We start from the raw sequence: 115,343 nt of genomic DNA, 5'->3' as shown, positions 1-115,343 counted from the left end.
CCCCCACAGCGGCGTCTTGCTGCTCCTGCGGGTCATGGCCGCAGGTGGGGCAGCTGCTGGAGGACGTAGTCCACGAGGTCCTGCGTCGGCTTCCAGGCCGGGAGCGCACCCTTGACGAACCCCATAGCGGCACCCCCGGATGCCCAGGACGGGCGGGGGAGAGGATGCGACGCTGGAGTGAGGGGCCCGCGAGTGGAGGTCCGAGTGCGTCTCATCCGGTCCGGGCCCTCTCCTTCGGCCTGGCGACCATGTCCCGGTGCGGCTCAATGGATGCGACGCAGAATCGTGCGGTCAGTCTGTGAGCCCGCCGCCGGGGCATCACTCACCGAGCGTCGCCAGGCGGCCTTACCGCGTGGATCCGGCCCGCCGGGACCAGGACCGCGCGACCAACCCGGAAGGCAGGTGCGTCCCATGCGCACGTCGACCCGTATTGCCGGTGCCTTCACCGGCCTGACCCTCACCCTCGGTGGTGCGGTCCTCACCGCTCCCGCGGTCCGGGCGGACATCCCCGCCTGCACACAGATGGCCGAACTGGCCGGTGCCACCGCTTCCGACTCCGTCACAGCGGCCTGCAGCCGTGGCGTGGTCGGAGACCTGCAGAGTTGTGTGACCGGGCTGACCGGGGCCGGAGTGGCGGGCGGCGCCGCGACCGGTGCCTGCCGGGCGGCGGCCCACGAACCGCGTTAGAGGACCGCGCGCGGCAGCCGCCCGCCGGCACCGGTCGGAGGCAGGTACGGCCCGTCTCCTCCTCAACCCCCGGCCTGCCCGGACACAACGCGGCCCCGGTGGGCAGTCTCGACGCAAAGGACATCGACGTCGCCCCGCTCCTACCGATGCGCACGCGGCGTACCGATGCGGCCGGTCGAGGCGGTGACGTCATGCCTCTCCGGGGCCGGGCAGTCACCGCCCGGGCGCGGCGCTCAGCCTCGCCTCGCAGGCCTCATGCGGAGCGCCCATGCTGAGTAAGAGGGCGCCGTCGTCTTGAGACTTGTCCTTCCCGAAGGCCGAACGAAGGCGCCTGAGAGGAGGAAGTCATGCGCATGCGAAGAATCCTGGGCCTCGCCCTGGCCGCGGCAACCCTCGCCGGCGTGAGCGCCGTCGGCGCTGTCAGCGCCGGGGCCGCCTCGTCTCCAAACATCTCCAGAGACGACTGCACGGCCGCCGGCGGACAGATCGTTTCACGCCCCTACGCCGGCTACGCCTGCGCGCTCCCTGACGGAACCACGTCGGCGATCACTTGACCGGTCGGCGCACGGCTGGGCAACCAGTCCGGCCGTGCACCCAGCGCGGTGGATATGGAGTGACGGCACCCGGTCCACCTTCGGGTGGATCGCCCGCGCCCGTCTCGACACCGCGGCACTCGCGATGGCGGACGCCGACCGTCTCGAAGCCAAGGCCGTCACCGCTCCGAGAGGTCCGCGCCTCGGCGACTACCAAGGCCTGGTGGCAGACGGCAAGGGAGCACGGGCGGTGCTCACCGAGACTCACTCCGGCGTACCACAGAACCGTACGGACGTGTACACCAGCAGTCTCCGCACCCGCTGACCGACGCGGACGCCGTCGGCCGGCCCGACCTCCGACGGCTGCAGACAGGCCTCGGACCCACTCCGTGACCACGTTGGGCGGGGAGGTTTGGCCGCGTCCCGCCCGGCGGGGCGGGCCTGCTGCTTGAAGTGGCCCCAGTGATGTACAAAGTTGATCTGGCTCCAGTGCGCTGTCATCTGCCAGAAGTACGTAAGTGGGTTCTGCCACCGTCGGGCGGAGCGTCCGTCCAGCGGGCAGTGGGAATCCGCTCGACGGATCTATCCGGGGCAAGGCATGCTCCGCACTCGTGACGACGCCGAAGCAGCTCCTGGTCCAGACCGCCGCCCGCAACAACGCCGACTGGTGCGCGGCGATGAGCCGATGGCACGAGGTGGCGAGCGAGTTCGGGACACAGGCCTGGACGGCCCCGACCCGCACACCCCTGTACTACCCCGACGCGGTGACGCTGGTGCCGGGTGCCGACCCGGCCGCGCTGGCAGAGCGGATCGACATCACCGCGCCCGGCGCCTCGGTCAAGGACAGTTTCGCCGACCTCGACCTGACGGAGGCTGGCTTCCACGTGCTGTTCGAGGCGCAGTGGATCCACCGCCCGGCGGGTGCGCCCGCCATCACTTCGGATCTTGCCTGGGACGTAGCGGGTGACTCGGACATGTTGCGCGCCTGGGCGCTCGCCTGGGACGGCGGGGACGGCAGCGCGGGCCTCTTCCGGCCCGAGCTGCTCGACGACCCGGCCACCTTCGTGCTTGCCGGACAGTCACCTGACGGCCGGGTGGTTGCCGGAGCGGTGGCAAGCCGCAGCGACGATGTGGTCGGAACACCACTGACACTGCCGTGGCAAACATCATGGGTGACAGGCCCCAATGCCGTTGTTTGAGAGGTGCAAGTAGTTCCTCTCCCAAGCACGGTGACCGCCGGGGTGTTGGTTCGTTGATCCAGACCTGCTGCCGGAGCGCCGGCCTTCGCCGGATCAGGCCGGATCGTCTGGTCGCGGCCTCTTCCCGGCCGCTTCCTGGCGCATCCTTGCGGCGAGGGCCAGGAAGACCGACAGATTCTCGACCATCTCTACGGGGAGCCTGGCCCACGGCTTTCCGCCGCCGTGCCGATGGATCTCCAGCCAGCCTTGTTTCACCGTGACCTGGTCGACCTCGCGCCAGCCGAGCCGGTGGTCGAGGTACCCGACACCGGCGGGATCGAGGTGGGCCCCGAAGAAGTCGACCCGTTCGCCCGCCTTCAGCCGGTCCCTGTCCTGCGGCAGCCGTACGCGCGTGAATGTCTTGTCCAGTTCGTCGATGAACCGTGCGACCCCCTTGTACGCGTCGGTCACCGTGATCTCGGCGCCCTCACGGGGACGCACCCAGAGTTCGGGTGTGGTGACGCTGGTGATCCCGTTCGTCACTTTGGTGCTGCTCCGCCGAATGCCATCGATCTCGTCCCATGAGTACGCCTCCGGCACGTGCCCGGCGACCTCCCGGACGATGCCGTGCTGGTAGTGACCTACCCAGACTCTCGTCGGGCAGCTGCCAGGGGCTGGTGTGGACCGAGCCCAAGCCCTTTCCGTGGATCGTGGTGCTGCTGCCGGCACTGGTCGGACTGCCGGTGCTCTGGCTGGGGATTTCGGCCGCAGTGGAGGGGCAGCGGAGCCACGGCGCCTGGTACTACGGGCTGCCGCTGCTCATCTTGGGGACCGCCATAGTCGCCGCAGGAACTCCGAGAATGACGGCTGACCGGACACCGAGGCCGCTTCGGACGGCCCTGCCATACCGCGGGGCGTTCATTGCCCCGAGGCACGCCGTGCGGGCTCACCCGGCCGGAGGGCCTGGCCCTACGGGCAGCTGCAGAAGAGGGCGAGCGTTACGCGTACACGGCCTGCGTGACAGTCGAGGTTTGCGGTAACACCGAGGCGATCTTGGTGTCTCATGAACGGAGAAGTCACCGGGCCAGATGCCGGGACGCAGCCCGAACGCTCGCCTTGAAGGCGGTGGAGAGCGGCGAGGGTGCGGGGAGCGACCCCCCAGAAGCACGGAGGCCCCGATGGTCGAACCGACCCCGCCGCATCTCTCGCCGGAGCAACGCGAGCGCCTGGATCAGCTCGTCGACGCGAGCCAGCTGCGTGCGGCGCTGTTCCAGTTCCCGAAGCCGCCCTCGGACCGGCGCCGTTCCCGGCGGTACCCCGGCGGCCAGCCGAACCCGTGGTGGTCCGCACGTCCGCGCCGCCGCCAGAGGTGAGTGGGAACGGTGGACTCCACCGCGCGTCCGGCACCCGGACCGACGATGTCCGGATCATGTCGGCCGGCCACCGCGCCCGTCGGGCCGTTCGTTGTACCTCCGTGCAGGCCGGGCTTCGTCGCTCGGGGAGCGATGCGAGAACGAGAGCATGAGCACGATCGACCCGGATGCCGAGCGGAACCCCATTCCGGGTGGGTGTCGGGACTGATGCGCGGTGTCGGTCATCTATCGGCGGCTGCCGGTTCGATGTCGGTGGCTTGTCGGCGAGGTCCGGCACCGTTCCAGAGACGGCCGGCCGGAGCTCACTGGGCGGCCCCAATCCCCAGGAGCCACCATGCACATGCCCGTCACGATCATCGGCGCCGGACTCGGCGGACTCACTCTTGCCCGCGTCCTGCACGTCCACGGAATCCCGGTCACGGTCTACGAGGCGGAGTCCTCCCCGACGGTGCGCACGCAGGGCGGGATGCTCGACATCCACGACTACAACGGACAGATCGCCCTCAAGGCGGCCGGCCTGATGGACGAGTTCCACGCCATCGTCCTGGAGGGCCGCCAGGCGACGCGGGTCCTCGACCCGGACGGGACCGTCCTGCTCCACAAGGTCGACGACGGCATGGGCGGACGCCCCGAGGTGCAACGCGGCGACTTACGACAGATCTTGCTCGACTCACTCCCGGCCGGCACCGTCCGATGGGGGCACAAGGCCAGCGGCACCCGCGCCCTCGGCGGCGGCCGCCACGAGGTGACGTTCGCCGACGGCGGCACCGTCGTCACCAGCCTGCTGGTCGGCGCGGACGGCGCCTGGTCACGGATACGGCCACTGCTCACCACCGCCACACCCGAGTACGCCGGCACGTCGGTCGTCGAGACGTACCTGTTCCACGCCGACACCCGCCACCCAGCCGCCGCGAAAGCGGTCGGTGGCGGGTTGCTGATCGCGCCCTCGCCAGGCAAGGAGATCTTCGCTCACCGGGAGAACGGCGACACCCTGCACACCTACGTGGCGCTGACCAGGCCACAGGACTGGTTCGCCGCCATCGACTTCACCGATGCCGCCGCGGCCACCGCCCGGATCGCGCGCGAGTTCGACGGCTGGGCACCGGAACTCACCACGCTCATCACCGACGGCGACACAGCGCCGGTCCTGCGCCCCCAGTACGCTCTGCCGACCGGGCACCGGTGGGACCGGGTGCCGGGGGTCACCCTGCTCGGCGACGCCGCCCACCTCGCGCCCCCGAACGGCGACGGCGCCAACCTGGCCATGTACGACGGCGCCGAACTCGGCAAGGCCCTCGCCGCCCGCCCCGACGACATCGAGGCCGCACTCACCGAGTACGAGCAGGCCATGTTCCCCCGCAGCGCCGAGGTCACCACTTTCGAAGGTGGAGCAGTTCCGGGGATCGACTCCGAGCACAACACGGCCCAGGGCCTGATCAACATGATCACCGAGAAGAGCCAATAAGCCGCGCAGGCCCCGATCTGACGCTCTGCGTCCCACCCCGCTCAAGCCTAGGCGGCGGTGACTCCCGAACTCGGTTCTGGCACAGATCTTGGGGAGTCGTCGCAGAGCGTCACCTCGATGTTCGATCGTGAAGGGCTGGGTCGAGTGACGCTGCGGCCGTTATCGCAGGTGATCTTGAACCGTTGAGGCCCGGTCGTCGCTCATTGCGGTGTAGACGGTCACGATCGAGGCGACAGCGTCAACTTCGGCCGGTCCAACGATCCGCAGCCACAGCGAGCTCGCAGAGTCCGTCGAACCGCCGGACACGGTCAGCCGCGTCCGCAGGCCATGGATGCGGGAGCACCGGGAGGTGGATCAAGGAGACCTCTTTGATGAAGCTGCCGACGATCTGCGGGGGCTTGTCGACTGAGACGTGGTGGAGATTGGATAGGGAGATCACTACGTCCGGCTTCCACGGCCCTTCCCTGATAGTGATCTCCAGGGAGTCTTCCTCGGCAAAGGCGTCGAACGAGATGCGACTGATGGTGTAGCCGACGCATGATGCCAGTGTGCGTGCGGCGTTGGTGCATCGATTCTTGAAGGCGTCGCGCGCCTCGGTTATATCCGTCACAGCGAGAGGCTACGAGCCCCCAGTGGCCTGCGTCGATCGGGTTGGCTGGACCAGCCACTGGTACGGAACACTGAGGGTCATTGAAGCAGGATCATCTTACGGAGAAGCTCGAAGCCGGCTCGACCGTAGAGCTGCCTCTTGATCTTCTTGATGCGGTTCACGGCTCCCTCGATACTGCCGGAGCTCCAGTCCAGGGTGCCCTGATCAACGAGCGGAAGGACTGACGGTGATGCTGTCGCCGGTTCGAGACGCCGCAGAGCGCCTCTGGGGCGGAGCCGGTGCCGCCCGTGCGCGGCGTTGCGCCAGAGGGGCAGGGCGAGTGCGGGTGCGAAAACACGGTGCTCCCTGGGCGTGCACAGCCCGGATCCTTCCGGACCTCGGCTCGCAGTGGGGTGGGGGCGGGGCGGGCGGGAGCGCCTTGGGGATCGGTGGCCGGCCAGTCCCTTCTCGCGCGTCGGCAGGGCCGCGCGCGGGCCGGGCCTGGTGCCCGGCCGTTTCTGAAGCGGAGCCGGAGCGCTGGCGGCGCACAGCGGCTCTGGTGTCGTTTCGTGGGGTGTAGTTGAGGTACGGGGAGGGGTGTGTGCTGGGGATATCCGGGATTGGTTGAGACCGTGTGAGCGCGGGTTCGCGGGGGCGTAGGCCTGCTGGTCTGGGGATGTCTCTTCTTCGTTGAGATCACCTTGGCGTTCCTCAGATAGCGTCAACTCCTAAAGGCCCAGGTGTGTTTTCTCTGGTCACAGCCTTCTGCGTCGACCGCAGGGCAGAAAAAGTGCCCCTATGGTTTTGGTCAAGCAGCGGCGGTGGGTGCGGGGTCGTGGAACGTGCCGTCTCGGAGCATCGCGAAGAGCACGTCGATGCGGCGCCGGGCCAGGCAGACGATGGCTGCGACGTGGTGTTTGCCTTCCCGGCGTTTCTTGTCGTAGTAGGCGCGTGAGTCCGGCTGCGACAGCGACGCGAAGGCGGCGAGGTAGAAGGCTCTCTTGAGCTGTTTGTTGCCTCGTCGGGAGGGATGTTCACCGCGGATGGACGAGCCGGATCTGCGGGTGGCAGGAGCCAGACCTGCGTAGGCGGCCAGGTGTCCGGCGGTCTTGAAGTTGCTGCCGTCGCCGACGTCGTGAGGATCCGGGCTGCGGTCCTGACCCCGATGCCGGGCATGGAGATCAGGACCTGGGAAAGAGGGTGGGCCTCCAGCAGTTCCTCGATCTTGGTAGCGAGGATTTTCCGCTGGTCAAGTACGGACCGGAGGGAGCCGGTGAGGCTGGGCACGATCAGTGCGGCAGCGTCGGTGCCCGGGACGACCACGGTCTGTTCGTCCAGTGCGGCGAAGATGTCTTCGACGAGACGTTCGGCCATGCGCGGGGCCTTGGGCCGCAGCAGGGATACCAGCCGTCGCCGGCCGGCCTTCCTCAACTGAGCTGGTGAGCCATAGCGTTCAAGGAGAACCAGCACGGCCGGATGGTCGAGCCGCGAGCCCAGGACCCGCTCGAGTGAGGGGTGAACCTGGGTGAGGAGCCCGCGCAGGCGGTTCTTGGTGCGTGTCACCTCACCGGCCAGGTCGTCGTCGAAGCCCACGATCATCCCCAGCTCTGCGATTGTCTCGTCGTTCGGTGCCAGATCGCGCAGGGTGTGCGGCATGGTGCGGGCGGCGTCCGCGATGATCGCCGCGTCGCGTGCGTCGGTCTTGGCCTCACCCGGATAAAGATCAGCTATCCGCCGCATCGTCAGACCCGGCAGATATGCGACGCGGCAGCCCGCATCGCGAGCCACGGCCAGTGGCAACGCGCCGATCGAGGCCGGCTGATCCACGACCACAAGCACCGTGCCGTGTTTGGCCTGCAGCTTCGTGAACAGCTCGCGCAGTCGCGGCTCGTTGTTGGGTAGCGCTTTGTCGAAGACCTTCTTGCCCGCCGGAGTGAGGGCGGTGCCGTGATGCTCGCCCTTCCCGACATCCAGACCGAGGTAGACATCGATCTCGCTCGTGCCGTTCACTTACCCTCCCCAGCGGCGCTTTCCCGGCCTCACCTGTGGCATCAGCGTGCCGGCATCCACGTTACGAAGGCCTGCTTCACCCCGGTACGGAATGAGCGGTCATGCCCCTGATCAGCGGTCTGCCAATGCCTCCGAGGCGCGGTGACACCACTTTTTCGACCATGATCGACAAGGGGCTCAAGTCATGCCGGGCTCGGAGGCCGGGAGTCCCATTGCGGGACCACGAAAACGGTAACGGGGCTCCGTGACCCGGCGCTCGGACGGTCCCGAGGCGGCCTGACCAGCAAGGTCCACCTGGTCTGCGATGCTCTGGGCCGCCCGTTGGCCTTCGTCGTCACAGGCGGGAACACCAACGACTGCACTCAGTTCACCACGGTGATGGAAGCGATCCGGGTGCCTCGCATCGGACTGGGACGGCCGCGCGTTCGACCCGCCCACGTCCTGGGCGACAAGGGCTACAGCTCGAGAGCGATCCGCACCTGGCTCAGGCGGCGCGGCATCGCCCACACCATCCCCGAGCGGGACGACCAGGCCCGCAATCGGCTCTGGCGCAGCAGCCGTGGCGGCCGGCCGCCGGCCTTCGACCGCGAGGTCTACAAGCAGCGCAACGTGGTGGAACGATGCTTCAACCGCCTCAAACAGTGGCGCGGCCTCGGTGAGGTCGACTCGGGGCGCCCTGCTGATGTTTCCACCAGTGGGTTTCCCCGAGCCGCCTCCCGAACCCGGCGTGCCCGTCTCCGGGCACCGGGCTCTCCACAAATCCCGTTTCGGGGTGTTCAGTTCCTCATGCCGTAGTGGGCCACGGGGCCGGGATGATTGTTCCCCGGTATCGGTATCTGGTCGTGCTTACCTTTGCCGGGTTAAACAGTTCCGCTTCCTCCGTGGTAGGCCACCAACCACCGCCGTAATAGCGTCGACGGAGCTGCTTCCAAGTGATCCCGGGATGCTTGTGTCGGATCCATCGTGTCACCCTCATCCACGTGTAGTGGCTGAGGTAACAGAAAGCGACGTTCGACACTCCGGGACGGAAGTACGTGCACCATCTCCGCAACACCGAGTTCAGTCGGTGGAGCAAGGACTCCAGAGACAAGCCGACGTTCTGCCGTCCAGTCAGTTCCTTCACCTTGCCCGTCGCGGAACGCACTGATTTCCGTGCCGGATAGGTGTAGATGTACTGCCGGTCAGTGCCCAGTTTCCGGTGACGCTGGATGCGTCATCCGAGAAAATCAAGGCCCTCGTCAATGTGCGTGATCTTTGTCTTCTCCACCGACAGGCGAAGGCCCATCGGCTTCAACGCCTCCGCGACCTCGTCGCGTGATTCCTCGGCGTGCTCACAGCGACCGAAGACAAGCACGAGGAAGTCATCCGCATACCGGACCAGCCGGTAGTTGGGAAATCCCCGGCGCCGTCTCCTGCGCCGATCCTCGGAGGTGCTATCTGGTCCTCCGGGGGCCCGGGCGATGTGCTCGTCCAGGACCGAGAGCGCGATGTTGGCCAGCAGCGGCGACAGGATTCCGCCCTGCGGGGTCCCAGTGCGTGTGTCCGTGAAGGCTCCGTCCCGGGACAGGATCCCAGACTTCAAGAACGCCTTCACCAAGGACAGCACCCGCTTGTCCCCGATTCGATTCCTCACCCGTTCCATAAGAGCCGGGTGCGAGATCTCGTCGAAGCACGCCGTGATGTCGCCCTCCACCACCCACTCATATCCGTGGCTGGCGAGATAGCGAGTCTCAGCGATCGCGTCATGAGCCCGGCGGTTCGGGCGGAACCCATAGGAACACGGGAGGAATTCCGCTTCGAACACCGGCTCCAGCACCAGTTTCAAGGATGCCTGGACCACCCGGTCCGCCACGGTCGGAATACCAAGACGACGAAGCTTGCCGTTCGCCTTGGGAATCATCCGCTCACGGACGGGAACCGGTCGGAAGCTGCGGTCTCTCATCTGAGTCCGCAGCCTGCCGAGAAACATCTCGACTCCCTGCCCAGTCTCGATGGAGCGTGCGGTCTTCCCGTCCACTCCGGCCGTGCGGGCACCCTTGTTTCCCCGGACACGGTCCCACGCCACCAACAGGAAGGAGGGATCGGCCACGAGGTTGAACAGATCGTCGAACCTGCGATGAGAATCATCAGCAGCCCAACGGTGCAGCTTGGTCTGGATCTCCAGTACCCGGCGTTCGGCCTTCATCAAGGCCCATTCCAGCTCGTCGGTATTCACCGGCGACAACCTCCTGGCATTCCAGTGTCCTTACTGCTGACTTGCTGGCCCCCTTCCCCATGTGGCCGGCTCTCCCGGCCTCGGAGTACTACGGAGCCTCCGTCCTGCCCGACGGCCATCAGCCGGCGATGGGCCTGCCCGCCACCGGACTGGAGGTCCGGACTGGGGCGACCGCGGGCAGTTCCCACGTTCACCACGGAATCGATCGACGGGTGAGGTGCCCAGCTCTACCCCGGCAGCATCGCCACGCTTACAGCAGGCTTTCGGCGTGGCCTCCCCACCGGTAGGCAGATCCGGCTTCGGAGTCGGCCGCCGACCATAGGCGGCCGTGCACTGCATCCGGCCCGCATCCGCCAGGTTGGAGCCGGTGTCGTAATTACGGGGCGTCAAGCACTGATTCCTCGCGTACACCTTCCCGTCTCACTAGCCGGACCCGGACCGTCTGGCAGTGCCAGCCCGTCCCGACGTTGTCGGGGCTGCTTACCGCCCGACTCGGCATCCCCCGAGCCGAACTGTCCCCAGCTTCAACCGGATTGCTGCGACAACCCGGCGGTGAAGGTCTCTCACCTCACTCGATTCCATGGCGCCTCGTGGCGCACCCACCCGCTACGACAAAACGCGGAGTCCTACAAAGCAGCCGTCACCCTGGCTGCACTCCTCATTTGGGCGTGAACCTTATGCCCGTCTCCTGTGGTGTCGCCGAGGAGACGACCGCGATCAACGTGTATCGAAACCCAGACGATTCGGGACATCGCCCATTGTGCAGAGCGCCGTGACCTGCTCCTCCAAACGGCTCAGGGCGTCCGTGAGGGAAAGTTGATCGATCCGCTCAAAATAGAGGGTGTGGACATCGGCGCCGAACTCTCCCAGGGGTCTTTCAAGGTCGACATCCACCATGGCTTCAACGATGCACCCGGCCGAGGTGATGGTCACACCTGCCGAGAACCGCAGCTCACTGACGTCCGAGTCGCCCTCCGCAAAGAAGCCGAAGCGGTGGTGGATCCTCAGTTCAGGCCCCGCAGCGTGTTTTTCGATCAAGATGGCAGGCACCAGCCCAGACTCATCCCCGAAGTCGTAGGCGACGTAGAGCTGAGTGGTGAAATCGTCCAGCTGCTTGTGCAGCCGATGCATCGTGGTCAGCAAGAGAGCCGTGCTTTCGGCATGGTCCGCGCCGGTGACGTTCAACATCGGTGAATCATCGCCCATGCGCAGCAGCGCTGGCACGTAGGTTTCGCTCACCAGGCCGCCCCGTCCTCCACACCGTTCGACCCCAACCTCACGGTCCGTTTTGAGTGGGCGGTTCGTGACTCTATGAGTGGTTCTGCTGTCGCCTGATGGTGTGGGCGAAGCCGGAACGTTCCGGTCCGGTGCCGGTGGCCTGCTGGGATCGGTGGGATGAGTGGACGCAAGCCGTACCAGAGTGACTTGTCCGACGAGCAGTGGGCGTTGATCGAGCCGGTGCTCACGGCCTGGAAGAACCGGCACCGTTCCGTGAGCGGCCACCAGGGCCGCTATCCGATGCGGGAGATCGTGAACTCGATCCTCTACCAGTCCCGGACCGGCTGTCAGTGGGCCCTGTTGCCGAACGACCTGCCGCCGAAGAGCGCGACGTACTACTACTTCGCCGCCTGGCGGGATGACGGCACCGACCAGCAGATCCATGAACTCCTGTGCTGCCAGGTGCGGGAGAGAAACCGGCGATTAGAGGACCCGACCCTGGTGATCCTGGACACCCAAAGTGTCCGGGCGGCCACCGGGGTCCCCGCGGTCACGACGGGCAAAGACGCCGCGAAACGGGTGCCTGGCCGCAAACGGGGACTGGCAGTGGACGTCCTCGGCCTGGTCATCGCCGTCACCGTGGTGGCCGCCAGTGTCCACGACAACGCCGCTGGCATCGCTCTGCTCGACCAGGTCGCCGTCGCGGCCGGCGGCTCGGTCAGCAAGGCCCTGGTCGACCAGGGCTTCAAGAACCAGGTCGTCATGCATGGGACCGCCCTCGGCATCGACGTCGAGATCGTCCGGCGCAACCCTGAGGAGCGGGGATTCGTTCCGCAGCCGAAACGGTGGCGGGTGGAGCAGACGTTCGGGACCCTGATACTGCACCGGCGCCTGGTCCGCGACTACGAACACCGCCCAGCCTCCTCCACCTCACGCGTCTACCGGGCCATGACCCACGTCATGGCCCGTCGGCTCACCGACGCGAGCACGCCCACCTGGCGCGATCCGCAGGTGATCGGCGCGTGAACCTCAACCCCCCTCCTCCAGGCGCTCGACCTTCAGGAAGACGCAGTCCGGGCCCTGACCAACGATCTCCGCACCCAGATCGACACCCTTCAGACCCAGCTCTGCGAGGCCGAACTGCGTCTGGAACACCTCGCCATCACCCGCACGACCATCACCGGCCTCGCCGACCGAATCCCGGTCCGGAGTGCCGATCCATCAGGGAGTCTGGAGCTGCCCGAGCACCCGGACCACCCGCGCATCCTCACCGTCTTCAACGACACCACCGGCCCACTGAGGGCCCGCGACATCTGCCAGGCCCTCGACTTCGAACTCCTGCCGAAACACATAGAACGCACCCGCGCCAAAATGAAACGCCTGGTCACACTAGGAATCCTCACCGAGGTCGAGCCCGACACCTTCAGCAAGAAGCAGTAACCAAGTCCGGAACGGACATCAACTCACGAACCGCCCACTGAAGACACTGCCTAGCCCGCTGTCGAACATGGGCGGGCACTTCCTGGATGACGACGAGCACGAGGATGCGGACGCCGCCCGATAGACGTACGGCATCAGCGCACAGTTCCGCCCCCGACCAGCGGCCGGGGGCGCTGCCAGGTCCAGGGCGGATCAGAGCTCGATGATGGCCCAGATGCGGCGCCCGTCCGGCCCGGTGTCGGTCCCGCACCCGGTGACGGGCTGGTGGGTGGTGATCTGGTGGAGGACATCCCGACCAGTGTCGTCGAGTCCAGTGGCCAGGCCGACGTTGTGAGAGAGGGCGAGGATGCATGCCTGCCCGTCCTGATCCGACAGGTGTACAGACACTGTCGTGCCCCCGTCGGCGACCGCAGCCTGCACGAGGAGCGTCGTCACCGCCTCCAGCGCGGCGGCCGTGTCCGGGGCCAGCCGGTACTTCCACTTCCCCAGCTGTTCCACCACCGCAGCCCGAGCCTTCCCCGCCGCCCACGGCGCCGACTCCAAAACCCAGTTCGCCCCGCGCCGGTTGACCATGCCCACCCCGCGCCGGGCAGTCGGCATTACCTGGCTGGGCGGGGGCTTCGGGTCCTGCGGGTTCGGCCGGGGCGGGTTCGGCGGCTTCTTCGGAGGTGGCGGGGTCTTCGGCGGGTACGACGGCGGCGTCGGGCCGGCTTCCACGGGCAGTGACACGGGGCCTCCCAGGGTGCGGGGCGGGGGTGGAGCCGTCCGGTTCAGCGTAGGCGCGCTGCATGCGCTAGGGGCCGGTTTGGGCAGATAAGGCCCCGGCACCACCGCCCTCGTCGTCGCTGCCGAGGTCATCCCCGCCGTGTACAACCACCAGGACACCGCCGTCGAGCACATGATTTACAAGGCGTTGTTCGGGGACTCCGCGGCTTCGGCCCTCGTCACCGACCAGCCCCTCGGCCCCGGCCTCCGTGCCGACAGTCCCGCGGACACGTACAAGCACGTCCTGCCGAACAGCCTGACCCGCTACCACGGGCGCGTCGACCACGCCGGCTTCCACTTCGACTCCACGGAAGCTCTGTAAGCCGACGACGACGTCCTGCCCGACCTCCTGGACTGGCTCGGGCCATCAATCGTCGACTTCGGAGTCATCCACCCCGGCAGCGACGTCTCGGGCGCCGCGAACGACGGCACTCACATCATCACCGACACCTCGGTTACGCTCCGCCTCGACGCCCGCGACAGTCGGCACTCCACCACCCTCGCCGACGAGGGGAACCTGGGCGGCGTCAGCATTCTCCGCATCCTCGAGCGGACGCACGCCGAACCCCCGCCTCCCGAATCCGCCGGCGTGCCGTCGCATACGGGCCGGGGTTCACCACCACCGCCGTCCGCAGTACCTGGACTGCATGAACCGGACACTGTCAGACCCTCGTGCCACGCTGTATCAGCCCGGTGGCGACCTCCTCTCGAAGCCGATGCCACCACCGGTCAACGCTTACCACCTGCACATTTGACTGGCTGTCACCGAGCTATCCAATCCAATCCTGCCATCATGACGGCGCATCAGCCCCTGACCAGCCGGAGTACCGCTGTGACAGCCCGCCGCCTCGCCCCGATCGCTACTGCCCTCCTCCTCGCATCCCTCGTCGGGTGCAATCCCAGCGCGGCCAAGTCCGAGTCCAACTCCAATCCGTCGGCCCCGCCTCCCACTCGAGCAAGGCGTCCGCAGCACCCGGCGCACCTGCGGGCGGCAGCGACCTGTCCCTGGCTGAGGCCATCGCAAAGATTCCGGCCGGTACTGAGGACCGAACCAGGTACGAGCGCGATTCCTTCCACCTGTGGGTCGACGCCGACAAGGACGGCTGCGGCACCCGGAAGGAAGTCCTGATCGCCGAGGCCGTCAAGGCGCCGGCCCAGGGCTCACGATGTGCGCTGAGCAGCGGCAAGTGGCTGAGCTACTACGACGAGGTCACCGTGAACGCGGCGACGAAACTGGATATTGACCACGTCGTACCGCTTGCCGAAGCTTGGGATTCCGGAGCCTCGAAGTGGGATGCGGACCGGTGTGAGCAGTACGCGAACGACCTCGACGCCGACAGGTCGCTGGTCGCCGTCACCGCCAAGACCAACCGGTCCAAGGCCGACCGCGACCCGGCCGAGTGGCTCCCGCCTGTCGCCTCCGCACAGTGCACCTACGGCGCCGACTGGGTGGGCACCAAGCTGCGGTGGAAGCTCACCGCAGACGACAAGGAACGGGCGACCCTGGAAAAACTGGCCAAGGGCTGCTCCGACACCGTCGTGAAGTACGAAGTCGCCCCCTGACCAGCAGGCACGGCACCCTCACCGCATCCAGATCACGGTGAGGGTGCGGTGCCGTGCATCGACCCCAGCCGTCGGCCCCCAAAGAATCTGGGCTTCGCATGGGCGCCATGGCCTGGACGGCACCACCGAGCGGAGCCGAACTGCGGTGACCAGGTTCCCAGCTCGACTCCGCGGGATGCGGTCACCGGGGGAACGGACGGTGCGCCTCCCAGGCTTGGCGAACATCACGAGTTTTTCGGCTCTCGGGCCCCCAGGTCCTGGTGGCGGATCCGGGGGCCTGAGAGATTGCGAGGCGTCTGCGGCCCGCCAACCCGCCCACGGCCCGCACGCGAAGCCGCGGGCCACTGGGCCGGCCAAAGGGAACTATGTGGGTGGCGCGTTCGTCTGTGAGAGCAGACGGCTGAGGGACTGAGGAAGACACGGGGGTGATCGTGCTCGGTCATGCCATGCTGAGGGTCCTGGCGCGTTCGATGTACAGCCAGTTCGACAATCGGGAGGGCAGAGACCTCGCGGGGGTGGAGCAGGAGCTGCGCCGATTATCGGTGCTGGCGCCCCGGGAACGTCGCGATGCCCTGGTCTCCCTGGCTACCGGCGAGCGCGATGAGCTGCTGATCGGCGCGTTCGCCTACGGCGCGACCCGCGAGGATCCGTGGAACACCCGTGCCGACGCGAATCTGCTGGCTACTGTGCTGGAGGCGTTCGCCGCGGGGTTTGTCGTCAGTGCGGAGGCGGAGTGGGACGCGGCACGTCGTACGAAGGAGACGTTCTCCGGTCAGGTTCAACTGCTGCGGGCCATCGAAGCCGATGCCGCCGGAGACCGACCCGAGGCCCATCGCAAGTTCACCCTGGCGCAGAACCAGGGAGAGGCGGCGGGCGACGGGCTCGCCTGTTTGATGGGCGCGCTCGGCGTTGTGGCCTGCGGAAGCCATGCACACCTGGTCGAGCCCTCCGAGATCATGGAGCCGGTCACGCCGGTCTTCGAAGCGCTGGAACCGTACTCCGACGGCGAACTCACCGAGCTGCTGCAGGCGTTCCGTTTGCGCTATGAGGCGTTCCGCCTGGTGGGGGAGGCCGCGCGGACCGGAGGGGCGGATGCCGTCCTGGCACTGGCCGACTCATGGCTGGAGGGGAAACCTCCGGGTGCCCTCGTGGCGTTGCTTCACGCCTGGAGCGGCGAGTTGTGGCGTGCCCTCGATGACGGGGAATCCGACTGGGCCATCGGCTGGGCCTCGCTGGGAGACCGGCTGACCGCCCCGATGGACGCAGCCTCCACGTTACGGAACCACCTCGCGCGGCACTTCTCGGGCAAAGGGGACACAGCGCGGGCCATTCAGGTGCTTGAGTGGTTGCTCGCCGACCTTCCCGGTGACGCGCAGACCGTGATTGTACTGGCGCGCGCCCTTGTCCACGCGGACCGTACGGACGAGGCACTTGCTCTTCTGCGGTCATGGCTCTCGGAACCTCCCACCCACGGCGAGGAAGCCGTCCTCAAAGAGCTGACCATCGTGCTCCTGTGGGAGGGGAACGCTCAGGAAGCCGAGCATTGGGAGCGCGAGTACACCCGCTTGACCGGTACCGGCATCCGTGACCTCGGGCCCACGATGGAACGCCCGCCCCCGAAGCCACAGCGGGCGTTCGCACGCTTCGAGGACGGACAGCTGACCATCTCGCCGGACATTGACAGCGTTCCCCTCGGGGAGGTGGGCCCCCAGATCTGGGCGGCCGTGATCGAGGGGAGTCCCGACGGTGCCGAGCAGTTGCTGAGACTGGCCGAGCAGGAGCCGCTGCTCGCGGCCGACGTGGCGCGACTGCTGGGCGTGCCGCTGGTCACCCGCGCCCACCGGGAGGCCGCGCAGTACATCCGGGAGGGTGAACAGCACTTTCAGCGACGCGAGTTCGCCGAGGCCGCCGAGTGCTATCGGCGAGCTCTGGAGGCCGACCCCGAGAGTGCCATGGCCCTCCTCCTGCTCGGTGACGTCTACTACGCGCTCGGATACATGGCACTGGCGCGGGTGTACTTCCAGGAGTCGCTGGAAGTGGAGGAGACTCCGACAGCCTGGCGCTTCCTGGGCGACACCTTTCGCGCCGAGGCGAGTGCGACACAGGCAGCACACGACTGCTACGTACGCGCTCTCGCCCTCGACCCGGGCTACGGCGGTGCCAGACAGGCACTCGAACAGCTGCCTCCGCCGGTCGCCTCGCCGACTCCCATGCCCGACTCGCCCGCGCCCGCACAGGAACAGGAACAGCGTCCGAGCCCCGATGTACAGCGCCCTGGCATTCCCATCGCGCGCTTCGCCGAGGGACCGGGCATCGAAGCCGACCTCCCTGCCCAGTTGGAGGGCATCTTCAGATGCAAACAACCGGCCCTGGGCGCCCTGTTCGACTCCCTCGCCCACGACGGCGGCTTCGACCGCTGGCTTGCGGACGAGGGACGCGAGCACTGGTCCAGCGCACTGCACGCGCTCAGGGTCCTCGTCCACCAATGGTCGGCCAGAGGCACCGACCTGGAGCGCTCGCTGCTGCTCGCTCGCCGAAGTGTGCAGATCGCGCAGGCACTCGACAGCCAGTGGCCCGCGGGCGACCCCGAGGGCCTGGGCAAGGCCCGCCTGGTCGCCACCACCCTGGAGCTGCTGAGCTCGGTGAACACGTCCCTGGGCCGCTACAGCGAGGCGTACGACCTGCTGCGGGCCGCCGAACACTGGACGGATGCCGACGAGGAGGAACGCGCTCGCGCGGGCAAGCCCCTGCGGACCGGCGACGACCACTTCGACGAACGCCCCCGACGAGCCGCCCAGTACGAAGCGCTGGCCGCGGCGGCTCAGCGCAGCGGTGACGACGCGGGGGCGCGGCACTACGACCGGCTGCGCCAGGAACGTGAGGACGGTGGTCCGATCACCGACCACCAGCGCGTGGTGGATCTCGTCTCCACCGCACTGACGGAATTTCTGCAGGACGGTGACGCGAACAGCGCACTGCTGCGTCTTCGCTCCGCGGAGCGAATCGCCGAGGGCGAGGCGGCCCGCAGCCCGGTCGCGGTCGCGCTGGCCACAGTGCATCACGGCTACGGAGTCCTTCTCACCTGGCTCGACCTGCCTCGCCGGGCTCTGCAGCATCACGCCACGGCACGGGGGCTGAACTCCGGCAACGCGGACCGTCTGGCGCAGGACTGGATCGCCACCGCCGCCGTGCTCGAACGCTGGCCCCGCCTCGGCCCCGTCATGCTGGCGTACGAACAGGTGCTGGTCCTCTCCTCGGTTCCCGGCACGATCGAGGACCGGCTGTTCTGGGCCCCGCGCGGCGAACCCACCTCGCACACGGGCCACCGCGTCGTCGCAGTCGAGCTGGCCTGGAGCGTCATCATGCCGATGGCCCACGCCGCCTGGAGCTCGGGCGAGCTCTACACCGCCACCGACGTCCTGGAACTCGGTGTCGGCCTCGCGGACCTGGTGCGGGCGGCACAGCCCGACGCTGATCTGCGTACCCGCATCCAGGACGAACGAGTCACCGTCTTCGAACTGCTCACCCGCTTCCGTCTTGAGCGGGCGCAGCGCGGGGACGGGGACCGCGAGCGGCATGTCGCCGCCGCGTACACCGCTGCGGAGCGGAAGCGCTCCCGCACGCTGCTCGACGTCATGAGCACCGCCCGCCTCAGATCCCCCCGGGGAGTCCCCGCGCCGCTGCTCCACCGGGAGGCCGAGCTGCTGCGTGCACGCACCGAGACAGAGCGCGCCCACACGGTCGACTGGGCGCGCCACCACACGCTGACCGGCGAGCTCGCCACCTTGTGGGACCGGATGGCGCAATGCGGTCCACAAGCGGCCGAGTACGCTGCCATCAGACAGTCCGACGTGCTGAACCCTGCCGATGCGATCGCTGAACTGGCAGGCGAGCCGGTCGTCGTGGCGTCCTACGCGATCCTGGACGACGGACAGGTCGTCGTCTTCACACTCGGCGCGGAGACCGGGCTCCAGGTGGCGTCCGTCGAAGCCGACGGTCCGCACATGCTGCGTTTCATCGACGATCACTTCGGAAGCGCCGGACAGGTGCGCGAGTTGTCCGAGGACATGCCCGGCCTCTTCCAGCACGTCCTCGGGCCGCTCGTCGCCCCGCTCACCGGTGTGGCCCGGCCGGGGCAGACCGTCCTCATCTGTCCCACAGGCGCCCTCCACCACGTCCCCTTCCACGCCCTGTCCGTGGACGGCTTCCCCACCCTCCTCGACCGCAACCCCGTCGGCTATCTGCCGGCCGTGTCCCTGCTGCGCACCCTCAACCACCGCACCCCCGGGGCCGGCACCGACGCCGTTGTCCTGGGCGATCCCGGACTCGACCTTCCGTACGCCCGTACGGAGGCGGCCGCACTGGCCGACCGGCTGGGTACCGTCCCTCTCCTGGGCGAGGCGGCCACCCGGGAGGAGGTCCTGCTGCGCGTGCCGCATGCCTCCGTCTTCCACGCCGCCTGCCACGCCCACTTCGACGCCGAGGACCCGCTCTCCTCCGGCCTCGCGCTGGCGGGAGGAGTCCTGACCGCCCGCGATATCCTCCGACAGGACTGGCAGAGTGTCCGTCTCGCGGTCCTGTCGGCCTGCGAGACGGGCGTGGGCCGCACCAGCCGGACCGACGAGACCCTCGGCCTCAGCCGGTCCCTGCTCTTCGCCGGTGTGCGCTCGCTGGTGATGAGCCTGTGGCGGATACCCGACTCCACCACGGCCGCCGTCATGGCCGACTTCCACGACCTGACCTTGGCCGGACAATCCCCCGCGCAGGCCCTGCGTACGGCCTTGCTCACCGCACGAGACCGCTGTGGCGACGACCGGATGTACCGGTGGGCGGCCTTCTGCCTCCTCGGTGACTGGCGCGCCCCGGCGCGCACCACGCCCGGAACCGGAGACTGACATGCTGACGCACACGGAACTCCCCGAAGGCTACGCATTGCTCGCTCTGGTCGAGCCGGACGTGGAGGAGATCGAGCCCGACCGGCAACTCCAGCCGCTGGACGAGGCCACGATCACTCTGCTGCGCCGCGAGACCCGTATCGGGCTGGCCCTCGGCCCGGTCCGGCAGGTGGCGGCCGTCGTGCCGGATCGTAGTGGCTACGACGTACCACTGATCTGCGTAATCCAGGCACACCCCGAATCCGATGTGCGCTGGTCTCGACTCGTCGTCGACCTGTCGGCCTCGCCCGGGGCCGTGGTGGCGGACATGTCGCCGGGCCTGGTCGAGGGGGAGCACCCCATCGAGATCGAGACGACGATGGGGGCCGGGCTCACCTTTCAGGTGGCCAGTTCGGTCCTCGGCGCGGAATTGGCACCCCAGATCACTCGGCGCAGGACGGTCTACTGCCCTCGACTCACGTCGTCGGGGGTCGGCTTCACTGCCGCGTACTGGGACTTCAGAGCCTCGGACCGGCAGTTTCTTCACGTCAACGAAGAACTGCGGCTCCTCGTTGACGCTCCCTCGGGTGTCCCCGTCGACGCCAAGGTGACCATGCGGGTGAGGATCATGCCGCGAGGCGTCGGCAGGGCGATACGCCTGACCGGCAAGCTCGGCACCACCGAAAGACTGTGCCGCCTCGCGGAACCGGTGGCGCCCACGCCCGACATACCGGATCGCCCGCACGGCTGAGGACCGCAGGCGAGCGTGAGCAACGATGTCCGGGGCCGGGCCCGAAACAGGAGGAAGGCGTCGAGCCGGCTGGAGAGAGCAGGAGAAGGCAATGACCCGATCTTCGTGTTCACGAATGATCGTTATTCGACGTTGAAACCGCCCGTCTCCGCTGCCAGGAGGCGAGGTTGTTCCGGGTCGTCAGGGTGTCGGGGTGGTCGGGCCCCAGCACGCGCTCCTGGTCGGTCAGCAGACCGGCGAAGGCTTCCACGGCCCCGGCCGCATCCCCCGCCAAAGGGCAAGATTGCCCCGGGTCGCCAGGGTGCATTCGATCGAGAGCTCCGGCCCCCGTTGGAGCTCGTGTCGTTGCACGGGAACGTCACGCGACGTCGAGCGCTGCCCCGCCTCCCACCCGCCGGACACGCACCCCACGCGTCCGTTCTCCCGAAACCTGGGCGCCCGGCCTCAAAACCTTGGCAGACTACTCCGCAGGCACAGTGCGCGTTGGGGGTGTGGATGGCGGGGATCGGTCTTGCCACAGCGATCGAGGAACTGCGGCAGGAGCTCTATTAGGTGCAGGACCTGGGGGCAGACCAGTAGGTGCAGGACCTGGGGGCAGACCAGCAATTCGCGTTCGGCATCGAGGAGGCCGAACTGGAGCTGCAGCTGGAGCTGCGCGACAGCGGCAAGGGGGACGGCAGATCAGCTTCGGTGTGGCGACCGTCGGCGTGGGCGGTGAGCACTCCACCATCCGCACCCACAGACTGACGCTAAAACTTTCGGTCCGGGACCGGGCCCGCGGCGGCTCCAGTCCCGAGATCAGCGACACCGAAACCGGGTCCTGGGACGAGGAGTGATGGAACCGCACAGACTGGTGCTGATCCGCAGCGGAACCACGCGGCTGCGGATCAGCACCGCGTCAGCTCCGGCTATCTCGTCGCACCCCGCCTGGTGCTCACCGCCAGACACATCCTCCGGGACGGCGAAAGCGGCGCCTACTGGGAGGAGATCCAGGTCAGAGTGGGACACCCGGGCCGCAGTGAGACGCTACGCACCGGAGCGGAACTGATCTGGATCCATCCGCAGGACCTGGACGTCGCCCTGCTGCTCACACACGACGAACGTGTCGGTCCCGCAGGCCAGTTGTCGGTCTCTCGCGGCTTCGAGGTTGGTCTCGGAGCAGTACCCGGCGTCGCTGGTGCCGATCCGCTCCTGGCGGCGGCGTTCGGTGTCCTCGGCGCGAGCGCGGGCCTTGGCGGCGGCCTCGGCCTCGATCTGCGCGCGGGCGGCCTGCATCTTGGCCAGGCGCTTCTCGCGGCGGCCCAGCTCGGCGGGCAGGTCGACCTCCTTGCCGTCGACGCCGAAGAGCTGGTCCTCGGCGGCATCGACGTGCTCGGCGTCGGCCAGCAGGGCGGCGGCCTGGGCCTCCAGTTGGGCGATCTCGGCCTCGATCCGCTCCTCCTTGTCCACCAACCGTCCGTAGCTCATGGCCTTGTGCTTGGAGGCGTTCGCCTCCAGCTTCGTGCCGTCCAGGGCGACGCGGCCCATCTTGACCATGCCCAGCTTCTGCGCGAGGTGCAGGGACTGGAGGAACAGGTCGGCCAGAGCGTCCAGGTGGCGGCGGCGGAAGCGGGCGATCGACCGGAAGTCGGGGGCCTGGTCGGCGGCCAGGAACCGGAACGCGACGTCGTCCACGCACTTGCGCTCGATCGCCCGAGAGGAGCGCACTCCGGTGGCGTAGCCGTAGATCAGCAGCCGCACCATCAGCCGCGGATCGTACGGCGGGAAGCCGCGCTCTTCGGTGTAGTCGGCCAGGACCGGCGAGAGGTCGAGCGCATGGTCGACCAGGGCGGCGACGAACCGGGCCTGGTGGTCCTCGGGTAGCCAGTCGTCCAGCGACGGGGCAGCAGCAGGACCTGGTGCGGGTCGAAGGCCCGGAACCGCTTGTCCACCGCCGCCGCACGCGCCTGCGGCCGCTTTGCCTCGACCGGCTCGACCTCGAACAGCCCATCGCCACCACACATACCGGAATCATCCCGCATGAATGATCACGAGGATGGGCGGCGGTGGCACCTACAGATCTGCCGGGCGGGTAAACCCGTAGGCGCGCTCAACCTTGGCCACGTGGAGCGCGAACGAGGCATACCAATGCTCGCGTCCGTGCGCACGGGCCAGGGCGTGCTCTGCGTGATCCCGCCAAGCGGCAATCGAGTCTTCGTCCCTCCAGTACGACACCACGATCCCCAGGCCGTCCGCACGGCGAGCGGAATCGACACCGAGGAATCCCGGCTGGTCGGCAGCCAGTTTCATCAGCCGCTCGTCTCTCTCCGCATAGCCGTTGTCGCCAGCGGTCCGCACGGCGGTGAACACCACGGCGTAGTAGGGCGGGGCGGGCAGCGACGCGGGCGCAGGATCGGTCACGGAGGTCCTCCAACAGACGACACCGGCAGTATCGCCTCAAACGATCTCGCGCACCCACCTGACCTCACAACCCTGCTATCCGGTTACTGACCCACGCTCCTAGCTCGGCTGCAGTGTCCTGCGACGCGCCGGAGGCACCCGGAAGGCCGTCGGCGTCACGCACCCAGGTCCGCAATGTCTCGGGGTTGACGTTCAGATCGGCCGCAACGTCTTTGAACGTCCGCCTGCCGGCCGAAGCCCGCCACAACGTGATCGCGTCGGACCGGAACTCCGCACTGTACTTCGAGGGCCTTGCCACGTGGATCTACACCTTTCAGGATCAACAAGATCCATTGTCAGGCGTGTCCACACCACGGGGATCACCTCACCCGACCCCCAACCCCACAACAAAGACACGGGGGTTGAACCAGGAAGGTCCCACATCATGATCCGCACTCTCCCGGCATCGGATCGCCGCGGCATCGCCCACGCCACCCTCACCGCGCTCGCCGTCGCCGCCGCGCTCCTCGCCCCGGCCGTCCAGGCCGAGGCGACCACCACGTGCGTACCGCACACCACCGGCGTGTGCAGGGCTGCAAGTCCGCACCCGGCAGGTGCGACCGCCGAATGCAAGGACGGGACCCGCGGCGAAGTTCCGCGGCACCTGCAGCCACCATGGCGGCGTCCGCTACTGGTACAAGTAGGCCACGTCCTCCTGTGGGTAGCGCCAGCCCTCCCGCCTGGCGCTACCAGCCTGCAAGAACCGAATAGGCCCGTTTGCAACGGAGACTCCCCAAGAACATTTCTCAACGTCCTGTAGCCGCACGAGCGGTCCGTCCATCCCGGCATCCCCCGGTTCGTCAACCAGAAGGGGTTGTCAGAGTTGGACGCAGGCCCAGTTCGAACCAGACCACCTTGCCGGTCGAGAGACGTGTGGCTCCCCACCGTCTGGCCAAGTCGGTTCACGAGTAACAGACCGTAGCCGCGCTCGTGCGTGTCCCTTCCCCGGCGCTGCCGGGGCATCTGTGGGGAGTCGCCGCCGACTTCGCAGCGCAGGATGTCAGTGCGCAGCAGCCGCAGCGTCACCGGTCGCTCCGCATGGCGCAGGGCGTTGGTCACGAGTTCACTGACGAGCAATTCCGCCGTGTCGGAGAGATCATCGAGACCCCAGCGGCTCAGGGCTCTGCGGGCCGGCCCGGCCCCCGGCTCAGACCGCACCATCTGGCCTTGGCGGTGGGGGACGAGGGCGGCCCGGCCCGGGTGTCCGCGCGCCTGGAGTCCGTCCTCGCGGTTCGTATCGGTGAGGCCTTGAGCGGCGCGACGGTGGTGGGGGAGCGGCGGGCAGAGGGCGAGCCGTACACACGAGTGGAGACGGACCTGATCGTGGAGGTGCTGGCCGGGTCCGGCCGACACGGCACCCTCACCGTGACCCGGATGCGGTGAGGGTGCCTGACTACTGGTCCGGGGGCGACGCCGAGGCAACGGTTGTCCGAGGATGCTGGCCCGGTTGGGGAGTGGAGGTGCAGGTGCTGCTGATCAGCCCAGGTCGGCGCTGGCCAGGGTGACCGCGAGCGCGATGTGGGGGACGGCGCTCGGGCAGGAGTTCCGCCGCCGCGCTCGGATCGGGCGCGGTGCGCGCCTCCTGCAGCGTCAGCAGACCGGTCAGCGCCGCGGAGTCGACCGCCCGTCGAGGATTTCGTCCGCGGCGAGCTCGCCGCCCGGCCACCAGCTCGCGCACCAGGACGGCGGCCTGCTGCGGATCGTGTCGCCACCGCGCGGCGACCTCGTCGCCGGCGCTCGCCAGGTCCATTGCGGCGGAAACCGGCGCTTGCGCAGACCGCCGGAGTCTCCCTCCTGTCCCGGGCCGGCCGCGGTCCTCCCGGCACTGCCCGGCGAGCTTCCCCGGCCCCGATGCGCTGTCACGACGCCTGGCTGCGGCTCCCGGTACGACTTCTTACCAGGGCGGGTGACACCTGCCGGGCAGCAACGATTCTTCGCCGGCCTGGGCCGGAGCATGATCGGTATGATTCGTCATCTGCGCCGTACCGCGCTCCTCACGGCCGTTTCGGCACTTGCCGGGCTCGCGCTGACCACTGCACCCGCCACCGCCACCGCGGCCACGGACACGATGGCGATGAGGAGCGCGATGGACTGGTGACGTCACCAGCCAGTCGCGGACGGCGCCCGATTACTCCTCGCCCACCTATGGGCGGAGGTTGGCCAGCGCCTGCGGAGTCAGGTGTCGGGCGAGTACGGCAAGAGCATCGGCGACTTCCTGAATCCGTTTCGGATCGTCGGCACCGAGCGCCTTGGCGAGTGCGTCGTCGATCGTGGTCGCCCGGACCTGTGCCACTCGGTCCGAGAGGTCGGGGGACTGTCGGACCAAGAGGCGGCGACGGTCCGCAGGGTCGGGTGCTGTCGTGATCGCGCCCGTCTCCCTGAGGCGAGCGACGGCGGTGGATACCTGACTCTGCGGCAGGCCGGTGCGTGCGGCGATCTCGCCGACGGCACTGTCCGGATGGGCAGCAATGTCGCTCACCGCGATCAGGACGGACCGGACAGTACCGGGGTGGCGTCTGCTACCGCCCTCCGGCTCCGGCATGACCTCTTCGCCGATCTTCATCAGGGTTCGCCCCAACAGGAACAGCTCTACTCCATTCATGCCACCACGGTACATCCAACTCGATATATCTATCTTGATGCATCGAGTTCGATGGAATATTGTCATGGCTGGGCCCCGGAAGTTCCGGGGCCCAGGCGAAGGGGTGGATCCCGTGCGGAAATGGCACGCAAACCCGTGGGCTGTCCTGGTGACGCTCTCCCTCGGGTTCTTCATGACCCTGCTGGATCTGACGATCGTGAACATCGCGATCCCGGAGATGATCGACGGGCTCGGCGCCTCGCTCGACCAGACGCTCTGGGTGGTCAGCGGCTACGCACTGGTCTTGGCGGTGCTGCTGATCTCCGCCGGCCGCCTCGGCGACCTGTTCGGGCCGCGCAATCTCTTCGCCGCGGGGCTGGCGATCTTCACCCTGGCCAGCATCGCGTGCGGGATGGCCGCGGGCCCCGCCCTGCTGATCGCCGCCCGCGCTGTCCAGGGACTGGGCGCTGCCTTGCTCGTGCCCCAGACGATGACCCTGATCGTCTCGGTCTTCCCAGCCCAGCGGCGTGGTGCCGCCATGGGGATCTGGGGCATGGTCGCCGGTCTCGCCACCCTGTCCGGCCCCACCCTGGGCGGCATCCTGGTCTCCACGGTCGGCTGGCGCTGGATCTTCCTGGTGAACGTGCCCATCGGCCTGGCCGCGCTCGCCCTCACCTTCCTGGTCGTCCCCGACATCCGGCACGGCCGCAAGCACCGCTTCGACGTGATGGGCGTACTGATCGCCACAGCGGCGCTGTTCTGTCTGACCTTCGGCCTCCAGGAGGGCGAGCACTACCACTGGGGTCCCGGTATCTGGGCGCTGCTGGCCGCTGGCGCCTCTCTCGTCGCGGGCTTCCTGCTGAACCAGCGCGGCAAGCAGGACCAGGAGCCGCTGGTGCCGTTCACGCTCTTCCGCGACCGCAACTTCACCGTCATGACAGTGCTGGTCGCGCTGGTGTCGATGGCCATGATCGGACTGGTGCTGCCGTTCAACCTCTATCTGCAGTCGGTACTGCACATGAGCGCGATCAAGGCCGGAATGGTGCTCGCCCCGTCCTCGCTGGTGTCGATGACCGTCGGGCCGTTCGCGGGACGGCTCTCAGACCGCATCGGCGGCAAATACCTGCTGATGGCCGGACTGACGCTGTACGCAACCGGGATGCTCGCAATCGTGCTGACCGCGGGGGTGGCCACCCCCTGGTACGCGTTCATCCCGGCGACCGTGGTCACGGGCCTGGGAATCGGCTGCGTGGTCGCTCCGATGTCCACCGAGGCAATGCGGAACGTCGAGCCCCGGCTGGCCGGCGCCGCCTCAGGCGTCAACAACACGATCCGTCAGATCGGCGCCGTCATCGGCGCGGCAACGGTCGGTGCTCTGCTGCAGGGCCGACTGGCTGCCGAGCTGGCCACCGGCAAGACGTACGCCGACGCGTTCATCGCCACGATGCACGTCACCGCGATCCTACCGATCGCCGTGGTCATGGCCGGAGCACTCGCCTGCCTGCTGGTACGCAACCACACCAAGGCCAAGCCCGCAGACCCTGTACCGGCTGTGGCCACCCGGGAGACGACGCCCGGTCGCTGACCGAATGGCCCTCTGCTGGGCCGCCAGCCCTACCGGGTAGGAGGTGCTGCACCACTGTCAGCAGGGGCCCGTGCACGTACGGGATCTCGCGGTGCCGCTCGTCGGTGAAGGGCTGGCGCACAGCCTCGATACCGATCCGCACACTGCGGTCCCGGCCGCGGGGGACCCCCGGTCGCCACGTGGCTGTGGCTGACCGCCTCTGGCCGCCCGCGGTGCCGGATGACATCGAGGGTCTTCCGCTGTACAGGCATCACCGGTGGGACGGCATGTGCCACCCGCCGCAATCCGAGGAGAGTCAGGTAGTGGGGCCTTCGTCCAGCCAGCGGGCCACCGCATCGGCGAAGGCCTTCCGGTCCATCCACAGCCGCTCACCCGCCAGCTGATAGCGCCTCCGGGCGCTTCGGCGCCAGACTAGGATCTTGCCGGTTTCGACGGCGTTCTCCAGCCCAGGCATGTCGAGCAGGACACCATATTGGTTCAGCTCTTTCCTTACTTCGGCCGTCTTCAGACTCCGGCCTCCGTCGGCATACACGGCGTGCTGTTCGGCGTGGGATTTGGTCAGGCAGTCCAGCGCGCCAGGAGCATTTCGTAATTCTCACTCGCCCGAAGCTCCCACTCGGTGTACGCCTCGACACCAGACTCCCGGTGCTGCTGCTTCATAGCCGCGGCACGCGAGAAGGCGTGGACCAGTTCGTCGAGCATCTGCTCGGCGGGGGCACGGGGGACAGCGCCGCAGGTCTCCTGCATCTCCCGCAAATTCTCCACTAGGGCGCGTATCGAGTCGTGATTATTCTGCGGATTCGCCCCGGTGGCGGGCGGAGGACGGGAGCGGCCTGACACCACCGGGCCGTACCAGTACTGCCGAATGGCCCGGTCCGGTGAGCCTGCTGGAGAGGAGCGCCATCACTGTCCCCACTGCTGAACGGCGCGTAGCGTGTCGAGTCATGACGCTGCTGCCGGACCTGCCTCAGAACACGGCGCTGCTCGACCTGCTGCGGCAGCAGGGCGTTCCGCAGGAGCGCGGCGCCTACGTCTACGAGGGGTGGGAGCTGCATACCCACCCCGATCTGGTCGAGAGGCTTGAGGACCTTGCTCCCCAGTGGCCCGTCCTGGCGACGTTCGGGATGCCGGTGCTTGCAGCCAAGGGCATAGCCGCGGTCGTCGCCTGGAGCATGGGCACACTGCTGGTGCGCCTTCCCGAAGCGCCGGCTGAGCCCCTGGAGCCCGCAGAGCCCTGCCCGCCCCTGACGGATCCGGGCCAGGGTTGGTACTCGCTCTGCCCCTGGCAGAGCGAGCTTCCCTCGGCGGAGTCCGAGCGCCTGTTGACGCTGCTGATCCAGCATGCGCTCTCGTATGCAGCGAGCCTCTCGGAGGACGACAGCATCGGCTGGCAGGGGCGCCCAGTGCAGGCTCCGCGCAGGCGCAGGGGCAAGGCCAAGAGCAGACGACCCAGCAGGGACAAGGGCAGACGGCAGGGCGGACGCGGACGACGGCGCTAGGGTGCGGAGCGAGTCCTGATCAACGGGTCGCCCCTGGTGAGGTCTTTGATCCAGATCATCGAGGCGCGCAGGTGGAGTCCGGCGAGGTAGCTCTCCGGGGGCACTGTCACGTTGACTGACCGGCCTGGGAGGATCTTCTGGTTGGTCGTTCTGGGAGGGGGGCTTTGAAATGATCGAACGCATGGTCCACGCTGAGCCGCTTTAACGCAGTGCTCGTGGTACCTGTCGGCAATGAACGTGCAGGGCCGGGGGTGCGGTGTTCGAGAGACTGACCGCACCCCCGGCCCTGCAAGATCGGCTACACGACTTGGCGGCACACCATTGTGGGAAGCTCACGTCCGCCGCGCTCGAAGGCTGTCCGGGCTCGCCAAGTACCTTCTGGTGCAGGCGTGTTGGAATGCCTTTATGGTCACTTCCGCTGACGGAACCACGCGCCTGAGCCCGGACGAGTTCGTGCACCGCCTGCGTGCCGAGATCGAGCGGATGAGAGACGAGGCGACGCGCCAGAGGAAACTTGCCCACCGCCGGGCCGAGTTCTGGGCCAAGGCGGACATCGCCCTCGGTTTCCCCGCGGCCCTGCTCGCGGGCACGGCGGGAGCGGCAGGACTGGCCTCGACGGACGTGCGCGTTCCCGCCGCCCTCGCCGCTCTGGCCTCTGCCGGGTTCGCGGCGGGAGCGGGCTTCCTGCGCAGCGACACCAGGCGCCGCGCCAACAAACGAGCCCGGCACGCATGGGCCTCGGTCGAGGCCAGGGCCATGGTGGCACTGACCCAGGAGCACGTGTCCCACGAGGACCTTGGCGACCTGCTGGAATGTCGCCAGGCCGCGCTGGCGGCCTACGACGGCGAGGAGCCCCAGCCTGGGTCGTCGTGATCCGCAGCCCTTCGGCTGCCGCCCCGTGTTGAAGAACTCGGAGTGGGCGACCTGGCAGGCGTAGCCGCCCCCGCGTAGTCGCAGCCGAGCGACGGTGAAGGTCACCGGCAAGATCGGCTGCACCCATGGCGGGACACCACCGGGTGGTGGATCACTGGGTATCTGCGGGACAAGGTCGTGGGATGCCGAGGTCGGTGACGGGCCTCTTCGCGAGACGGGCAGCCTCGGCTTGCTTGGCGCGGAGGCCCGCTCGGACGGGCGTCCGGCGCAACGGGGCGCGACGGCCCGTACCGGCCTCCCATCCCCGGAGTACGGCGGCAGGCGACGCTACGCGGAACGCTCCAACGACATCGCTGCTGGTGGCCGCCCCGGCCGTCCCGTGCCGCGTCTCGGTGGCGCCCGGGTCACGGCGGTGCTGGCCGAGGCCGAATACCTCACTATCGGACACGCGTAAATCTATCGCGGCCGGAGTAGACATTGGGTGGTGGTGTGGTTATGGTTTCTCTCGTAGCCCAGAGAGGCCGCAGGGCCTGGCAGAGGTGAACTGCCGGGCAAGCAGGATCCGCAGTACAAGCAATACCCGTAGTTGCAGTGCGCAGGATGGTGCGGTGGTGGAGTTCCGAAGCCAGGGTTGTTGCAGGACGGCGACGGGGCTGACGACCGGACCGGGTGGCCCGCAGTGATCAGGGGCCGCCGTAAGCAAAACCGCAGTTAACGCAGTAGCAGTACCCGAAGTAAGTGCAGTTCGTAGTACCAGCAGTGAAGTAAGTGGAGCAGCACCCCGGTGAAGGCGTCGGCTGCGGGCGCGCGCACCGGGAAGTTCGGCAGTGGGGTTCTAAGCCAGAGCAGATGCAGGATGGGCGACGGGGCTGGCTGCCGAAAGTGTGGCGCTTGGTCAGGCCGCGAGCAGTACCCGCAGTTCGCAGTATCAGCAGTACCGCAGTTCCCTGCAGTAAGCAGTTGATCATCCGAGGGATGAACGGAGGGATTGGGCGCCATCAGGATCGCCCGGACGCCACGCGAGTCCGGGTACCGCAGAACATCGATAGTTGAGGTGGTCTCCGGTCAAACATCCGCGATCCCCGTACTGCCCGTCCCCGATCGGACGGCTCTGCGGAAACAGAAGGCCGGCGCAGTACTAGGGTCGGCAGATGGTGCAGCAGTTCCTTCGGGGCCCTGGTGTCGTACGCACCAGGGCCCCTCCCCGTGGTCCGAACCCTTTCCTCCACCTGTTTCGCAGTGAGGTGCGATGACAGCAGACTATTCGTTCGGCCGTCTCGACGACGACGGCTACCCCGCCTACACGATGGGCCGGGCCGCAGACATGCTCGGCACCACGCACGGCTTCCTCCGCGCCATCGGGGACGCCGGCCTCATCACCCCGCTCCGCTCCGCCGGCGGACACCGCCGCTACTCCCGCTACCAACTTCGGCTCGCAGCCCGAGCCCGCGAACTCGTCGACCGCGGCACGCCCATCGAGGCGGCCTGCCGGATCGTGACGCTCGAAGTCCGGCTTGCGGAAGCACAACGCGTGAACGCCGAACACGGTCGCTCAGGGTCTGAACGGCGCCCGCGTACGGCTGCCTGAGGTGGCGGTCCGCCGTTGCTGTGGGCACGACCGCCTGGTGTGTCGCAGGTGTGACGCACCTCGTTCCCTCTGGTGACAGGCCGTGGGGGGCGTGTAGCGTTTGCGTCAGCTGTCGTGGTTCGGAAGTTCCCCTTTGCCCACGCCGTAGGCGTGGGCGTTTTGCTGTGCCGCAGGAACCAGGGCGATCACCTCCGCCTTCCGCAGGGTGCGGGTGGCGTTCATCGACTGGAAGGCATGAGAGGGCGTTTGAAGTAGGCGGATTGCCCTTTCTGCTGGACGAGACCACACCCACCTGGCGAGGAACCTACTAGGGCATAAACGGCAATCCGCCTACTTCAAACGCCCTCTGAGGCCGACTTGTTGGGAAGCGAGAGGGCCGTCGTACGGAGCTGGCGCAGCGCGTCCCTGGCTCCCAGGAGTCACTCCCGCCGCACGGCCCGGTTCTGCTCCGAAATCTTCCGCGGGACCGCGGTCCCTCCTCCCCCGCCTGCACCAAGCCCGGGGGAGTCTCGCGCAGTTCGTCGCGATCTCTGCTGGGCGAAGTACGTCATTGTGATGCACGACACAGTTGACCGTCATGCTTGATCAACACATGATCCACACAGATTCTTTTAAAGAAAAACTAAGGGGATGGGTGGGGCGTGTTTACTCGGGATCGGAGGCACAGCTGGCGTCAGGCGGTGCGAAGTTGGGCCGTAGCTGTCGCACTTCTAGGGAGTGCGATTCCGGTGGTCGGGGTCGGAGCGACTCCGGCAATCGCTCATGACGGAGCGGCCTCGGCAGCGGTCGGCGGGGCTCCTGAGTCGAGGGCCAGTGTTCTCGCGGGGGAGACCGGTGAGCGAGTGGCCGTGGACGGGGCGACTACCGAATCGTCCCAGGTCTTCGCTAACCCGGACGGCACCTTCACGCAGGAAATGAACGCGGCTCCGGTCCGTGCCCGGAGGGACGACGGTACCTGGGCACCCATCGACACCACCCTCGTTCGCGAGACCAACGGCTCTGTGCGGGCGAAGAACACGACAGCTGGTCTCACCTTCTCCGGCGGCGGCAGCGGGGATGGACTGGTCACGCTGAAGGTTGAGGGACACGAGCTGCGGCTCGGCTGGCCCACTGCGCTCCCGGAGCCCCAACTCGACGGCGACGCCGTCACGTACGCCGGAGTCCTCCCGGACGTCGATCTGAAACTGACTGCGTTGAGCTCCGGCTACACCTCGGTGCTTGTGGTCAAGACCGCGGAGGCGGCGAAGAATCCGGCGCTCGCGACGATCAGGATGACAGTCTCCAGCAATGGCCTGGACATCGCCCCGACAGCTGATGGCGGTTTCGTCGCGCGCGACGGCGACGGCTCCCCGGTCTTCGAGAGCCCGGCAGGGCGGATGTGGGACTCGGCCGGTGACACCCCGGCAGCGGGCATCACCACGCAACTCGACCGCACCGTTTCAGCAGAGCCGGAGGGCAAGTCGCAGGTGACGGCTTCGGTCCCGTTGTCTGCCGCCGGGGGTGAGCCTGGACCTTCGGAGGGCCCCGGCAGTGGTGACGCGGCTGCCGAGCTCCCGCTCAAGCTCGCTGGCACCACACTGGAGATCACCCCTGATCCGGCCCTGCTCCGCGGCAAGGACACCGTCTTCCCGCTCTACATCGATCCGCCGACCAAGGGCATCGCGCTGGGCGACTGGACGGCCCTGGCCTCCAACGGCACCAAGTACTGGGAGTTTGACGGGGACAAAGGCGTGGGCCACTGCTCCAACTATGCCGGCTACCTCTGCTCCAACAGCCCGTACACCCAGCGCATGTATTTCGAGTACCCGCTCTCGTCGATCCACGGCAAGAAGATCCTGGACGCGACGCTGGAGGTGTATCAGCTGTGGACGTTCACCTGTGATCCGCACTGGTACGACCTGAGCCACGTCAACAAGGGCATCTCCTCCAGCACCACCTGGTCGACCCGCCCCGCCGCGGACGACCTGATGGGCAACCGGAACGTGGCCTACGGCCGGGGCAGCCTGTGCGACCCGTCGCAGCCGGCGAACTGGGTACGCTTCAGCGACAACGTGGGCGAGGAGACGAACGAAAACCTGACGACGACCCTCGCGTCCCACGCCGCCAACAAGTCGGCGCAGATCACCTTCTCGCTGACCGCACACGACGAGTCCGACGCCGCCGCCTGGGCACGGTTCCGCAACGACGCGAAGCTGTCGGTGACCTATGTCTCCTACCCGGACAAGCCGACCTCGTACGGCGTCCAGCAAGGCACCACCGGGCGGGCGTGCAACGCCTCCACGCTGCCCTTCGCCACCAGCGACACCACGCCGAAGATGCTGGCCACGGTGCAGTCGGCGGACGGCGCCAACGCCCAGGTGCGCGCCCTGTTCGAGGTATGGAAGGCCGACGGCTCCAGCCGAGCCTGGTACGCGGCCTCCCCGGACGGCGCCTGGGTGGCCGACAACGCTCCCCGCGACGCGACCTCCAGCGCCCTGCCGGCACAGACGGACTACCGGATGCGGGTCAAGACACAGGCGTACTACAAGACGGACCGGGGAGTCACCGGTGTCCTGGACTCGTCCTGGTCGTCCTGGTGCTACTTCCGGGTCGACACCGATTCGCCGCCACCTCCGGTGGTGACCAGCGCGGACGGCGTCTACAAGCCGGCCGAGACCGATCCAGCCGCCGGCGGGGTAGGCACGTCCGGCAAGTTCACCTTCACTCCCGCGGACACCAACCCCACCACGCCTGGCATCCAGTCGGACGTCGTCAGCTACAAGTGGAAGCTGAACAGCGGCGTAGTCTCCGCCCCGATCACCGTCGCCAAGGGCGCGGCCACCACTCAGACGATCACGCCGAACCAGGCCGGTGAGAACACCATCCAGGTCTGGGGCTTCGACGCGGCCGGACACAGCTCGCTCACCGGCTACTACAGCTTCCTGGTGAAGGGCGCCGAAAAGCCCTCGGGGATCTGGCACCTGGACAACGCCCTCACCGACGCCACCACCGCCACCCAGCACCCGCTGACCTCCTCGGGGGCCACCTGGGACACCCTGGCCCGCAGCGGCTCCGGCGCGGCGAAGCTCAACGGCACGAGCGCCTACCTCTCCACCCCCGGCGCGGTCCTGGACACCACCAAGTCCTTCTCCGTCTCGGCCTGGGCCCGCCTGGAGAAGAAGGACGTCAACTACACCGTTCTGTCCCAGGCGGGAACGAACGCCTCCGGGTTCCAGCTGTACTACTCCACGGCCGCCAACGCCTGGGTCTTCAACCGGCACCAGACAGACGTCTCGGGTCCGGCTATCACTCGCTCGATCGGAGCGAAACCGCCGGTTCTGAACGCCTGGACCCATCTAGCCGGTGTCTACAACGCGGCGTCGCAGACGATCCAGCTCTACGTCAACGGCGTCCCACAGGGCGAGCCGGTGCCGTTCACGGTGACCCCGTGGAAGGCGTCCGGCGGACTGCAGGTCGGCCGCCTGTGGGCCTCGGCGACCGGCAAGGAGAACTTCGCCGGCACCATCGACGAGGTCAAGGTCTGGTCTCGCACGCTGGCGGACACCGAGGTCGCCCATGACGCCTGGCTGGAGGACGAGGACATCAGCGACGGCACCGCCGGCGACCCGGTCCCGGCGCTCGTCGCCAAGTGGGACGCCACCGACATGGCCAACGCCACCGGCACCACGGTGAAGGACACCAGCGGCTTCGGCCGGAACCTGACACTCAACGGGGCCGCGCTCACCAAGTTCACCACCGGAGACCCGGATATCGGCGAAGAGGTCACGACCACGCAGTCGATGACCCTGAACGGCACCAGCGCCTACGCCACCGCCACCGGCCCGCTCCTCGACGACTCCGGTTCGTTCACCGCGACCGCCTGGGTGACGCTGGACCCGGCCAAGCTCGCAGACACCACCAAGTCATACGCGGTGCAGGTGTTCGGCCAGTCGGGGACGAGCCAGTCCTCCTGGGGCGTCTGGTACGAGCAGCCGGCCGGCAGCACCCAAGGGCGGTGGACGTTCGGCCGTCCCGACAAGGACGGCACCGGAGCCGCCTGGACCGAGAGTGAATCCACCGCATTCACCACCGCTCAGCTGGGAGTGCCCGTCATGCTGAGCGTCGTCTACGACGCCCAGGCGGCAGCCGACCCCGAGGACACCTCCAAACTCGGTGCGCTCAGGCTGTACGTCGACAGCGCATTGATGGGCGACGAGGACGGCGTGCCGTACACCACTTCCTGGCAGGGCGGCGGAACGTTCGAGATCGGCCGGGCGAAGATCAACGGCGCCGCCGCGCGCTACTTCCCCGGAAAGATCGACAGCGTCCGCGTCTGGGCCGGAGCCACCTCCACCGACACCATCGCCAACCGGCACAACATCGAGCAGCGGTAGAAGCGAGGCCGGTCGGAGTGCTCACGCTACTGCGCGAGCACTCCGACCAGTTCAGGCCCGGGTGCTGCTGATGCCGCCCGGGCCGTCTCGCACTTCTCCAAGCCTTCCGTAGCACGCGCGTCTTGACGGGCGCGCGTGCTAAAGCAGCGCTCGCGGCGCCGATGCCGGAGCGTTTCCCGCCCACCATCGAACACGGAGAGTAACTGTGTCCTCGCCACCCTTCCGTAAGCGCTTGCCAGGGGCGTTCATACGCCGCTGGCTCGGCCGCGGTGCCCTCGTCGTCTCCCTCTCTGTCCTTCCGCAAGTTGTGATTCCCTCGGGGTACGACTTCGCCGCCCAGGCCCAGACCGCGACAGCCCGAAAGCAGCTGGAGGACCGGCCTAAGGCGAAGATCGACAAGGTAGGCAGGCTCAAGCCCGGCACGTCCAAGGCCCCGAAGGACAAGGCCGCCTCCGCCTCGGGCAAGACCCGCGCGCGGCTCAACAGTGCCGCGTGGCCGGAGGCTGGAAAGGCCACCGCGAAGATCCCCGCGACCAGCAAGGGGACCGCTATCACAGTCGGCGGACTCGACGTGTACCTGGCCCAGGAGCCCACAGCCCCGGCAGCCAAGTCGGCCAAGTCGGCCAAGTCGGCCAAGACTAAGGCGGAGGCTACCGGTCCCGCCGAAGAAGTGGCGCTCAGGGTCCACTCCCAAGCCGCCGCTAAGAAGGCAGGTGTCAACGGGATCCTGCTCACCGTTGATCCCTCCGAAGGCGCTGCCGGAGATACCGACAGGCTCCGGGTATCTCTGGACTACTCCACCTTCAACGACGTCTACGGCGGCAACTTCGGCCCCCGCCTGCGCCTGGTGACACTCCCGGCATGTGCACTGACCACCCCCGAGAAGGAGTCCTGCCGCACTCAGCAGCCAGTATCCGGCGCGAGCAACGACACCGGATCGCAGACACTGACAGGTACCGTCTCCGCCCGCGCACTCGCATCCGGCACCCCGATGCTGCTGGCCGCAGCAGCCGGCAGCTCCGGCAGTGGAGGTGACTACGCCTCCACCCCGCTGTCCCCGACCGCCACCTGGGAGGCCGGCGGCAACACGGGTGACTTCACCTGGAACTACCCGCTACGGGTTCCCCCGGCCACGGCCGGCCCGTCCCCGAACCTGTCCATCTCCTACAACTCCGCATCCGTGGACGGCCGCACGGCCGGGGAGAACAACCAGACCTCGGTGATCGGTGAAGGCTTCTCGATCACTGAGTCCTACATCGAGCGCAAGTACGCCTCCTGCAAGGACGACGGTCACTCCGGCAAGGGGGACCTGTGCTGGAAGTATGCCAACGCCACCCTGGTTCTCAACGGCAAGGCCGTCGAGCTGGTCAACGCCTGTACGGACAAGGCGGCCTGCGACACCGCAGCCCTATCCCAGGCGTCCGGCGGCACGTGGAAGCTGAAGAACGAGGACGGCACCCGTGTCGAGCACCTGACCGGCGCCACCGGCAACGGCGACGACAACACCGAGTACTGGAGGGTCACGGACGCGTCCGGCATCCAGTACTTCTTCGGCCAGCACCGGCTGCCCGGCTGGAGCGACAAGGGCACCACCGACAGCACCGACGACGACCCGGTCACCAACTCCGTGTGGACCGTCCCGGTCTTCGGCGACGACTCCGGAGAGCCCTGCTACAAGTCCACCGGCTTCGCCGACTCCTCCTGCAACCAGGCATGGCGCTGGAACCTGGACTACGTCGTCGACACACACGGCAACGCTTCCACCTACTGGTACAGCAAGGAGACGAACTACTACTCCAAGAACGCCGACACCGCCGTCAACGGGACCGGCTACACCCGCGGCGGCTACCTCAACCGCATCGACTACGGCCTGCGCAGCGACCTGATCTACACCAAACCCGCCGCCCAGCAGGTCGGCTTCACCCACGCCGAGCGCTGCGTCACCTCAGGCGGCTGCTCCAGTCTGACCAAGGACACCAAGGCTAACTGGCCCGACGTGCCCTTCGACATGATCTGCGCGGCCAATACCAAGTGCACCACCCAGATTGGTCCGTCCTTCTTCACGCGCAAGCGCCTTACTGACATCACCACCTCCGTGTGGACCGGCACCGGCACCACCCAGCGGGACGTTGACACCTGGCACTTGGAACAGGACTTCCCTGACACTGGTGACGCCTCCTCGGCGAGCCTGTGGCTGAAGTCCATCCAGAACACCGGCAAGGCCAATACCACCACGGCCGCCATGCCGCCGGTCACCTTCGGCGGCGCCCAGCTGCCCAACCACGTCGAGGGCAGCGGCCCGGACACCCTGCGCTACATCAAGTGGCGCGTGCGCACCATCAAGTCCGAGACCGGCTCCACACTCACCGTCAACTACTCCGACCCCGACTGCGTCTGGGGCACCAGCATGCCGGCGGACGTCGACAAGAACATCCGCCGCTGCTACCCGGTCAAGTGGTCTCAGTCCGGAGCCGAGCCGGTCACCGACTGGTTCCACAAGTACGTGGTCACCTCCGTCTTCCAGGACGACCCGTACGGCCACGGCGACACAGGCGAGACGTACTACGACTACAAGGACGGCGCCGGCTGGGCCTACGCCGACGACGAGGGCCTGACCAAGCCGTCCAACCGCACCTGGTCGCAATGGCGCGGCTACGGCAAGGTCGTGCAGACCTCCGGCGACTCCGAGGGGCCGCGCAGCAAGAAACTGACGCTCTACATGCGCGGCCTGAACGGCGAGAAGGAACTCGACGGCACCGCACGCGTGGAAAAGGTCACCGACTCCACCGGCACCGCAATCGACGACTCCCGTCAGTACGCCGGCTTCGTCCGCGAAACCATCGCCTACAACGGCACCGAAGAAGTCAGCGGCACTATCAACACTCCCTGGTCCCACAAGACCGGCAGCCACAGCTACGACTGGGGTACCACCGACGCGTGGATCGTCCAGCCCGGGGAGGTGAGCACCCGCACGACCACCCCGGGGGGCTCCCGCACCGTGCGGCAGAAGAGCACGTACGACACCACGTACGGCTTGCCGCTCACGCTGGACGACAGTGGCGACATCTCCAAGAGCGGCGACGAGACCTGTACGCGTAAGACGTATGTCCGGAACACCTCGGCCTGGCTGGTCTCGCTCACCTCTCGCGTTGAGACGTACAGTGTTCCGTGCGCGAGTACGCCGTCGGTGCCCAAGGACGTGGTCTCCGACGTCACCACGGCCTATGACCAGCAGGCCGTCGGAGTGGCGCCCCTCAAGGGCGACCCCACAGCCTCGTACCGGGTCGCGAGCTATAGCGACGCCGACAAGAAGCCTGTTTACCAGCAGGTCTCCCGGTCCACATATGACAAACTGGGCCGTCCGTCCACCGCGACCAACGCCCTCGATCGTACGACCAGGACCACGTACGTCCCCGATGACGCCGGCTACGGTCCGCTGACGTCGAGGACCACCACCGACCCGAAGCTCTACACCACCACCGACACGGTGGACCCCGCCTGGGGCGTGACTACCAAGTCCACCGACGCCAATGGCAATGTCACAGAGTGGGACCTCGATGCACTGGGTCGGCTGCGGTCGGTGTGGAAGCCTGACCGTTCTCGCGGACTGAATGACGCTGCCAGCATCGTCTACACGTACAGCGTCAACAACAACAAGGAGACCTGGATACGCACCGACGCCCTCAAGGCGGACGGGAAGACCTACAACAGCTCGTACGAGATCTTCGACGGCATGCTTCGGTCCCGGCAGAAGCAGACCCCCGCGCCGAACGGCGGCCGGGTGATCTCCGAGACGCTCTACGACGACCGGGGCCTCGCCTACCTCACCAACGAGCAGATACACGACAACAATGAGCCCTCGGGAGTCCTGGCCAATACCTTCCCCGGCTCCGTTCCCGCCTCCACCGAGACCGTGTTCGATGCTGCGGGCCGAGCTACCGCATCCGTTTTCAGGGTCTACAACCAGGAGAAATGGCGCACGAAGACGGACGAGCAAGGCGACCGCACCGCTGTCACCGCTGCCGTCGGAGGCACAGGCACCTTGACTCTCACCGACGTCAAGGGCCGTGTCACGGAACGCCGCGAGTACAACGGGCCGGTCCCGAGTGGCAGTGACTACACTCGCACCCTCTTCACGTACACACCTGGCGGCCAGATCAGCAAGATGACCGGTCCGGACGACGCCGTGTGGTCGTACGGCTACGACGTGCGCGGACGCCAGGAGTACGCGATAGACCCCGACAAGGGGCGTACCGACACCACGTACAACGACGCCGATCAGCCGGTGACGGTCACCACCACCCTCAACGGCGTTTCGCGAACCCTGATTACCGATTACGACGAGCTCGGCCGTAAGACCGGTACCTGGGACGGGGTGAAAGACAGCGCCCACCAGCTGACGAAGTTCACCTTCGACTCCCTGGCCAAGGGCCAGCCGAGTGCCTCGATCCGGTACGTCGGCGGTACCGCCGGCAAGATCTACTCGCAGACCGTCACCGGCTACGACGCCCTCGGTCGCGCCAAGGGCACCAAAACCGTCATCGCCGCCAGCGACCCATTGGTCGTGGCAGGTGCGCCGCAGACGTTCACTCAGACCACGGCGTACAACATCGACGGCACCGTACAGTCCGCTTCGATGCCGGCCCTCGCTGACCTGCCTGCCGAAACTGTGACCAACAGCTACAACGGCCTCGGCATGCTCACCGGCACCGACGGCATGACCGACTACGTCCAGAACATCGGCTACTCCCCGTACGGCGAGATCGAAGAGACCCGCCTGGGCACCTCCACCGGCGCAAAGCAGCTCCAGATACTCAACCGCTACGAGGACGGCACCCGCCGCCTGGCCAACACCCACACCGTCGACCAGACCAACACCGGCAACACCAGCGACGCCAACTACATCTACGACGCCTCCGGCAACATCAAGTCGATCACCGACAACGCCAACGGCAAGGACACCCAGTGCTTCGCCTACGACGGCTACCGCCGTCTGACCGAAGCCTGGACCCCCTCCTCCAACGACTGCACCACCACCCGCGCGACGTCCACCCTTGGCGGGCCGGCCCCGTACTGGACCAGCTGGACCTACAAGCCCGGCGGCCTGCGCGACACCCAGACCGAGCACAAGGCCACCGGCGACACCAAGACCGGCTACGGCTACCCTGCCGTCAACGCCTCAGGCACCGGCCAGCCCCACACCCTGACCTCAGTCACCGTCAACGGCGGCACCGCCAAGACCTACACCTACGACGAGCACGGCAACACCGCAAAGCGCTACGGCCCCACCGGAACCGCGCAGAGTCTCACCTGGGACATTGAAGGAGAACTCACCCGACTCACCGAAGGCACCAAGAGCACCGACTACCTCTACGACGCCAACGGGGAACTCCTGATCCGCCGCGGCCCCGTCAAGACCGTGCTTTACCTGGGCGGTCAGGAACTCCACTACGACACGGCCGCCAAGAAGTTCACCGCCCAGCGTTACTATTCGGCCGGCGACGCCACCGCCGTCCGCAGCGAGGCTGGCCTGTCTTGGATGGTCGACGACCACCACGGCACCGCCTCAATGACGGTGGACGCCACCTCCCAGGCCGTCACCCGCCGCTATACGAAGCCCTTCGGCGAGAGCCGCGGCACGACACCGTCGGCCTGGCCGGACGACAAGGGCTTCCTGGGCAAGGCTGCGGACGTCAGTACTGGACTCGTCCATGTCGGGGCGCGTGAATACGACCCGACCACTGGACGCTTCCTCTCAGTGGACCCCGTCATAGCCCCCGAGGACCACGAGTCCCTCAACGGGTACGCGTACGCCAACAACACCCCGGTCACGAAGTCCGACCCGAGCGGTGAGCGCCCTATTACGGCCTGCGAGCGCGGGTGCAGCGATGGCAAGGGCGGCTCCTACCGCGACTACTTGGAGCCGGGCCCCAACGGTACCTGGGCCTACCACTCCACCCAGACCTACACGCTGCCCGCCCCCTTCAAGGGCTTCAGCGGCGCCAGCGGGATCCTCACCATCACCGTGAAAAACGATGGTGGGAAAGTCTCCCAGAAAATCACCTACAAGAAGGGCCCTGAGCCCAAGCCCGAGCTCAAGAAGGGTGAGGACCTATTCGCCCAGATCGAAAGCTACATGTACGACGAGTTGGCCCGTAATGCACGGTCCAACGATGTCAAATCAATCCAGGGTCTGCTGCGACCTCACGCTTGGTACGATTACCTGGGCGGTCGGGACATGGGGAAGGACTCGGTGGCGGCCTTGGCTATGTGGAGCGCCAAGGTCTGCCCCAAGGTATGCGAATGGGACCACAAGCCGAAACTGGATAAAAAGTTCAACCTTTCCAAGAACGGCTATTTCACCGACGTCCCGGGCACTGACTACCAGGTCTTCTACGACATGTGGTCGAACGTCCACTATGGATATGTCGGCCGGGCCGCCGGCATCGACTCCAAGGCTCTCATCGAAGGGGCCTCCATCTCTGATCCAATCCTCGTTGGTGAAGATGACCCGGGTGACCACATGACGATGCAGGCAGGAGTCGATCTCTTCGATCAGTATGGCCTTGGATTGACCCGTCAGCAGTTCCGCACCTCCATCGTCGACCTGGTGGGGAAGATGCATGAAAAGGGGACGAACCAGGTGAAGAAAAAGTAATGAGACACCTGCCCGGCCCGTTTGTCACGGGTCGGGCAGGTGCCGCCGGTCAGGGTACCTTTACTGGGCGGTAAAGTGGCGATTATGCGGCTGAGGATTTTTCCGGAGTCAAGAATCTTGGGGGAATGTATGGGCGGGCGACGGCTTTACGGATGCCTTGGGGCGGCAGTGGGGCTCGGCCTCGCGGTATTTGCTGCAATGCTTCTCGGTAGAGCGTTGAGTGCGTGCGACGCAGGCGTCAACAATACGGCGAACGGCACTTTTCTCCTCTTCCTTTTCATTCCGTGCCTCTGGGGCCTTCTGGTCTTGAGTTGGGTAGTGGTGGGAGTTTTTCTGGGGAAACGACCACTCTTCCATGTTGTTGCCCTCATAGTGATACTCTTTGTCCTGTGCTGGTGTTCTCTCTCCCTTTTCTGGAGCGGTGCCACGTACGAATGTCCCAGCGGTGTGCCCTCGTGGTGGCCGGCCTTCCTCCCCGCTCCCGGGTTCTGAGCCGAGTTTGACGCAAGCTTCGTGTGGGGTGACCAGTCGGCTCGGCGGCTGACGCGGGAAGGCTCGCCGCTAATTTGCCGACACGTGGCCCGCCCTACGTCACCGGCCCGAGAATCTCGTTGGCGAGTGCGATGATCCGCAAGGAGGATCGCTTGCCCTGTACCTCGATGGCGGTGGCCGACGTGGTGATCGGTGCTGTTTTGTCGGTGGGTGTTCGTCATCGTTTTGTCAGTGGATTGGTGGTGTTCCTGGATGATGATGCGGGGTGCTGGGTTCTGACAGCGGATGCCGATGAGTGACTGTCGTTTTTGCGGGGTGTGGTAGTCGGTTTGCTGCTGATCGCTATCAGGGTGGGGTGTTTATGCTGGTCAGCGGGGTGGTGTGGCCGGGGGATCCTTCCCAGTGAAGGCTGAGCGATTCTCGCCGAAGGGCTGGGTGACTGCTCTGGTCCGATTCGCTCGTCGGCTTGCGGTCGCAGCGAGTGGTGGGAAAGCGTTGGACAAAGATCGCGCGAGCGGCAGACTGACCCGTGTGAAACGACTGCTGGTGGACGTGGAGAGCGTCACTGCTCGGTTGGTACGTCGATTCGGTCCCCAGGTTGCCGAGTGGTGCGCCGGCACGCCGGGTCTCACCGCGCGGCTGACGTCCCAGTGGGGACTTTCGCTCGGTGAGCCCCTCCAGGACGGTGCTTCGTCGGTCGCGTTGCGGTGCCGTTGGCCCGATGGCACGCCTGCGGTGCTGAAGATCAGTCCGGAGCGGGCACTTCTGGCCGAGCAGGCCGGAATGCTGGGGTGGTTCGCTGCCTCGGGCCGGGTGCCCTCTGTGCTGGCCGTCGACGAGGAGGCGGGCGCGATGGTGTTGGAGGAGGTCGTGCCCGGAACGCCGGCGGAGGACATGCCTGCTGCTTCGCTTCCGGGACAGTGGTCGGATCTGCTCGCCGCTTTGCACGGGGTCGCTCTGCCTCCGCTGCCGACGCGTGTGTTGCGTGGGCGGTGCGAGGAGGCCTTCGCCCGGGTGGGCAGGCGGCTGTCCGAGCCTGCGATCAGTGCACGGATGGACGTCACCGCGTGGGACAGGGCCATCCAACGGTGCGAGCGGCTGCTGGACACGGAAGCGACCACCGTGCTGCTCCACGGAGACCTGCACCTGGGCAACGTGCTCGACGGCGGCGCGGAGCGCGGCCTCATGGCCATCGACCCGAAAGCATGTGTCGGTGATCCGTGCTTCGACGCTGTGGACTACGTCGTGGCCGGCGCCGGGCTCGAGGGCGTCGAGACCCGCTGCGCGCGCGTGGCGGCGGCGTGCGGGCTCGATGGCGACCGGCTCCACGCCTGGAGCCGGGTGATCGCGCCGTTCGCGGCTATCGCCCACCTCGGTAGCGGTGGTGAGGAGCCGGTGATTGTGAGGTGTGGGGTGGGTGTCATTGGTTGATTCGGGTGGGTGTCACTGTGGTTGAGGGCCTGGCAGGGCCCTCTTTTTGTTGTGTGGGGTTGTGTCAGGAGTCCGTATCTCGCGGTGTCGGGTGGTCGTGCTGTCCGGTGTCGTGGTGTCCGTACGTCCTTGGTCGGGTAGGGGTGTAGCAGGCAGGGGTGGGGCGGGGGAGTGGTTTTCGGGGTGGTTCATCAGCTCGGGGGTGGGGAAGCGTTTTTGCGTTTTGGCTGGTGACGCGTCTGGTCCGTAGCGTCCGGGGTTGTGACGGACGAGGGTGACGGCGCGGTTGGAGCGTCGCTGGCTGATCGGCGTGAGCTGGTGCGTGCTGTGGCGGTGCGCAGGCTCCAGCAGCGGCGCATGGAGGGGGAGTTGACGACGGCGCATGTCCGTCTGGTTGCTTCGTCGCTGGGTGTGAGTGTGCGGACGGTGTGGCGGTGGCTGGCGCGGGCCGATCAGACCGGGTCAGCTGAACCAGTGCCTCGCGCCCGCTTCGAGGTTACGGACGAGGTCGTCTCGGTTCTTGCGGACTGCCTGGGGAATGTGAAGCGGGCGCACGAGGAACTGGCCCGCAGGGCCCGTGCGGCGGGGGAGAGGCCACTGGGACTGAGCACGCTGCATGATGCGATCCGCCGGGATCTCACCCCGGGGTTCATGGCCGGGCTGCGCGAGGGCATCCCGGCGGCCCGTGGGTTCGATCCGGCGTTCAAACGGCCAGTGGTCCACCGTAACGAGGTGTGGGAGGCCGATCACCAGCATGTGCCGGTGCGCGTCGTGATGCCCGACGGTTCCCTGTCGCGGGTGTGGGTGACCTGGTACGAGGACCGGGCGACGTCCATGGTGATGGGCTGGGCGGTCACCGCGTCCAGCGCGCACCGGGACTCCGTCCTGGCCGCTTTGCGCTCGGCGGTGTTGACCGGCGGCGACTACGGTCCGGCCGGCGGGCTGCCGGCGCTGGTACGGATCGACGGTGGCGCGGACTTCGTGTCCAAGGCTGTCAGGGACGCGTTCGGCGCGCTCGGTGTACCGCTGCAGCGGGTCTTCACGCCTCGGCACAAGGGCGGCGTGGAACGCCTGAACCGGACCGCGGTGAGCAGGTTCTTCGCTGACCTGCCCCGCTACACCAAGGCCCCGCTCCTCGATCACCGGCGGCGGGCCGGCCAGGATGACCCGCCGCTTACCTATGAGGCGTTCGTTTCGTTGCTGCGTGAGTGGGTCGAGCGGCACAACACCGTGGACGTCGTGGCGCGTACGGGGATGACGCCGCTTCAAGCCTGGCAGGCCGACACGACTCCGTTGCGTGAGGTCAGCGCGCCTGATCTGCGCGCCTACATGATGTCCGGTGACGACCACCCGAGGAAGATCACCAGTCATGGGGTGCAGTTCCACGGCCGTTTCTACATGCCTGAGGACGGCGTGGGCAGGGTCGGTACCCGGGTGAGGGTGCGGTTCATGCCGCATCACGCCCACGAGATCGATCTGTACACCGCTGCCGGTAACCGCTATCTCGGCCGGGCGGTCCTCGCGGACGAGGCGAGCGAGGACGAGCGCCGCGCCGTCCTCAAGTCTCGCTCGGCCAGGGACCGCGAGTTGCGCCGGGCCCTCAAAAGTTCCGCGGCTGGCCGCAGGGACCGGTTCGCCGCCTCCACTCAAGCAGGCCCGCCCGAGCGGCTGCCCCGTATGACGTCGGCCCAGGCAGCGAAGGAACTCAAGGGCGCAGGCCAAGGCCCAATCCCTGCCCCGCGCCAGCGGGCTACCGAGCGCTATACCCCGCGTCTGGGCCCTGCCCCGGGCTGGGCCGTTCCCGACGTGCCGTCTCTGACAAAGATTCCCCGAAGAGGAGCAAACCATGACGAGTGAAGTGCTGACCGCTGCGTGGGAGCCGGGGGACATGGAGCCGGAGTTCTTCCTCGACGTCCCCGGCGCGCGTCTGGTGACCACCGATGTCCTGCTCCAGGTCCAGGACACGATCGCCGAGACGATCGAGGCGAGGGCGATGTCGCTGATCTACGGCGAGTCCGGTCTAGGTAAGACCCACCGGCAAATGGATCATTTGAGGCGTCGGGTGGTGGGGCGGCCGTCCCAGCGGTAGCGGCTCGTCGAGCGTCGAATGAGCATGCGGAGCGTGACGAGTGCGGCGGCGAGGTAGAGGTAGAAGTCCACGACATCGCCGCTCCTCTCGGTGCAGCGCCGCAGCTTGCCGTAGTCGTTCATCCACGAGTGTGTGCGCTCCACCACCCAGCGCTTGCCGGCCTGGATCGGGGCGGGCACGCCTTTGCGGGCGATCTCGGCCGAGAATCCCAACTCGCCGATCAACACACGTGACTTGGTGCTGTCGTACCCGCGGTCGAGGTTGACGTTGACAGCCTCCGGCATCGCACCAGCCTGCTCTTTGGCCGCTGCCAGGGTGGGGCCGAGCAGCGGCGAGTCGTGCCGGTTCGCCCCGGCGGATACGATCCCGAGTGGAACCCCGCACGCGTCGGAGGCGACCGAGCGCTTCAGTCCTTGCTTGCCCCGGTCGACAGGCGAGCGCCCCGCTTTCTCCGCCGCACGGCGCCTTGGTGATGCAGCCGTCGACCGAGATTTCATCGAGGTCAAGGCCGATCATGCGGTCGTACGCCTCCAGGGCGATCCGGTGCAGCGCTTGTGAGATCCCCATCTGAGCCCACAGCTTGACGCGGCGTCGGATCGTGCGGTCGGAGCATCCGGGCGAGGAGATGCGCTCGTATCCGGAGCCGTGGACCAGCGCTTGGACGACGTGGTCGAACACGACGCGGTCCGGTATACGCCACCGATGGCAGCCGAGCGGATGGTCGGGGTCAAACTCGGCCCGATCGGGCAGCAGGGCCCTGAACTGGTCCCAGGCGGGTTCAAGCAGGCATGATGGCAGCGCGGGCACAGTCGTCCTTCGCGGTCACAGAGCGTAAAAAACTCCATGATCACGCGGGCCTGTGCCCGTTCTGCTGCCACCCCTCATCGCGACCGTGCTCCACCACCTACTGCCGGTCGGTCTAAGCCTCAATACCGTTCAGTTAGTGGCTTGGATGGTGATGTGGGGGCTGTGTTTGGGCTGGGGCCAGTGTGTGTGGTGGGAGCGTTTCGCGGCCCATTTCAGGACTTTGCGTTTGACGACTCGGGGGTGTGAGCGTTTTCGGCGTGTTGGGTTGAGGTGTTGGGTGAGCCATCGGATGGCGTGATGCCAGATCGCGTCGGCTGCGTCAGCGCCCGGAGGGGGAAATGCGCTCTGCGCGACTGAACGGCGAGCGATGCGGAGGGCTTTGACGAAGGAAACTCTGTCGGGGTCGTGGCCGGAGAGTGCGGCAGTGTCGGCCATCAGGGTGCGGATGGCGTAGTGGCAGCACAGGTGTCCCCAGATTTCTTGCTGGACAAGGTCGGGGGCTTTCGAGCGCAGTACCGCGCGGGGCCCGCGCTGGTGGGTTTTCAGCTCGTCGAAGGTGGTCTCGATCTCCCACCGTTGGGCGTAGGCGGCTGCGAGGTCCTCGGCGCCGGCCTCGGCAGGGTCGAGGATCGTGGTCAACAGCCGGTACTCCTCGGCGTTGTCCCGGCCGTCATCGACCGTGTAGTCGATCACTCTGACCGTGAGCGGCTCCGTCGTGGCCCGGTTCGTGCCCGACGTCGGGACGATCCGGGCCAGCCAGGACCCATCGGCCAGGGTTTCCAGATACCGGGGCCGCAGGTTCGTCTTCACTCGCCAGAGCAGATCCGCACCCGTGGCCGCGGCCTGCTGCCAGAGGCGGAACCCGTAGAAGCCCCGGTCTGCCAGGACCAGCTGGCCCGGCTCCAGCCGCCCGACGAGCTGCCGGGACAACTCGATCTCCGACACGCTGCACGGGCCGGTGGCAGCGTCGAAGACCACATGGGTGCCGCATTCCGCCAATGCCACCAGGCGGGCCTGCGGAAACGCGGCCCGCTCCCCCCGGCTGGAAGCGGGCCGCCCGAAGAACTCCGCGTTGGCTGCCGTGTCTGCCACATCCAGGCACGTCCCGTCGATCGCCACCAGGCGACGCCCGGCCAGCCACGACCCCGGCGTGCCAGGCCCCGCCAGCGGACGCGCAACCCGAGCGAAGAGATCCCGCACCGGCTCGAACCCCAGACGAGACCTGGCCTGGAAGATCGCCGACTTCGAGGGCGGCGTGAACGACTCCGACCACCCCGACGCCCACGACAGCCCGTCCGTGAGCTGCGCGAACACATCCTCGTAGGAGCCATCCGAATACAGCGCCATCCCGATCGAGAAGTACGCCATCACCCGTGCGGGCAACGACCGGTGACGCCGCTCGGTACGCCCCGCCTCCTCGATCACCGCGTCAACCACATCCGCGGGAAACACCCGCGTCAGCAACCCCACAGACACCAAATCCGACAACCGGACATCAGACGACGGCTTCACCCAACCAGAACGCGGCATCCCCCACGATAACCCAGAAGCACTTAACTGAACGGTATTGAGGCTAAGGCTTAGGGTGCGTATTGAGTCGTGATCATTGGGTGGTCCGGTTGAGGATCAAGCTCTCCTGATACGGCGCCTCTGCGCGTTCTGGTCCGCACCCCCAGTCGCACGCATGGCGGGCACCTCTGCAAAGATCGGCTTGAAGGCGGCCACCGATCATCGGGGCCGACCTACGAGAGGACAACTTCGTGACGCTCATGACGAGTAAGTCCACGGTGGCCATTTTGGGTCCGGGCGGCATCGGCGGTCTGCTGGCCGCGCTACTGTCCCGCTCCGGCCACCGCATCATCTGCCTGGCCCGCGAAGCCACGGCACACACCTTGCGCAGCAGCGGGATCGAGGTACATAGCCGCCAGTTCGGCGACTTCACCGCAGCTGTGGAAGCGGACACCGAACTGCGAGAGCCGGTCGACGCGTGCCTGATCACCGTCAAGCAGATCGCTCTGGATACCGCACTTACCCGCGTCCCGCCCGCAGCCCTCGGCGACGCCCTCGTCGTACCGCTGCTGAACGGCGTCGAACACCCCGCCACCCTCCGCGCTCGCTACCGGCCTGACCGGGTGGCCCCCGGAGTGATCCGCGTGGAGTCAACCCGCCTTGCCCTCGATGGCACCGGGCCCGTCGTCATCGAGCACGGCAGCCCGTTCGTCGAGATCGACCTGGCCGCCGGCACGGCACCCCGCCCCCACGTCGAAACCCTGGCGACCGCCCTGTCCGCCGCGGGCGTGACGGCCCGCCTGACTGAGGACGAGACCACAGCCTTGTGGGCAAAAATGGCCTTCCTCGCCCCCTTCGCCCTCCTCACCACCCGGTACGGCGCGCCCCTCGGAGAGGTCCGCACCCGCCACCACGAGGAGCTGGAGAGCCTGGTCGCCGAAACCGCCGCGGTCAGCCGCGCCTGCGGCGCACCGGTGGACCCCGCTCAGGCCCTGGCGCGCTACGACGCCTTCCCTCCCGACGCCAAGTCCTCCATGCAACGCGACGCGGAAGCGGGCCGGCCGCTGGAACTCGACGCCATCGGCGGAGCGCTGCTGCGCGCGGCCGACCGCCACGGTGTGCTCGTGCCGGTGGCGACCCGCGTGGTACGGGAACTGCAGTCCGCAGGCCACTAGGCGTACTACTCTGCGGAGCACCTCCGCTGGCTCCGCAGCCGGAACCTCGTCGCGCGGATCGCCCGTCCCGGTATCGAGTCCGGCGAGCGGCTCGGCCAGCACCGCTGGAAGATCGAGCGGTCGATCGCCTGGCTCTTCGGCTACCGCCGCCTCACCGTCCGGTACGAACGAAAAGGCAGCCACTTCCTCGCCTTCCTCGGCCTCGCCGCAGCCCTGACCTGCTACAAGAGACTCGCGAAACTCGCCACGTGAGACATCCCGACCCGTGCCACCTTCAGCGCCGCCACGTCCCGGACCGTCGTGCTGTGCTCTGGCATCCATACCTCCACGGGCCGACCTACTCGACGACACGCGATGAAACCAGATCCACCACCACACGCGCAGTCACCGCGACCCGCCAGCAGGAGCAACAACCGCCTTGTCATCACTATGAGTTGACCTCGAAGGGAGCCCAAACTAGTTCGGTCAACGGGACGTCCGTTGCCCGCTCCTCATCGGTTCCCCGATCGAGAGGCCGCGGCTCATCGAGATCCGCGACAACCTGGCCGACCGGATCGCGGAAGCTGAACGAGAGGGCTGGCTCGGCGAGGTCGAAGGTCTCTCCACCAGCCTCGCTGCGGCCGAAGAGAAGATCGCCCAGCTCGATACGCGACAGGAACGCAGGGACTCCTCGGTCTTCTTGGGAATCCCTACGTTCGACCAAATCGTCGCCCGCACAAGCGACGTGAAGACGCTCTGATCAATTGGACAGGCTCCGGCGCCGGAACGGGGCCCTGAGCGGCTTGCCAGGACCCCGCGCGGCGTTGGCCCAATAGGCCGACTCGCTAGTCTTCGATCACGGTGCCACCTCGCTGCTGACCAGCTAGAACACCCCTAACCGATGCAGTGCCGGACGCAACGATCACAGCCACTGCTGATGCCTGCTCCGCTGACACGACGTTCAGCAACACCAGTCCACACAGCACACTGGAAGCCATCGCAAGGCCGCCAGCGAGCAGCAACCGACGTCGCCTCAAAGGGAGGGGTAAACCTGGCTGGAGTGGGCGCCCTTCGTTGTCCGCCTTAGCATGGTCCATGAAGACGGCTCCTTTCACGGGAGATCGGATTCATCACCGCCGGCGGCCTCCTGTGACAGCAGGGGGCCGCCGCCTTTTCAGGCAACGGCCCGCGGGCGCCGGTTCACCCTCATGGTCTAGTGGAACCCCTTCTCAGGCAAACCCACGCGCCTCACCTTACGCCGAATGGTGGGCGCCTATGCTCGGCTGCGTCAGAGCCCAAGTGCCTGCTCACGGGCCCTCGTTGGCCTGAGCAAGAACGAAGGTGTGCTCGACGCGGGCGCGGACCTTGCGGTGGGAGCGGTTGTGGTCTTCTTTCCAGGCCGGGAGTTCGGTCTGGCCGGGTTCGCGGCGGTGCGGGATGGCGAGGCCGGCGCCCCGGTAGCCGCCGTCGACGATGACCGTAGTGCGGCCGACGGCGTCCTTGGCGCCGGACAGCTCCCATGCCTTGCAGTCGTTGCGGTTGCCAGGCAGTGGGCGGCCGACGGCGACGACCAGGCGGGTGTCGGCGTCGATGACGACCTGGTGGTTGGTGGAGTACCGGTAGTTCTTCGACTGCTCGGCGACAGTGTGGTCGCGGGTGGGGACCAGGGTTCCGTCCACGATCAGGACGGTGTCCTTGCGGAACCGCTTGCGCTGCTGCAGGGCGAGCGCCGGTCCGAGGTGGTCGATGATGCGGTCGGCCGCGGACTTGGACACCCCAAACAGCGACGCGAGCTGGCGCAGGGTCAGGTTGGTGCGCCAGTACGCGGCGACCAGCAGGACCCGGTCCTCCAGCGGCAGACTCCACGGCCGGCCCTTGCGCACCGGGTCCACACCCTCGCGCCGCAGTGCGGTCACCAGCCTGCCGAACAGGCGAGGGCTCAGCCCGGTGAACGGGGCTATCCAGATACCTCACGTTGCTATGCCGTCAAGCCGACGGGGTCGGGGCCTCGAACAACGACGACCTCGCGGATAGCCTTTGCGGCATGACTGAATCGGCCCCTGCCCAGCGCTTCTTGCCGACGTGGGAGCAGGTGGTCGCGCTGCGGGACTTCGTCCACGGACGGACGTATGCGGCCGCGGCTCCGACCATCCGTCTCAATGGGGAGCCGCCTCACGCCCCGGGTTCCGATCTGGCGCGCGTGGCGGAGGTCAACGGCGCCCTCTACGAAGTGACGTCCCACCTGTGCCGACGGCTTTATGACGAGCTTGAGAATGGCGTTCCTGGCCCCATTGCCGATGCATTTTGGGATGCCCTCCTCACGATCACGGCGGCCTGGCGGGAGGACCCCGAGCTGCCGTCCTGGGTGAACGAACTGCTGCCGGTCAAGCCGCGCTGACTGCGAGCTCAGGCAGTCCTGGGAACGCCGACTCCTCGTCGAGAAGCTCGCCTTTCTGAAGGCAGTGGTAGAGCTGTCCGATCATGCGGTTGAAGAGGTTGCGCTGGGCGGCTGCGTGCCAGTCGCCTTGTTCGCGGCGGCGCCGGTAGTGAGCGTTCGCCCCGGTGGACGCCCGGAGTGAGGCAAAGGCCCAGAGGTAGCCGGCGTGGTTGAGCCGGTCGTTCTTCACCCAGCGTCTGGTGATGGCGGACTTCTTGCCGGAGGCGCGGGTGATGGGTGAGGAGCCGGCGTAGGCCTTCAGGCCGCGGGCGTCGGCGAAGCGGGTGCGGTCGTCGCCGATCTCGGCCAGGACGCGGGCGGCGAGCTGGGTGCCGAGGCCGGGGAAGCTCAGCAGGATCTCGGCGTCCGGGTGCTGCGGGAAGGCGCCTTCCACCGCTTCGGCGAGCTGGTCGGCGGCGGTGCAGGCGGCATCCAGCTGGATGAGGAGGGCGAGCATCTGCTTGCCGAGCGCGTCCTCGACCAGCGGCGGCTGGTGGGCCCATTCGTCCCGGAAGGCCTCGCGGAGGCGCTCGGCCTCGGCTTCGATGCCGCGCTGGCGGCCGGCTCGCTTGAGCGCGGCCTGGATCTGAGGGCGGGTCAGCCGTGCGGCCCTGGACGGGGTCGGGGCGGCCTTGAGGAGCTCGCGGGCCTCGGGGCGGCACAGGCCGTTGGTCCAGGCGGCGAAGGCGGCCAGGGCCGCGGGGTAGTACTCGCGCAGCAGGGAACGCAGCTGGTTGGCGAGCTGCTGCCGGTTCCACAGGGAGTCCTGCTGAGCCCGGGCGAGGACGGCGATCGCGCGGCCGAGGTCGGAGTCATCGGGCAGGGGCCGGTGGGCGTGCATGTCGGTGCGGAGGATGTTGGCGAGGACCAGGGCGTCGCCTGGATCGGACTTCTTGCGCGAGACGGAGTGTCGGTCGCGGTAGCGGGCGGCGGCCATCGGGTTGATCGCGAACACCTTGCGCGTGCCGGTCCGCAGGACGGCCACCAGCAGACCGCGGGAGGTCTCGATCGCGACCGGGATCGGGTTCTCCTCGCTGTCGCCGTACTCGGCGAGCAGTTCCAGCAGGATCTTGTAGCCGGCCGCGTCGTCGGTGATATGTCGCTTGGCGAGCAGCTGGCCGGTGTCGTCGACCAGGGCGACGTCGTGGGTTCGTTCCGCCCAGTCGATTCCGCAGTAGATCAAGATTCCCTCCCCGAAGTTCGGCGTTTGTGCTGGTCACGAGCACATGCGGGCCACGCAGCGACCTAATCCCATGCCTCGACCGCAGAGCGGTCGGGCCGCCACCTCACTAGCCGTTCGTGACACCAGCGCATCCCACGGGCCTCGGTCTATGCGGGAGCTCGGGCGGCTCGGGCGTATCGAGAGGTCACCGTGCGATGGGCTCGCACCACCAACACCAACGCGTGATCAAGGCGAGAGGTGTTGACGCGCGACGGCCCTGGACGCCACCGTTCTCTTTATAGGCATCGATGCCGGGTGAGTTTTGGGCATACGTCCAGCGCCGACGGGCGCCAACACTGCTTGTGGTGGCGCCACGGGGACGCCGGACGCCACCGCTCTACATGGAGACGTCGACGTCTGGTGTTCAAAAGGCATCCGCCCGGCGCCCACGTGACCGCCACCACTCGCACCAGACCGCGCACCGATCTACGTTGAGGCCTCCACAGCCCGGCTGCACCTGGATGTCACGGTCTGGTACTCGAACGCTCCGAGAAGCACCCGCTCCTACGGAACGCTCATAACTACGGATTAGGACGGCTCCGAAGCCGTGATCACACCAGACACCGCGAGATCATTTCACTCGTCACTGAGGGTCCCGTTCACGGCAGTTCTGGACTGTCTCACCGAACCTTGAGCGGCGCTTCTCACAAGCCCGGGTGACCTGAGTCAGTCGAAGAGGGCAACGAGTCCATTCACCCAGATCGCGAGGAACCCAAGGGCCGCCACCAGGCAGCCTACGCCCGCCAGCACACCACCGACCGTCCACGGCTCGGAGGGCGCCTCGTACTCCCCTTCCAGGTCATCCCGGTAGGAAGCGGGGTTCTCCCAGTCGACGGGGTGCCCCAATTCCTCGGCGCAGGCGGTCCGCACCGCGACCAGCTGCCCCTCCGCGAAAGCGGTGGCGGCCTTCGCCTCGGGGCCCTGCCAGGCGAGGGCTTTCATCCGCCACCCGGGAGACCCGTACCGCGCCTCGAAGGCAGCGGTCTCGTCGGCGTTCCGGTCCTCTTCCAGGTACATCCAGCGTCCAGCCTCGGCGGCGTCGCCGTAGAGCCGGTACACCTCGGCCAGACGACGGCGGAGCGTCAAGTCGTGCGGGAAGGACGAGATGAGGCCGCGCAGGCGCTGGCGCGCGACGGGAACCCGGCCGGCAGCCAGGTCTGCATCGACTCGGGCAAGGGTCTCTCTCAGGGGCATGAACGCATGATCGGGTACCGCACTGACCTGCGTCGACCTGGTTTCGCCGCTCAGCACTCGCTCGCTCTTGCCAGCATCGGCCGAACCTCGCTGAGACGGAACACTGCCAGTTACGGGACAGCCCTTAGCTTGATCTTTAACCTCGGGGCCCGAACGAGTCCTCGTACTTGATCACTCGGACCGGTAACTGCCGTACGTGCAGGCGGCCTTCGTCTGAGCATGTGATCCGACCAAGGAACACACAACACTCAGCACGAAGGCCGTGGGAATGAGTCTGTCGCATCGCGTCGTACGGCAGGATCCGTTTGCGGAACTGTCACGCTTCCGGGGTGAGTTCTATTCCTGTCTGACCAGGCGGGCGGATGCGTTGTTCGAGCTCGCGGACGCCGTGTTGTGCGCCGATGGTCCGGTTCGGTCGCTGGTGGAGCTGTCGCTGGTGGGCGAGCATCGTCGCGGGCATGGTGGGCTCTACGACGCTCTGGCCGCGGGCGAGGTCGATGTGGCCCGGCTTCGGCGGGCCCTGACCGCGGTGCCTCTGCCGCGATCGGCGGACGGCCGGCTGGTCCTGGCCGCCGATATCACCTGCTGGCTGCGGCCCAGCGCGCACACCTCACCGCAGCGGATCCTGTGTCACACCTACGGGCGGGGCAAGGACCAGCACATTCCCGTGCCCGGCTGGCCGTACTCGGTGATCTGCGCACTGGAGACGGGCCGCAGTTCGTGGACGGCGCCGCTGGACGCGCTGCGTCTGGCCCCGGGGGATGATGCTGCCACGGTCACGGCCGGGCAGATGCGTGAGCTCGTCGAGCGGCTGATGGCGGCCGGGCAGTGGAAGGACGGCGATCCGGACGTTCTGATCGTGGTGGACGCCGGATACGACGTGCCACGGCTGGCCTTCCTGCTGAAGGATCTGCCGGTGCAGGTGCTGGGCCGGATGCGTTCGGACCGCGTCCTGCGCCGTGCAGTCCCGCCCCGCGAGCCCGGCGCCCGGGGCCGCCCGCCCCGCCACGGCGGCGAGTTCGTCTTCGGCGACCCGACCACCTGGAACACACCCGACGCGCAGACGGTGACCGCAACCCGTCTCTACGGCACCGCCACCGCACGGGCCTGGGACCGGCTCCACCCGAGACTGACCCACCGCTCGGCCTGGACCGCCCAGCTGGGCTCCCTGCCGGTCATCGAGGGGACCGTGATCCGCCTGCAGGTTGAGCACCTGCCCAGCGGCGCGACACCGAAGCCGGTGTGGCTGTGGTGGTCGGGCACCGACGCCACCGCCACCCAGGTCGACCTGCTCTGGCAGGCATTCCTGCGGCGCTTCGACATCGAGCACACCTTCCGCCTCTTCAAGCAGACCCTGGGCTGGACCTGCCCCAAGATCCGCACCCCCGAAGCAGCCGACCGCTGGACCTGGCTGATCCTCGCCGTCTTCACCCAGCTACGTCTGGCCCGCCCGCTGGCAGCCGACCTCCGGCGGCCGTGGGAGAAACCGAGCCCGCCCGACAGACTCACCCCCGCACGAGTCCGCCGCGATTTCCGGCACCTCCGCCCCAAGGCAGCCTGTCCCGCCGGAGCACCGAAATCCTCCCACCCCGGCCCAGGCCGGCCACCCGGCCGCAAGAACACCCGGCCAACCCCACGCCACGACGTGCACACGGTCGGCAAAACGGCCCCCGCAAAGCGACGAACGAAGAAGCCAACGACCCCACGTCCACGCCGCACAGGTTAAAGATCAAGCTAGTCGGACAGCGCGGGCAGACTTGAGGGCGACCTGAACCAAGGCCAGCGCCATCGACGGGGCGGGGCGTCCGAACCGGCTTCCACGGGCCCGCTCCTCTCCTGCGGATGTTGTACAGGCACCGGCGGTTGACGGGTCTCGGCGGGTTCCTCAACGGCCGGTGGGAGGTCCGGGGTCCCAGCCTTCTGGATCTTGTAGAGCTGCATCCAGATACTGATCCACCGTTCTTGCTCCCGACGTGGAACCTGGCAGACGTTAAGGAAGTGCCGGACCGCGTCGAGGGCCGGCAGGCGTTCCTCGTTGTTCAGCATCGCCCCCCACGAGCTTCTGGACCGGTAGGAGTGGACCGCAAGCGACCGCAGGGAACGGCCGCTCATCTCTTTCACGAGGTTCATGCACCGGATGAACTCGGCTGTCGATGTGGCGCTCTCGATGTCCGGCCACACCACAGAGACGGGGTGCACGCATGGATTTGAGCCGGAAGGTCCATTCACATGACGTGCGTTGTGCCGGAGCTCGCGCCAGTGTTCTTCGTTGCCTCCGCATGCACGTACGTACGCCCTCACGACCGGCCACGAGGGAAGAGCGCGCCCGGAAGCGGCCTGGCACAGGGCGCTGCGGGAGTACCCCGTCTCAAAAGATATCTGTTCGTACGTCAGACCGGCCGCCGCGCGCAGCGACCGCAACTGGTGAGCGAAGTCGGCGAAGGGCCGAGATAGATCAAGGGCAGTTTCATGGCGTCCCACCGCGTCCTCCTCACGTGTACGCCTGATGCGGTGCCGGACGAAGGCCGGCACCGCGTGACTAGGGCGTAGTGAGGTCAGGACAGGCGGCGGTGAACTTCCACGGCCAGCAGCGAGCCGCTGGCGCACAGAGCGATGGCGGTCGTCTCGTCGTAGCCGAGCATCAGTAGGGCGAAGACGGCGAGCAGCACGATGACGAGCCGGATGGTGGCGGTGTGAGGGTAGACGGGCGTGACGCAGCCCGCCGACGAGATGCCGACCAGCTCACTGGAGACGGCGGGCAGGGGGGCAGGGCGCGGTTCAGAGGCGGACATGGTGTCCTCGCTTTTCTCTTGGCGATCCCGGATGAGTTGTTGTCCGTGCCCGCGAGCGGTTGCCGCCGCTTTTCGCGTGCATTTGATTTGCATAGTGCCGTACCGACCGGTGAACGTCAAAGCCCCCCAAGCGAGTTCCCGCTTTCGTAGGTCCTCCTATTTCTCCCGTACCTGACGGAGGCCGAACTCCCGTGGACGGGCGGGCTGTAGGGCTCATGAAGACCCGCTCATGAGGGGAACTGGGAGCTTTCTCGTCCTCTGCAGCTCCCAATTTCCTTACGCGCCGCACGCGAGAATTATTCATGTGTGTCCAAAGGAGTCCGACGGGTATTGAACAATTCCGCAGTTTCCCCAGGATTTTGTTCACCAGTGTCCAGCCTTGTCCAGTCATGCCTGTCTGAACTGGCGTGAACACCCTGTCGGACCGCATGGTGGAGCCCGAAGCCCGCGGGACTATGCTCCGCGGAGGTCGAGGCGCTTGATCTGTTGATCCCGGATGAGGTACCTCATGCAGGCCCATGACTCGTTGCCGCGAGTGGGCCTTGTGCCACGACTTCGGCCTCGTGGCCACGTGGACGTCCGGCAGCTCAGCCGCGTGCAGACCTTCCGGTCCATGCCGGAGGGCACGCCCGGTCGGGCTGTCGGCCTTCCCGGCCTTTTCGTGCTGAGTTCTTTCCACGATGCCAGCAGGTAGCCGCAGGTTCGGCAGGTCGTCCAGAACATCTGGATCACCACGCATGACAACTCCCCGGTCACCGCCCCCGCGCCCGTGACGTACGCGGAGGGGAGTGCGACTACCAGACTCTTCGCAGACAGCCTGGAAGCCTGCCGACGGTGGACGCCGCCGGGTGTCAGCCGGCCTGTTGCTCGCGGCGGGCGGTAACCAGGGCCCGCCACTGTTCACGGGTGCGTGTCTGTCCGTCCAGCCAGTGTGTGGGGGAGGGGCTGGTCAGGGGGAGGCCTGCCATGAAGTGGGCGATGTCGACGTAGTAGGTGTAGGTGCCGCCTCGGGTGAGGTCGTGTAGCCGGGCGATCGTGGCGGTCATTTCGTCATCGGCGCCGAGGACGGCGTGGTGGAAGCACATGGCCAGTTCGAGTGTGACCTGTGCGGTGCCGAGCCCGGCAGTACTGATCTCGGTACGGAGTACGCGGGCCCGGTGTTCCAGGTCGGGGTCGGTTCCGGCGTCGCGTGCGAGGGCGGCGATCTGGGTGGTCAGTGTGGTGGCGCGCAGGTCGAGCCCGGACAGCAGCTGCTGGGCGAGTTCGAGTTCGTCGTCGGCCCGGCCGGGGTCGGTGAAGGCGAGGACGAACGCTCGCTGTGCCTGGGAGGTGGCCCGTTCACCGGCGACGCCGTGGTGTTCGGCATCGTTGCGGGCGGCTTCATACGCCGTGGCGGCGCGGTTCATGTCGCCCTGGACCCACCACAGATCGCCCATGACGCGGTGGTGGCGGCCTTCCCGGCCGAGGGTTTCGGCGGCGGCGAGCGCTGCGGGGAAGTCGCCGTCGAGGCGGGCCAGGTGGGCGAGGCCGCGCCGGGCGGCCGGTGCGAGCCGGCCGCCGCCGTCGGCCACCAGTTGCATTCCCTGGCGGGAGGCACCGGTACGTCCGAGGTCGCGTTGGGCCTTGGCCAGGTAGTAGACGCCCATTTCGTGCAGGTCGGCGGGCAGCAGCCCGGCTTGGGTGACGGCGGTGAGGCGGTCGGCGGTGCGGTCGCGGTGCTCGTGCTGCCGGCGGGCGAGCGCACTGAGCAGCTCCACCAGGGCGTCGGCGGCCGTCTCCAGGCTGCCGGTCGGCTCTGGCCGGGCGGCGGGGGTGAGCGGTTCCCATACCGAGTCGCTGACGTAGGCCCAGGCGGCGTCGGCGAGCCAGCCGAGGTCGAGGCGGAAGTCGCGGGCGACGGCCAGGCCCTGGCGCAGGCACCCGGTCAGCAGCATGCGGTCTTGGCCGGTCCCGTTGTTCCACTGCTCGCCCAGGGCGGCGAAGGCGCGGTGGGCGGCCTGTTGCCAGTCGCGTGGTGACCACCGGTCGTCGGCGTGGTCGTCGGCGGTGCGGATGGTGGAGCGGATCAGCCCGTGAAGGTGGAAGGGCCACAACCCGAACGGGTTCTCCCGGACGAAGGGGCGCTCGGTCAGGCGCATTGCGGGTGCCTCGTGGGTCATGCCCGCGGCCCGGGTCGCCAGGTTCAGATCGAAGGAGTCGAGCAGGGCGACGGAGCGCAGGACGTGCCGCTCGTCGGGGGTGAGGTCGGTCAGGGTGCGGGCGATCAGGGCGGGGAAGTCGTGGTCGAAGTCGGCCGGCTCCGGGGTGCGGTTGGTGCGGCGGATCTCCAGGAACCGCATCACGGACAGATCGAGGTACAGGGGCAGGCCATGGGAGCGGCCGGCGATCACAGCACGTACGGGTTCACTGATCAGGGGCCGGCCGTCGCGGGTCAGCCGGCGAGCGAGATAGCCCTCGCAGTCCTCGGGGCTGAAGTCGCCGATCAGGACCTGCCGCCCCCGCCCTATTCCGGCGCCCGCAGGGCGCGGCAGGGGGATGTCGTGGGCGGCCAGGCCCGGCCATGCCGAAGGGCCGGTCCAGTCGAGCTGCCCCTGCAGCCCCTCCTCGGCCCACTGCAGCCGGGAGCGTCCGGTGATGACGAAGAACACGTTCGGCATGAGCCACACCACGCGCTGCAGGAGCCGCTCCAGATCACGGCGGGTGCGGTCGCCGGTGTCCTCGAAGGTGTCCAGCAGCACCACCGGCACGACGCGCGTGTCGGCCGGGAGCCGGGAGAGCTCCCAGGCCAGCAGGTGCGGGTAGTACGACAGGGCGTCCACGTCGGGCTCGGCCTGCAAGAGGTCGGCCAGACGCGTACACCCTGCCAGGGCACGTACAGACTGCCGGTGTTCGCGCAATGCCCGTACGAGTGAGCCAGTCACCTCGCCGACGACGGACCCGACGGTGCCGGGCAGGAGCAGCGCCTGGGCGACGTCTGCGAGCGCGGACTGCATCTGCTGCGGCAGCGCCTTCCCGGCCCGGGAGGCGAGGCCGCCGCGGCGCAGGTACTCCTCCAGGGATTCGCCGGGATGCTGGTGCTCCCAGTAGCGGCGCAGGGCGAGGTCAAAGGCGGGCAGGGGGCGGCCGAGCTCGGCGAGCGTGAGGCGGATGGTGAGGATGACGCGTTCGAAGTCGGTGCCGGCCGCGCGGGCGAGATCGATCCGTATGGGCAGGATCCGGGCCTGGGGCCAGGTGGGCTCGCCCCACTGGGAGGGGCGTTCCTCGGATCCGGCGAGAGCGGCTTCGAGTTTCCGGGAGAGCGTCGACTTCCCGATGCCGCCCACGCCGTGGAAGACCACCAGGTTACGCCGAGGTGCTTCGAGGTCCTCGACGTCGAAGCCGGGGGCGGAGATGTGCTGAAGGTGCTCGGTGAGCGCTGCTGCCGCAAGCTGCCACTGGCCATGCCGGTTCGTGAACGCCTCCTCGACGCCCAGCTGCCGGTCGTTCGAACTGAACAGCGCCCGCAGATCCCGACCCGTCACGCCAACCCCCTTGGTGATCACCTGGCACCAACCTATGCCCGCCACACGGGCCTTCGGGGCCCCAGCGCGTCTTCCCGCCCTTCGGCTACCCCGGCAGCGCGTGCACAAGGCACACCGAGATCCACAGATCCTCGGCATCGCCTACTGCGACCACGACGCGTGGTCGAGTTCCTGGGAAGCGCCGTCTGCGGGCCATCGCCCGCGCCCGCTCCTACAAACGACACGCCACCAAGCGCATCTCCGAGGGATGCCGACCAGCTGGACCGGGCGCTCCCCGGGCTCGCCTCCGTCGGCCGTGCCAAGGGCAAGGCACCGTCACCATCGCCGATATTCCTCACCGACACACCATTCGCCGGCGGCGGTTCAGCGCAGTTTCTGGAGGTCCGCCAGCGCGGTCAACCAGCTGCGCGCGGACGGCTTCGACGTCCGTGACGAGGACGTCGCCCGCCTCTCGCCGTTCGTACGGCAGCACATCAACATGCTCGGCCGCTACTCGTTCCAGCTGCCCGACCTTCCCGGCGGGATGCGCCCGCTGCGCGACCCGGATGCCACCGACGAGGAATGATCGGCGCTGGCCCCCACCGCCGGACCGGAGGACCCTGGAGGTATGGCCAGGAGGAACGTCCGGCGGTGCAGCCAGTGCGGCACCGAGCTGCCCGCTGGCAGCAGGCGGTCGCGCCTGTACTGCGGATCGGCCTGCCGTACGAGGGCCTGGCGGGTGAGATGGGCCCGGAAGCGATTGACGCCGGCGGCGAGGCGCGCGGGCCCTGATGGACGGCCACCGTCACCCCTGGTTCCAGTGCCTGGAGTGCGGAGCGACCTGGTACGCCAGCGACACCCCGCTCGGCACCCGGAAACGCTCAGCGGGAGTCCGGGGCCGCCCCCTCTACCACCCGTGGGTGTTCACCCCGTCATCGGGTAGGCAGCCAGCAAGCTGGGGTAGGAACGTGAGGAGATTCCCCCTTGGGGGACAGCTCCGAGCTTCTACCCTGCGTGATGGAGGAAAGTCGTCCATATCCGGACGGCCCGTTGAGTAACGGCTGCAAGAGGGGCCGGACTCGGAGGAGGGGATCATGACAGCACGTCACTGGTGGTGGGTGGGACTGTTCGTCGGGCTGGCCTTGCTCGTGCTGACGATCGTGGCGTTCAGCGAGGGCCTGGAAGTGGCTGACCAGCTTGGCGGCGTGGTCGGCGGCGTCTTCGGAGTCGGCAGCTTCTCCCTGTCCGTCGTCAGCGCCTTGGCCCTTCGCTCTTCTTCGGGTTCCGGCGCGAGCGGAGGCGGGCGGCCTGTGGTTAAGGCGACCGGTCCAGGCAGTGTTGCCGCAGGCGGTGACGCCACCGGGAACGCGACCGGAGCAGGCTCTGTCGTCACCGGCCCCGCTGCTTCGGCCAGCCTTCACCCGCCGGCGCTTTACGGTCCCGTCGCGGACGTGGAAGCCACCGACGGTGGGGTCGCAGCCGGCGGCAACACCCGCGACAACGCGACGCGCGACAACAGCCGCAGGGAGATCCCGTGACGCCCTTCCGTTCCCGCAACCGCGGCGACCGGGAGGGCCAGGACGGAAGCTCAGGAGGTACCCGGCCGGACGTATCTGCCGACCGTGGCGGCCTCGCTGTCGGCCGGGACGCGTACCACAACGCGGTCGGCGAAGGCAGCAAGGTCATCGACCAGAGCGGCGCCACCAACCCCGTCATCGTCGAAGCAGGCGGCACATACATCAGACATGTCCCGCCGCAGGAGCTTCGGGAGAGGGAGGCCGCGGACCAGGAGCCCTGGGTACCACAGAGCCGAGCTGCGCTGCTGCATCCGCTGCGTAGGACTGTGCACTTCATGGGCCGCGACGCAGACCTTGCCCAGCTGCTGCATTGGTGCGAGACCCGGGACAGCCAACACCCGGCCGACGTCCGGTTCCGGCTGATCACCGGTCCAGGCGGCGTCGGGAAGAGCCGCCTGGCCGAAGAACTCAAACACGCGCTCGCGGCGCTGCCGACCGACGAAGAGGTGGGCTGGGCATCCACTACGGTCTTTCATCGCGAGGACCAGGAGAAGCACTGCATCAGCAGGCAGCGCGCACTGTACCCGGACCGCCCCCTGCTGTTCGTCGTCGACTACGCCGAGGCCCGCCCCAGCATGAAGGATCTCCTTGAGGACGCCTACCGGACCACCGGCAAGGTGAGGGTGCTACTGCTGGCCCGCACCGCCGGCCGTTGGTGGCAGGAACTGGAGCGTCTCCCCGGCGACATCGGCTACCTGCTGCGCGCCGGATACAGCAATGCCGACCTGACCGACCCAGCGGTGACGCCGCAGGAACTGTTCGACGCCGCCGTGGAGGACTTCGCCCGAGAACTGAACGTTCCCTCACCCGCCCCTGGTGTACGGGTTGATAGTCCTGAAAACGGTGCACGGGTACTGGACGTGACCGCGCGAGCCCTCGTCACCGTCCTGCGCGCCAAACGGCATCACATCGAACAGAGGGACGTCGGGCAAGTGCCGATCAGCGAAGTGTTCGATGAACTGCTGCGGCACGAGGACAAGTACTGGGCGGAGAAGGCACGCCAGGTCGGCCTCACCCTGGAACTCGCACCGCAGATGCGCGCAATGCTGGTCGCAGCCGCCGCCCTGCTGGGTACTTACAACAAGGACCAGGCCCTCACGGCTGCGAGCCGCGCGGGGCAGGCCCTGGAGGATCAAGCGGAGATTGTGCTGCCGCCGGACGCGGCTGCAGCACGATGGCTGCGGGCCGTCTACCCGCCCCAGCCTGGCGAAGACACATGGGCCTCAGCTCTCCAGCCGGACCGCCTTGCCGAGCACCTCATCATCAGCATCCTCGCTCAGGCCGAGGCTGCTGACGCCGAACAGGCCCAGGCCGCTCTCCTGGACGACCTGGCCTTGCCAGCGGCCCCGCACGCGGCCACCGTGCTGGTGCGGGCCGTGACCGACCCTGCCCGCACCGACGAGCAAGCCGCCGAGATCCGCCGCATCGCCGACCGCCTCGTCAATGGCCTCCGGGATGACTGGGACCTCTACCAAGCCATCTACGCGGTCCTGCCGTACCCACACGCCCGTCTCAACCCCACCGGGCTCCTGCTAACGCAACGCCAGATGGCCCACGCAGGCCACCACCAGCTCGACCCCGCCAAGCGGGCTATCGCACACTTCGACCAAGGTGCCTATCTCAGTGAGAGCGGCCAAGTCGAAGAAGGACTGGAACATACCCAGGAGGCCGTCAGGCTGTGGCGGGAGGTGTACCAGGAGAATCCCGAGCACCGGATCCACTTTGCGGATTCCCTGTACAACCTCGGAGTCTCATTGTCCGCACTGGGCCGATGGGATCAGGCACTCGGTCCGCAGCGGGAAGCAGTTGATCAGTATCGGAAGTTGCACGAGCAGGGCCCGCGGTACCAGTTCATGTACGCGTCCGCCCTGTACAACCTCGGAATTTACCTAGAAAAACTAGGGCGGCCGCAAGAAGCTCTCAGGCCCCGGCAGAGAGCTGTCCAGCAGTGCCAGGTGCTCTATGCCCAGGACGCCGAGCAGTACCGTCACCTGCTCGCGCTCGCCCTGATCAGCCTTGGCGTCTCGCTATCCGCAGTAGGCAAGCATGGGGAGGCGGCCGAGATAGAACGGGAGGCCGTTGCCCTGTGGCAGGTGCTCTACGAGCAAGACCCCTATCAGCACGGGGACCACCTGTTACTCGCCACGAATAACCTCCAAAGTTCCATGTTCATGCTCAAGCTGGGACGGGTCTTCGGGGCTGGGTAAAACCTGCAGAGGCACGCAGGATCCGAGACTCCGACACAGACTCGGGCGCGTGAGGCAGCCCTGGACTGCGCAGCCACAGGCCGCGCAGTCACCTGGGGCTGACGCCCGAGCCGGGCTCAGCGTCGACTGTCGCCAGGCGCGAGCAGGCTCGTGACTTCTGCGATCGCCTCCGCCGAGGGGTGGAAGTAGCGGCGGACGTTCTCCGGCTTCTTGTGCCGCGACTTCGCCATGAGCATGGGCAAGCTGGCCCCGGCCTCGCCGAGGTGGGTGAGGCCGGAGTGCCGGTACTCGTGCAGACCCCAGCCCGCACCAACAACCCCACCGACGGCCGTGTGCTCATCCAGCAGGGCGCGGGCCTGCCCGTACGACAGCCGGAGCAGGCCGGTGTCTGGGCAGACGTCGCGCGGGCTGCGGCAAGGCTAGATAGCGATCGTACTGAGTCGGTTTCCACGCGGGCACCGGCCGGAGGAACACCATGTCGGTGATTGCCTGCGGGCAGGCCTTCGGGATGCCCGCCCCGGGGACAATGGCGCCTTCCCCCTTTGAGATCTGCAAGGAGGGCGCTGTCACGTTGTTGAGGGTGTGAGTGCCTGATGGTGTGTCGGGTGTGGTGGGGCCGGGTTCCGGCTCCGTGCTCAGGCCGCGGTAGGCAGGCCGGTGACGCCGGTGACCTGATCCCAGCTGGCGAAGCGGATGGTCATCTCGGTGCGGTATTCGCTGGCGGTCATCAGGTGGCGGCGGGGCCTGAAGTGGGGTGAGATGCCGCTGAACGCGGACAGGAACTGCTGGGCTCCGCCGACGGAGCGGAAGCCTTTCATGGCGCGTTCGCGTTGTCGGGTGGGCTGGTGGCTGTTCTCAGCCCGGTTGTTGAGGCCCTTGTGGGCACGGTGCTCGACGGAGGGTATGACCTCGCGGTGGGCCGCGCCGTAGGAACGGAGCTTGTCCGTGACGACCACCCTCGGCACGGCCCCGATTCCCTTGAGGAGCCGACGGAAGAACCGCCTGGCCGCAGCGGTGTCCCGCCGGTTCTGTACGAGGATGTCGAGCACGTTGCCGTCGGCGTCGACGGCTCGCCACAGGTACTTCTGCTCTCCGTTGATTTTGATGAAGACCTCGTCCAGGTGCCACTTGTCGCCGGGCCGGGGTCGCCGGCGGCGCAGGCCGTTGGCGTAGGCCTGGCCGAACTTCGCGCACCAGCGGCGGACGGTCTCGTGGGAGACGATCACGCCGCGCTGCAGCATCAGCTCCTCGACCTCGCGGAGGCTGAGCGGGAAGCGGAAGTACAGCCACACGCAGTGCGCGATGATCTCGACTGGGTACCGGTGCCCCTTGTACGGCGGCGGCGTACTGCCCACGGACAACCCCCTCCACCATGATCAACCCGAAGATCATCCCACCTGGCCAGCCAACGTGACAGTGCCTGCGGTGGGGTCGGTCACTCCGAGCAGGCTGGTACTGGCCCTGGCGGTCAGGGCCTGGTCGCGCTCACGCTGGGTGCGGGAGCGGCCCTCCCCGGTGGGCACGAGGCGGGACTCGGCGGGCGGGGTGCCGTCACCGGTCATGGGCGCGAGGGTGCGGCGGGCCTGGCGGGAGGCGCGGCGCCGCTCCCGGCCAAGGCGCTCGGCCTCCGCGCGGGCGTGCTCACGGAAGGCCTCGGTCTGCGCCGGGGTGAGCTGCCCGTTCGGGTAGGCGGTGCACAGGTGCTCGGTCCCCAGGTAGACCTCGATGGTCCGGTCGTCGTGCGGCATGTACCGGATCTGGACCCGCTGTCCGGCGCGCCCGTGCAGCTCGGGGGCGACGTAGGAGAAGGAACGGAAGTTGATGCCGTCCTTCTGGATGATGCGGTCGGTGGCGGCGAGCATGAGGTGGCGCAGCTGGTCGGCGCCGATGCGCCGCAGCGGCATGGTGTCCTCCTGCCATGCGGTCAGCGGGGTGCGGCCGCCGAGCATCCGGTGGCGGTGGGCGGTGTTGTACCAGTGGGCCCAGTCGGCGAACCTCTTGACGAACCGCTCGATGCGCAGCGGGCCCTGGCCGTCGGCGGCGCCCTCGGCGGCCCGCTGGGCGGCGATGGAGTCCTTGACCGGTCCGTACAGGCGGCCGCCGGCGTCGCGCGGGCCTCCGGTGAATCCGGGGAGCTGGGAGATCAGCATCTGCTCGATCGTGAGGTTCAGCCTCTCGACCTTGCCCTTGCGATGCGGCTGGAACGCGGGGAGGCGGTGCATGACCACGGCCAGGCCGCCGAGGACCTCCTTGACCGCGCCGGCGGCGAACTCCAGGCCGCGGTCGATCCGTACGAGCTCGGGCACCGCGCCGAACGGCGAAAGGTCCGGCTCGTGAGTGAGCGCCATGCGCATCGCGGTGAGCACCGTGCCGGAGGTCGGGGTCACGGCGATGGCCCAGCCGAGCAGGGCCCGGGTGCCGTCGTCCACCACGGTGGTGATCCACGGCGCGAGCGCCTTGCCCTTCGGTGGCAGGACCAGGATCAGGAGCTGCTTGTGGTCCATCTCCCAGCACCGGCCGCGCAGCGCGTCAGGGCGGCGCAGGTAGACCGATCCCGCCCGGCGCCCCGCCTCCCCGGACTTCCACGCGGCCCGCTCCGCCGGGGCCAGGCCGGTGGTGAACGCCCGGTACAGGGTGCGTTCGGGAACGGTCCGGGCGCCGGCCCACCCCTGGGCGAGGAAGTCGGGCACGCGCGCTCCGGCCGTCGTCCCGTCTCCGTCGGTGACCGCGCGCCGGGCGCGGACCACCGCGGCCACGTTGCCCCGGTAGAAGGCGAGCGCGTCCCGGTCCGTCTCGCTCAGCTCGTAGCGCGCGCGGACGGCGGGCGCGGCCGGCTTCGGCGGCGCGAGCCAGCGCCACACCGTCCGCTCCGCGACGTCCAGGCCCTCCGCGACCGTACGCACGTGCGCGGCCGTAAGTGCTTCGTCCTCTCGTAGCCGGGACAGCCGTTCGACGGCCGCCCGGCGCTTCTCCGCCGACACTCTCCCCATGGACCGAAGTGTCAGTGGTGGCAGAACCGCCGTGCCCGAACATGCGCGCGTATCCACACGTCCGGGTGGACTGCGCGCGAACCGGTGGCGTGCGGGACCGCCGAACGCTAAAAGCGGATCATCACCCGGCGCCGGGGAGTGTGACCTCGCTCGGCTTCGCGTACACCCAGAGGTCGAGCTCGACCTCCTCGTCGCACTCCTCGCAGCGGCGGACGTCGACGTCGCCCACCACGCGTACATGGATCATCCATGCGTTCCGGCCGCACTTCGGGCACGTCGTCTCGCGCGCCGTGCGTATGGGTTCGCCGTATCGGTTTGTCATACCGGCATCCTGCCGGACGGGCTCCGGCGGCCCCATCTCCCTCATCAAAGGGTGTCCGGGTGTTCTTGAGTGGCCGGGGTTTTTGAGGGAGTTGTTGAAGGCCCTGGAGCCCGTTTCGGTGATCGTCGGCCGATCCTCAGAAAACGTTGGTTACTTGAGGGCAGACTGCCCACCGTGACCACCCTGACCGACGCGCTCGGCGCCGACGACGACCTCCTGGGCATCTTCCCGTCCCGTCCGACCGAGATCCGCATCGGCTACGCCCGGGTCTCCACCGGCGGGCAGAAGCTCGACCGGCAGCTCGACGCCCTCACCCTCGCCGGGTGCCGGCGCATCTTCCCCGAGAAGAAGTCCGGCAAGAACGACCTGCGCCCCGAGCTGAAGGCCTGCCACGCCTTCCTCCAAGCCGGGGACACCCTCGTCGTCCCCTCCCTGGACCGGTACGGGCGCAGCCTCCAGGACCTGGTGAACATGGTCGCCGAACTCCGCAAGCGCCAGATCGGCTTCACCTCCCTGCACGAGAAGCTCGACACCATGACGCCCGGCGGCCGCCTGATCTTCCACGTGTTCGCCGCGCTCGCGGAGTTCATCCGGGAGCTGATCGTGCAGGGCACCAACGAGGGCCTGGCCGCCGCGCGGGCCCGCGGCCGCGTCGGCGGCCGGCCCTCGGTCGTCAACGACAAGCTGCTGCGCGCCGCCCGCGACATGCTGCCCAACCCCGAGAACAGCATCGAGACCATCGCCGCCCTGCTCGGCGTCTCGGTCGGCACCCTCTACAACCACATCCCTGACCTCAAGGAACTACGGACCTCCCGCGTCCCCGCCCAGCTCGACGGGAGCACCCGGTGATCCCCGCCCCATACCGCATGAATATGGTGACGGTTCGATCTTGGAACTACGGGAGGGCGACGAATGACCGTCGACGGTTTCAAACTGCTGGCTGACGCGCACGACTACCTGCTTGCCGCTGCGCGTGGCGTCCCTGCAGGGGCTTGGGGGGATACCACTCCGTGTTCGGAGTGGACCGTGCGTCAGGTGCTGAACCACGCGCGCCTGGACCAGCTGGCGCTGGTCATGCAGATCACGGGCGTAGCGCCCGCGAGTGACCCGTTCGAGCCCACGGACGCGACAGCCGACAACCCAGTCGCGGAACTGACAGCGGTACTGGAGGCAGCCGCAGCAGCGTGGCAGTCGGGGCGGGACGCCGAGAGTGTGCCCACCCCGATGGGGCCGATGCCGGCCAACATGGGCACCGCCGCCGCGGCGCTCGACGCCGGAATTCATGCCTGGGACATCGCCAGGGCTACCGGGCAGGACCTGCCGCTGACCGAGGAGATGGCCGAAGCACTGGAGGACATCGCGTCGAGGACCGTCGACTTCGTGCGCGACTCGTTCGGGAAGTACGCGCCGCCGTTGGCCGTGGAGGAGGGCGCGAGCCGCGCGGAGCGACTTCTCGCGTTCACCGGGCGCGACCCGCACTGGTCCCGCTGACCTAGCTCTGAGCGCGGCACCCCTGGCAAGACCGTGTCTCGCCGGGGGTGGCGACCAGCTTCTGCCCGTCAAATGGTCATGGTGTGGTGTCGCGGAGCCACAGGATGAGTGAGGCGAGGTGTAGTCCTGCCCGGTAGCGGGCGGCGAGTTTGTCGAAGCGGATCGCGATGGCGCGGAACTGTTTCAAGCGGTTGAAGCATCGCTCGACCACGTTGCGGCTCTTGTAGAGCTCCTTGTCGAAGGCTGGTGGCCGGCCGCCCCGGGTGCCGCGTCGGTGCCGGTTCGCCACCTGGTCGGCGCGTTCGGGGATGGTGGCCCGTATGCCGCGACGCCGCAGGCCGGCCCGGATGGACAGGGAGGAGTGAGCCTTGTCGGCCAGGATTCGGTCAGGGCGGCGGCGCGGGCGGCCCGTGGTGGCACGGGGCACCCGGATGGCGTCCAGGACCGTGTCGAACACGGTGAAATCGTTGACGTTTCCGGCGGTCACCACAACGGACAGCGGCAGGCCACGGCCGTCCACGGCCAGGTGGACCTTGGTCGTCAGCCCGCCCCGGGACCGGCCGAGGGCCTGTTTTGACGCCGCCCGTTGCGGATCTTCCAGCTTGTCCTCGCCGGGTTCCCCTTTTTCAGGGCACCAGCGGCGTGCTGGTGGGCTCGGTTGATGGTGGAGTCCACCGACACCATCCACTCCACCCGGCCGATGGCGTCGTCGCGGACCTGGACGTGTTCCAGCAGCCTGGCCCAGGTGCCGTCGGCCTCCCAGCGGGTGAACCGTTCATAGACGGTCTGCCGCGGGCCATACCGCTCGGGCAGGTCCCGCCAGGGCGCCCCGGTCCGCAGCCGCCACAACACTCCGTCGATCACCTGCCGGTGATCCCGCCAGGGCCGCCCCCGGCCATCCACCGCCGGGAGCAGCGGCCCTATCCGCTCCCACGCCCCATCCGTCAACTCACCACGACCAGCCACAAGATCAATTATCAGACACGGCCTAAGGGGCACTGACACGTCACGTGGCAGAACGCCTGACATTCCCGTGGCAGACGACATCCGCGGACAACAAACCGACCACGCCCCCTCGTTCCGGATGGGGCGCTGGTGAACATCCCCGCGGGCGCGGGGAGCAGTCTCGGCGGTGTCCGACTCGGTGGTCATCAGGGGGACCATCCCCGCGGGCGCGGGGAGCAGATCGACTGGACCGTGCCGCCCCGGCCCGGCGAGGGACCATCCCCGCGGGCGCGGGGAGCAGATCGAGGCCGCCACTGGCCGCAGGACCCACGTCGGGACCATCCCCGCGGGCGCGGGGAGCAGACTGGGTGTCGACGCACGAGAACTGACGGCAAGGGACCATCCCCGCGGGCGCGGGGAGCAGTCCTGGAGGACCGACCAGGACGCCATGAACGAGGGACCATCCCCGCGGGCGCGGGGAGCAGTCCCTTTCCGAAAGGCTGCCGCCTGATGCCGAAGGACCATCCCCGCGGGCGCGGGGAGCAGCCAGCTCGGGCAGAGACAGAGCAGAGGAGGACGGGACCATCCCCGCGGGCGCGGGGAGCAGGCGATTCCGTCCTCGATGTGTGCCTGGGGGCAGGGACCATCCCCGCGGGCGCGGGGAGCAGGCAGCCCACGGCGCCAGACGGCCCGTGAGCGGGGGACCATCCCCGCGGGCGCGGGGAGCAGGTCATGAAGCCGCGCGACCAGACGTCGAAGCGGGGACCATCCCCGCGGGCGCGGGGAGCAGTTCGCTTCCAAATCCGGCTCCACACTGGCAATGGGACCATCCCCGCGGGCGCGGGGAGCAGGCGCCTCCAGCCACTCCACCGGCACGCTCTGAGGGACCATCCCCGCGGGCGCGGGGAGCAGGGCGTCGCCCTGGCCGAGGAGGCCGAGGAGCCGGGACCATCCCCGCGGGCGCGGGGAGCAGCGTTCACGGGCGGCGGCGCCGGCGGGCCGGGGGGGACCATCCCCGCGGGCGCGGGGAGCAGACTCCCTGACCTGCCGTTCTTCCCTCAGCTGGAACGCTTTTGAATCAGTTTCAAAGAATCCGACATTAAGCCCAAGGCTGACCTTTCACACCAGAGTGCCACCACTGTCGGAAGCACACAGCTCTCGGCACCACGCCCAAGGGTAGCCACGAGTCACAGCCCTCTTGAATGCGTTCCCTTGGCACCACGTCAGTTCTGCCCTCTCGCACACCCCACCGACGCAAAGCCAGATCTCCCACGCCCACAAACATCAGAACGTCCCGCACCGCCTCAACACTGCCCAATCCAGCAGTGCGGCTTCCGCCAGCCGCCCCTACTTCGACGAAGCAACGTTCCCCGGTCGCACCAACCTCCACGGTGCGATTCCACCAACCACACCGACTTCAGCTGCGTGGCCGTCCAGCGAAAGCATTCCCGGCACCACCATCGCGAGCCCGGAAAACAGGCCCGCTCGTGGCTGACCGGCATGATGCAGCCACGAGTGGGAGATCAGTACCACCGCTCGTACGCGGACGGCATCGGTCGTGGGAGCGTTCGGCAGTCAGACAGGGATGTCCCAACGGGTCCCATCCGGGATGTGCCAGACGTACGCGGTCCCGTCCGCCTCACGGGCGTAGCCGAACCTGTCGTGCGAGGGGCGGCCAGAGTCGTTCCACCAGCGCCATGCGTCCTCGAACCGGGTCCGGAGGCCGGGGTCGCCGCCGCAGGTGACCGTGCTCACGGCGTCGCCGGCGAGAGGCAACCGGGCCCACGACCCGTCAGGTCCCTGGATCTGGAGAGCCATGGCGCCGGATTCGTCGACGTGGTACACGATCTCTGCTCCGGGCAGGTAGAGGGCGAGGAGCAGGCGGAAGGGGTAGTGGCTGCGCACGTCTGCGGCGGTGACGGGCGACGGCCACGTGCCCGTCTCGGCGGCGCGCTCGGGCCGTTGCGGCACTGCGTACGTGCGGGCCTCGCTGCGGGCCGCCATGAATCGGCCGGCGGTCGCGGTGAAGTGGCCGAGGGCTCGGCCCTGCTCGTCGACCTCCAGGCGGACGAGCCCTCCCTCGATACCGAGGGCGACGTCGGCAACCAGGATGGTTCCGCCTGCTCTGCTCGATCCAGGCAGCCGGGACGGCCGGGACAGCACAGGTCGCGATGATCCGGTCGAACCTGTCCCCTGTGGGGTAGCCCCGGGTTCCGTCGCCGGGGACGAGCTGCGGCGTGAAACCCGCGGACGACAGATGGTCCTGCGCGGTGCGGACGAGGTCGGGGTCGATGTCGACGGAGTGCACGAGATGTTCGCCGAGGCGTGCGCTGAGCAGGGCGGCGTTGTAGCCGGTGCCGGTGCCGATCTCGAGGACACGGTCGCCGTCCTGGACGGCCAGGTCCTCGAGCATTCCGGCCATGAGGCTGGGCAGGGTGCTGGACGAGGTGGGGATGCCGGTCCATGCGGTGTCGTCTACCTGCTCGGCGGTGTCCGGGTCGAGGGCGGTCACGAGGGTCTGATCGCGGTAGACGGCGGACAGGTCGTCGGCCGTGGTCACGCCGTGGTGCTCGCGCCATACGGCGATGCCCCGGTCGTTCGTCTCCTGCCTGAACCAGCGGGGCACGAACAGATGCCGGGGCACACTTGAGAACGCCTGGGACCACGCAGAGGTCCGGATCGCCCCGGACCGGGTCAGTTCGTCAGCGAGGCCGGCCATGTAGGGGCGTGCTTGGGCGATGGTCGGAGCGTTCATGCGGGGACTCCCAGCAGTTCGTCGGCGATGGCCTTCGCGATGTCCAGGCCGGTGGCGTGCTCGATCCAGTCCCACTGGCCGCACGGGTTCGCCTCCAGGAACGTCCACTCGTCGTCCGGCCCGACGACGAAGTCCATCGCGGCGAACCGCAGACCGAGGGCCGACATGTAGCGGCGTACGCCTTCGGCTACGTCGTCGGGCGTGGTGGTGGTGCGGTAGGTGAGGGAGGCGTAGTCGCTGCGCCAGTCGGTGTGAGCGGCGGCGCTGCCGGCGTGGACCTCGGCGGCGAACAGGCGGTCTCCTACGACGGTGAGGCGTACCTCGTGTGCCTTGTCCACCCATGCTTGGAAGAGGTGGGCGGTGGTGTCGATGCCGCGCAGGTCGTCGAGGTCGGCCTCGGTTACGCAGTGGGTGTACACGGTCTTGAGCTGGTCGCCCTCGACGAATACGGGAGTGGCGACCGGCTTGCAGATGACGGAGCCGCCGACGTCGCCGACGAACGCCCGGACGGCGTCCGGGGTGTTGGTGATGAGCGTCGGCGGGATGGTCAGGCCGGCCTGCCGTGCAGTGGCGAGTTGGAGCGGCTTGTACTCGGCGCGGGACATGGCGGCCGGATGGTTGACCCATCGGCAGTCGAGCGCGGTGATGATGCCGCCGAGGCCGGCGCGGGCCTGGGCGGCGGCGAACCGGCGTTCGGGCTCCGACATGGCGGTGGGAAGGGCGAAGGGGTTCGGGGCGCGGTAGTAGACGGCGGAGATGTCGGCGAGGTCGACGGCGCGGTGGGCGGTGGTGAGTCCGCCGGCCCACCCTTGCCGGGCGTCGATGCGCCCGGCAAGGGTGAGTTCCTGTGGGAACTCGGCGGTGTCCATGCGGAACACCTCCGCGCCGCCGTCCGTGAGCGCCTTGACGACGCGGTCGGTCGGCCAGTCGTCGCGTGCTGCGATCACGAGGACGGTGGGCATGGGGTCAGTCCTTCGGGCCCTCGTCGAGCGGCGGCGGGTTGTCGACGGACCCGTCCGGGATGGTGGGTGTGTGGGTCTGCATGAAGGGGAGCGGCCCGTCGTAGAGGCCGACGGACATCTGTAACTCGTTGTCGTAGACGGCCTGCGGTTTCACGATGGCCTGGGTGGCGTCGGGGGTCCGGGTGAACCGGAGGACCCACGGGCGGGTGGGCGCGCTGCTCGGCGGCTCGTCGCTGCGCACGGTGCGCGTTCCTTCGGGCGCGAGCGGGAAGACTTCCCGCGGGTCCGCAATGGCGGTGATCATGTGCCGTTCCTCCTGTAGCGGGTTGGTCCTGCATTGCGGCGGGGTGTGCCCTTGTCGCACCGGTCGCACTCGCAGGATGGGTAAGCGGATGTCCGGGGCAGATCCTTGAGCGGGACGACCTCGGTCTTCGGACGGACAACGCGTGTCCGTCCGTGCCGGTCCACCTCGTACACCTTGATCGGCATCCCCATTTGGACGATGCCCGTTCGTCCCAGCAGCGACGGCAGCACCGAGGGAACCAATTGGCAGCCGTACCGTGCGCGTCAATGGGACGCGGCCCAAGGTCGTGCGCCATTCCGATGGCCGGCGCGACCGCGCACCAGACGCAATACGCACCGCGCTGCTGCCCGTCGGACAGAGACTGAACGGGAGGTAGGTCAATGGTGGTCATGGGCACCCCTGGGCTGTGGAGAGGAGTGGATTGCGGTGCCGGCCAATCCTGACGAGGCCGATGCCACGGCATGGAAGTCACGCTATGAGAGCGCGCGATCACACCCCAGGGGCAGAGTTCACCAACCGACAGCGGGCCTGCCCTGTAGGTAGGACGTTGCGTCCTACCTACAGGGCAGGGTCAACACCGAGTCGTGAAGCCAGACCGCGCAGAGTCGAGTTACGACGACGCTCCGCCTCCAGCATCTCCTGCACAGTCGCGGCCGCAAGGGTCTGGAAGCGGATCCACTCCGGCTGGTCGGCCTCGACCTCCAGGAGCAGCTCCAGGGCCCCCGGACTGTCGCCGGTCTGGTATCGGGCCTGCGCGACGTCGACCCGGTACGAAGCGGAGTGCACCGGTCGGCTGATCTCCGAGAGATCCACTTTCGCGGAGGCGGACAGCGCGGTGTCCGGCCGACCCGTCGTCCCGGCGAGCGCCACGTTGACCCGCTGGGTCCGCACGTCGGTGACGGAGAACGCGCTGCCGTAGGCGCGGACGGGCCCTGACTGGACAGCGGCCGACTCGGCCAGGGTCAGCAGCTCCATGGCCTGGTCGTGGTTGTCACTGCGGGCGGCCGGGGTTGCTGCGGCGATCAGCAGGTTGCCGTACACGGCCAGTTGATTCGCTGTCGCCCGTCGGCGCGCAGGTTCCAGTTGGTCCGCCTTCCGCTCAGCCACGGACTGCGCCTGCTCCCAGCGGCCCTGGCGCAGCAGTACCCAGGACAAGGTGGAGACACCCATGCCTTCGAGGAGCGGATCGGAGGCTCGGGCGGCGGCGGCAAGTTGCTTCTCGACGGCGGTGTACGCCCAGTCGGGATGCCCGGACTGGGTGGAGAGGGACGCGGCCAGCTGGTAGGCGAGGGCGAGTTGCGCCCATACCTGCTCGGTGTCGTACTGACGGGCGGTGGCCTGGCCGTCGCGGAGGAGTCCGGGCAGAACCGCGGCAAGATGGGAGTAGTCGCCAGCCCAGTAGCTGTTGGTCGCCGCCTGTACCTGGGCGGTCCACTCCGCTGGGCTGGGCGGGTCTTCGAGATTGTCGTCGCCGAGGACGCCCGGCAGCGAGCCAGGGTCTTGAATGGCGTCACGGAGGGCGATCAGGCCGCCGCCGTCGTCGGTGAGTTGCTGGGTCACGGTGGGCTGTCCTACGAGGCGTTCGAGTTGGACATCCAAGGCACGGGCGAGTCCGCGTAACGTGTTGATCCGCGCGGACTCCCGAACCCCCTGCTCCAGTTTGCGGATGGTGTCCACTGACACGGAGGCGCGTTGGGCGAGCTGCTCTTGGGTGATGTCCCGGAACTCGCGCAGTGCGCGGATGCGGTCTCCGATGGAAACGTTCATGTGAACCCCCGCCAGAAGGTGTGTCACCACCGTACTCCGGGCACACAGAACCACCCCCTGCTCGACCGTGGCCGCAGCCGGGCAGGGGCGTAGTGGTCATGAGCGGCGACGGTCCGGAGGCAGGCCGAAGACAGTCGGGCCAGTTCGTCTTCCCGCTGACAGGTCCATCCCCACTGGCGCGGGGAGCAGGAGGACGTCCACGAGCTCATCGCCGAGAGCCGCGGGCGCGGGGAGCAGGTGTCGATGCACCAGCCGATGGTTCGAGCGGTGGGACCATCCCCGCGGGCGCGAGGAGCAGGCAACCACCACCGGGCCGTTCGCGTTTCTGGGGGGACCATCCCCGCGGGCGCGGGGAGCAGTCTCGCAGGGTGAGCCAGGAACCGGGGACGTAGGGACCATCCCCGCGGGCGCGGGGAGCAGTTCATGGGGTGAGTCCCTTCATTGATCGGGTTGGGACCATCCCCGCGGGCGCGGGGAGCAGACCGGTGCCGGAGCCACCGGCGGCAGCTGCTCGGGACCATCCCCGCGGGCGCGGGGAGCAGAACGGGTGGCACCCGCACCTGCACGTCGCGGTGGGACCATCCCCGCGGGCGCGGGGAGCAGGGGGCGGGGCGTGGAGTTCCATTCGTCGTCGAGGGACCATCCCCGCGGGCGCGGGGAGCAGCTAGACGACCTCCCCACCGGAGAAACGGATCAGGGACCATCCCCGCGGGCGCGGGGAGCAGACGACGGCGGTCTACAGCGCAGAGACATGGCCGGGACCATCCCCGCGGGCGCGGGGAGCAGTCCTGGTCCGGCAGGAGGGTGTCCGGCTGAGTGGGACCATCCCCGCAGACCGTGCAGGCCGAACGGAGCGGGCTGGGGACCATCCCCGCGGGCGCGGGGAGCAGTCCGGCGCCCTCACGGCGTGGATGCCGGGGCTGGGACCATCCCCGCGGGCGCGGGGAGCAGAAGCCACCCGAGTCAGTTTTGGTCACCTGCCAGGGACCATCCCCGCGGGCGCGGGGAGCAGTCGAACCGCTTCTGCTGGCCTGACTTCATGTCAGGACCATCCCCGCGGGCGCGGGGAGCAGACCGCTCGGAAGGCAGGGCCGCCTCTTCGCTGGGGACCATCCCCGCGGGCGCGGGGAGCAGACTCTCTGACCTGCTGTTCTTCCCTCAGCCGGGACGCTTTTGAATCAGTTTCAAAGAATCCGACATCAAAGCCAAAACCGACCTTTCCCGACCAGGGCGCCACCCCCGACAGAAGCACACACCCCTCGGCAGCACCGCCCAAGAGTAGCCACGAGTCACAGCCGCCCATCGCGCTCTCGGATGCATTCCCTTGGACCCCCATCACCTCGCTCCTCTCACACACCCCACCAACGCGAAACCAGGTCCCCACGCCCCGCGGGCATCAGAACAACCCGCACCGCCTCAACACTGCCCAGTCCGGCCGTGCAACTTCCGCCGACCGCCCCGACTTCGGCGATGCAACATCGGCGTCCCTCTCGCCGGCCTCGTGCGCAAGTAGTACCCGCCCGGACCCCTGCCGCCGACGGCCTCAGGTACGGACGGGAGATCAGGACCGCCACTCTCGCGGGTACGGTGTCGGCCTCGCTGAGGCGGGCAGTTCACACAGCCGTTTGTGCACGTGGAGGGTGATACCGGGGCCAGTCGCGCCAAGAACCTCGTACTTCTCCGACTCCTCAGCTGTCATGGGCTGCTGGCAGCGGTCACACATCATCGGCGGGCTTCCCTCCAGGCGCGGGTGAGGCTGGCCGCAGTCGGGCAGGGCAAGCAGCGGCAGGCCGCGCATGCGTAGGTGTGGCCCACCAGGGTGAGGTAATCCTCTTCACCGCGTGAGCGGACGGGTTTCGTCAGGGTGATCACTGGTGGCCTTTCCAGCAGGTTCGGCAGCAGCGGGGGAACCAGTCGACTGAAACGCCGTGGGCATCGACCGGGCGGGGCCCGAGGTCGTGCGCAGCTCCGCTGGCCAGCGGGGTGCCGCACCAGACGCAGTGCGCACCGCGCTGCTGCGCATCGGACAGTGACGCCGGATTCGGCAAGGTGAACTCGGCAGGGTGGGCACGGTCGGCTCCCTGGGCAGCGGCGGGAGCGCAGCCGCAGGAGACGATCGGCCACTGTCGGGTCTGGCCCTGCAGGACGACGAATCCAGCCGGCACGAAACGGCGAGTGACAGCACCGCAATGCCAGCAGGCTTTGCCATGGAGGCGAGCGATACTCACCCGGCCCTCGACGAGCACAGGGGCAGTCATGTGGCCCTCCTCTATCTGTGTGGTTGGGACAGATAGAGCGTGGCTCCTGGGAAGAGGCACAACTGCTACAAGGTGTAGCAGCCCGTCAGACGGCACCGATCCAGAGGGCGAAATGCGACAGGGACTCTGCGTCGGCGCGGTGAAACCGTCGCAGCCTGCCGACGACTTCACGTGCCCACGGGTGCTCACGGGTGTGCTGCGGGGCTGCTGCGCGGGCCACCTTGAGGCTCTCGAAAGCATCTGCTTGAAGCCCGGCCCATTCCTGCGCACGGGCCAACTCGATGTAGAAGCCGCTGCGGCGCTCGGCCGGCAGATCGGCGGGCGGCTTCCACTCGGTGGCTACGCGCAGGGCGCGGTCGACGTGGTCGCGGCCGAGGCTGACGGCGACGGACACTTCGTGGATACGGACCGAGTCCGGGCCGAACATCGTGCCCAGGTAGACGCCCTCGCGTGCAACTTGATCGCCGAGTTGCCGGGCGTGCTTCAGGTGAGTGTCGGCAGAGCCTGCGTTCGCGTCGCGTCCGGCGATCACGGCGGCCCGCATGCGGAGGGTGCCGCGGGCAGCGGCTTCGGAGCGGGACAACGGCGCGGGCGCAGCCTCGATCGCCTGCTCCAATGCGGCGAGGCCGACGTGGTGGGCGCGAGCTGCGAAGAAGACTTCGGTCCGTACGTATGCCGTGGCGGCCTGGACGAGAGGATCCGCAGCGCGGTCAGCTGCCCAGCGCATCAAGTCGATCAGCCTGGCGGACAGGTCGCGCTCGCCGTACTTGAAGGCAATCGCGTCCGCTGTCCGAGCAGCAGCGGCCAGCATCCGGGCGGCGGCCTGCTGCTCGGCGGCGCCACATGCGGTATGGGCATACCGAATGGCGTCACGCAGAAGGTCGGGGATTCCTGCCGCGATCCGGCCGTACTGGGCTGCGAGTCTCCAGCCCACGGCCGTGTTGACCGCATCCGCGAGCTCGTCCGGCGCACGACTCGGAGGTCCCTGCGGAATGTCGTACCCGGCGATCACCGCAGACAGCTCCGGCAACGCGCGATGGACGCGTCGCTCGGTGCCGACGTACCCCGTGCGCAGCTGCGTGGCGTCCACCTCAAGGGCGGCAGCGATCGCTTCGAGCACATCGTCGCTCGGCCGCCGTGCGCCACGCTCGATGGACCGGATGGTGGCGTAGGAGACGTGCGAGGCAGTGGCGAGACCGGTCTGGGTGAGACGGCGGGCGCGGCGGCGGGTGGCGATACGTTCACCGACCTCGCGCGGGGAGTCGGCAGGCACGATCCGACCGTACTCGCGCCGTCACTGTGCAGGTAGGAATTCGGAATTGTCGGCTACTCGTTGACGATCGCGGGCAGGTCCATGAGCGAATCGACCACCCAGTCCGCTGTCTTTCGTACCTGCGGGTCGGCCGCCCACAAGTGCCCCCACGGCCCACGGCGAAGGTGCACGGTCCGCAAGCCGGCCCGCGCTGCCGGGAAGGTGTCGTTCATCGGGTGGTCACCGACGTAGACGGTGTCCTGGGCCGGGGCCTGAGAAGCGCCGAGGACGCGGGCGAAGAAGTCGGGCGACGGCTTGGCGCAACCTTGCGTACCGCGCAGCTAGCCGCCTGCGTGGCTGTGTCCCGGGATGCCTACCTCAGGCTCTGGCCCGAGCACGAGGACACGATCGGCAGCTCCGCCTTTGTACTGGTCAACGGCGAGCGCCGCTACCGCAGCGCCCTGCACGTGGCGCTCGACGTGCTGGACTTCGTCGTACGCGACGACCTGGCGGCCTCCCGAGAGGAGTTCGTCGACCATCTCCTCAAGGAGAACCTGGAGCGCGAGGACTTCGACGTCGTCGAGCGGGCCCGCGGTGTGCTGGAGCTCGTCCGGGTGTGCAGCGAGGAGTCGGAGAAGGGCGCGCGGACACGTGCGGCCAAGCGCCTGGGGCGCGACCGTTCGTGGGTGACCAACCAGCTCGCTCTCCTGGAGCTGCCAGAAGAACTGCAGACGATGCTCAGCCGGGGTTCGCTGCCCGAGCGTGACGGCAGGCTGCTCGCGCGCCGGCTGAAGGACGAGCCGGGGCTGGACGGGGCATCGCTGCTCTCCTACTTGAAGGACACCCGGGAGCAGGAGGCCCGGGTCCGTGACGAGGAGAAGGCTCTGCTGCAGCAGGCCAGGCAGCAGAAGCAGGTACCCGCTCCTCAGCCTTCCCAGGACGATGCGAGTACGGCGAGCACCGCCACGCCCGACCAGGCACCGGCAGCAGGCACCGTCACGCTGCCGGACGGTTTGTTGTCCGCGGACAACAAACCGCTGGACAGCGTGACGCCGGGTCGCGTGTTGTCCGCGGACAACACGCTGCAGGAGGAATCGGCAGCGGCTGCGTCCGGCTCTGCCGCCTCTCCCCCGCCTGCGGGTGCGGCCGCCGTGTTGTCCGCGGACAACAAACTCGAGGCTCCTGGCAGCGCCGGCCACTCCCCGCCCCCTCGGCACCACAGTCCGGAGATGTCCCCGTCCACGCCGCCGTGTTGTCCGCGGACAACACGCATGCGGCCGCAGCGGACGACGGAAGCCAGGGTTCCGAAGCCGGACACAGCCGCCTCCTGGTCCGGCAACTCGGAACGTCGGCAAAGGAACAGGCCCGTACCCTCGCGGCCGGCCTGACGCCGGACGAGCTCTCGCAGTTGCTCGGAGAGCTTCGCACCTACGCATGACCTGCCTGGTGGGTGTGTCGCCGAGGGGCTCGTACCGCCCGGTCCACACCCACCGGGGCCGCAGGAAGTCACAGCGACACGCCGCCGATTGCCCTTCCTTCGTCCCACTGAAACGCTACAGTCCCACCTATCGTTTTCTATCGCTTTCATGTTGACGGACGGGATTACCAATGACCGACATGCTGCAGGCGGTCGACGCGCTGCTGAAGCGTCCGGCCGACCTTCCTCCGCCACATCTGCGCGCCAGCCTGCGCAAGGCGGACCAGCTCACGCAGGCACAGGTCGCGGAGGTACTGAATGTGACTCCTCTGGCGGTGCTGCGCTGGGAGAACGGCCAGTCGGAGCCGCGGGGGGTACGCCGCAAGGCGTATGCCCGGCTGATGCGGGGGCTGGCCGAAAAACATCCGACCGTAGCCCCTGACTTCGCCGCGTCGTTGGCCGGCTAGCGCGCAACGTACCGGAAGGAAGACGAGAACCGTGCCTCAGCAGCCCCCGTAAATGCTGAAGCCGCCCCTGTCGCCACAACAGGAACGGCTTCCCAGCAGTACGACTCCACAGGCCTTACCCAAAACCTGAGTCGTAAGCAGCGCGGTGACCGCGCCGGGTGTTCCCCGTGGGCTGTGCCCCCGTGGTCACCTATCGGACAGAATAAGCGACTCGACTCCCGGAAGCCATGAGGGCCCGGAAACAGAGTTCTGCGGAACTGGTCACAGCGCTTCTGCGACTCCCCCATATCCAGGGGAGAACCACCCTCATGTACGTGTACCGCCCGCACCTCGCCCCGGTCACGGGCCCCTTCCGTCCCGCCAGGCCCCCTCTCGCAGCGCCCGTGTGCCCCACCCACCTTCTCGCCGCGGAGGTGGAGCTGTGAGCCCCGCACGGTCTCCCCAGGGCCCCAGGGAGACATGGGCACGGGCCGTCGAGCCCGAGCCGTCAGTCACCATCACGGACGAGACCTTCTTCGGTCATGGCTGGCAGCCGATGACCATCGCGGTGCTCCAGGCCATCTGGTTCCTGCCCGCCGGTGAGGAATTCGGCGTCGACGAGCTCGTCGGCTGGTTCCGCACTCTCGGGTGGAAGAGCGCCAACGGCCGGCCCCTGGGCGAGGACGCCGTACGCCGTGAGCTCGCCCTGATCCGCAAGGCCGGGTACATCCGCGCCTACCGGCTGCGCGGCGAGGGAGGACAGATCGCGGGCATGCGCTACGAGATCTCCAAGCGGCCGAAACCCCCTCAGGAACAGATCGAGGTCGTACCTGCCGATTCCACAAAACCGCAGGTCGCACCACATGCCTCCAATGACCGGGTGTGGTCGAAGACCGGTGTGGACAAAACGGAAAACCGCAGGTCGCACCATGTGCCTCCAATGACCGGGTGTGGTGATTCACCAGACCTGGCTGACCAGGCAAAACCGCAGGTCGCACCATGTGCCTCCAATGGCGGTTTCCCCGAGGCTGCTATGTCGTGTCAAGCCGCTTGAACAAGATCCACGATGCTCCTGAGTGCGGGGCGGTCGATCCGTTCGAGGGTCTTGAAGAGTTGGCGGCAGATGACGCGCTTGAGGCATCGCTGCGCGTCGCGGGCAGTCTTTCCCTCAGTGATCCTCCGAGCGACGTACGCCTTCGTGGCGGGGTCGAGCCGCATGCGGATCAAGGTGATGGTGTGCAGGGCCCGGTTGAGCTGCCGGTCTCCGCTGCGGTTGAGCCGGTGCCTGTTCGTGAGTCCGGACGATGCGGGAATAGGTGAGACGCCGGCGAAGGAGGCGAAGGCCGCTTCGGAACGAAATCGTCCCTGGTGGGACCAACTGACCAGGATCTGAGCCGCAGTGATCGGACCGACGCCGTGCAGGTCGAGGAGTTCCGGAGCCATGTCTGCGACCAGGGCGTGGATGTCCTTCTCGAGATCCTTGGCCTCGGCCTGTAGGGCTTGGATGCGCTGGGCAGTGGATCGCAGGGCCCGCGCCGTCATCCGGTGCTCAAGGCTCTGTGCCGGACGGTCCCGAAGCTGAGCACAGTAGGCGATCTGGGCCGGACGCTTGAGTTTCCGTAGCTCGGCTCGGAGCCCATCCGGCGCGGAGACGATCAGGGCCTTGAGCTGGTTGATCGCGGCCGTGGAGGCGAGGACAGCGCCATGACGGGTGGCAAGGAGGACCCGCAGGGCCTCGCGTTCGCCGCGAAGCCGGGGTTGGATCAGATGCTCGGTGGCCAGCGCTTCCTTCGCGGCCCGGATGGCGTCGAGCATGTCCGTCTTGCGCCCGCCCCGATTGGGCAACCGCTTGGGCCGGCAGACCTCGACGACGCGCTCGCCTGCTTGGTCGAGAAAGACTGCGAAGCCGGCGCCGTAGCTGCCGATACCCTCCAGAGCCCAGCAGCGCCGCCCGGGGACGTGCTCGCGGGCGAAGTCCAGGAGACGGCGGTAGCCGCGGGCGTTGGCGGGTGAATCGGTGCTGGCCAGCACGGCGCCGATGGGACTGACGGCTGCTGCCGCAAGGGTGTCGCGGTGGGTATCGACGCCGATGACCCCGTCGACTTCTTCTGCGAGGATGGCCACGCGGTTGTTCTCCTTACTGGGCGGACGGCTGGAGGTGGCGTCGGCCTGGGTGGAGTCACCGCGTGGCGGAACTGTGATGAGTCACGCCGCAAGGCGGACAAGCTGCTGATCAAGCCAACGGGTGGGCCAGGCCGACGCCCGCGTCCGGCAGACATCTCGGGGGAACGGCAGCCGCTGGGGCGCCAGTTATGTTTCGAGTCATGCCGGATCACAAGCGTCGAGCCTGGCAGCAACCCATCCCGGGCCGCAGAAGAACTCTCACAGTTATGTTTTTCGCGGTCCTGCAAGAGGGCCGCTGGCCTCCGGGCCCGGCATGACTGTGTCCCCCTGTCGAACGGATGACCTGGGGGGTGGTGTCACCGGGCCCGGGAGGTGCCGTCGGAGACGCTGATGAGAGGTCCGACCACTGCCCGGTCCGGCGCAATGCCGGACAGCTCGCGGGCGGCAGGTCTGCATAACGTGGATGCGCGCGTACGACACCCATGCCGAGGCCGGCACGTTCAACTCGCCTGGAGGGGCGTGATGTTCGATACCGAAGACGTGGGCGTATTCCTCGGCCTGGACGTCGGCAAGAGTACTCATCACGGCCATGGACTCACCCCGGCCGGGAAGAAAGTCTTCGACAAGCAGCTGCCCAACAGCGAGCCGAAGCTGCGGGCCGTGTTCGACAAACTGACCGCGAAGTTCGGCACCGTTCTGGTGATCGTGGACCAGCCCGCCTCCATCGGCGCCCTCCCGCTGGCCGTGGCCCGGGACGCGGGCTGCAAAGTCGCCTACCTGCCCGGCCTGGCGATGCGCCGGATCGCCGACCTGTATCCGGGCGAGGCGAAGACCGACGCGCGTGACGCGGCGGTGATCGCGGACGCGGCCCGCACCCTGCCGCACACCCTTCGCTCGCTGGAACTGACCGACGAGATCACCGCCGAACTGACCGTCCTGGTGGGCTTCGACCAGGATCTCGCCGCCGAGGCCACCCGCACGTCCAACCGGATACGCGGCCTGCTCACCCAGTTTCACCCCAGCCTGGAACGTGTCCTGGGCCCCCGTCTCGACCACCAGGCTGTCACCTGGCTTCTCGAACGCCACGGATCCCCGGCCGCACTGCGAAAGGCCGGACGCCGCCGCCTCGTCGAACTCATCCGGCCCAAGGCCCCACGCATGGCTGCCCGGCTGATCGACGACGCCTTCGACGCCCTCGACGAGCAGACCGTCGTCGTGCCCGGGACCGGCACCCTCGACATCGTCGTGCCCTCCCTGGCCCGCTCGCTCGCGGCCGTCCAGGAACAGCGCCGGGCCCTGGAAGCCCAGATCAACACCCTCCTGGAGGCTCACCCTCTTTCCCCGGTCCTGACGTCGATGCCCGGCGTCGGCGTCAGGACCGCCGCAGTCCTGCTGGTCACCGTCGGCGACGGCACCAACTTCCCCACCGCCGCCCACCTCGCCTCCTACGCCGGCCTCGCCCCCACCACGAAATCCTCCGGCACATCGATCCACGGCGAGCACGCACCCCGAGGCGGCAACCGGCAGCTCAAACGCGCCATGTTCCTCTCCGCCTTCGCCTGCATGAACGCCGATCCCGCCTCCCGCACCTACTACGACAAGCAACGCGCCCGAGGAAAGACCCACACCCAAGCTCTCCTCCGCCTCGCCCGCCAGCGCATCAGCGTCCTGTTTGCCATGCTCCGAGACGGCACCTTCTACGAGTCCAGGACCCCCACCGTCACCCTCGCCGCATGACCACCCCAAACAGACGCATACCGGGCACCATGTCCTTGACGAAGGACATAGAGGCACCCCCCCCGTACCCCCCCCGGAGGAGGTGGATACCTCCTCCCCCAGCCCCCTCACGCCTCTCCCGGGACTCGCTTCCGACCATGACGCCGCTGCGCGGGCGGCGGAGGAGGGGGCTGTGGCAGCCACGCCGGAACAGCTCGCCGCCGCGGTTGAGTTCCTTCAGGAACTTCCGGGGCCCTGGGCCGTGGGCAGGGTGACCGCACAGCGCTACGCACCGCTGCTCGTCGAAAGCGCTACGGCCCAGGGCTGGGAGCTGGACGACTTCCTTGCTGCCGAACTGACGAAGAACCCGGGCGGGGCCCACAACCCCCAGGCAGCTCTGAAGACCCGGATCCGGGACCTCGTCCGACGCAGGCGCACCCGAACGGTGCCCGCCCAGGCGGATCCGCCAGCCCACGCCTACGCCCAGTCCCCGGTGGCCGAGGTTCCCCCGTACTGCCGCCATCTCGACTGCGACGAGGTCAGCCGCCTGCGCAGTGGCACCGACTCCAACGGGCTGCTCCAGGTGAGCCCGTGCCCCGAATGCCACCCCAGCAGAGCCGGAAAGTCACACACGCCCGCCTGAGGGCCTGCGGGATGCCCGGATAAGAGATTGGTCGTGACGCCCCCTCAAAGCCCTCCAGGGAGCCTCCTGGAGGCTCGCAAGGGGTCGGTGATCGAATCCGTACCGCCACGCAATTGACCCGACCGGCCCACACACACCCGTATGCCAACAGCCGACGGAGCCCGCGCACATGACAACCGACCCCTTCCAGGGCCCTTCCCACCGGGACGGGACCTCGTCGCAACAGGACGTTCTCCAGCGGGGTCTCCCTCAGGACACCGCGGCCGAACAGGCCGTGCTCGGAGCCCTGATGCTGTCGGTGCGCGCGATCGAGGAAGTCGACGCGATCCTCGGTGACCCGGCGGACTTCTACCTGCCGCACCACGAGACCATCTACCGGGCAGTGCTGGACATGTACGCGGCGAGCAGTTCCACCCCGCGGATCGACCCGATCACGCTGGCCGCCGAACTCCAGCGCCGCGGCGACCTGGCCAGGGTCGGCGGACCGGCTTACCTGCATTCGCTGGTCAACACCGTGCCCACCACGGGCCATGCGGCGCACTACGCCGAGATCGTGCGTGAACGGGCGGCGCTGCGGCGGGTGATCGAGGCAGGAAAGCGTATGGTGCAGCTCGCTCACGCCGGTACGGAGGAGGCTGGCCAGGTCGTCGAGGAGGCGATGGCCGAGCTCCAGGCCGCGGCTGCGGGAACATCAACTGCCGAACCATTGCTGTCCGTTGCGGACCGCTGGGCCGGTTTCCTGGACCAGCTCGACGCGGGTGCCGACCCCGAGGCACTGGACACTCCGTGGGCCGATCTCAACGAGTACGTCGAACTGAAGCCCGGCCAGCTCGTCACCGTCGGAGCCACGACGGCCGGAGGCAAGTCACTCTTCGGAATGAACCTCGCCGCTCACGTCGCCCTGCGAAGAGAACGTCCTGTGCTGGTCGCCAGCATGGAGATGGGAGGCGGCGAACTCATGGCCCGCCTCACCGCCGCCGAGGCCGGCGTCCCCCTCGACCGTCTCATCCGCCGCCGGACGACCGAGGACGACTGGAACCGGATAGCCCAGGTCGGCGACCGGCTCGCCAACGCACACAACTTCGTCCTCGACGACTCGGCGAACCTCACCCTGTCGAAGATCCGCGCCCGGATGCGCTGGATGGCATCCCGCGACCACGCCCCGGCCCTCGTGGTCGCCGACTACCTGCAGCTGCTGACACCGGAGGGGACGAGAGCCGGGAACCGGGCGCAGGAGGTCGCCGAGATCAGCCGCGGACTGAAACTGATCGCCATGGAGTTCAGGACGCCGATCGTGGCCCTGGCCCAGTTCAACCGCGGCGCGGTGGGACGCAGACCGCTGGTGTCCGACTTCAAGGAGTCGTCCGCCATCGAGCAGGACTCCAACATTATTATCCTGCTCCATCGCGAACTTGCCGAGGACGGCACGGACACCGGCCCCAAGGCGGGTGCGGTGGAGGCGATCGTCGCGAAGAACAGGAACGGCGCGAGCGGACGCATCGTGGACCTGGCGTTCCAGGGGCACTTCGCGCGGCTGGCTTCGATGGCGCGCTGAGACGGTTTGTTGTCCGCGGACAACAAACCGGTGGCTGTTGTCCGCGGACAACAGCCACCGGCTGCGATGACGCGGGCGAGCCCGTGCCACAGGGCCTCCTCGTATGGGGAGGCTATCCCCGCGTGCGCGGGGAGCAGCTGCTCGCCTCCGGCGAGAGCGACCCCTACCCGGGACCATCCCCGCGGGTGCGGGGAGCAGCCGACGAGGCACGCGGCTTGTCACAACTGCTCAGGACCATCCCCGCGGGTGCGGGGAGCAGCATCCCCATGCCCCGGAGCACCAGCACCAGGCGGGACCATCCCCGCGGGTGCGGGGAGCAGTGAAACCGTGACGTCGGCCGGAGTGTCACCGGGGGACCATCCCCGCGGGTGCGGGGAGCAGCCCCCGCTTCCAGTGCAGGGTTCGGAATGGCGGGGACCATCCCCGCGGGTGCGGGGAGCAGCAAAGCCGCAGGTCACGCCAGTGACGCCCCCGGGGACCATCCCCGCGGGTGCGGGGAGCAGGACAGCAGCACGGGAGAGGCGCTGGAGCCGATGGGACCATCCCCGCGGGTGCGGGGAGCAGCCCACCACCAACAGGATCTCCGGCGGGGTGTGGGGACCATCCCCGCGGGTGCGGGGAGCAGGCGCCGAGGACGGAGTGGAGGATGCTGCCGACGGGACCATCCCCGCGGGTGCGGGGAGCAGCCGAAGCGTGCTCACCTTGATGAATTCGGCATGGGACCATCCCCGCGGGTGCGGGGAGCAGCGTACAGGCCGCTACCGGCCGCCCCAAGCGGTAGGACCATCCCCGCGGGTGCGGGGAGCAGCTCGTCAACGGCGCCACACACTCCGCCCAGCAGGGACCATCCCCGCGGGTGCGGGGAGCAGGATCTCTGTGCGTGTCTCGGCCCCGCCAGGCAGGGACCATCCCCGCGGGTGCGGGGAGCAGCCGCGGTATGCCGGATCGAGGCCGCAAGCTCGGGGACCATCCCCGCGGGTGCGGGGAGCAGTCGCGCAGATTCTCAGCCTTCACCCCCAGACCGGGACCATCCCCGCTGTCGGCGGTCTCTGAACCTGGGTTCTGGATCACTTTCCGTGCTCAGGCCACGGAGGGTCACCACAACCGCAATCGTGAACGGCTTCCCGCCGCGAGGAGGACCCGCTTGCGGAGCAGATCGAAATTGGCCCGGCCGAACATCTGTCGCTTGAGCATCTTGATCTTGTTGTTGTGACCTTCGACGGCGCCGGAGCTGTAGCGGAGGCTGAGGCCGGCGACGACGGCGTCGAGGTCCTGGCCGAGGCCGTTGACGAAGGTGTGCAGGGCTGGCAGTTCGTCGGCCTGGACGTGCTCGATCCACTGGCCCAGCTGCCGACCCTGGCGGTTGTTCATGAGCTCGGCGAACGCGCGCACGTGTTCGGCGGTTCGGTCGAGCTCGGGGCAGCGGGCGAAGATCTTCTTGAGCTGCTGGGCCTGGTCGTCGTCGAGGCGGTCGGGGCGGCGGGTGATCCAGCTGGTCACGTCACGCGTGGACGGGTTCTTGCGGGGCGGATCGTCGTGCGGGAAGGCTTCCCGGAGCCGTTGCACGTACTTCTTGACGACGCTTTCGCCGCCGCGGTAGCCGCGCTCGCGGAGTTCCTCGAACAGGCGACGGGCGACGGTGCAGCCCTCGGCCCACCGCCGGTGCAGGTAAGGCTTGTAGGGATCGAGGATGCTGGTGCGGCCGGTCCAGCGTCCGACGAGTAGTTCGTCCGCGGTAGCCGCATGGGCGAGTCGGCGGACAGTATTGCGAGCCAGGCCGAGCCGGCGGGCGATGACTCGCAGCCCGAGTCCCTCGTCCAGCAGGTTGTGAACGGTCGCGTGCTGCTCGCGCACCCGATCGGACAGGCGGCCGGACTGCCGCGCCTCGGCCGGAAATTCCGGTGCCAGTTCCGTGGTCTTGGAGAGCACAGCGGTGCGAACCGGGGCGATGTCCTGCGGTTCACGCCGAAGGGCGCGGTGCTGGGTGACCGTCTTCTCGACGGCCTCGGCAAGGTTCTTCCAGATGTGCCAGCGGTCTGCGACATGGATCGCGTCCGGGGCGCCGAGCCGTCCGGCCTCGGCATAGGCACTGGAGCGGTCCCGGCAGATCACTTCGACGCCGGGATGGTCGGTGAGCCACCGGGCGACTGTCGCCGTGGTCCGGTCAGGCAGCAGATCGACGGGACGGCGAGTATCGATGTCGATCAGGATGGTGCCGTAGTTGTGGCCCTTGCGCAGCGCGAAGTCATCCACGCCCAAGACCCGCGGAGTGTGCGCTGCAGGGTCCGGCAGACGGCGTATCAGCCGCAGGAGCGTCGACCGGCTGGCCCGGACGGCGAGTGCGTGTGCCAGGCGGGCACCGGCTCGGCCGGCCAGCATAACCGCCAGCCGCTCAAGCACCGACTGCAGCCCGGCGCTGCGTCTCCCATGCTGGAAGGTCAGCCCCTCAACCTGCTCGGCGAACGTTGTCTGCGGGCAAGCGTCCTGGCGGCAGCGGAACCGGCGGACCCGTAACTCGATGACCACGGGACGGCCGCCGACCGCGCTGTCGGCGAGCCGACGCACGTACCGGCTGTGCACCCGGGCCGCCGTCGTTCCGCAGGCAGGGCACGCAGCCCGGTCCGCTGACGCGCGGGCCTGAACGACCACGAACTCACCGTCGGATACGACGTCTTCGATCACAGCGCCTTCGACCCGGTGGAACCACAGGTCCTGGAGGAGTACATCAGCCACGGCCGTTCATGATTGCGGTTGTGGTGACCCTCCGTGGCCTGAGCACGGAAAGTGATCCAGAACCCGGTTCAAAGCACGCCGACACCCGCGGGTGCGGGGAGCAGCCCCACCTTTCACAGCCCATCAGACGCCCGTGGGGACCATCCCCGCGGGTGCGGGGAGCAGGTGGTGGGAGTTGGCCCCGCACACCCCCTGCGCGGGACCATCCCCGCGGGTGTGGGGAGCAGCGTTCCACTGGTACTGGATCGGCAACGGCAGCGGGACCATCCCCGCGGGTGCGGGGAGCAGATCTCGACGAGGGCGTGCGACTTGGCACGGAGGGGACCATCCCCGCGGGTGCGGGGAGCAGGGCCCGAAGCTGTACGGGACTTCGGTCAACCCAGGACCATCCCCGCGGGTGCGGGGAGCAGCGGCCTTCACCTCGTCGAAATCCTGGCGGCCCGGGACCATCCCCGCGGGTGCGGGGAGCAGAGCTCCGGGTCACGCGTGGCCCGTGCTTCCCAGGGACCATCCCCGCGGGTGCGGGGAGCAGCGAATCCATGGGAGTGGAGGACCGACATGTCGAGGACCATCCCCGCGGGTGCGGGGAGCAGTCTTGAGCTGGTCTCCCTCGGTGGAGCAGAGAGGGACCATCCCCGCGGGTGCGGGGAGCAGGGACTTCCTGCGTCGTCCCCTTGGACGCTGTCGGGACCATCCCCGCGGGTGCGGGGAGCAGTAGCCACTGTGACCCCACCCAAGGACTCAGACGGGACCATCCCCGCGGGTGCGGGGAGCAGATGATGCGCGTGTGCAGCCGACCGTTCTCGGCGGGACCATCCCCGCGGGTGCGGGGGGCAGGCACCGGGCGGAGGCGGCATGACCCCGCAGCCGGGACCATCCCCGCGGGTGCGGGGAGCAGTTTTCCGTTTGATTCCCGGCATGGGGGACGAGAGGACCATCCCCGCGGGTGCGGGGAGCAGCAAATCGCCTACATCCGTGCATGGGCGTCGGTGGGACCATCCCCGCGGGTGCGGGGAGCAGCTTGCGGTCGGTGTGTCGGCCGATGATCATCAGGGACCATCCCCGCGGGTGCGGGGAGCAGTCACCGAGGCCCTGACCCGTGCGCACCGCCTGGGGACCATCCCCGCGGGTGCGGGGAGCAGACGCCGCGCAGGAAACCGAGGACGCCGCAGCCAGGACCATCCCCGCGGGTGCGGGGAGCAGACCTGGACCCCCGAGTTCCCCGCCATCGTCCGGGGACCATCCCCGCGGGTGCGGGGGAGCAGGGGCGAGGAGCTGGGCGGCTTCCTGGGCGAGCTGGACCATCCCCGCGGGTGCGGGGAGCAGCAGCCGCCGGCGCCGACGGCGCCCGCGAGCGTGATGACGGTGGGACCATCCCCGCGGGTGCGGGGAGCAGCGCCCCTCCCCCCCCACCGGGACCATCCCCGCGGGTGCGGGGAGCAGGCGGCGAGCAGAGCGCGGGCTGCTGCCGGGCAGGGACCATCCCCGCGGGTGCGGGGAGCAGGTCAGCCAGCTCACCGGCAGCGGCGTGACGATGGGACCATCCCCGCGGGTGCGGGGAGCAGCACTCCGGGCCGACGTGCGCCGTAAGGGCCTGAGGACCATCCCCGCGGGTGCGGGGAGCAGCAACCAGCCCATCCTTCCGGCGAAGGTGACAAGGGACCATCCCCGCGGGTGCGGGGAGCAGGTACGGGCTTCGAGCACTCGGGGCTGGGTGCGGGGACCATCCCCGCGGGTGCGGGGAGCAGCCGGTCCGCACGTTCGGCGGTCCGACCGCCCTGGGACCATCCCCGCGGGTGCGGGGAGCAGACGAGGGTGCGGGGAGCAGACTTCCTGACCTGCGGCTTTATCGCGGAGACACGCAGTTTTCCTTCACTTTCACCGAGTCCGGCAAATAGTGCATAACGTTCTCTATTTTTTTCTGTTCAACCGTCAGGGGCCGGCAGTGCAAAGCGATCAGTGCAGAGTCTGCTTACTTATTTTCAGGTGGCTATGCCCGGATCGGGAAACCTGATTTCTCGAGGCATGAGAGATCGGCCGCAAGCCGAAGCGGACGAGGCTGCCGGCTGCCGGCTGCCGGCTGACCGCCGCCGCACACGACCAACACCCCCTGCCTGGCTACGGTCGTAGCAGGGAGCGGCCCCGTGCGTCCGGGATCAGGCCGGGGTGTTCCCGGTAGAGATGTGTAAAGCGCACCGAAGCTCACCCCTTGCGGGCTGCACCGTCCGGCCACACCACATCCACCAGCAACCCCGCAGCGCGAGCCGCTTCGACGGTGTCGGCCGTGCCGCCACCCTTCCCCGATGGCGGAGTGCTGTCCCACACGGCGACAAGCCGGTCGGCACGCTTCAGGAGCTCGGCGTTGGCCGCCTCGTAGGCACCGCGGTTGGCGGTCTTGTTCGGCAGCGTCAGTACCTCGGCAGCGGCTTCGACAAGGTGATCGAAGACAGGTGCGTGGTCGGGTTTCACCTTGGTTGCCCGGTAGTCCTGAGAGGGGATCACGACCACCAGGCGCCCGCACACGGCTGTGACCTCCTCGGCGAAAAGGGTGTCCGATCCGGCAGCGATGCACGACACCCCCGTCAGATCGTCGCTGTACTCGGCCAGCAGGTTACGGAGCGCTGCTCGTACAAGCGGCACGCTCTCGTCCGTCAGGTCCATGTGTCCGGTCACGGCAAGGGTCGTCACTCGGATCTCCTCGATTCAGCTTGCCAGCAGGTCGCGGATACTATCCCGCGCCTCGCGTACGGACCGTGAGGCGCTGTGCCCCACTGTGTACGGGTACAGCTGCCCCAGTTGGCTGCGGACGCGCTCGGACTGGGTGCCGCGGGCAGCCGCAACCGCGCGGTGTGCCTCGGCCGCGCCGCCTCCGATGTCACCGGCGAGGAAGTGGCACTCCGCCAAGCCGATGCGGTCAAGGGCGTGGGAGCGGCCGGCCTCGGTACCTCGGAGGGACAGGGCTGTTCGGATCTGGCCGGCCGCCTGGTTGGCGTGCTGGCGGGGGTCGGCGCGGGCGAGGTCGAGGAGACGACCGCCGGTTACTCCGGCGAGTTCGGCCTCATCGAAGTAGGCAATCCAGTAGGGCTCGTCCCCGTCCGGGCGGGCGTCCGCGAGTGCTTCGGCCGCCCGCGTCGTGGCCCGCTGGAAACCAGCGTGGCGGCCCTGTGCGGCATACGCCCATGCCTCCCTGGTGTGGAGCATGGCGCGAACGCGGGGGCCGATTACGTCGCGGGCGCCCTCCTGAGCCAGGTTGATGAGCTGGAGTGCGTCGTCGGGCCGGTCCCGGTAGAGCATCTGCCGGGCCATGCCCGCGAGGACGTTGGCACCGAAGACCACGTCGCCGCCGGCGTGAGCAGCGCGGAGTGCAAGGCGGTAGTACTCCTGCGCTCGGCGATGCAGCCCGGAGTCCCACGCCATGGTGGCAGCGGTCCCGGCGAGCTGGGCCATCACGCAGTAGAGACGTTGCTCTACGACGGGCGCCTGGTGGTCACCGAGGGCACCGGCCACCTCGGCCAGCTGGCCGAGCACGGCCTTTCGGCGCAGGCCACCTCCGTACTGGTGGTCCCATTGGCGGAAGGCCTGAGCCGTGGTCTCCAGTTCCTCGACGTCCCGAATACCGAGCCGCCCCGGACGACGTTGCACGGGGGCTGCTGCGACTGGGACGAGCCAGCCTTCGAGGGAGTCGAGCAGGGTTGCGCCAGCGGCGGCGGCTCCTGCCAGTGCGCGCGTGAGAGCGCGGCGGTCCATCACGAGATCGCTCCTGGTGAGGTGTGCGGCCAGCTCCACGGTGGCATCGGGCCGCCACGGAATCCCGTCTGAGTCTGGCCCTTCGCACGGCGTCTCCGGCGGGTGGTGCTGGTCGGTGTGCTGGTTGTGCTCCCAGGCGCGGGGTGCAAGGCCGGGGATGCGGAGCCCGTCGGCGATGCGGCACACCACCTCGAACGAGGTGACGCGTTGGGTGCCGCTGATGATCGTGGAGACCTTGCCGGGGGTCAGTTGGCAGGCTGATGCGATTCGATTCTGGGAGAGGCCGCCCCACTTCTTGATCAGGGTGAAGACGGCCGCGAAGTCGTGCTCGATGAGTGCTGCCCGTACGTCTGCTCTGTCGAGTACGTCGGGGGCGGGCAGGCCGGGGGTGATGGCATCCATGGGGGCCGACTTCCGGAGCGATCCTATGCACGCGCAGGCGCCTTGCTGGAGTGCCAACGAGCTTATTACCGCCTCGGTAACCCCCGCTGGTCATACCGCAGTTGCACACGCCGGACGACGCTGATTGAGACGGTAACCGAAGGTGGGAGTGCAGCCCATGGCAATGACTATCAAGGTGTATGAGGTGGACCGGCACGGCCGCACGCGCGTCCGTCGTCCGACGACGGAAGTCGTCCCGGTCGAGGTGGTGGAGGAGAGGTTCGCGTACCCGGCCTGCCGATGCGCTCGGTGCAAGAAGGCGACCAAATGACCACCCCCGCGCAGCAGGCATCGCGTAGCAACTACATCTCCCCCGAGTGCAGGACCAGCACGGCCGGCTCATGGGGCGAGGGGCACCGCCTCTGCCCCGGACCGGTCGACATCCGGGTCGGTGACGCCCTCGCCGAGCGCCTCACCTGCGCCTGCTCCTGCCATCCCCGAAGGACCTGCCGATGATGTGTGACCGTTGCCAGCAGCCCATGACCGCCGAGGAGTCGAAGCCATACGAGATCCCCGGCGCGACCGGCCCCGGTATCACGCTCCACCTCCACGAGGAGTTGTGCCCGCTGCCCGCCTCGGCGCGGGCGACGCCGCACCCGCGCGAGCGGCGGTACTGATGCCCCCGCCCGTACCTGAGGCCGTCGGCGGCAGAGGTCCGGGCGGGTTCTCCAGCCTCCATCTACCCGCAGAATCCCGACGAGCCGTCGCGGGACCATCCCTGCAGGTGGGGAGCAGGCCAGGGGTTGAGACCCCTATTGGTAATGCCGAGGGGCCATCCCCGCGGGTGTGGGGAGCAGCAGCGAGCTCCGAGCAGGCTGAGACCCTTGGCGGGACCATCCTCGCGGGCGCGGGGAGCAGACCCCGAAAGCGTCCGCCCGGATCTGAAGGGGACCATCCCCGCGGGCGCGGGGAGCAGCAACGTGTTCACTGGCTTGCCGAACCGCGGCCGGGACCATCCCCGCGGGCGCGGGGAGCAGCACCTCGAAGGAGGGCTGACCCATGGCGATCGGGGACCATCCCCGCGGGCGCGGGGAGCAGACTGCGTGACCTGCACCTTTATCGCGGCGGCACGCAGTTTTCCCATACTTTCGCCGAGTCTGGCAAAACTGGCATATCGGTCTCAGTTCCTCTGTTCAAGCTTCAAAGGATGGCAGTGCAAAGCGATCATCGTAGAGCCTGCCTGCCTATTCTCAGGGAGCTCTGCCCGGATCGGAAACCGATCTCTCAAGGAACAAGAGATCGGTCGCACGCCGAAGTTGGCCCGGCCGAGGGAGGTCGGTGAGGCTTTCGCCGTCCTCGCAGCGAAGGCTCGGATTGGTGAGGCAGCGGGCGCGCCAGGCTCGACAAGCGGGCGGGAAGACCAGCGGGCTGGCCGAACGGCTGCGCGACGTATAGGACGCTCTACGCGAAAGCATCGGCTGAGGACACGGGCAGGAGAGGCAGCGGATGGACATCGGCGGAGCCGCGCTGATCGTGGTCGACATGCAGAACGGCTTCGTGAACCACCGCAGCCGCCACGCCGTGCCAGCGGTTTCAGACTTGGTCGCCCAGTGGTCCACCGTCGGTTGACCCGTGATCTTCACTCGCTATTTCAACTACCTCGGCAGCTCCTACGAGCGCTTCTTCACGCTCTCACCCCCGAGGCAGACGAACTGATCCGCCAGGCCGGCTGGACCGACCTCGTCTTCTGCGGGATCGCCACCGAGAGTTGCGTCCTCTACTGCCCGCCGATCGGCCAGCACCCCCGCATCATCGTGGCCGGCGACCTGCGCTCCGCCCGCTTCCAGCGGATCATGACCGCCCTGGGCTCCGGCAGCGAAGCCGCGCTGCACGCCTACTACGCCACGCGGGAGCTGCTGCCCTGATACGTGGAGGTCGGCTCGGGACCATCCCCGCGGGTGCGGGGAACAGCCCCGTTCCAGCCCATCCCCGGGCCCGAGCGTGCTCGGACTGCTGGCCGACCGCCGCCGATCACGAACAACGCCCCTGAAATTCGTCCTTCGGGCGGGAGGGGGCGGGTTCGAGCGTCCGGGGACCGGTCGGTCATCAATCGATGGGCTCGGCGCCGTGCGCTGCCGCGATCTGGTCAATGCGCTTCGCGAGGTCGAAGTCGGCGTCGGTCAGCTTGTGGCCCGCGTCGTGCGTAGTGATCCCGAACCGGATCGTGTCCCATCGCAGATCGATGTCGGCGTGATGTCCGATGAGCCGCTCCACATCAGCAACGTGCACGATCATCGCGACGCCACCGTGATACCGGATGCCGAAAGACCGTGTGATCTCATCACCCACCCGCGACCAGCCGCGGAGCTCCAGAAGCCGCCCCTCGATCGCACTGTCCGTCAGCGGCACCGGTTCCTTGGCCACGCTCAGTTCCCCTTGCTCACGGGCTCCAGGATCTCCGCAAGATCCCGGCCGACCGGGGCATCGTGCCACGGCCGCATCGCACGCTCCAGGGCGACCAGTTCCCTGCGCATTCTGGCCGAGCGGGTCTCCACCACGATCGTCGCCACGGTCCGGGCGATCTCCACTGCCTGATCCGGCTCCCGCGCAGCTGCCGCAGCTGTTGCCTGCCGGGCCATGTACACCCCGCGGTCCCGGCGGGCGGTCTCCGGAACGATCGCGAGGACTTGCGACCAGAGTGCGCCGGCCTCCGCACCGAGGCCGAGCCGTCCGTAGCAGGTGGCCCGCTGCACTTCCAGGTACCCGGGCGTCCGCCTGCATGCGTTCCCCCACGGAAGGTTGTCGTCCACGCGCGGCAACAGCCGGTCGGCCTGGTCGATGAGCTGGTCGACCAGGCCACGTTCACCGGTGAGGCTGGCGCCGTGCGCCTGCTGCTGCATGGCCATGATCCGTACCTTCGGGACGAGCCGGTCGGCGTCGTCGAGCACGGCTTCGCACAGGTCGAGGACTGCGTGTCCGTCGCCGAGATCGGTGCGTACCTGAGCCTGGTTGACGAGCGAGTACCCGATGAGGTGCGGGTCACGGGACCGCATCGCGATCTCCTGGGTGATGCCGCGCCAGAAAGCCGCGCTGTCCATGTCTCCGGCATCCTGATACAACCAGCCGACGAGTGCGGCGTAGGCCGCACCGACGCGGAGAAGACCGCGGCGGGTCTCGCCCTTCGCAGAGCGGAGCAGCTTGTCGATGAGCTGGTACTGCGCGGACACGGTGCCGATCAGGTCGTGAGGGCCGAGGAACATGTCGGCCCCGTAGTGCCCTTCCAGCTGCTGCTGGAAGTAGTCGATCAGGATCGCGACCAGTTCCGGGAACATCCCCGCGGGTGCGGGGAGCAGCCATGGGCGCCAAGCTCGCCGCGGCGGTGTACGGGAACATCCCCGCGGGTGCGGGGAGCAGCCATGGGCGCCAAGCTCGCCGCGGCGGTGTACGGGAACATCCCCGCGGGTGCGGGGAGCAGCCATGGGCGCCAAGCTCGCCGCGGCGGTGTACGGGAACATCCCCGCGGGTGCGGGGAGCAGGCTCCGTGACCTGTGGCTTTATCGCCGGGGAACGTGGTTTTCCCACACTTTCATTGATTCCGGCAAAGCCGGTCATATCGCTGACCGTGCTGGTGCGGACACTGCGGCCATGCTCGTTAGTGCTGATGACAATGAGCCCAGGCGGCCAACTCGTCGGCCGGTTATTGCCGGGCGAGCCCGGCCGGGTCGATCGCGAAGGGGAACGGGGCATCTAGTCGGGTGACCTCGCCGGACAGAGCGGTCGTCTGCTCGACGTATCGGCCGTTCTCCAGCTCGGTGATGACGAGCCGGGGCGCCGGGTCGAATTCCAGGCGCCAGTAGTGCGGGATCGCGGCCTCGGCGTAGAGCATGGGCTTGAACTTCCGGTCCATCGTTTTGTTGCCGGGGGAGACCAGCTCGACCACGAGCTGGACGGCTTCGGCATCGATGCTGACACCGTCGTCGACGGTCGCGCCGGCGTCGGCGACCACGATGTCCGGCACCACCAGGCCGGACGGCAGGGTCACATTGATGGCTTCCAGGATCTCGACCGGTGCACTGGCGGCGCGGGCCGCGGCGTCCAGGGCCACGTGGAGCCTGAAGGACGCACGCTGGTGGCGCAGTCCGGGGGCGGGGGACATCATCAGAGACTCCCCCAGCAGCTCGTACCGGACACTGCGGTCCTCCGGCAGCGCGAGGACGTCGGCGACGGTCCACGGCCCGGTGTGATCGGTTGCAACGCTCATTCCCTCCACCTCCTCATCCGCACGGCACTGCCAGTGTGGCCCGGACCGGTGCCGGGTGTCTCCTGGCAGGCCGTACGACGGTGGTCGTCGGCCCTGCGGAAGCAGGTCGGGACCGCCGTCGCGGCGGCCCCAACCCCATTGTGCCGGGTGAGTGTGACAGCGAGGCAGAGAAGATCGACATTGCCGTAGCGGGCGATCATCGAGGACAGCCGACGGGCAGTGTCAGCTTCGGCGAGTTCGTTGACCAGAGTGGAGGTGGTCGTGTAGCGGACGGTCAGGCCGGCCTCGGCGATCGTCCCCGCAGGTGCTGGGAGCAGTTCCACGGCCCGAGGAACGGCTTCGGAAGCACGGGACCATCCCCTGCGGGTGCGGGGAGCATCCACCGGCCGGGCCTGGCCCCGGTGGAGGCCCGGGACCATTCCCGCAGGTGCGGGGAGCAGACGGCCAGCGGGTCGCTCGTCGGGCCGTAGGAGGGCAGTCTTCGTAATGCGAGACGATGCACTCGTACCCGGACCCGTCCGGAAGTCCATTCAGGAGCCATTCGCGCGACTGCGGGAGGGGACGGCAGATCAGCGCCCGTAAACACCCCTGGCCGCAGGCATAGCAACCACACACTAGCAATCAGTCCAAGTGCGCCCCGGCACGAGGACGAGGCCGTCGAGCAGTCCCGAGTGAAAAGGGAGGAATCCGCCCGTCAGAAGGCTCAGGCCGACTAACCTCATTACCTGACCGAACGACACGTAGGCGGGGGAAGCACGAGCGTGACGCGCATCGTTGGGGTACACGGCATTCGGCAGTCGAAGACATCGAAGTCCCGGCTGACAGCCGAATGGTGCAAGGCAATCAACCGCGGCCTTGGTGCGCTGGGACAGCCAGTCATACCCACCACCGCGTTGGAACTGCCCCACTGGACCAGTCTCCTTGCGCGCGGAGCGGACCGGCTAGGCCCGGAGGATGATCCCTTCGATGCCGCAGTGCCCTTGAGCGAGAGCGAAGCCGAGTTCGTCGTCGGGGCACTGGAGGAAGTGGTTCACCAGGAAGACCTCGCCCGTGTGCAGGAACTGCCGCTGCAGACGCTTGGGCCGCCGCAGCTCTGGCCGGCCCGTCTCACGCGTCTGGTGATGGCGTACGACCGGCGCTTCCCCCGAGGCGGGGGCAAACTCTTTGTGAGTGCGATGCGGGAAGTGCGCTTCTACCTGTACGAGCCCGACCTTGCAGCACAGGTCCGGGCATTGGTCGCCGAGGCCTTCGGTGAGAACACGTCCGTCGTCGTAGGGCACTCGCTGGGCAGTGTGATCGCTTACGACCTGCTGCGCAGGGGCCAGATCCCGCCGGACCGTGTGTCCGGCGTGCGTACGTTCGTGACCTGCGGCTCACCGCTGGGAATCGCCTCCGTGCGGCGTGGACTGAACATTGCCGACGGCGAACCTCTGAAGCTGCCCGGCGACATCGAGTGGGTCAACGTCTTCGACCCCGGGGACGTCATCACCGGGGGGAGAGGCCTCAGCGACGTCTCGCCGGGGACCACCGATGCTGAGGTCGCCAACGGGATCGGTGATTCGCACAGTGTCTTGCGCTACCTGCGGACCACTCCGGTCGCACGGGCGATCGTGGTCGACGGACGGTGAGCCAGGCTGCGGACTACGAGTGGGGCGCGAGGCGGCTCATCGAGATTGCGGTTTCGGACTACGGCGAAACTCTCGGCATGCCGGATGAGCGGGCCTCGTTCAAACAAAGGATCGATGCCCAGGTCGCAGTAGTCGAAGAGTGGTGGGCCGAAGGGCCGTCGGAGGATGGGTGCCGCTTCAGCCTGGTGAAGCCGGAGAAGCTACGGACAGCTCCTGACCTGCGCAACTTCATGGACGAGCAGCACCTGGACGCCGCGGACGACGACGAGGTCATCGTCGTCTACATCACGGGCCACGGTCTGAGTCGCAACTCCGATGTCCACTTCCTGCTCCTGCCAGAATCCGACTGGGACCGGGTCCTGGGCACCGCGGTCCAGACCGCCGACCTGATCACGGCCGCACTGGACTCCCGCGCCACACACGTTCTCGTTATGGTCGACTCCTGCTTCTCGGGAGTACTGCGCAAGGACCTGCTTCGTCGGCTCGAAGCGCTCAGCGAAGAGCGACGTAATCTGTCCTCTCTTGTCGTCCTGACGTCGGCGAACGAGTACACGTCCCCCCGCCCGGAGGAGTTCTCCAACCTTCTCAAGGCGGTGATGGCGTACTTCAGGGACGAAGCCTCCGGGTACGCACTTCCGTATCTGAGCTTCGACGACTTCTTTGCCGCGATGAAGAAGGTCTTCGACCCCCACACCATGGCCGACGTACAGCGTGTGTGGCGGCCAGATTCGGTGCAGAGGGACGTGGACTACCAGCAGCTCACTCCCTGCCTCCCCAACCCCGGCTACCGAACCCAGCCCGACCTCGACTCCTACTGGCTCCTGCGCGCCTCCGGTCGGCCTTCCCCCGCTGACTCCGGCTGGTATTTCACCGGCAGGACTACCCATGTACGGCGCATGACCGAGTTCCTGAAAGGGGAGGGAGGCACGCTCGTCGTCACCGGAGAGGCAGGCTCGGGCAAGTCGGCTCTCCTCGCTCGGGTCGTCGCTCTCAGCGACAAGCAGTTCAGGGCCGACTCGACGTACCGGCCCCTCATAGACGCGATACCGCCCGACCTCCTGGTGCCCGAGGGAGCTGTCGACGCCGCGGTGGTCGCCCGTAATACGGATGCTGACGAACTGGCAGCGGCGCTGTATACGGCGCTCACCGACGAGCCGCTCGCAGGGGACAGGAGGGTCGGGTCACTCGATCAGCTTCTGGATTGCGTGCTGGGATCCGTCCGTCAGACGAGGCGGCCGCTGACGATCGTCATCGACAGCATCGACGAGGCGAGGAATCCCGCGAGGATCATCACCGACCTCATCCGCCCGCTGGCCGAACAGTGGACGGACGACGGGCATCCCGCTGTACGAATGCTTCTGGGCATCCGCAGTGCCCACGCGGACACTGCGGGCCGACTCCGTCCGTCGCAGGACCGGGCATCGGATCTGCTGAACCTGCTTGTCCGTTCCACAGATGCCGACGAGCCCTTGCGGGCTGACACCGGCGCCGCGGAGGACATTGCCGCGTATGCGAGCACGTTGCTGAGGACCCTGTTCGACCACCGTGACTCCTCGGTACGCCCGAATGACCGCAGCCTGGACGAACTGGCGGCTGCCATGGCCGAGGAGGTGGCGCCCTCTTTCCTGGATGCCCGCCTTGCTGCCGAGGCGCTCTACGCAAGCGACCGGTTGCCCGATCCGGACGATCCTGAGTGGCGGCGCACCCTGCGCCAGGGGACACAGGAGCTTCTGCGGCAGGACATCGAGGAAGTACGGCGCAATATCGGCCTGCCGGCCGAGCATGTCATGCAGGTCCTGCGGGCCACAGCACTTGCGCAAGGGGCCGGTCTTCCTTGGGCCGAAGTGTGGCCGTGCGCGGTGGCAGCGCTTGCGGCAGGCGACATCATCGCTCCCGAGACGGCGATCCGGCGGGTGCGAAACAGCCCGCTGGCCGGATATCTGACGACCGACGTCGAGGACGGCAGGTTCGTCTACCGGCCGATCCACGAGCGCATCAGCGAAGTGCTGCGGCAGACGCCGTATGCCCTTCTCGGTGACGGAACGCCGTCCAGCACGCCCGAGGCATCGTCAGTGGTGACCAGAGAGTCCCACCGGCAACTGGCCGTCGAGTTCAGCGCTCTGCAGAAGGAAGGCGAGCCGCCCCACCCCTATCTGCGTCACCACCTCGTTCAGCACGCGGCGGCCGGAGGCGTGCTGAACGACCAGGTCGTCACCGAGAAGTTTCTCCCCTACGAGACGAGCGGGAATGTGCGGGGCGCGCTCGGACTTCTGTCGGAGCATGCCGAGGGCACGAAGCGCCTCCTCGCGTGGACGCGGATCGAACCCTTTCTCGCCGACGCACCGCCCCTCGCGCGCGCGGAGAGCCTGCGCTTCTCCCTGTGGGAGCCGGACGCTGATGCCCTCCCGGGCAACCGCGACACCGGCAGTCCGGCCGTGGCACATCTCTTGCCAAGATGGAAGGACCTCGCGGTGCCGGGCAACGTCCTGGCACGGGCGGACGCGGATGTCTGCTCCCTCGTGTCCTTCACCTTGCGGGACGGGACGCCGCTGGTCGCAGTGGGCGGCGCCGACGGCGCCGTACGGGTGTGGGATCCGTCCACCGTGACGCCGGTCGGCCCACCGATTCAGGGGCCGGGCTCCTTGGTGCGGGCGCTGGCCGTGGTGCCGGGGCCGTCCGGCGAGCCTCTTCTGGCCGTTGGCTGCGACAGGGGTGCGTGGACGTGCGACCCGCTGAGCGGTCAGGACCGACAACTGCCGGTCACGGCAACGGTCCACGACCTGGCTTCTTTCACCGACCGGGAGGCAGCGCGGCTGGCGATCCGCACATCCGATGGTCTTGTCGTGTGCGATCCGCTCACCGGGGCCGTGGTGGCCGACATGGAGTACGCCGCCCTGGCGAGTGCGGTGAACGCACTCGCTGTTCTGACCCGCGCCGGGGGCCGAACCCTGCTCGCCGTCAACGGAGCAGATGCCGTCGACGTGCTCGACGGGGCCGGTCTCGACCTGGTGTGCACCGTTCCGATTCCCGGAGGGGAGATCTCCGCGCTGGCCCTGCTCGAGAAGCGGGACGGCGAACCGGTGCTCGCCGTGGCCACGCGGGCAGCCTCGGGAACGGTCAGGTTCTGGGATGCCCTGACGGGTATGGAACAACGGCACCACACGATCAGGCAGTCCGCAGCCGTCCTGACGCCCTACCGGCAGCCGGGCTCCGGCACCCTGCTCGCACTCGGCGGGCACGATGGTGCCGTACAGATATGGGACCCGGAAACAAGTGAGCAGACCTGCCGGTTTCCCACCGATCACACGAGCGAGGTGACGGGCCTCGCCGTCGTACCCGGTCCCGAAGGGGTCCAGATCCTGGTATCGGGCTCGCTCGACCGGACCGTCCGTGTCTGGAACCCCGAGGCGTGGGCCCGGCGTACAGTGCGACCGTCCTCCCGTCCCACCGGTGGAGCACTGCTCGCGATGCTGTCCGGAAGCCCCGGTCCGGCCGAGCTCATCTCGGTCGGCCCCGACCGCAACCTGATCGTGAGGTCGGCCGGCACGGGCGTGGTCACGCGCACGATCGACCTGCCCCGCAGAGGAGTCGACGGGCCGGTGACGGCTCTCGCCACGTACACAGCGTCGGACGGCTCCACGACGGTCGTCGTCGGACTCCCGGACGGATCGGTCGGGTGCTGGAACGGCGACTGGGCGACGATGAACGCCTGGACCTCGGCGGAGGACCATCCCACCGCGTTCACCACCTTTGTCGATGGGACGCGGACCGTCCTGGCCGTGGGGACGAGCCGCGGCTCGATCGCGTACTGCGACCTGGCCACCCGCGAAGTACTGGGGTGGCGCCATGGCGGGGGATCCGGTGGCCCCGTCCGAGCGCTGGCATATCTGCCCCTGCCTACGGGGGGTCTTCTGGCTGTCGCTGCCGATCAGGACATCTTGCTGTGCCGCCCGTTGCACGCTCCGCACGATGAATGGCCCGGTCAACGGCCCGGCGCCGTCGCGTCCCTGGCCGTCTGCCAAGGAGAGGAGGAGGGCGAGTGGTACCTGGTCACAGGGGGAGTCGACGGCACCATACGTCTGTGGGCGCCGGGCTCTCCGAAGAAGGAGACGTTCACGCTGCCGACCCGGCACGACGGGCCCGTATCCGCCCTCGGCATCGTCCGGTCGGCCGACTCCCGCAACCTGATCGTCAGCGCCGGCCTGACCGACACGACCCTGCGTCTCTGGGACTTCCACACAGGAGAAGAGCTGCTGCGGCTGGTCACTGCGGCACCCCTGACATCCCTCGGTGTCCTGCCGCACCACAGCGTCCAGGGGGCTTCGCAGCCTCTGATCGCCTTCAGTGGTCCGGCCGGGACCGCCGCCGCGACGCTGCGTCTGCCACAGTCCTAGGAACAGCCCACGGGGCAGAGCTGATGTGGCTGGTCACCAGCTGCCATGCTTAATACCATCGGCTCGCCGCATCGGACGGCCCATCCCCTCCGCGCCCGCGGAGATGGCCCTTGTGGCGACTGAAGTTGCATCAGCCCCGCAGAGCGGGGAGCGCAGCCGTCCAGCAGCTGTCATCCGGCCACCAACATCCGTGAGACGGCTTGTTGCGCGTGCAGCCGTGCTCTTTCGGACACCGCATCCCGGGTGTCGTGAGGGGACGCGAAGCCATGGGACGCGTCTCCTTGCGACAGTCCGTTGCTCTGGGAGCTCAGGCGGCCGAAGGCTGTCAGACGCGCGGGGTCCGTCGGCCGGATCAGGCGGGGAAGAGTCCGGGCGTCGAGTCCCACGTGGTGGGCGACGACGTCCACCAAGGCGGCGCGGACCGCGTCCCAGGCGGGGCCGCCGGTCGCCCGGTACGCCTTGGCGACGGTGTCGGCGTGCAGGGTGTCGGCGTGGTGCTGGTTGAGCGCGTACGCAGCCACGTAGAGCCCCTGGTGTTCCCGGTCGTGGCAGCGCTCACCGTCGACGTACCCCGTGCAGTCGCAGCCGGTCAGTCGCGGCAGAACCGCCGCCGCGATGTGCTCCGGGGCCGCATGGCGGACCCGGGCACCGGCCGGCGGCAGGGGCAGGCCCGACCGCAATGCCTGCTCCTGCCAGTCGGCGCGGGCCCTTTCGCCTGCGGGGGAGGGCTGCTGCCCCGCGCCGAACGCGACCATGTGCGGCGGGCTCGCGTGGCCGATGCGGCTGACCCCTGCGAGGAAGGCGGCCACCAGGCGAGCGCTCTGCTCGCTCTCGGCCGCGAAGCCCTCCGCGATATCGGCTCGTTGCCGCGGGCTCAGTACCCGGTCCCACAATTCGAGCATTACGGCACCGGCGGTGACCATGTCGACGACGAGCGGATTCCACACTGGTCCGCCCCTTCGAACCGTGTGGTCGGAGATATCGATCGTTCCCCAACACCATTTGTACGCAGTGCTGTTGAGTTCTCCTGGTTCGCTCACATTGCCCTCATCCGGCGTGTTACGGTCCTGGCTCATCTCACCAGACAAGTGTGGAGATTGGAGTAGGGATCAGGTGACACTGTCCGAAACGCGCCCCTCTCCGGCGGGGGAGATACGCCCCAGCTGGGACCCACGACGACAAGCATGCGTTCCGGTACTGACAACGGCCGGGGAAAACGCCACCGTCACCTTGGTCCACGCTCTGCAGCACGCGGACGAACTGCGCAGCGTGTCCGGGGCGACTGCCGGAGAGGCCGTCGCCCTGATCGAGTACCTTCTCGGCGTCTGCTACGCCTCCGGGGACTGCCCGGCGACGGTCGACGAGTGGCGTGACCGGGTTCACGACCGCAGCCCGCTGACCGATGCGGCGCACTGGCTGGATCGCCGTCCCGACGAGCACTGGGACCTTTTCCACCCCGTGGAGCCGCTGGGCCAGAACGCTCTTCTCGCCCCCTACCTCGACGAACACGGAGCAGGTCCCGCCCAGCTGGTGATCGAGCACGCCGGGGACTACAACCAGTTCTTCGACCACCACCACCTCGAGCACCCGGCGCCGCTGCCCGCCGATGCCGCCTTCCGCGCCATGCTCACCCAGCACGCCTACGGACCCGGCGGCCGCGCCCGGATCTCCGGCAAGGAGACCTTGGGCCCCACCCTCACCAATCTGGCCGCCGGACGCCTCGGCACACGTATCCGTGTCATCGCGCTCGGGGAGACGCTCGGCGACACTCTCCGGCTCAACCTCATACCGACCGACGAAGCCCCGGGCCGTTTCAACCGAACCTGGACGGTGGCCCCCGAGCCCCGCCGGGGATTTCTGACCAAGCCGTCGGGGCGACGGGTGGATGGTCCGGCCGACCTGCACACCGTCCTGGGACGGTCGGTCCTCATGCGGCCCGCCGTCACCGAGGACGGTCAGCCGGCCGTCGACCGCGTACTGCTGGCGGCCGGAGAAATCCTTGAACCACTGGCCCCGCACCACATGCAGGACGCCGTGTACGAGAAGGCACCGAACGGAACGGTGAAGCCGCTGCGGCCCTCGGCGTCCCGGGCCCTGTGGCGCGAGGCGCACGCTCTGTACGCCGCTGTTGCAGACCGGGACCACGGACCCGATCTCTACGACCGCCTTGCCAGGCTCAGCGATCGTCGGCTCAACCTGTGGACCGTCGGTCTGATCGCCAAGCAGACCACGGTCGTCACCTGGGTATCGGACACGTTTCCCTTCGTGCCCGGCCGGGAGCGCGACCTCAGGTACGCGGCCGAGCGGGCTTCGCTCGTCGCCGAGTACGTGGCCTCCAGCCTTTTCCGGGCAGCTTACGTCGCCTGGACCGTGACGTATCCCAACCCGAAACCGGCCGACAAGAGCAGTCAGATCGCCCGGTTCGACGCGCGGCCGGAGCACTGGGCTCACTCGGAGGAGCCCTTCCACATGCTGCTGGACGACACGGCAGCGGCCGAGAACGACGAGCAGGTGGACGCGGCGCTCGTCGAGTACGCGGCCGTGCTCGCCGAGGCCGCCGGGCGCTTCCTGCGTAACCGGCTCGACTCGCTGCCCGCCAACTCGCGCGGTTACCAGGCGCATGCGAAGGCGGTCCGCTGTTTGGAGAACGACCTCACCAGGTCCAAGGCCCCGGACGAACTGAAGGGGGAGCGGAAGTGATCGCCGACAAACCGGGCATCGGGAGTGCAATCGCGGATGGCGCCGAGCCACGTGAGCCCGCACGCAGCCAGCAACTCGCCCAATGGCTCGTCGGCTTGGTGGACAGCCGGGACTACGGCAGGCTCGCCGAACTGCGCCGGCCGAGCGTCAGCGAGAACGCCCACATCGAAGCCGGCTGGATCGCGGGCTGGAACGATGAGGAGCGCCGCAAGGTGTTCGAACAGGTGGCGTTCCTGTTCGCCGTCTACCACCGGGGCGCCGCCGAGCCGTCATGGGGTTACGGAAGCCTCGGGTACGCCGCCCGCCGGATCGGCAGCAGCATCGGGCGCGGGCCCGACGACGCGGGCGCCGGCCGACTGATGGACCGCATCGTCGCGAGCCGCAGGCCTCCCCAGCGACACCTGCAGCACGCCATCGCCCGCCTGCGGTCGTGCGGCGAGCCACCGCCCTCCTGGGCACGGCTCGCGGACGACATCGCCCGCTGGAGCGACCGTCAGGCCCGCATCCGCTACCGCTGGGCCGTCGACTTCCACGCGCCGCCGCCGAAAGCCGCCAGGAACACCAGGACGACCACGACCACGACGAAGGACATGCTGACGTGAGTACCCCCGTTTCCCTGACCGGGCACCAGTTCCTCTCCCTTCACCTGCTGGAGACGCTCGTTGCCGTCCTTCCCGTGCGGGACGAGAACGGGGCACCCAAATCCATCGTCTACGGCGGCGTGGAGCGGCACATGATCACCAGCCAGGCGCGCCGTCGCGCCGAGCGCGTGTACTCCCGCGACCGGGCCAACGAGCAGATGGGTCCGCTCGCCGGACACACCATGGGCGTCCGTACCCGTGAATGGGCGCTGGTGACCGCCCGCGCCCTGGAGACACGGCACGGCTGGCCCAAGGAGCAGGCGCTGGCGACAGCGCGAGCGGTTCTGCAGGCCATCGGCCTCAAGTTCGGCGACTCGACCAAGCCGACAGTTGCCAACCTGACCAAGGTGCTGCTTTTCGCGCCGTCGGATGCGGGCGATCGAATTGCTGACCACCTCAACACCGAACGGGAATCGCTCGGCGCCTGGGCAGAGAACTACACCGTCCTGGCCCAGGCGGCAGCGGCAGGAAAGAAGACGAAGGGGCGGCGCAAGAGCAGCTCCCAGGAGGAAGCAGAGGTGAGCGCGGACGACGCGGACTCCGCAACGGACGCCGGCGCTGCCAAGCTTCCCGCTCTGCCCAAGGCGACGCGGGAAGCGGTCCTGACCGCGCTGGCACCCCGGGACGCGATCGACATCGCGCTCTACGGCCGCTTCCTCGCCGAGATCGCGGACTCGCCGAACGTCGACGGTGCGATCCAGAGCGGCCACGCCTTCACCGTCCATGAGGCCGAACACACAGACGACTTCTACGCCGCCGCCGACGACGCCAAGCTGAACCGCAAGAGCAACGCCCTCGACTTCCTCGATGTCGCCGACGACTCCGGAGCCGGCATGACCGGCTACCAGTCCCTCATCTCCGGCACGTTCTACCGGCACGCCGTTCTGGACCGCCGCAAGCTGCGACAGAACCTGCGCGCCGCAGGCATGTCCGAACAGGACAGCGAAGCAGCCGCCGTTGCCGCCGAGGCCGAGTTCGTCAGCGCCTTCGTCAACGCCTTCCCGCAGGCCAAGAAGAACTCGACCGCCTCGACCGGGTCACTGCCCGCCCTGGTCCTCGCCTTCGACGGAGACCGCCCGTTCAACTACGCGGCAGCCTTCCAGAAGCCCATCGACGAAGTCGCCGACGGGGGACCGGCCGGGGAGCTCGCCGTACGCCGACTCCTCGACCACCACAACTTCGTCCGCCGCCGGCGTGACGACATCACCGCAGGCCGCGTTCTCACCTACGAGCCCGCCATCCACGCAGTCCTGCAGGAACTGGGAGTCAAGGACGTCGAGTCAGTCGAGGAGCTGACGGCGTGAGCGGACATGTCCTGCTCATCAGGCTCGCCGCCCCCCTGCAGTCCTGGGGGGTGGTGTCCAGGTTCTCCCGCCGCGACACCCACAGCCGCCCGACGAAATCCGGGGTCATCGGTCTGTGCGCCGCGGCCCTCGGACACGACCGCTCCGAGGCACTCGGCGAACTCGCGGCCGTCCGTTTCGGCGTCCGCGCAGACCACCCCGGCACCCCGGTGCGCGACTACCACGTCGTCGGCGCCGGCAAGTACCCAGTCCGTCCACGTGACATCATCACCGACCACCGCAGGGCCGCAGCCCTGTCCGCCGACATGGCGAGTACCAAGGGCAATGCGTTCGGGCACCACGAGCTCGCCGACTGGTACGGAGCACCGAAGTACATCGTCTCCGAACCGGATTCGGGTGCCCTGGTCTCGAAGCAGCTCTCCAGGGGGGCGCTCATCACCGAACGCTGGTACCTGGCGGACGCCGCGTTCGTCGCGGCTCTGCAGCATCCGGACCGGGCTTTCCTCGAAACCGTCGCCACAGCGCTGGAACGCCCGAAGCGCCTGTTGTGGCTGGGCCGCAAATCGTGCCCGCCGTCCGGAACACTGGCCGGACCGCTGGACGGCGGAACGATCGAAGACGCCTACCGGTCCACCGCACTGCTGCCTTCGCAGGGCGTCGGGGCGCGGCCGTCGCCACGGCCCTGGGCCTGGATCGAAGCGGAACCGGGCACCGCCGGAGCAGCCCCCGTACCGGACCAGCCCGTCACCTTCGACGCGGACCGTCGCACACACACCACGCGGTGGGAGACACGGACCCGCGTCACCATCGCCGAGAACGCCACCGAATGGGACGTCATCCCGTGACCCAGCCCCCTGCCGCCCGATTTGTCGCCACGCACAGCGTCCTGACCCTGGACGCCCGGCACCCTTACACCGCCAAGTCCCTCGTCGACGCCCAGGACATGCACCGCACCGTCATGAGCGGCTTCCGCGGCTGGGTCTCGGACGGTGACCCCGACGCTCGCGCCCAGATGGGGGTGCTGTCCACCTGGTCCGTCGATCTCAAGGCAGGCGCGCTCGTCCTGGTAGTCCAGTCCAGGGTCCCGGGCGACTGGGCAGGAATACCCCGTGGCGCGCTCACCGACAAACCGCACGTGATCACAGTCGACCGCACCTTCCACGTCGGCGACTCCCTGACCTTCCGGACGGTCGTCAACCCCACCCACAGCCGCCCGACCGGTTCTCCGGCCCCGGACCGTGCCCGCGGCCGGAGAACTGCCCACACCCGCCCCGACCACGTGAAGAACTGGTTCGTACGCCGTCTCCAACCGTTGGACGACCCACGCAGAGCCCCTGACGGTGTCGTCCGCATCGGTGCCACAACCGAGGAGGAGACCCTGGGCGTCCGCATGCTCCCCACCGTCACCAGCCCTCGCCCCCACCACGGCCTGCGCATCGTCCGCGCGGAAATCCGTGGCACGCTCACAGTCACCGATCCCGCTGCACTGGTCGACTCGATGAACCAGGGGATCGGACACGCTCGCGCGTACGGCTGCGGACTGCTCCTGACCCGTTGAGCCCGGCACCCCAGAGGATGGTCCCGCTGTCGATCAGACGCAGGACGAGACGAAACACCACTCCGCACCGCGAGAGACGATCCATGCAATGGAGTTCGTACGAGCCCCGATGATCATCTGCCCCAGTACCTGTACGGGATGGCTCCCGGCTCAACGCCGCCCAGGCCTGGGGCGTCGTTTGCTTCCCGCTCCCGCTGGATGGATCTCGGGCGTTGCGAGTGCTGCGGCCCCCGCGAGTCTGATTCCCGCACCCGTGCGGGTGGCTCCGCCTGCAATAACGGCGGGGGAGCGTACCTGTTCTGCTCCCCGCGCTTGCAGGGTTGGTCCCTTCTCGACGCCCGACACCATGACGCCCCAGGGCTGTTCCCCGCATCCGCAGGGATGTTCCCCAGAACACCCGGGCTACCGGCAACTGGGGCAACTGCTCCCCGCATCCGCGGGGGATGGTCCCTGCCCACGAGGGAAGTCGTGCCCATAGTGGCCCTGGCCCTCGCACCTGCGACGATGGCCCCGAGATGTGGACGAGTGCCTGCTCCCCGCGCCCGCGGGGATGGTCCCGTGGAGTCCCGCGGTGGCGACGGCGTCGTCGTCTGCTCCCCGCGCCCGCGGGGATGGTCCCGGAGCCGGCGTATCCAGCTCCCGCGCTCAAGGAATCGGCCGACCTCGAACCGGTTGAAGCCGCTGGCCACCGGGCGCACTCGGCCGGATCGAAGAAGCCATAGGTTCAGGGCATCCTGATCGTCGTGGAGGATGTGGCGCCGGGCATGGATCAGGGCCTGCTTGACGCCTCGGTGGATGCGGGGCATGTGGTCGGTGTGGGTCCAGAGCACGCCCGCGTTGAAGTACGGGCGACCGCGCAGGTGGGGCCAGCGCTCGGCGGCTCCGGGCAGCGTCGAGGGCCGGCCGGATGCCCCGCCTCACCCTTCCACCTCAGGTCATCGCCCAGGACCAGGCGCCGCTGCACCAGCACCGCCGACTCGCCATGCTCCGGCGGACCCTCAACGACGACTCCCTGCGGCTGCGGAGCCGGGTCGTTGCCGCGTTCGTTCTCCTCTATGCCCAGCCCGTCAGCCGCATCGTTCGCCTCACCATCGACGACGTCACCGACGACGGCACCACCATCACCGTCAGCCTGGGACATCCACCATCTCCGCTTCCGGAGCCCGTCGCCGACCTGATGCGGGCCTACGTCCGCTCCCGGCAGGACCTGCCCTACGCCAGCTCCAGAAGCTCCCGATGGCTCTTCCCCGGCCGCCAACCGGGGCAGCCGATGAACCTGGGCAGCCTTCAGGCCCACCTACGCGAGATCGGTGTCCCGCCACAGCGCGGCAGGACCTCCGCGATCCGCCAACTCGTCCTCCAGGCCCCGGCCCCCGTCATCGCGAAGGCACTCGGCTACCACGACAAGACAGCCACCCGTCTGGTCACCGAAGCTGGCGGGACCTGGAGCCGATACGCCCCCGGCGACCACAGCCGGTGATCGCTACAGATCTCCGGTCTCGCCCGTTTCCACGAAACGGACGACGCAGCGGCGGACGTGATCAAGGAACTGCGGCAGATTGTCGGCGGCCTTGTCGAACTCCGCACCGTCCAAGGACGCGGTCCCAGACCGGTGGATCGCGCCACCCCGGTCTGCGACATAGAGGATGCCCCCACCATTCGAAGCGATCACCATCCCGTGAGGGTCGTCCGCTTCCGGGAGGGAGACCGGCCCTTCCTCCGTGAGCCGGTGCAGGACGTCGCACGGCGAGTGGACGAAGAAGCCGTTGCCCACGTCTGGCAGCACGACCTCCCCGATCGACTCGTAGAACGTCAGCAGATCCTCGAATCCCTCAAGCTCCCGGCCACCGTCACGGACAGCCCGAGAATCCTCTTTACCGGCGAGCCGGACTTCATTCGTGCCCGGCTCGTAGCCGTTCGTCTCCTCGAACGTCAACACCAGGGAGCTCACCGCATCCGTGATCTCGTCACGCCACCGTGACAGCCATGCAGTCGAGTACGAAAGCTGATCCATGGCCCGGATCATGCCACCGTCGCTTTCAACGCAGACCCAGGACCCCCGCATGAGTGGTCGACGCAGAGTGATGGAGCCCCTGCATCCCAGCCTGAATACGCGACACCTCAACATGCGAGCCCACCAGTCTCAGCCCCCGAGTACGGCGAGCCGGCGCACCAGCCCAATGCGCACTGCCGCGAGGACGAGCAGGCCCAGACCTGGAGTTTCAGGCATGAAGCCGCAAGAGAAAAAATCTTGGCCGGTCGTGTCAAGAATTTGTCGGCCGGACGACTGTCAGGGGGTGCAGGGCCGTTGCTTCACCGTGAGGCGCTCTCGGCCGCAGATATGAGGAGGGTTCAGTGGAGGTAACGGGCGTTGGTGTCGTCATGCTCCTGGTGTTCCTGTTCGCGCCGGGGGTGAGCAGCGTGCTCAAGAGCGTCGCGTTCCGCATTCGGGCAGCAGGCCAGGCAGAGCTTGTGCGCGCCGAGCGGGAAACGGGCAGCGCGCCGACCGGTCGGCGAGGGGGGAAGAGGGGGCGGCGTGGCTGAGCTGGAGAGGCCGGGACAACCGAATGCCGAGGCACTGAAGGAGTTGGTAGTCGAGCAGTACGGGAATTTGGTTGGTTATGCCCGCAAGCGACTGCGTACCCGCGGAGTGCCGGACTCCTCGGCAGACGCCGAGGACGTCGTGCAGGAATGCCTCAGGTCCGTACTGGTTCGCACCGAGCCGATTGAGAACGTGCGCGCCTACTTCTACAAGGCCATGGACAACGAGATCAAGCGCGCGGTCCATCACCACTTCACCGGGCGGGGGTACGCGTCGCTCGACGTCGACCTGAGGGCGAAGGACGAGCCTGTGATCCATCCGGTCGCCGACGCCGAGCGTCGGCACGTTGTCGGCGAGGCGCTGGGCGCCCTTTCGCTGCAGCAGCGCAGAGTGATGCTGCTGACGCAGGGGATGGGGATGACTCAGGCGGAGGCGGCCCGGGTACTGGATACCGCGCCAGGGACAGTGGCCGCTCACGCGCACCGTGCGTTCGTGGCGCTGCGGGTGAGTCTCGGTGCCCTGGCTCTGGTTCTGGCCCTGTGGGCTGGCACGGCCTGGCTGCGGGCGCGGCCCCGCGAAGTCATCAGCGTTCCGGCGTCATGGCTTGAGAAGGCAATGGAGGCGACTGACCTCAGCCCGCTGGCGCTGGGGCTTTCCGCTCTTTCCTTCCTGGTGACGGCGGTAGGCGTGGGGAGCTATGCCAGCGCCCGTCCGGGGCAGCTTCCCCGCAACAGGCGGCAACGGTTGGGCCTCCACCTGCGGAGCGCTGTACAGCGGAGCTTCGGCCGACGGCTCTGACGACGAGAACCCCGAGGCACCGCGGCTGTTCCGCGAGTAGCCCAAAGCCTCCGGAGGGCCCGACCATCCCGGGCCCTCCGGAAGCCACCGGATGTTTCGCGGACACACATCGGCCATGAGTCCCGGATAACCTCCCCATATCCAGAGTCCATAGACGCGCTCAAATCCGGTGAACGGGGCGACTCATGTCAGACAGTCAGAATGCGGTTGAACCTGTCGTCATCCCGGCCGTGCCAGCTCGGCCGGAGGAGTACGACACCGCGACCCGCGCCGCGCTCAACCACATCGACCGCCAAGCCGTGCGCACCGTCGCGGACGGCCGCCCGGAGAGCACCCGCAGGAGCTACGCCCAGGATTGGGCGAGCTGGGCGAAGTTCTGCGCCGCCTCCGGGGTGCCCGTGCTCGCCGTCACCCCGGGCACCCTGGTGATGTTCGTCGAGTGGCTGTGGACCCAGCCCGGGGGGAGGAAGGGGACGTGCACTGCGCCGTCGACCATCGACCGGCGGATCTCCGGCACCGTGGTGTCTGCGCGCGCCGATCACGGCGTGCGGCTGGAGGACGGCGTCGCCCGGCTCGCCCGCAACCGCCTCAAGCAACTGGTGAAGGAGATGGAGGCCAGCGGAGAGACCCGCGGCCGGGGCCAGGCCCCGCCGCTGCTCGTCGAGCACCTGGTGAAAATCAGCGCCGCCTGCCCGAACAACCTCATGGGCATCCGGGACCGCGCCCTGGTCCTCATGCACTTCGCTGTCGCCGGCCGCGAGCACGAACTCGCCTTCAACCGGGTGCGCGACTACGCCGAGACCCCTGGAGGCATCCAGGCCGACCTGCGTGTGTCCAAGGTCCGGCCCCGCGTCGTCCCGGTCCCGTACGGCTCCCGGCCATCGATCTGCCCGGTCCGGGCCTGGCAGGTGTGGAAGGAGGCCGCCGACCTCACCGACCCGGACGGCTACGCCTGGCGCCGCCTGCACAACCGCTGGCACACCGTCCTGGAGAGCGGACTGCAGCCCGAGTCCATCGGCGACGTCGTCACCCGCGCCGGCG

General features: G+C 68.2%; 85 protein-coding genes, 14 pseudogenes and 5 CRISPR repeat arrays (1 of these 104 only partly in view). Of the genes and pseudogenes, 54 read left to right on the top strand and 45 right to left on the bottom strand.

Annotated features, from left to right (window positions below):
* The first annotated feature begins 411 nt into the window (after positions 1-411).
* The 4 genes and pseudogenes from OHA19_RS01680 to OHA19_RS01665 all read left to right on the top strand — a co-directional run.
* Positions 412-687, top strand: coding sequence for a hypothetical protein (locus OHA19_RS01680; protein WP_405720704.1), 276 nt, complete (start codon positions 412-414; stop codon positions 685-687).
* Positions 688-1,034: 347 nt separating this feature from the next.
* Positions 1,035-1,241, top strand: a complete 207-nt coding sequence (locus tag OHA19_RS01675) for a hypothetical protein (RefSeq protein ID WP_317866509.1) — start codon at positions 1,035-1,037, stop codon at positions 1,239-1,241.
* A 34-nt stretch (positions 1,242-1,275) separates the two neighbouring features.
* Complete coding sequence (locus OHA19_RS01670) at positions 1,276-1,545, top strand: hypothetical protein (protein ID WP_405749121.1); 270 nt, start codon at positions 1,276-1,278, stop codon at positions 1,543-1,545.
* Between the two features lie 286 nt (positions 1,546-1,831).
* A pseudogene (locus OHA19_RS01665) lies at positions 1,832-2,359 on the top strand (hypothetical protein); the annotation flags it as partial.
* 153 nt (positions 2,360-2,512) lie between these two features.
* Here OHA19_RS01665 and OHA19_RS01660 read toward each other — a convergent pair.
* Entirely contained in the window at positions 2,513-3,127 is a 615-nt protein-coding gene (locus OHA19_RS01660; protein ID WP_405749118.1) for a DUF6585 family protein, read from the bottom strand.
* Positions 3,128-3,576: 449 nt separating this feature from the next.
* Between OHA19_RS01660 and OHA19_RS01655 the strand changes: the two genes are divergently transcribed.
* Both OHA19_RS01655 and OHA19_RS01650 read left to right on the top strand, forming a co-directional pair.
* A complete protein-coding gene (locus tag OHA19_RS01655; RefSeq protein ID WP_405720715.1) occupies positions 3,577-3,771 on the top strand; it encodes a hypothetical protein in 195 nt (64 codons plus the stop codon).
* A gap of 334 nt (positions 3,772-4,105) precedes the next feature.
* Positions 4,106-5,236 carry an FAD-dependent oxidoreductase gene (locus OHA19_RS01650; RefSeq protein WP_405720718.1) on the top strand — a complete coding sequence of 377 codons (1,131 nt, stop codon included), beginning with the start codon at positions 4,106-4,108 and terminating at the stop codon, positions 5,234-5,236.
* 238 nt (positions 5,237-5,474) lie between these two features.
* Here the strand turns inward: OHA19_RS01650 and OHA19_RS01645 are convergent, their stop codons facing one another.
* Both OHA19_RS01645 and OHA19_RS01640 read right to left on the bottom strand, forming a co-directional pair.
* On the bottom strand, positions 5,475-5,846 hold the full coding sequence (locus OHA19_RS01645; RefSeq protein WP_405720721.1) for a hypothetical protein: 372 nt from the start codon (positions 5,844-5,846) through the stop codon (positions 5,475-5,477).
* A 787-nt stretch (positions 5,847-6,633) separates the two neighbouring features.
* A pseudogene (locus OHA19_RS01640) lies at positions 6,634-7,835 on the bottom strand (IS110 family transposase).
* Between the two features lie 231 nt (positions 7,836-8,066).
* Here OHA19_RS01640 and OHA19_RS01635 point away from each other — a divergent pair.
* Positions 8,067-8,489 (top strand): annotated as a pseudogene (locus OHA19_RS01635) (IS5 family transposase); the annotation flags it as partial.
* 130 nt (positions 8,490-8,619) lie between these two features.
* Here OHA19_RS01635 and OHA19_RS01630 read toward each other — a convergent pair.
* From OHA19_RS01630 to OHA19_RS01620, 3 genes are all read right to left on the bottom strand, one after another.
* Complete coding sequence (locus OHA19_RS01630; RefSeq protein WP_405749115.1) at positions 8,620-8,958, bottom strand: group II intron maturase-specific domain-containing protein; 339 nt, start codon at positions 8,956-8,958, stop codon at positions 8,620-8,622.
* A gap of 90 nt (positions 8,959-9,048) precedes the next feature.
* The gene (gene ltrA, locus OHA19_RS01625) at positions 9,049-10,050 is read right to left on the bottom strand and encodes a group II intron reverse transcriptase/maturase (RefSeq protein WP_405720726.1); all 1,002 of its coding nucleotides are present in this window, start codon (positions 10,048-10,050) and stop codon (positions 9,049-9,051) included.
* Positions 10,051-10,767: 717 nt separating this feature from the next.
* Entirely contained in the window at positions 10,768-11,289 is a 522-nt protein-coding gene (locus tag OHA19_RS01620; protein WP_405720728.1) for a hypothetical protein, read from the bottom strand.
* Between the two features lie 156 nt (positions 11,290-11,445).
* Here OHA19_RS01620 and OHA19_RS01615 point away from each other — a divergent pair, with 156 nt between their 5' ends.
* The gene (locus OHA19_RS01615; RefSeq protein ID WP_405720731.1) at positions 11,446-12,294 is read left to right on the top strand and encodes an IS5 family transposase; all 849 of its coding nucleotides are present in this window, start codon (positions 11,446-11,448) and stop codon (positions 12,292-12,294) included.
* Positions 12,295-12,297: 3 nt separating this feature from the next.
* Here OHA19_RS01615 and OHA19_RS01610 read toward each other — a convergent pair whose 3' ends face one another.
* Both OHA19_RS01610 and OHA19_RS01605 read right to left on the bottom strand, forming a co-directional pair.
* Positions 12,298-12,423, bottom strand: coding sequence for a hypothetical protein (locus OHA19_RS01610; RefSeq protein ID WP_405720734.1), 126 nt, complete (start codon positions 12,421-12,423; stop codon positions 12,298-12,300).
* Positions 12,424-12,900: 477 nt separating this feature from the next.
* Positions 12,901-13,437: a hypothetical protein gene (locus OHA19_RS01605; protein WP_405720737.1), complete on the bottom strand. Its 537-nt coding sequence runs from the start codon at positions 13,435-13,437 to the stop codon at positions 12,901-12,903.
* Positions 13,438-13,573: 136 nt separating this feature from the next.
* Between OHA19_RS01605 and OHA19_RS01600 the strand changes: the two genes are divergently transcribed.
* From OHA19_RS01600 to OHA19_RS01580, 5 genes are all read left to right on the top strand, one after another.
* The gene (locus OHA19_RS01600; protein WP_405720739.1) at positions 13,574-13,795 is read left to right on the top strand and encodes a hypothetical protein; all 222 of its coding nucleotides are present in this window, start codon (positions 13,574-13,576) and stop codon (positions 13,793-13,795) included.
* 569 nt (positions 13,796-14,364) lie between these two features.
* Positions 14,365-15,036, top strand: a complete 672-nt coding sequence (locus OHA19_RS01595; protein WP_405720742.1) for an HNH endonuclease family protein — start codon at positions 14,365-14,367, stop codon at positions 15,034-15,036.
* A 425-nt stretch (positions 15,037-15,461) separates the two neighbouring features.
* Positions 15,462-19,931 carry a CHAT domain-containing protein gene (locus tag OHA19_RS01590; protein ID WP_405749112.1) on the top strand — a complete coding sequence of 1,490 codons (4,470 nt, stop codon included), beginning with the start codon at positions 15,462-15,464 and terminating at the stop codon, positions 19,929-19,931.
* A gap of 1 nt (position 19,932) precedes the next feature.
* A complete protein-coding gene (locus OHA19_RS01585; RefSeq protein ID WP_405720748.1) occupies positions 19,933-20,661 on the top strand; it encodes a hypothetical protein in 729 nt (242 codons plus the stop codon).
* A gap of 579 nt (positions 20,662-21,240) precedes the next feature.
* Complete coding sequence (locus OHA19_RS01580; RefSeq protein WP_405720751.1) at positions 21,241-21,408, top strand: trypco2 family protein; 168 nt, start codon at positions 21,241-21,243, stop codon at positions 21,406-21,408.
* Positions 21,409-21,726: 318 nt separating this feature from the next.
* Here OHA19_RS01580 and OHA19_RS01575 read toward each other — a convergent pair.
* The 4 genes and pseudogenes from OHA19_RS01575 to OHA19_RS01560 form a co-directional block, all read right to left on the bottom strand.
* Positions 21,727-22,646: pseudogene (locus OHA19_RS01575) on the bottom strand (transposase); the annotation flags it as partial.
* Between the two features lie 67 nt (positions 22,647-22,713).
* Positions 22,714-23,061 (bottom strand): antibiotic biosynthesis monooxygenase family protein, encoded by a 348-nt coding sequence (locus OHA19_RS01570; RefSeq protein ID WP_405720754.1) that lies wholly within the window; start codon positions 23,059-23,061, stop codon positions 22,714-22,716.
* A gap of 64 nt (positions 23,062-23,125) precedes the next feature.
* Complete coding sequence (locus OHA19_RS01565; RefSeq protein ID WP_405720757.1) at positions 23,126-23,359, bottom strand: transposase; 234 nt, start codon at positions 23,357-23,359, stop codon at positions 23,126-23,128.
* 541 nt (positions 23,360-23,900) lie between these two features.
* Positions 23,901-24,231 (bottom strand): annotated as a pseudogene (locus OHA19_RS01560) (ATP-binding protein); the annotation flags it as partial.
* A gap of 36 nt (positions 24,232-24,267) precedes the next feature.
* On the opposite strand from OHA19_RS01560, the gene OHA19_RS01555 reads away from it, so the two are divergent.
* Together OHA19_RS01555 and OHA19_RS01550 are read left to right on the top strand one after the other, a co-directional pair.
* A complete protein-coding gene (locus tag OHA19_RS01555) occupies positions 24,268-24,483 on the top strand; it encodes a hypothetical protein (protein ID WP_405720760.1) in 216 nt (71 codons plus the stop codon).
* Between the two features lie 580 nt (positions 24,484-25,063).
* The gene (locus tag OHA19_RS01550) at positions 25,064-25,198 is read left to right on the top strand and encodes a hypothetical protein (protein ID WP_405720763.1); all 135 of its coding nucleotides are present in this window, start codon (positions 25,064-25,066) and stop codon (positions 25,196-25,198) included.
* 45 nt (positions 25,199-25,243) lie between these two features.
* Here OHA19_RS01550 and OHA19_RS01545 read toward each other — a convergent pair whose 3' ends face one another.
* Entirely contained in the window at positions 25,244-25,702 is a 459-nt protein-coding gene (locus OHA19_RS01545; protein WP_405720766.1) for a MarR family transcriptional regulator, read from the bottom strand.
* Between the two features lie 148 nt (positions 25,703-25,850).
* Between OHA19_RS01545 and OHA19_RS01540 the strand changes: the two genes are divergently transcribed.
* Entirely contained in the window at positions 25,851-27,266 is a 1,416-nt protein-coding gene (locus tag OHA19_RS01540; protein ID WP_405749109.1) for a DHA2 family efflux MFS transporter permease subunit, read from the top strand.
* A gap of 295 nt (positions 27,267-27,561) precedes the next feature.
* Here OHA19_RS01540 and OHA19_RS01535 read toward each other — a convergent pair whose 3' ends face one another.
* Together OHA19_RS01535 and OHA19_RS01530 are read right to left on the bottom strand one after the other, a co-directional pair.
* Entirely contained in the window at positions 27,562-27,798 is a 237-nt protein-coding gene (locus OHA19_RS01535) for a hypothetical protein (protein WP_405720772.1), read from the bottom strand.
* A 26-nt stretch (positions 27,799-27,824) separates the two neighbouring features.
* Positions 27,825-28,013: a hypothetical protein gene (locus OHA19_RS01530; RefSeq protein WP_405720775.1), complete on the bottom strand. Its 189-nt coding sequence runs from the start codon at positions 28,011-28,013 to the stop codon at positions 27,825-27,827.
* Between the two features lie 197 nt (positions 28,014-28,210).
* On the opposite strand from OHA19_RS01530, the gene OHA19_RS01525 reads away from it, so the two are divergent.
* The 9 genes from OHA19_RS01525 (at position 28,211) to OHA19_RS01485 (ending at position 46,269) form a co-directional block, all read left to right on the top strand.
* On the top strand, positions 28,211-28,765 hold the full coding sequence (locus tag OHA19_RS01525) for a hypothetical protein (protein ID WP_405749106.1): 555 nt from the start codon (positions 28,211-28,213) through the stop codon (positions 28,763-28,765).
* A gap of 405 nt (positions 28,766-29,170) precedes the next feature.
* Positions 29,171-29,638, top strand: coding sequence for a hypothetical protein (locus OHA19_RS01520; protein ID WP_405720780.1), 468 nt, complete (start codon positions 29,171-29,173; stop codon positions 29,636-29,638).
* Positions 29,639-30,887: 1,249 nt separating this feature from the next.
* Entirely contained in the window at positions 30,888-31,226 is a 339-nt protein-coding gene (locus OHA19_RS01515; RefSeq protein ID WP_405720783.1) for a MerR family transcriptional regulator, read from the top strand.
* 842 nt (positions 31,227-32,068) lie between these two features.
* The gene (locus OHA19_RS01510; RefSeq protein ID WP_405720786.1) at positions 32,069-35,599 is read left to right on the top strand and encodes a LamG domain-containing protein; all 3,531 of its coding nucleotides are present in this window, start codon (positions 32,069-32,071) and stop codon (positions 35,597-35,599) included.
* Positions 35,600-35,846: 247 nt separating this feature from the next.
* Positions 35,847-42,257 (top strand): RHS repeat-associated core domain-containing protein, encoded by a 6,411-nt coding sequence (locus OHA19_RS01505; protein WP_405722140.1) that lies wholly within the window; start codon positions 35,847-35,849, stop codon positions 42,255-42,257.
* A gap of 623 nt (positions 42,258-42,880) precedes the next feature.
* A complete protein-coding gene (locus tag OHA19_RS01500; RefSeq protein ID WP_405720789.1) occupies positions 42,881-43,048 on the top strand; it encodes a hypothetical protein in 168 nt (55 codons plus the stop codon).
* A 253-nt stretch (positions 43,049-43,301) separates the two neighbouring features.
* A complete protein-coding gene (locus OHA19_RS01495; RefSeq protein WP_405722143.1) occupies positions 43,302-44,180 on the top strand; it encodes an aminoglycoside phosphotransferase family protein in 879 nt (292 codons plus the stop codon).
* 651 nt (positions 44,181-44,831) lie between these two features.
* Positions 44,832-46,037 (top strand): Mu transposase C-terminal domain-containing protein, encoded by a 1,206-nt coding sequence (locus tag OHA19_RS01490; protein WP_405720792.1) that lies wholly within the window; start codon positions 44,832-44,834, stop codon positions 46,035-46,037.
* Positions 46,027-46,269 carry a hypothetical protein gene (locus tag OHA19_RS01485; protein ID WP_405720795.1) on the top strand — a complete coding sequence of 81 codons (243 nt, stop codon included), beginning with the start codon at positions 46,027-46,029 and terminating at the stop codon, positions 46,267-46,269. The genes OHA19_RS01490 and OHA19_RS01485 overlap by 11 nt, the downstream gene beginning before the upstream one ends.
* On the opposite strand, the pseudogene OHA19_RS01480 reads toward OHA19_RS01485, so the two are convergent.
* Both OHA19_RS01480 and OHA19_RS01475 read right to left on the bottom strand, forming a co-directional pair.
* Positions 46,227-47,076: pseudogene (locus tag OHA19_RS01480) on the bottom strand (IS5 family transposase). The gene OHA19_RS01485 and the pseudogene OHA19_RS01480 overlap by 43 nt on opposite strands.
* 330 nt (positions 47,077-47,406) lie before the next feature.
* Positions 47,407-48,606, bottom strand: a pseudogene (locus OHA19_RS01475) (IS4 family transposase); the annotation flags it as partial.
* A 239-nt stretch (positions 48,607-48,845) separates the two neighbouring features.
* On the opposite strand from OHA19_RS01475, the gene OHA19_RS01470 reads away from it, so the two are divergent.
* Both OHA19_RS01470 and OHA19_RS01465 read left to right on the top strand, forming a co-directional pair.
* Positions 48,846-49,760 carry a ketopantoate reductase family protein gene (locus OHA19_RS01470; protein ID WP_405722146.1) on the top strand — a complete coding sequence of 305 codons (915 nt, stop codon included), beginning with the start codon at positions 48,846-48,848 and terminating at the stop codon, positions 49,758-49,760.
* An 18-nt stretch (positions 49,761-49,778) separates the two neighbouring features.
* Positions 49,779-50,012 (top strand): annotated as a pseudogene (locus OHA19_RS01465) (transposase); the annotation flags it as partial.
* A gap of 1,064 nt (positions 50,013-51,076) precedes the next feature.
* Here the strand turns inward: OHA19_RS01465 and OHA19_RS01460 are convergent.
* A pseudogene (locus OHA19_RS01460) lies at positions 51,077-51,706 on the bottom strand (transposase); the annotation flags it as partial.
* Between the two features lie 77 nt (positions 51,707-51,783).
* Between OHA19_RS01460 and OHA19_RS01455 the strand changes: the two are divergent.
* Entirely contained in the window at positions 51,784-52,137 is a 354-nt protein-coding gene (locus OHA19_RS01455; protein ID WP_405720798.1) for a hypothetical protein, read from the top strand.
* Here OHA19_RS01455 and OHA19_RS01450 read toward each other — a convergent pair.
* Positions 52,124-53,359 carry an IS110 family transposase gene (locus tag OHA19_RS01450; RefSeq protein WP_405720800.1) on the bottom strand — a complete coding sequence of 412 codons (1,236 nt, stop codon included), beginning with the start codon at positions 53,357-53,359 and terminating at the stop codon, positions 52,124-52,126. The two genes, OHA19_RS01455 and OHA19_RS01450, sit on opposite strands and share 14 nt — an antisense overlap.
* Positions 53,360-54,064: 705 nt before the next feature.
* A complete protein-coding gene (locus tag OHA19_RS01445) occupies positions 54,065-54,592 on the bottom strand; it encodes a DUF6584 family protein (protein WP_405720803.1) in 528 nt (175 codons plus the stop codon).
* A 268-nt stretch (positions 54,593-54,860) separates the two neighbouring features.
* On the opposite strand from OHA19_RS01445, the gene OHA19_RS01440 reads away from it, so the two are divergent.
* Entirely contained in the window at positions 54,861-56,318 is a 1,458-nt protein-coding gene (locus OHA19_RS01440; protein ID WP_331754634.1) for an NF041680 family putative transposase, read from the top strand.
* A gap of 8 nt (positions 56,319-56,326) precedes the next feature.
* On the opposite strand, the gene OHA19_RS01435 is transcribed toward OHA19_RS01440, so the two are convergent.
* The 3 genes from OHA19_RS01435 to OHA19_RS01425 all read right to left on the bottom strand — a co-directional run bounded on the left by OHA19_RS01435 (position 56,327) and on the right by OHA19_RS01425 (position 60,905).
* Positions 56,327-57,073 (bottom strand): helix-turn-helix domain-containing protein, encoded by a 747-nt coding sequence (locus OHA19_RS01435; RefSeq protein WP_405749103.1) that lies wholly within the window; start codon positions 57,071-57,073, stop codon positions 56,327-56,329.
* A gap of 74 nt (positions 57,074-57,147) precedes the next feature.
* Complete coding sequence (locus OHA19_RS01430; protein ID WP_405720809.1) at positions 57,148-57,384, bottom strand: hypothetical protein; 237 nt, start codon at positions 57,382-57,384, stop codon at positions 57,148-57,150.
* An 851-nt stretch (positions 57,385-58,235) separates the two neighbouring features.
* A complete protein-coding gene (locus OHA19_RS01425; protein ID WP_405720812.1) occupies positions 58,236-60,905 on the bottom strand; it encodes an ATP/GTP-binding protein in 2,670 nt (889 codons plus the stop codon).
* Positions 60,906-61,293: 388 nt separating this feature from the next.
* Between OHA19_RS01425 and OHA19_RS01420 the strand changes: the two are divergent.
* From OHA19_RS01420 to OHA19_RS01410, 3 genes and pseudogenes are all read left to right on the top strand, one after another.
* Positions 61,294-61,470, top strand: a pseudogene (locus tag OHA19_RS01420) (Tn3 family transposase); the annotation flags it as partial.
* A gap of 508 nt (positions 61,471-61,978) precedes the next feature.
* On the top strand, positions 61,979-62,422 hold the full coding sequence (locus OHA19_RS01415) for a hypothetical protein (RefSeq protein ID WP_405720814.1): 444 nt from the start codon (positions 61,979-61,981) through the stop codon (positions 62,420-62,422).
* On the top strand, positions 62,419-64,668 hold the full coding sequence (locus OHA19_RS01410) for a tetratricopeptide repeat protein (RefSeq protein ID WP_405720817.1): 2,250 nt from the start codon (positions 62,419-62,421) through the stop codon (positions 64,666-64,668). The genes OHA19_RS01415 and OHA19_RS01410 overlap by 4 nt, the downstream gene beginning before the upstream one ends.
* 116 nt (positions 64,669-64,784) lie before the next feature.
* On the opposite strand, the pseudogene OHA19_RS01405 reads toward OHA19_RS01410, so the two are convergent.
* From OHA19_RS01405 to OHA19_RS01390, 4 genes and pseudogenes are all read right to left on the bottom strand, one after another.
* Positions 64,785-65,078 (bottom strand): annotated as a pseudogene (locus OHA19_RS01405) (site-specific integrase); the annotation flags it as partial.
* A gap of 225 nt (positions 65,079-65,303) precedes the next feature.
* A complete protein-coding gene (locus tag OHA19_RS01400; protein ID WP_405720822.1) occupies positions 65,304-66,023 on the bottom strand; it encodes an IS6 family transposase in 720 nt (239 codons plus the stop codon).
* Positions 66,024-66,056: 33 nt separating this feature from the next.
* On the bottom strand, positions 66,057-67,658 hold the full coding sequence (locus OHA19_RS01395) for a Mu transposase C-terminal domain-containing protein (RefSeq protein WP_405720825.1): 1,602 nt from the start codon (positions 67,656-67,658) through the stop codon (positions 66,057-66,059).
* Positions 67,659-67,779: 121 nt separating this feature from the next.
* Positions 67,780-67,905: a hypothetical protein gene (locus OHA19_RS01390; RefSeq protein WP_386963227.1), complete on the bottom strand. Its 126-nt coding sequence runs from the start codon at positions 67,903-67,905 to the stop codon at positions 67,780-67,782.
* Between the two features lie 258 nt (positions 67,906-68,163).
* Between OHA19_RS01390 and OHA19_RS01385 the strand changes: the two genes are divergently transcribed.
* Positions 68,164-68,829 (top strand): recombinase family protein, encoded by a 666-nt coding sequence (locus OHA19_RS01385; RefSeq protein ID WP_405722149.1) that lies wholly within the window; start codon positions 68,164-68,166, stop codon positions 68,827-68,829.
* A gap of 63 nt (positions 68,830-68,892) precedes the next feature.
* Positions 68,893-69,471: a TIGR03086 family metal-binding protein gene (locus OHA19_RS01380; RefSeq protein ID WP_405720828.1), complete on the top strand. Its 579-nt coding sequence runs from the start codon at positions 68,893-68,895 to the stop codon at positions 69,469-69,471.
* Between the two features lie 57 nt (positions 69,472-69,528).
* On the opposite strand, the pseudogene OHA19_RS01375 reads toward OHA19_RS01380, so the two are convergent.
* From OHA19_RS01375 to OHA19_RS01340, 8 genes and pseudogenes are all read right to left on the bottom strand, one after another.
* A pseudogene (locus OHA19_RS01375) lies at positions 69,529-70,437 on the bottom strand (IS5 family transposase); the annotation flags it as partial.
* Positions 70,438-70,566: 129 nt separating this feature from the next.
* Positions 70,567-71,450: a CRISPR direct-repeat array (repeat unit 29 nt; unit sequence GGGACCATCCCCGCGGGCGCGGGGAGCAG).
* A 541-nt stretch (positions 71,451-71,991) separates the two neighbouring features.
* Positions 71,992-72,579 carry a hypothetical protein gene (locus tag OHA19_RS01370; RefSeq protein ID WP_405722230.1) on the bottom strand — a complete coding sequence of 196 codons (588 nt, stop codon included), beginning with the start codon at positions 72,577-72,579 and terminating at the stop codon, positions 71,992-71,994.
* A gap of 22 nt (positions 72,580-72,601) precedes the next feature.
* A pseudogene (locus tag OHA19_RS01365) lies at positions 72,602-72,829 on the bottom strand (methyltransferase domain-containing protein); the annotation flags it as partial.
* 338 nt (positions 72,830-73,167) lie between these two features.
* On the bottom strand, positions 73,168-74,133 hold the full coding sequence (gene tgmB, locus OHA19_RS01360; protein WP_405720831.1) for an ATP-grasp ribosomal peptide maturase: 966 nt from the start codon (positions 74,131-74,133) through the stop codon (positions 73,168-73,170).
* Between the two features lie 4 nt (positions 74,134-74,137).
* A complete protein-coding gene (gene tgmA / locus OHA19_RS01355) occupies positions 74,138-74,437 on the bottom strand; it encodes a putative ATP-grasp-modified RiPP (protein ID WP_405720834.1) in 300 nt (99 codons plus the stop codon).
* Between the two features lie 558 nt (positions 74,438-74,995).
* On the bottom strand, positions 74,996-76,204 hold the full coding sequence (locus tag OHA19_RS01350; RefSeq protein ID WP_405720837.1) for a helix-turn-helix domain-containing protein: 1,209 nt from the start codon (positions 76,202-76,204) through the stop codon (positions 74,996-74,998).
* Positions 76,205-76,473: 269 nt separating this feature from the next.
* Positions 76,474-76,990: direct repeats of the CRISPR family, unit length 29 nt; unit sequence GGGACCATCCCCGCGGGCGCGGGGAGCAG.
* Positions 76,991-77,064: 74 nt separating this feature from the next.
* A CRISPR array of direct repeats spans positions 77,065-77,338; the repeat unit is 29 nt; unit sequence GGGACCATCCCCGCGGGCGCGGGGAGCAG.
* A gap of 1,209 nt (positions 77,339-78,547) precedes the next feature.
* Complete coding sequence (locus OHA19_RS01345; protein WP_405720840.1) at positions 78,548-79,735, bottom strand: helix-turn-helix domain-containing protein; 1,188 nt, start codon at positions 79,733-79,735, stop codon at positions 78,548-78,550.
* Positions 79,736-79,788: 53 nt separating this feature from the next.
* A pseudogene (locus OHA19_RS01340) lies at positions 79,789-80,040 on the bottom strand (HAD family hydrolase); the annotation flags it as partial.
* On the opposite strand from OHA19_RS01340, the gene OHA19_RS01335 reads away from it, so the two are divergent.
* From OHA19_RS01335 to OHA19_RS01325, 3 genes are all read left to right on the top strand, one after another.
* Positions 79,951-81,102 carry a ParB/RepB/Spo0J family partition protein gene (locus OHA19_RS01335; protein ID WP_405720843.1) on the top strand — a complete coding sequence of 384 codons (1,152 nt, stop codon included), beginning with the start codon at positions 79,951-79,953 and terminating at the stop codon, positions 81,100-81,102. The pseudogene OHA19_RS01340 and the gene OHA19_RS01335 overlap by 90 nt on opposite strands.
* Positions 81,103-81,322: 220 nt before the next feature.
* A complete protein-coding gene (locus tag OHA19_RS01330; RefSeq protein ID WP_405720846.1) occupies positions 81,323-81,598 on the top strand; it encodes a helix-turn-helix domain-containing protein in 276 nt (91 codons plus the stop codon).
* Between the two features lie 535 nt (positions 81,599-82,133).
* Entirely contained in the window at positions 82,134-82,631 is a 498-nt protein-coding gene (locus OHA19_RS01325; protein WP_405749100.1) for a hypothetical protein, read from the top strand.
* On the opposite strand, the gene OHA19_RS01320 is transcribed toward OHA19_RS01325, so the two are convergent.
* Positions 82,619-83,701: an IS110 family transposase gene (locus OHA19_RS01320; RefSeq protein ID WP_405720531.1), complete on the bottom strand. Its 1,083-nt coding sequence runs from the start codon at positions 83,699-83,701 to the stop codon at positions 82,619-82,621. The genes OHA19_RS01325 and OHA19_RS01320 overlap by 13 nt on opposite strands.
* 522 nt (positions 83,702-84,223) lie before the next feature.
* On the opposite strand from OHA19_RS01320, the gene OHA19_RS01315 reads away from it, so the two are divergent.
* The 3 genes from OHA19_RS01315 to OHA19_RS01305 all read left to right on the top strand — a co-directional run bounded on the left by OHA19_RS01315 (position 84,224) and on the right by OHA19_RS01305 (position 87,615).
* Positions 84,224-85,438, top strand: a complete 1,215-nt coding sequence (locus OHA19_RS01315) for an IS110 family transposase (RefSeq protein WP_405749097.1) — start codon at positions 84,224-84,226, stop codon at positions 85,436-85,438.
* Between the two features lie 172 nt (positions 85,439-85,610).
* Positions 85,611-86,060 (top strand): hypothetical protein, encoded by a 450-nt coding sequence (locus OHA19_RS01310; RefSeq protein WP_405749094.1) that lies wholly within the window; start codon positions 85,611-85,613, stop codon positions 86,058-86,060.
* Positions 86,061-86,229: 169 nt separating this feature from the next.
* Positions 86,230-87,615 carry a replicative DNA helicase gene (locus OHA19_RS01305; RefSeq protein ID WP_405749091.1) on the top strand — a complete coding sequence of 462 codons (1,386 nt, stop codon included), beginning with the start codon at positions 86,230-86,232 and terminating at the stop codon, positions 87,613-87,615.
* Positions 87,616-87,723: 108 nt separating this feature from the next.
* Positions 87,724-88,606: direct repeats of the CRISPR family, unit length 29 nt; unit sequence GGGACCATCCCCGCGGGTGCGGGGAGCAG.
* Between the two features lie 104 nt (positions 88,607-88,710).
* Here OHA19_RS01305 and OHA19_RS01300 read toward each other — a convergent pair.
* The 3 genes from OHA19_RS01300 to OHA19_RS01290 form a co-directional block, all read right to left on the bottom strand.
* Entirely contained in the window at positions 88,711-90,348 is a 1,638-nt protein-coding gene (locus OHA19_RS01300; protein ID WP_405721012.1) for an ISL3 family transposase, read from the bottom strand.
* A 136-nt stretch (positions 90,349-90,484) separates the two neighbouring features.
* Positions 90,485-92,157: direct repeats of the CRISPR family, unit length 29 nt; unit sequence GGGACCATCCCCGCGGGTGCGGGGAGCAG.
* A 393-nt stretch (positions 92,158-92,550) separates the two neighbouring features.
* Positions 92,551-93,036 (bottom strand): hypothetical protein, encoded by a 486-nt coding sequence (locus OHA19_RS01295; RefSeq protein WP_405749089.1) that lies wholly within the window; start codon positions 93,034-93,036, stop codon positions 92,551-92,553.
* Positions 93,037-93,051: 15 nt separating this feature from the next.
* Positions 93,052-94,497 (bottom strand): hypothetical protein, encoded by a 1,446-nt coding sequence (locus OHA19_RS01290; protein WP_405749086.1) that lies wholly within the window; start codon positions 94,495-94,497, stop codon positions 93,052-93,054.
* A gap of 306 nt (positions 94,498-94,803) precedes the next feature.
* Between OHA19_RS01290 and OHA19_RS01285 the strand changes: the two genes are divergently transcribed.
* The 4 genes from OHA19_RS01285 (at position 94,804) to OHA19_RS01270 (ending at position 96,401) form a co-directional block, all read left to right on the top strand.
* Positions 94,804-94,992: a hypothetical protein gene (locus tag OHA19_RS01285; RefSeq protein WP_405749084.1), complete on the top strand. Its 189-nt coding sequence runs from the start codon at positions 94,804-94,806 to the stop codon at positions 94,990-94,992.
* Complete coding sequence (locus tag OHA19_RS01280) at positions 94,989-95,153, top strand: hypothetical protein (protein WP_405749082.1); 165 nt, start codon at positions 94,989-94,991, stop codon at positions 95,151-95,153. The genes OHA19_RS01285 and OHA19_RS01280 overlap by 4 nt, the downstream gene beginning before the upstream one ends.
* A gap of 829 nt (positions 95,154-95,982) precedes the next feature.
* On the top strand, positions 95,983-96,105 hold the full coding sequence (locus OHA19_RS01275; RefSeq protein ID WP_405749079.1) for a hypothetical protein: 123 nt from the start codon (positions 95,983-95,985) through the stop codon (positions 96,103-96,105).
* The gene (locus OHA19_RS01270) at positions 96,102-96,401 is read left to right on the top strand and encodes a hypothetical protein (protein ID WP_405749077.1); all 300 of its coding nucleotides are present in this window, start codon (positions 96,102-96,104) and stop codon (positions 96,399-96,401) included. The genes OHA19_RS01275 and OHA19_RS01270 overlap by 4 nt, the downstream gene beginning before the upstream one ends.
* A gap of 181 nt (positions 96,402-96,582) precedes the next feature.
* On the opposite strand, the gene OHA19_RS01265 is transcribed toward OHA19_RS01270, so the two are convergent.
* From OHA19_RS01265 to OHA19_RS01250, 4 genes are all read right to left on the bottom strand, one after another.
* Positions 96,583-96,900: a 4a-hydroxytetrahydrobiopterin dehydratase gene (locus tag OHA19_RS01265; RefSeq protein ID WP_326771217.1), complete on the bottom strand. Its 318-nt coding sequence runs from the start codon at positions 96,898-96,900 to the stop codon at positions 96,583-96,585.
* A 2-nt stretch (positions 96,901-96,902) separates the two neighbouring features.
* Positions 96,903-97,808 (bottom strand): Twin-arginine translocation pathway signal, encoded by a 906-nt coding sequence (locus tag OHA19_RS01260; protein ID WP_405749074.1) that lies wholly within the window; start codon positions 97,806-97,808, stop codon positions 96,903-96,905.
* Positions 97,809-98,173: 365 nt separating this feature from the next.
* Positions 98,174-98,737 (bottom strand): Uma2 family endonuclease, encoded by a 564-nt coding sequence (locus tag OHA19_RS01255; protein ID WP_405749072.1) that lies wholly within the window; start codon positions 98,735-98,737, stop codon positions 98,174-98,176.
* Positions 98,734-99,060: a hypothetical protein gene (locus OHA19_RS01250; protein ID WP_405749069.1), complete on the bottom strand. Its 327-nt coding sequence runs from the start codon at positions 99,058-99,060 to the stop codon at positions 98,734-98,736. Before OHA19_RS01250 ends, OHA19_RS01255 begins: the two co-directional genes overlap by 4 nt.
* A 438-nt stretch (positions 99,061-99,498) precedes the next feature.
* Here OHA19_RS01250 and OHA19_RS01245 point away from each other — a divergent pair, with 438 nt between their 5' ends.
* Positions 99,499-100,365: a hypothetical protein gene (locus OHA19_RS01245; RefSeq protein WP_405749066.1), complete on the top strand. Its 867-nt coding sequence runs from the start codon at positions 99,499-99,501 to the stop codon at positions 100,363-100,365.
* Between the two features lie 77 nt (positions 100,366-100,442).
* The gene (locus OHA19_RS01240) at positions 100,443-104,759 is read left to right on the top strand and encodes an AAA family ATPase (RefSeq protein WP_405749063.1); all 4,317 of its coding nucleotides are present in this window, start codon (positions 100,443-100,445) and stop codon (positions 104,757-104,759) included.
* Between the two features lie 170 nt (positions 104,760-104,929).
* Here the strand turns inward: OHA19_RS01240 and OHA19_RS01235 are convergent, their stop codons facing one another.
* Positions 104,930-105,706: an HD domain-containing protein gene (locus tag OHA19_RS01235; protein WP_405749061.1), complete on the bottom strand. Its 777-nt coding sequence runs from the start codon at positions 105,704-105,706 to the stop codon at positions 104,930-104,932.
* Positions 105,707-105,872: 166 nt separating this feature from the next.
* On the opposite strand from OHA19_RS01235, the gene OHA19_RS01230 reads away from it, so the two are divergent.
* The 6 genes from OHA19_RS01230 to OHA19_RS01205 all read left to right on the top strand — a co-directional run bounded on the left by OHA19_RS01230 (position 105,873) and on the right by OHA19_RS01205 (position 112,442).
* On the top strand, positions 105,873-107,459 hold the full coding sequence (locus OHA19_RS01230) for a type I-E CRISPR-associated protein Cse1/CasA (RefSeq protein WP_405749058.1): 1,587 nt from the start codon (positions 105,873-105,875) through the stop codon (positions 107,457-107,459).
* Positions 107,456-108,061 (top strand): type I-E CRISPR-associated protein Cse2/CasB, encoded by a 606-nt coding sequence (gene casB / locus OHA19_RS01225; protein ID WP_405749056.1) that lies wholly within the window; start codon positions 107,456-107,458, stop codon positions 108,059-108,061. The genes OHA19_RS01230 and casB overlap by 4 nt, the downstream gene beginning before the upstream one ends.
* Positions 108,058-109,404: a type I-E CRISPR-associated protein Cas7/Cse4/CasC gene (locus OHA19_RS01220; RefSeq protein WP_405749053.1), complete on the top strand. Its 1,347-nt coding sequence runs from the start codon at positions 108,058-108,060 to the stop codon at positions 109,402-109,404. Before casB ends, OHA19_RS01220 begins: the two co-directional genes overlap by 4 nt.
* A complete protein-coding gene (gene cas5e, locus OHA19_RS01215) occupies positions 109,401-110,249 on the top strand; it encodes a type I-E CRISPR-associated protein Cas5/CasD (protein WP_405749050.1) in 849 nt (282 codons plus the stop codon). Before OHA19_RS01220 ends, cas5e begins: the two co-directional genes overlap by 4 nt.
* On the top strand, positions 110,246-110,962 hold the full coding sequence (locus tag OHA19_RS01210) for a type I-E CRISPR-associated protein Cas6/Cse3/CasE (RefSeq protein ID WP_405720851.1): 717 nt from the start codon (positions 110,246-110,248) through the stop codon (positions 110,960-110,962). Before cas5e ends, OHA19_RS01210 begins: the two co-directional genes overlap by 4 nt.
* Positions 110,963-111,869: 907 nt before the next feature.
* Positions 111,870-112,442 carry a hypothetical protein gene (locus OHA19_RS01205; RefSeq protein WP_405720854.1) on the top strand — a complete coding sequence of 191 codons (573 nt, stop codon included), beginning with the start codon at positions 111,870-111,872 and terminating at the stop codon, positions 112,440-112,442.
* Between the two features lie 3 nt (positions 112,443-112,445).
* Here the strand turns inward: OHA19_RS01205 and OHA19_RS01200 are convergent, their stop codons facing one another.
* Complete coding sequence (locus OHA19_RS01200; RefSeq protein WP_405720857.1) at positions 112,446-113,027, bottom strand: hypothetical protein; 582 nt, start codon at positions 113,025-113,027, stop codon at positions 112,446-112,448.
* A gap of 471 nt (positions 113,028-113,498) precedes the next feature.
* Here OHA19_RS01200 and OHA19_RS01195 point away from each other — a divergent pair, with 471 nt between their 5' ends.
* On the top strand, positions 113,499-114,302 hold the full coding sequence (locus OHA19_RS01195) for a sigma-70 family RNA polymerase sigma factor (protein WP_405749047.1): 804 nt from the start codon (positions 113,499-113,501) through the stop codon (positions 114,300-114,302).
* A 230-nt stretch (positions 114,303-114,532) separates the two neighbouring features.
* A protein-coding gene (locus OHA19_RS01190; RefSeq protein WP_405749044.1) for an integrase crosses the window boundary here: on the top strand, positions 114,533-115,343 show its 5' portion. It continues 194 nt past the right edge of the window; the window shows 811 of its 1,005 coding nt (coding positions 1-811); its start codon is at positions 114,533-114,535; the stop codon falls past the right edge of the window.

The organism is Streptomyces sp. NBC_00012 (genome assembly GCF_045040875.1).
GTDB lineage: Bacteria > Actinomycetota > Actinomycetes > Streptomycetales > Streptomycetaceae > Streptomyces.
This window is presented reverse-complemented; position numbering and strand designations above follow the sequence as displayed.

Bases quoted from the DNA above. Each gene is read 5' to 3' on its own strand.
- OHA19_RS01680 (WP_405720704.1), top strand. From the start codon at position 412: ATGCGCACGTCGACCCGTATTGCCGGTGCCTTCACCGGCCTGACCCTC.
- OHA19_RS01675 (WP_317866509.1), top strand. From the start codon at position 1,035: ATGCGCATGCGAAGAATCCTGGGCCTCGCCCTGGCCGCGGCAACCCTC.
- OHA19_RS01655 (WP_405720715.1), top strand. From the start codon at position 3,577: ATGGTCGAACCGACCCCGCCGCATCTCTCGCCGGAGCAACGCGAGCGC.
- OHA19_RS01650 (WP_405720718.1), top strand. From the start codon at position 4,106: ATGCACATGCCCGTCACGATCATCGGCGCCGGACTCGGCGGACTCACT.
- OHA19_RS01615 (WP_405720731.1), top strand. From the start codon at position 11,446: ATGAGTGGACGCAAGCCGTACCAGAGTGACTTGTCCGACGAGCAGTGG.
- OHA19_RS01585 (WP_405720748.1), top strand. From the start codon at position 19,933: ATGCTGACGCACACGGAACTCCCCGAAGGCTACGCATTGCTCGCTCTG.
- OHA19_RS01550 (WP_405720763.1), top strand. From the start codon at position 25,064: ATGATTCGTCATCTGCGCCGTACCGCGCTCCTCACGGCCGTTTCGGCA.
- OHA19_RS01545 (WP_405720766.1), bottom strand. From the start codon at position 25,702: ATGAATGGAGTAGAGCTGTTCCTGTTGGGGCGAACCCTGATGAAGATC.
- OHA19_RS01530 (WP_405720775.1), bottom strand. From the start codon at position 28,013: ATGCAGGAGACCTGCGGCGCTGTCCCCCGTGCCCCCGCCGAGCAGATG.
- OHA19_RS01525 (WP_405749106.1), top strand. From the start codon at position 28,211: ATGACGCTGCTGCCGGACCTGCCTCAGAACACGGCGCTGCTCGACCTG.
- OHA19_RS01520 (WP_405720780.1), top strand. From the start codon at position 29,171: ATGGTCACTTCCGCTGACGGAACCACGCGCCTGAGCCCGGACGAGTTC.
- OHA19_RS01515 (WP_405720783.1), top strand. From the start codon at position 30,888: ATGACAGCAGACTATTCGTTCGGCCGTCTCGACGACGACGGCTACCCC.
- OHA19_RS01500 (WP_405720789.1), top strand. From the start codon at position 42,881: ATGATCCGCAAGGAGGATCGCTTGCCCTGTACCTCGATGGCGGTGGCC.
- OHA19_RS01490 (WP_405720792.1), top strand. From the start codon at position 44,832: ATGGCCGGGCTGCGCGAGGGCATCCCGGCGGCCCGTGGGTTCGATCCG.
- OHA19_RS01485 (WP_405720795.1), top strand. From the start codon at position 46,027: ATGACGAGTGAAGTGCTGACCGCTGCGTGGGAGCCGGGGGACATGGAG.
- OHA19_RS01470 (WP_405722146.1), top strand. From the start codon at position 48,846: ATGACGAGTAAGTCCACGGTGGCCATTTTGGGTCCGGGCGGCATCGGC.
- OHA19_RS01455 (WP_405720798.1), top strand. From the start codon at position 51,784: ATGACTGAATCGGCCCCTGCCCAGCGCTTCTTGCCGACGTGGGAGCAG.
- OHA19_RS01445 (WP_405720803.1), bottom strand. From the start codon at position 54,592: ATGCCCCTGAGAGAGACCCTTGCCCGAGTCGATGCAGACCTGGCTGCC.
- OHA19_RS01440 (WP_331754634.1), top strand. From the start codon at position 54,861: ATGAGTCTGTCGCATCGCGTCGTACGGCAGGATCCGTTTGCGGAACTG.
- OHA19_RS01430 (WP_405720809.1), bottom strand. From the start codon at position 57,384: ATGTCCGCCTCTGAACCGCGCCCTGCCCCCCTGCCCGCCGTCTCCAGT.
- OHA19_RS01415 (WP_405720814.1), top strand. From the start codon at position 61,979: ATGACAGCACGTCACTGGTGGTGGGTGGGACTGTTCGTCGGGCTGGCC.
- OHA19_RS01395 (WP_405720825.1), bottom strand. From the start codon at position 67,658: ATGGGGAGAGTGTCGGCGGAGAAGCGCCGGGCGGCCGTCGAACGGCTG.
- OHA19_RS01390 (WP_386963227.1), bottom strand. From the start codon at position 67,905: ATGATCCATGTACGCGTGGTGGGCGACGTCGACGTCCGCCGCTGCGAG.
- OHA19_RS01380 (WP_405720828.1), top strand. From the start codon at position 68,893: ATGACCGTCGACGGTTTCAAACTGCTGGCTGACGCGCACGACTACCTG.
- tgmB (WP_405720831.1), bottom strand. From the start codon at position 74,133: ATGCCCACCGTCCTCGTGATCGCAGCACGCGACGACTGGCCGACCGAC.
- tgmA (WP_405720834.1), bottom strand. From the start codon at position 74,437: ATGATCACCGCCATTGCGGACCCGCGGGAAGTCTTCCCGCTCGCGCCC.
- OHA19_RS01350 (WP_405720837.1), bottom strand. From the start codon at position 76,204: ATGAACGTTTCCATCGGAGACCGCATCCGCGCACTGCGCGAGTTCCGG.
- OHA19_RS01330 (WP_405720846.1), top strand. From the start codon at position 81,323: ATGACCGACATGCTGCAGGCGGTCGACGCGCTGCTGAAGCGTCCGGCC.
- OHA19_RS01325 (WP_405749100.1), top strand. From the start codon at position 82,134: ATGACCATCGCGGTGCTCCAGGCCATCTGGTTCCTGCCCGCCGGTGAG.
- OHA19_RS01315 (WP_405749097.1), top strand. From the start codon at position 84,224: ATGTTCGATACCGAAGACGTGGGCGTATTCCTCGGCCTGGACGTCGGC.
- OHA19_RS01305 (WP_405749091.1), top strand. From the start codon at position 86,230: ATGACAACCGACCCCTTCCAGGGCCCTTCCCACCGGGACGGGACCTCG.
- OHA19_RS01290 (WP_405749086.1), bottom strand. From the start codon at position 94,497: ATGGATGCCATCACCCCCGGCCTGCCCGCCCCCGACGTACTCGACAGA.
- OHA19_RS01285 (WP_405749084.1), top strand. From the start codon at position 94,804: ATGACCACCCCCGCGCAGCAGGCATCGCGTAGCAACTACATCTCCCCC.
- OHA19_RS01280 (WP_405749082.1), top strand. From the start codon at position 94,989: ATGATGTGTGACCGTTGCCAGCAGCCCATGACCGCCGAGGAGTCGAAG.
- OHA19_RS01275 (WP_405749079.1), top strand. From the start codon at position 95,983: ATGGACATCGGCGGAGCCGCGCTGATCGTGGTCGACATGCAGAACGGC.
- OHA19_RS01260 (WP_405749074.1), bottom strand. From the start codon at position 97,808: ATGTTCCCGGAACTGGTCGCGATCCTGATCGACTACTTCCAGCAGCAG.
- OHA19_RS01255 (WP_405749072.1), bottom strand. From the start codon at position 98,737: ATGAGCGTTGCAACCGATCACACCGGGCCGTGGACCGTCGCCGACGTC.
- OHA19_RS01240 (WP_405749063.1), top strand. From the start codon at position 100,443: ATGCCGGATGAGCGGGCCTCGTTCAAACAAAGGATCGATGCCCAGGTC.
- OHA19_RS01205 (WP_405720854.1), top strand. From the start codon at position 111,870: ATGCCCCGCCTCACCCTTCCACCTCAGGTCATCGCCCAGGACCAGGCG.
- OHA19_RS01200 (WP_405720857.1), bottom strand. From the start codon at position 113,027: ATGCGGGGGTCCTGGGTCTGCGTTGAAAGCGACGGTGGCATGATCCGG.